109 protein-coding genes and 3 tRNA genes (2 of these 112 only partly in view) are annotated in these 113,089 nt (G+C 62.2%); 39 read left to right on the top strand and 73 right to left on the bottom strand.

All coding sequences use genetic code 11. From position 1 onward, the window contains the following. On the bottom strand, positions 1–27 hold the 5' portion of the coding sequence (rluC, locus tag AC3IYG_RS07750; protein WP_489313207.1) for a 23S rRNA pseudouridine(955/2504/2580) synthase RluC. It extends 927 nt beyond the left edge of the window; 27 of the gene's 954 nt are visible here — the first part of the coding sequence; the start codon lies at positions 25–27; its stop codon lies beyond the left edge, outside the window. A gap of 562 nt (positions 28–589) precedes the next feature. On the opposite strand from rluC, the gene rne reads away from it, so the two are divergent. Next, positions 590–3,655 carry a ribonuclease E gene (gene rne / locus AC3IYG_RS07745; RefSeq protein ID WP_489313206.1) on the top strand — a complete coding sequence of 1,022 codons (3,066 nt, stop codon included), beginning with the start codon at positions 590–592 and terminating at the stop codon, positions 3,653–3,655. 408 nt (positions 3,656–4,063) lie between these two features. After that, positions 4,064–4,717 carry a 7-cyano-7-deazaguanine/7-aminomethyl-7-deazaguanine transporter gene (locus AC3IYG_RS07740; RefSeq protein WP_489313205.1) on the top strand — a complete coding sequence of 218 codons (654 nt, stop codon included), beginning with the start codon at positions 4,064–4,066 and terminating at the stop codon, positions 4,715–4,717. Positions 4,718–4,816: 99 nt separating this feature from the next. Here the strand turns inward: AC3IYG_RS07740 and murB are convergent, their stop codons facing one another. The 8 genes from murB to AC3IYG_RS07700 all read right to left on the bottom strand — a co-directional run bounded on the left by murB (position 4,817) and on the right by AC3IYG_RS07700 (position 11,710). Then, complete coding sequence (murB, locus tag AC3IYG_RS07735; RefSeq protein WP_489313204.1) at positions 4,817–5,836, bottom strand: UDP-N-acetylmuramate dehydrogenase; 1,020 nt, start codon at positions 5,834–5,836, stop codon at positions 4,817–4,819. Then, positions 5,833–6,297 (bottom strand): low molecular weight protein-tyrosine-phosphatase, encoded by a 465-nt coding sequence (locus AC3IYG_RS07730; protein WP_489313203.1) that lies wholly within the window; start codon positions 6,295–6,297, stop codon positions 5,833–5,835. Before AC3IYG_RS07730 ends, murB begins: the two co-directional genes overlap by 4 nt. After that, positions 6,297–7,061: a 3-deoxy-manno-octulosonate cytidylyltransferase gene (gene kdsB / locus AC3IYG_RS07725; RefSeq protein ID WP_489313202.1), complete on the bottom strand. Its 765-nt coding sequence runs from the start codon at positions 7,059–7,061 to the stop codon at positions 6,297–6,299. The genes AC3IYG_RS07730 and kdsB overlap by 1 nt, the downstream gene beginning before the upstream one ends. Beyond that, on the bottom strand, positions 7,062–7,247 hold the full coding sequence (locus AC3IYG_RS07720) for a Trm112 family protein (protein ID WP_489313201.1): 186 nt from the start codon (positions 7,245–7,247) through the stop codon (positions 7,062–7,064). 60 nt (positions 7,248–7,307) lie between these two features. Further along, positions 7,308–8,312, bottom strand: a complete 1,005-nt coding sequence (lpxK, locus tag AC3IYG_RS07715; protein ID WP_489313200.1) for a tetraacyldisaccharide 4'-kinase — start codon at positions 8,310–8,312, stop codon at positions 7,308–7,310. A gap of 28 nt (positions 8,313–8,340) precedes the next feature. Next, positions 8,341–8,781, bottom strand: a complete 441-nt coding sequence (locus AC3IYG_RS07710; RefSeq protein ID WP_489313199.1) for an ExbD/TolR family protein — start codon at positions 8,779–8,781, stop codon at positions 8,341–8,343. Continuing rightward, complete coding sequence (locus AC3IYG_RS07705; protein WP_489313198.1) at positions 8,778–9,413, bottom strand: MotA/TolQ/ExbB proton channel family protein; 636 nt, start codon at positions 9,411–9,413, stop codon at positions 8,778–8,780. The genes AC3IYG_RS07710 and AC3IYG_RS07705 overlap by 4 nt, the downstream gene beginning before the upstream one ends. Positions 9,414–9,484: 71 nt before the next feature. After that, a complete protein-coding gene (locus AC3IYG_RS07700; protein ID WP_489313197.1) occupies positions 9,485–11,710 on the bottom strand; it encodes a DNA internalization-related competence protein ComEC/Rec2 in 2,226 nt (741 codons plus the stop codon). A 139-nt stretch (positions 11,711–11,849) separates the two neighbouring features. Between AC3IYG_RS07700 and AC3IYG_RS07695 the strand changes: the two genes are divergently transcribed. Next, a complete protein-coding gene (locus AC3IYG_RS07695) occupies positions 11,850–12,410 on the top strand; it encodes a DUF2062 domain-containing protein (protein ID WP_489313196.1) in 561 nt (186 codons plus the stop codon). A 64-nt stretch (positions 12,411–12,474) separates the two neighbouring features. On the opposite strand, the gene AC3IYG_RS07690 is transcribed toward AC3IYG_RS07695, so the two are convergent. The 3 genes from AC3IYG_RS07690 to AC3IYG_RS07680 are packed head-to-tail and all read right to left on the bottom strand — an operon-like array spanning position 12,475 to position 15,660. Next, the gene (locus AC3IYG_RS07690; protein WP_489313195.1) at positions 12,475–13,719 is read right to left on the bottom strand and encodes a lipoprotein-releasing ABC transporter permease subunit; all 1,245 of its coding nucleotides are present in this window, start codon (positions 13,717–13,719) and stop codon (positions 12,475–12,477) included. Next, complete coding sequence (lolD, locus tag AC3IYG_RS07685; protein WP_489313865.1) at positions 13,719–14,402, bottom strand: lipoprotein-releasing ABC transporter ATP-binding protein LolD; 684 nt, start codon at positions 14,400–14,402, stop codon at positions 13,719–13,721. The genes AC3IYG_RS07690 and lolD overlap by 1 nt, the downstream gene beginning before the upstream one ends. Before the next feature lie 7 nt (positions 14,403–14,409). Next, positions 14,410–15,660 (bottom strand): lipoprotein-releasing ABC transporter permease subunit, encoded by a 1,251-nt coding sequence (locus AC3IYG_RS07680; RefSeq protein WP_489313194.1) that lies wholly within the window; start codon positions 15,658–15,660, stop codon positions 14,410–14,412. A 115-nt stretch (positions 15,661–15,775) separates the two neighbouring features. Between AC3IYG_RS07680 and AC3IYG_RS07675 the strand changes: the two genes are divergently transcribed. From AC3IYG_RS07675 to AC3IYG_RS07665, 3 genes are read left to right on the top strand one after another with little or no spacing between them, the layout of a single operon-like run. After that, positions 15,776–16,348 (top strand): PilZ domain-containing protein, encoded by a 573-nt coding sequence (locus tag AC3IYG_RS07675; RefSeq protein WP_489313193.1) that lies wholly within the window; start codon positions 15,776–15,778, stop codon positions 16,346–16,348. Positions 16,349–16,367: 19 nt separating this feature from the next. After that, positions 16,368–16,691: a phosphodiesterase gene (locus tag AC3IYG_RS07670; RefSeq protein ID WP_489313192.1), complete on the top strand. Its 324-nt coding sequence runs from the start codon at positions 16,368–16,370 to the stop codon at positions 16,689–16,691. Continuing rightward, positions 16,688–17,410, top strand: coding sequence for a glycerophosphodiester phosphodiesterase (locus AC3IYG_RS07665; RefSeq protein ID WP_489313191.1), 723 nt, complete (start codon positions 16,688–16,690; stop codon positions 17,408–17,410). Before AC3IYG_RS07670 ends, AC3IYG_RS07665 begins: the two co-directional genes overlap by 4 nt. 51 nt (positions 17,411–17,461) lie before the next feature. Here the strand turns inward: AC3IYG_RS07665 and sthA are convergent, their stop codons facing one another. The 3 genes from sthA to AC3IYG_RS07650 form a co-directional block, all read right to left on the bottom strand. Next, positions 17,462–18,856: a Si-specific NAD(P)(+) transhydrogenase gene (gene sthA / locus AC3IYG_RS07660; RefSeq protein WP_489313190.1), complete on the bottom strand. Its 1,395-nt coding sequence runs from the start codon at positions 18,854–18,856 to the stop codon at positions 17,462–17,464. Between the two features lie 190 nt (positions 18,857–19,046). After that, positions 19,047–20,036 carry an FAD:protein FMN transferase gene (locus AC3IYG_RS07655; RefSeq protein ID WP_489313864.1) on the bottom strand — a complete coding sequence of 330 codons (990 nt, stop codon included), beginning with the start codon at positions 20,034–20,036 and terminating at the stop codon, positions 19,047–19,049. A 137-nt stretch (positions 20,037–20,173) separates the two neighbouring features. After that, entirely contained in the window at positions 20,174–21,640 is a 1,467-nt protein-coding gene (locus tag AC3IYG_RS07650) for a glyceraldehyde-3-phosphate dehydrogenase (RefSeq protein WP_489313189.1), read from the bottom strand. 140 nt (positions 21,641–21,780) lie between these two features. Between AC3IYG_RS07650 and mfd the strand changes: the two genes are divergently transcribed. Both mfd and AC3IYG_RS07640 read left to right on the top strand, forming a co-directional pair. Further along, the gene (gene mfd, locus AC3IYG_RS07645; RefSeq protein ID WP_489313188.1) at positions 21,781–25,227 is read left to right on the top strand and encodes a transcription-repair coupling factor; all 3,447 of its coding nucleotides are present in this window, start codon (positions 21,781–21,783) and stop codon (positions 25,225–25,227) included. Between the two features lie 54 nt (positions 25,228–25,281). Next, a complete protein-coding gene (locus tag AC3IYG_RS07640) occupies positions 25,282–25,806 on the top strand; it encodes a CsiV family protein (RefSeq protein WP_489313187.1) in 525 nt (174 codons plus the stop codon). Positions 25,807–25,919: 113 nt separating this feature from the next. Here AC3IYG_RS07640 and AC3IYG_RS07635 read toward each other — a convergent pair whose 3' ends face one another. Genes AC3IYG_RS07635 through AC3IYG_RS07620 form a run of 4 tightly spaced genes read right to left on the bottom strand, consistent with a single transcriptional unit; the run spans position 25,920 to position 28,986 of the window. Further along, a complete protein-coding gene (locus tag AC3IYG_RS07635) occupies positions 25,920–26,657 on the bottom strand; it encodes an S-methyl-5'-thioinosine phosphorylase (RefSeq protein WP_489313186.1) in 738 nt (245 codons plus the stop codon). Between the two features lie 11 nt (positions 26,658–26,668). Continuing rightward, positions 26,669–27,667: a beta-N-acetylhexosaminidase gene (gene nagZ / locus AC3IYG_RS07630; RefSeq protein WP_489313863.1), complete on the bottom strand. Its 999-nt coding sequence runs from the start codon at positions 27,665–27,667 to the stop codon at positions 26,669–26,671. 33 nt (positions 27,668–27,700) lie between these two features. After that, a complete protein-coding gene (locus AC3IYG_RS07625) occupies positions 27,701–28,231 on the bottom strand; it encodes a L,D-transpeptidase family protein (RefSeq protein WP_489313185.1) in 531 nt (176 codons plus the stop codon). A 47-nt stretch (positions 28,232–28,278) separates the two neighbouring features. Continuing rightward, positions 28,279–28,986 (bottom strand): TetR/AcrR family transcriptional regulator, encoded by a 708-nt coding sequence (locus AC3IYG_RS07620; protein WP_489313184.1) that lies wholly within the window; start codon positions 28,984–28,986, stop codon positions 28,279–28,281. Between the two features lie 274 nt (positions 28,987–29,260). Here AC3IYG_RS07620 and lexA point away from each other — a divergent pair, with 274 nt between their 5' ends. Further along, a complete protein-coding gene (gene lexA / locus AC3IYG_RS07615) occupies positions 29,261–29,869 on the top strand; it encodes a transcriptional repressor LexA (RefSeq protein ID WP_489313183.1) in 609 nt (202 codons plus the stop codon). 9 nt (positions 29,870–29,878) lie between these two features. Continuing rightward, entirely contained in the window at positions 29,879–30,352 is a 474-nt protein-coding gene (gene sulA, locus AC3IYG_RS07610; protein WP_489313182.1) for an SOS-induced cell division inhibitor SulA, read from the top strand. A 163-nt stretch (positions 30,353–30,515) separates the two neighbouring features. On the opposite strand, the gene AC3IYG_RS07605 is transcribed toward sulA, so the two are convergent. The 6 genes from AC3IYG_RS07605 to fadB all read right to left on the bottom strand — a co-directional run bounded on the left by AC3IYG_RS07605 (position 30,516) and on the right by fadB (position 37,820). After that, positions 30,516–30,749, bottom strand: coding sequence for a hypothetical protein (locus AC3IYG_RS07605; RefSeq protein WP_489313181.1), 234 nt, complete (start codon positions 30,747–30,749; stop codon positions 30,516–30,518). 75 nt (positions 30,750–30,824) lie between these two features. Then, positions 30,825–31,343: a DUF6586 family protein gene (locus AC3IYG_RS07600; RefSeq protein WP_489313180.1), complete on the bottom strand. Its 519-nt coding sequence runs from the start codon at positions 31,341–31,343 to the stop codon at positions 30,825–30,827. A 74-nt stretch (positions 31,344–31,417) separates the two neighbouring features. Beyond that, positions 31,418–34,027 carry a type I DNA topoisomerase gene (gene topA, locus AC3IYG_RS07595; protein ID WP_489313179.1) on the bottom strand — a complete coding sequence of 870 codons (2,610 nt, stop codon included), beginning with the start codon at positions 34,025–34,027 and terminating at the stop codon, positions 31,418–31,420. A 114-nt stretch (positions 34,028–34,141) separates the two neighbouring features. Next, positions 34,142–34,378 carry a DUF1653 domain-containing protein gene (locus AC3IYG_RS07590; protein WP_489313178.1) on the bottom strand — a complete coding sequence of 79 codons (237 nt, stop codon included), beginning with the start codon at positions 34,376–34,378 and terminating at the stop codon, positions 34,142–34,144. A gap of 90 nt (positions 34,379–34,468) precedes the next feature. Next, positions 34,469–35,644 (bottom strand): acetyl-CoA C-acyltransferase FadA, encoded by a 1,176-nt coding sequence (gene fadA / locus AC3IYG_RS07585; RefSeq protein WP_489313177.1) that lies wholly within the window; start codon positions 35,642–35,644, stop codon positions 34,469–34,471. Positions 35,645–35,672: 28 nt separating this feature from the next. Beyond that, positions 35,673–37,820, bottom strand: a complete 2,148-nt coding sequence (gene fadB / locus AC3IYG_RS07580) for a fatty acid oxidation complex subunit alpha FadB (protein ID WP_489313176.1) — start codon at positions 37,818–37,820, stop codon at positions 35,673–35,675. A gap of 460 nt (positions 37,821–38,280) precedes the next feature. On the opposite strand from fadB, the gene AC3IYG_RS07575 reads away from it, so the two are divergent. Further along, complete coding sequence (locus AC3IYG_RS07575) at positions 38,281–39,096, top strand: hypothetical protein (RefSeq protein ID WP_489313175.1); 816 nt, start codon at positions 38,281–38,283, stop codon at positions 39,094–39,096. Positions 39,097–39,192: 96 nt separating this feature from the next. Here AC3IYG_RS07575 and AC3IYG_RS07570 read toward each other — a convergent pair whose 3' ends face one another. Then, a complete protein-coding gene (locus AC3IYG_RS07570; RefSeq protein WP_489313174.1) occupies positions 39,193–39,630 on the bottom strand; it encodes a hypothetical protein in 438 nt (145 codons plus the stop codon). 87 nt (positions 39,631–39,717) lie between these two features. On the opposite strand from AC3IYG_RS07570, the gene AC3IYG_RS07565 reads away from it, so the two are divergent. Then, the gene (locus AC3IYG_RS07565; protein WP_489313173.1) at positions 39,718–40,158 is read left to right on the top strand and encodes a universal stress protein; all 441 of its coding nucleotides are present in this window, start codon (positions 39,718–39,720) and stop codon (positions 40,156–40,158) included. Positions 40,159–40,209: 51 nt separating this feature from the next. Here the strand turns inward: AC3IYG_RS07565 and AC3IYG_RS07560 are convergent, their stop codons facing one another. Together AC3IYG_RS07560 and AC3IYG_RS07555 are read right to left on the bottom strand one after the other, a co-directional pair. Further along, the gene (locus AC3IYG_RS07560; RefSeq protein WP_489313172.1) at positions 40,210–40,893 is read right to left on the bottom strand and encodes a DUF6901 family protein; all 684 of its coding nucleotides are present in this window, start codon (positions 40,891–40,893) and stop codon (positions 40,210–40,212) included. A gap of 21 nt (positions 40,894–40,914) precedes the next feature. Further along, entirely contained in the window at positions 40,915–42,816 is a 1,902-nt protein-coding gene (locus AC3IYG_RS07555; RefSeq protein WP_489313171.1) for an ATP-binding cassette domain-containing protein, read from the bottom strand. Between the two features lie 290 nt (positions 42,817–43,106). Between AC3IYG_RS07555 and AC3IYG_RS07550 the strand changes: the two genes are divergently transcribed. Next, complete coding sequence (locus tag AC3IYG_RS07550) at positions 43,107–45,035, top strand: transglycosylase SLT domain-containing protein (RefSeq protein ID WP_489313170.1); 1,929 nt, start codon at positions 43,107–43,109, stop codon at positions 45,033–45,035. Between the two features lie 87 nt (positions 45,036–45,122). Here AC3IYG_RS07550 and AC3IYG_RS07545 read toward each other — a convergent pair whose 3' ends face one another. From AC3IYG_RS07545 to AC3IYG_RS07520, 6 genes are all read right to left on the bottom strand, one after another. Next, complete coding sequence (locus AC3IYG_RS07545; protein WP_489313169.1) at positions 45,123–45,926, bottom strand: MOSC domain-containing protein; 804 nt, start codon at positions 45,924–45,926, stop codon at positions 45,123–45,125. A 120-nt stretch (positions 45,927–46,046) separates the two neighbouring features. Further along, entirely contained in the window at positions 46,047–46,973 is a 927-nt protein-coding gene (locus tag AC3IYG_RS07540) for a chemotaxis protein CheV (protein ID WP_489313168.1), read from the bottom strand. 155 nt (positions 46,974–47,128) lie between these two features. Further along, a complete protein-coding gene (gene yegS / locus AC3IYG_RS07535; protein WP_489313167.1) occupies positions 47,129–48,025 on the bottom strand; it encodes a lipid kinase YegS in 897 nt (298 codons plus the stop codon). Positions 48,026–48,108: 83 nt separating this feature from the next. After that, on the bottom strand, positions 48,109–49,668 hold the full coding sequence (locus AC3IYG_RS07530) for an FGGY-family carbohydrate kinase (RefSeq protein WP_489313166.1): 1,560 nt from the start codon (positions 49,666–49,668) through the stop codon (positions 48,109–48,111). 40 nt (positions 49,669–49,708) lie between these two features. Further along, positions 49,709–51,286, bottom strand: a complete 1,578-nt coding sequence (locus tag AC3IYG_RS07525) for a glycerol-3-phosphate dehydrogenase/oxidase (protein ID WP_489313165.1) — start codon at positions 51,284–51,286, stop codon at positions 49,709–49,711. Beyond that, positions 51,283–52,878: an FAD-binding oxidoreductase gene (locus tag AC3IYG_RS07520; protein WP_489313164.1), complete on the bottom strand. Its 1,596-nt coding sequence runs from the start codon at positions 52,876–52,878 to the stop codon at positions 51,283–51,285. The genes AC3IYG_RS07525 and AC3IYG_RS07520 overlap by 4 nt, the downstream gene beginning before the upstream one ends. 168 nt (positions 52,879–53,046) lie before the next feature. Here AC3IYG_RS07520 and gliR point away from each other — a divergent pair, with 168 nt between their 5' ends. Beyond that, entirely contained in the window at positions 53,047–54,078 is a 1,032-nt protein-coding gene (gene gliR, locus AC3IYG_RS07515) for an AraC family transcriptional regulator GliR (protein WP_489313163.1), read from the top strand. Between the two features lie 78 nt (positions 54,079–54,156). On the opposite strand, the gene AC3IYG_RS07510 is transcribed toward gliR, so the two are convergent. Continuing rightward, positions 54,157–55,371 (bottom strand): molybdopterin molybdotransferase MoeA, encoded by a 1,215-nt coding sequence (locus AC3IYG_RS07510; protein WP_489313162.1) that lies wholly within the window; start codon positions 55,369–55,371, stop codon positions 54,157–54,159. Continuing rightward, positions 55,368–55,907 (bottom strand): molybdenum cofactor biosynthesis protein B, encoded by a 540-nt coding sequence (gene moaB, locus AC3IYG_RS07505; protein WP_489313161.1) that lies wholly within the window; start codon positions 55,905–55,907, stop codon positions 55,368–55,370. The genes AC3IYG_RS07510 and moaB overlap by 4 nt, the downstream gene beginning before the upstream one ends. A 76-nt stretch (positions 55,908–55,983) precedes the next feature. Between moaB and mobA the strand changes: the two genes are divergently transcribed. The 4 genes from mobA (at position 55,984) to AC3IYG_RS07485 (ending at position 57,479) form a co-directional block, all read left to right on the top strand. Continuing rightward, complete coding sequence (gene mobA / locus AC3IYG_RS07500; protein WP_489313160.1) at positions 55,984–56,586, top strand: molybdenum cofactor guanylyltransferase MobA; 603 nt, start codon at positions 55,984–55,986, stop codon at positions 56,584–56,586. A 75-nt stretch (positions 56,587–56,661) separates the two neighbouring features. Continuing rightward, positions 56,662–56,883 carry a YgdI/YgdR family lipoprotein gene (locus AC3IYG_RS07495; protein ID WP_489313159.1) on the top strand — a complete coding sequence of 74 codons (222 nt, stop codon included), beginning with the start codon at positions 56,662–56,664 and terminating at the stop codon, positions 56,881–56,883. A gap of 163 nt (positions 56,884–57,046) precedes the next feature. Continuing rightward, positions 57,047–57,123: transfer RNA gene (locus tag AC3IYG_RS07490), tRNA-Pro, on the top strand. A 170-nt stretch (positions 57,124–57,293) separates the two neighbouring features. After that, positions 57,294–57,479 (top strand): hypothetical protein, encoded by a 186-nt coding sequence (locus AC3IYG_RS07485; RefSeq protein WP_489313158.1) that lies wholly within the window; start codon positions 57,294–57,296, stop codon positions 57,477–57,479. Between the two features lie 48 nt (positions 57,480–57,527). Here the strand turns inward: AC3IYG_RS07485 and AC3IYG_RS07480 are convergent, their stop codons facing one another. Beyond that, on the bottom strand, positions 57,528–57,764 hold the full coding sequence (locus AC3IYG_RS07480) for a glutaredoxin family protein (protein ID WP_489313157.1): 237 nt from the start codon (positions 57,762–57,764) through the stop codon (positions 57,528–57,530). 45 nt (positions 57,765–57,809) lie between these two features. Next, positions 57,810–58,952 (bottom strand): DUF5610 domain-containing protein, encoded by a 1,143-nt coding sequence (locus AC3IYG_RS07475; RefSeq protein ID WP_489313156.1) that lies wholly within the window; start codon positions 58,950–58,952, stop codon positions 57,810–57,812. 197 nt (positions 58,953–59,149) lie between these two features. On the opposite strand from AC3IYG_RS07475, the gene AC3IYG_RS07470 reads away from it, so the two are divergent. Then, entirely contained in the window at positions 59,150–61,111 is a 1,962-nt protein-coding gene (locus AC3IYG_RS07470; RefSeq protein WP_489313155.1) for a monovalent cation:proton antiporter-2 (CPA2) family protein, read from the top strand. 7 nt (positions 61,112–61,118) lie between these two features. Here AC3IYG_RS07470 and AC3IYG_RS07465 read toward each other — a convergent pair whose 3' ends face one another. Then, positions 61,119–61,676 carry a TetR/AcrR family transcriptional regulator gene (locus AC3IYG_RS07465; RefSeq protein ID WP_489313154.1) on the bottom strand — a complete coding sequence of 186 codons (558 nt, stop codon included), beginning with the start codon at positions 61,674–61,676 and terminating at the stop codon, positions 61,119–61,121. A gap of 214 nt (positions 61,677–61,890) precedes the next feature. On the opposite strand from AC3IYG_RS07465, the gene AC3IYG_RS07460 reads away from it, so the two are divergent. The 5 genes from AC3IYG_RS07460 to AC3IYG_RS07440 all read left to right on the top strand — a co-directional run bounded on the left by AC3IYG_RS07460 (position 61,891) and on the right by AC3IYG_RS07440 (position 67,194). Next, a complete protein-coding gene (locus AC3IYG_RS07460) occupies positions 61,891–62,487 on the top strand; it encodes a glutathione S-transferase family protein (RefSeq protein WP_489313153.1) in 597 nt (198 codons plus the stop codon). Between the two features lie 26 nt (positions 62,488–62,513). Further along, positions 62,514–63,443 (top strand): flavin-nucleotide-binding protein, encoded by a 930-nt coding sequence (locus tag AC3IYG_RS07455; protein ID WP_489313152.1) that lies wholly within the window; start codon positions 62,514–62,516, stop codon positions 63,441–63,443. A 3-nt stretch (positions 63,444–63,446) separates the two neighbouring features. Further along, a complete protein-coding gene (locus tag AC3IYG_RS07450) occupies positions 63,447–64,310 on the top strand; it encodes an MBL fold metallo-hydrolase (protein WP_489313151.1) in 864 nt (287 codons plus the stop codon). Between the two features lie 135 nt (positions 64,311–64,445). Next, positions 64,446–65,747 (top strand): OprD family porin, encoded by a 1,302-nt coding sequence (locus AC3IYG_RS07445; protein ID WP_489313150.1) that lies wholly within the window; start codon positions 64,446–64,448, stop codon positions 65,745–65,747. Between the two features lie 115 nt (positions 65,748–65,862). After that, positions 65,863–67,194, top strand: coding sequence for an IS4 family transposase (locus AC3IYG_RS07440; protein WP_489309617.1), 1,332 nt, complete (start codon positions 65,863–65,865; stop codon positions 67,192–67,194). A gap of 41 nt (positions 67,195–67,235) precedes the next feature. On the opposite strand, the gene AC3IYG_RS07435 is transcribed toward AC3IYG_RS07440, so the two are convergent. The 6 genes from AC3IYG_RS07435 to AC3IYG_RS07410 all read right to left on the bottom strand — a co-directional run bounded on the left by AC3IYG_RS07435 (position 67,236) and on the right by AC3IYG_RS07410 (position 74,100). Then, on the bottom strand, positions 67,236–69,110 hold the full coding sequence (locus AC3IYG_RS07435; protein WP_489313862.1) for an MFS transporter: 1,875 nt from the start codon (positions 69,108–69,110) through the stop codon (positions 67,236–67,238). 179 nt (positions 69,111–69,289) lie between these two features. Next, on the bottom strand, positions 69,290–71,416 hold the full coding sequence (locus AC3IYG_RS07430) for a TonB-dependent receptor family protein (protein ID WP_489313149.1): 2,127 nt from the start codon (positions 71,414–71,416) through the stop codon (positions 69,290–69,292). 106 nt (positions 71,417–71,522) lie between these two features. Continuing rightward, positions 71,523–71,852 carry an AzlD domain-containing protein gene (locus AC3IYG_RS07425; protein WP_489313148.1) on the bottom strand — a complete coding sequence of 110 codons (330 nt, stop codon included), beginning with the start codon at positions 71,850–71,852 and terminating at the stop codon, positions 71,523–71,525. Then, a complete protein-coding gene (locus AC3IYG_RS07420; RefSeq protein ID WP_489313147.1) occupies positions 71,852–72,565 on the bottom strand; it encodes an AzlC family ABC transporter permease in 714 nt (237 codons plus the stop codon). Before AC3IYG_RS07420 ends, AC3IYG_RS07425 begins: the two co-directional genes overlap by 1 nt. 37 nt (positions 72,566–72,602) lie before the next feature. After that, positions 72,603–73,442 (bottom strand): helix-turn-helix transcriptional regulator, encoded by an 840-nt coding sequence (locus AC3IYG_RS07415; RefSeq protein WP_489313861.1) that lies wholly within the window; start codon positions 73,440–73,442, stop codon positions 72,603–72,605. An 88-nt stretch (positions 73,443–73,530) separates the two neighbouring features. Then, positions 73,531–74,100 (bottom strand): GNAT family N-acetyltransferase, encoded by a 570-nt coding sequence (locus tag AC3IYG_RS07410; RefSeq protein ID WP_489313146.1) that lies wholly within the window; start codon positions 74,098–74,100, stop codon positions 73,531–73,533. A 195-nt stretch (positions 74,101–74,295) separates the two neighbouring features. On the opposite strand from AC3IYG_RS07410, the gene AC3IYG_RS07405 reads away from it, so the two are divergent. Then, positions 74,296–77,781, top strand: coding sequence for a hybrid sensor histidine kinase/response regulator (locus AC3IYG_RS07405; RefSeq protein ID WP_489313145.1), 3,486 nt, complete (start codon positions 74,296–74,298; stop codon positions 77,779–77,781). 196 nt (positions 77,782–77,977) lie between these two features. Here the strand turns inward: AC3IYG_RS07405 and AC3IYG_RS07400 are convergent, their stop codons facing one another. From AC3IYG_RS07400 to AC3IYG_RS07385, 4 genes are all read right to left on the bottom strand, one after another. Then, positions 77,978–78,790: a MerR family transcriptional regulator gene (locus AC3IYG_RS07400; RefSeq protein ID WP_489313860.1), complete on the bottom strand. Its 813-nt coding sequence runs from the start codon at positions 78,788–78,790 to the stop codon at positions 77,978–77,980. Beyond that, on the bottom strand, positions 78,726–79,451 hold the full coding sequence (locus AC3IYG_RS07395) for a putative type VI secretion system effector (protein ID WP_489313144.1): 726 nt from the start codon (positions 79,449–79,451) through the stop codon (positions 78,726–78,728). The genes AC3IYG_RS07400 and AC3IYG_RS07395 overlap by 65 nt, the downstream gene beginning before the upstream one ends. A 222-nt stretch (positions 79,452–79,673) precedes the next feature. Further along, positions 79,674–80,429, bottom strand: coding sequence for a putative type VI secretion system effector (locus AC3IYG_RS07390; RefSeq protein ID WP_489313143.1), 756 nt, complete (start codon positions 80,427–80,429; stop codon positions 79,674–79,676). Then, a complete protein-coding gene (locus tag AC3IYG_RS07385; protein ID WP_489313142.1) occupies positions 80,426–80,923 on the bottom strand; it encodes a hypothetical protein in 498 nt (165 codons plus the stop codon). Before AC3IYG_RS07385 ends, AC3IYG_RS07390 begins: the two co-directional genes overlap by 4 nt. Positions 80,924–81,186: 263 nt before the next feature. On the opposite strand from AC3IYG_RS07385, the gene AC3IYG_RS07380 reads away from it, so the two are divergent. Genes AC3IYG_RS07380 through AC3IYG_RS07370 form a run of 3 tightly spaced genes read left to right on the top strand, consistent with a single transcriptional unit; the run spans position 81,187 to position 84,761 of the window. After that, positions 81,187–82,065: a M24 family metallopeptidase gene (locus AC3IYG_RS07380; RefSeq protein WP_489313141.1), complete on the top strand. Its 879-nt coding sequence runs from the start codon at positions 81,187–81,189 to the stop codon at positions 82,063–82,065. Beyond that, positions 82,062–83,855, top strand: coding sequence for an SDR family oxidoreductase (locus tag AC3IYG_RS07375; RefSeq protein WP_489313140.1), 1,794 nt, complete (start codon positions 82,062–82,064; stop codon positions 83,853–83,855). Before AC3IYG_RS07380 ends, AC3IYG_RS07375 begins: the two co-directional genes overlap by 4 nt. A gap of 18 nt (positions 83,856–83,873) precedes the next feature. Continuing rightward, positions 83,874–84,761, top strand: coding sequence for a metal-dependent hydrolase (locus tag AC3IYG_RS07370; RefSeq protein WP_489313139.1), 888 nt, complete (start codon positions 83,874–83,876; stop codon positions 84,759–84,761). Positions 84,762–84,934: 173 nt separating this feature from the next. Here AC3IYG_RS07370 and AC3IYG_RS07365 read toward each other — a convergent pair whose 3' ends face one another. From AC3IYG_RS07365 to AC3IYG_RS07355, 3 genes are all read right to left on the bottom strand, one after another. Continuing rightward, positions 84,935–86,296, bottom strand: coding sequence for a DNA recombination protein RmuC (locus AC3IYG_RS07365; protein ID WP_489313859.1), 1,362 nt, complete (start codon positions 86,294–86,296; stop codon positions 84,935–84,937). Positions 86,297–87,380: 1,084 nt separating this feature from the next. Then, the gene (locus AC3IYG_RS07360) at positions 87,381–88,133 is read right to left on the bottom strand and encodes an RES family NAD+ phosphorylase (protein WP_489313138.1); all 753 of its coding nucleotides are present in this window, start codon (positions 88,131–88,133) and stop codon (positions 87,381–87,383) included. 64 nt (positions 88,134–88,197) lie between these two features. Next, on the bottom strand, positions 88,198–88,569 hold the full coding sequence (locus AC3IYG_RS07355; protein ID WP_489313137.1) for an antitoxin Xre/MbcA/ParS toxin-binding domain-containing protein: 372 nt from the start codon (positions 88,567–88,569) through the stop codon (positions 88,198–88,200). Positions 88,570–88,792: 223 nt separating this feature from the next. Between AC3IYG_RS07355 and AC3IYG_RS07350 the strand changes: the two genes are divergently transcribed. The 7 genes from AC3IYG_RS07350 to AC3IYG_RS07320 all read left to right on the top strand — a co-directional run bounded on the left by AC3IYG_RS07350 (position 88,793) and on the right by AC3IYG_RS07320 (position 93,818). Beyond that, on the top strand, positions 88,793–89,800 hold the full coding sequence (locus tag AC3IYG_RS07350; RefSeq protein ID WP_489313136.1) for a D-cysteine desulfhydrase: 1,008 nt from the start codon (positions 88,793–88,795) through the stop codon (positions 89,798–89,800). A gap of 105 nt (positions 89,801–89,905) precedes the next feature. Continuing rightward, positions 89,906–90,706: a cystine ABC transporter substrate-binding protein gene (tcyJ, locus tag AC3IYG_RS07345; protein WP_489313135.1), complete on the top strand. Its 801-nt coding sequence runs from the start codon at positions 89,906–89,908 to the stop codon at positions 90,704–90,706. Continuing rightward, the gene (tcyL, locus tag AC3IYG_RS07340; protein ID WP_489313858.1) at positions 90,706–91,371 is read left to right on the top strand and encodes a cystine ABC transporter permease; all 666 of its coding nucleotides are present in this window, start codon (positions 90,706–90,708) and stop codon (positions 91,369–91,371) included. Before tcyJ ends, tcyL begins: the two co-directional genes overlap by 1 nt. Positions 91,372–91,378: 7 nt before the next feature. After that, entirely contained in the window at positions 91,379–92,158 is a 780-nt protein-coding gene (tcyN, locus tag AC3IYG_RS07335; RefSeq protein ID WP_489313134.1) for an L-cystine ABC transporter ATP-binding protein TcyN, read from the top strand. A gap of 316 nt (positions 92,159–92,474) precedes the next feature. Then, positions 92,475–92,687: a cold-shock protein gene (locus AC3IYG_RS07330; protein ID WP_119955720.1), complete on the top strand. Its 213-nt coding sequence runs from the start codon at positions 92,475–92,477 to the stop codon at positions 92,685–92,687. Between the two features lie 552 nt (positions 92,688–93,239). Further along, complete coding sequence (locus AC3IYG_RS07325; RefSeq protein ID WP_489313133.1) at positions 93,240–93,476, top strand: hypothetical protein; 237 nt, start codon at positions 93,240–93,242, stop codon at positions 93,474–93,476. Between the two features lie 54 nt (positions 93,477–93,530). Beyond that, positions 93,531–93,818 (top strand): DUF3509 domain-containing protein, encoded by a 288-nt coding sequence (locus AC3IYG_RS07320; protein ID WP_489313132.1) that lies wholly within the window; start codon positions 93,531–93,533, stop codon positions 93,816–93,818. 171 nt (positions 93,819–93,989) lie between these two features. Here the strand turns inward: AC3IYG_RS07320 and AC3IYG_RS07315 are convergent, their stop codons facing one another. Both AC3IYG_RS07315 and AC3IYG_RS07310 read right to left on the bottom strand, forming a co-directional pair. After that, the gene (locus tag AC3IYG_RS07315; RefSeq protein ID WP_489313131.1) at positions 93,990–94,271 is read right to left on the bottom strand and encodes a hypothetical protein; all 282 of its coding nucleotides are present in this window, start codon (positions 94,269–94,271) and stop codon (positions 93,990–93,992) included. A gap of 53 nt (positions 94,272–94,324) precedes the next feature. Continuing rightward, positions 94,325–94,609 carry a hypothetical protein gene (locus tag AC3IYG_RS07310; protein ID WP_489313130.1) on the bottom strand — a complete coding sequence of 95 codons (285 nt, stop codon included), beginning with the start codon at positions 94,607–94,609 and terminating at the stop codon, positions 94,325–94,327. A gap of 473 nt (positions 94,610–95,082) precedes the next feature. On the opposite strand from AC3IYG_RS07310, the gene AC3IYG_RS07305 reads away from it, so the two are divergent. Further along, a complete protein-coding gene (locus AC3IYG_RS07305; RefSeq protein ID WP_489313129.1) occupies positions 95,083–95,961 on the top strand; it encodes a prohibitin family protein in 879 nt (292 codons plus the stop codon). Between the two features lie 141 nt (positions 95,962–96,102). Here the strand turns inward: AC3IYG_RS07305 and AC3IYG_RS07300 are convergent. The 4 genes from AC3IYG_RS07300 to dapA form a co-directional block, all read right to left on the bottom strand. After that, a tRNA-Ser gene (locus tag AC3IYG_RS07300) sits at positions 96,103–96,192 on the bottom strand. A gap of 148 nt (positions 96,193–96,340) precedes the next feature. Beyond that, positions 96,341–97,210 carry a phosphoribosylaminoimidazolesuccinocarboxamide synthase gene (locus AC3IYG_RS07295; protein WP_489313128.1) on the bottom strand — a complete coding sequence of 290 codons (870 nt, stop codon included), beginning with the start codon at positions 97,208–97,210 and terminating at the stop codon, positions 96,341–96,343. A 131-nt stretch (positions 97,211–97,341) separates the two neighbouring features. Next, positions 97,342–98,463 carry an NlpB/DapX family lipoprotein gene (bamC, locus tag AC3IYG_RS07290; protein ID WP_489313127.1) on the bottom strand — a complete coding sequence of 374 codons (1,122 nt, stop codon included), beginning with the start codon at positions 98,461–98,463 and terminating at the stop codon, positions 97,342–97,344. 17 nt (positions 98,464–98,480) lie between these two features. Next, positions 98,481–99,359 (bottom strand): 4-hydroxy-tetrahydrodipicolinate synthase, encoded by an 879-nt coding sequence (dapA, locus tag AC3IYG_RS07285; RefSeq protein WP_489313126.1) that lies wholly within the window; start codon positions 99,357–99,359, stop codon positions 98,481–98,483. Positions 99,360–99,526: 167 nt separating this feature from the next. Between dapA and AC3IYG_RS07280 the strand changes: the two genes are divergently transcribed. Both AC3IYG_RS07280 and AC3IYG_RS07275 read left to right on the top strand, forming a co-directional pair. Further along, on the top strand, positions 99,527–100,087 hold the full coding sequence (locus AC3IYG_RS07280; protein WP_489313125.1) for a glycine cleavage system transcriptional repressor: 561 nt from the start codon (positions 99,527–99,529) through the stop codon (positions 100,085–100,087). 11 nt (positions 100,088–100,098) lie between these two features. Further along, complete coding sequence (locus tag AC3IYG_RS07275) at positions 100,099–100,572, top strand: peroxiredoxin (RefSeq protein ID WP_489313124.1); 474 nt, start codon at positions 100,099–100,101, stop codon at positions 100,570–100,572. Between the two features lie 57 nt (positions 100,573–100,629). Here AC3IYG_RS07275 and AC3IYG_RS07270 read toward each other — a convergent pair whose 3' ends face one another. Next, the gene (locus tag AC3IYG_RS07270) at positions 100,630–101,700 is read right to left on the bottom strand and encodes an AI-2E family transporter (RefSeq protein WP_489313123.1); all 1,071 of its coding nucleotides are present in this window, start codon (positions 101,698–101,700) and stop codon (positions 100,630–100,632) included. Positions 101,701–101,748: 48 nt separating this feature from the next. Next, positions 101,749–102,000 (bottom strand): sulfurtransferase TusA family protein, encoded by a 252-nt coding sequence (locus tag AC3IYG_RS07265; protein WP_489313122.1) that lies wholly within the window; start codon positions 101,998–102,000, stop codon positions 101,749–101,751. Positions 102,001–102,105: 105 nt separating this feature from the next. Here AC3IYG_RS07265 and AC3IYG_RS07260 point away from each other — a divergent pair, with 105 nt between their 5' ends. Continuing rightward, a complete protein-coding gene (locus tag AC3IYG_RS07260; RefSeq protein WP_489313121.1) occupies positions 102,106–103,539 on the top strand; it encodes a M48 family metalloprotease in 1,434 nt (477 codons plus the stop codon). Positions 103,540–103,594: 55 nt separating this feature from the next. Here the strand turns inward: AC3IYG_RS07260 and nadA are convergent, their stop codons facing one another. From nadA to ruvA, 13 genes are all read right to left on the bottom strand, one after another. After that, complete coding sequence (gene nadA, locus AC3IYG_RS07255) at positions 103,595–104,653, bottom strand: quinolinate synthase NadA (protein ID WP_489313120.1); 1,059 nt, start codon at positions 104,651–104,653, stop codon at positions 103,595–103,597. Positions 104,654–104,759: 106 nt separating this feature from the next. After that, a tRNA-Lys gene (locus tag AC3IYG_RS07250) sits at positions 104,760–104,835 on the bottom strand. 57 nt (positions 104,836–104,892) lie between these two features. Next, positions 104,893–105,567: a 7-cyano-7-deazaguanine synthase QueC gene (queC, locus tag AC3IYG_RS07245; protein ID WP_489313119.1), complete on the bottom strand. Its 675-nt coding sequence runs from the start codon at positions 105,565–105,567 to the stop codon at positions 104,893–104,895. A 1-nt stretch (position 105,568) separates the two neighbouring features. Then, on the bottom strand, positions 105,569–106,216 hold the full coding sequence (queE, locus tag AC3IYG_RS07240; RefSeq protein WP_489313118.1) for a 7-carboxy-7-deazaguanine synthase QueE: 648 nt from the start codon (positions 106,214–106,216) through the stop codon (positions 105,569–105,571). A 119-nt stretch (positions 106,217–106,335) separates the two neighbouring features. Further along, on the bottom strand, positions 106,336–107,148 hold the full coding sequence (gene ybgF / locus AC3IYG_RS07235; protein ID WP_489313117.1) for a tol-pal system protein YbgF: 813 nt from the start codon (positions 107,146–107,148) through the stop codon (positions 106,336–106,338). 6 nt (positions 107,149–107,154) lie between these two features. Continuing rightward, positions 107,155–107,652, bottom strand: a complete 498-nt coding sequence (pal, locus tag AC3IYG_RS07230) for a peptidoglycan-associated lipoprotein Pal (RefSeq protein ID WP_489313116.1) — start codon at positions 107,650–107,652, stop codon at positions 107,155–107,157. A 52-nt stretch (positions 107,653–107,704) separates the two neighbouring features. Beyond that, complete coding sequence (tolB, locus tag AC3IYG_RS07225) at positions 107,705–108,955, bottom strand: Tol-Pal system beta propeller repeat protein TolB (RefSeq protein WP_489313115.1); 1,251 nt, start codon at positions 108,953–108,955, stop codon at positions 107,705–107,707. A 47-nt stretch (positions 108,956–109,002) separates the two neighbouring features. Then, positions 109,003–109,998, bottom strand: coding sequence for a cell envelope integrity protein TolA (gene tolA / locus AC3IYG_RS07220; protein ID WP_489313114.1), 996 nt, complete (start codon positions 109,996–109,998; stop codon positions 109,003–109,005). Next, a complete protein-coding gene (gene tolR, locus AC3IYG_RS07215) occupies positions 109,998–110,450 on the bottom strand; it encodes a protein TolR (RefSeq protein ID WP_489313113.1) in 453 nt (150 codons plus the stop codon). Before tolR ends, tolA begins: the two co-directional genes overlap by 1 nt. 42 nt (positions 110,451–110,492) lie before the next feature. After that, a complete protein-coding gene (gene tolQ, locus AC3IYG_RS07210) occupies positions 110,493–111,188 on the bottom strand; it encodes a protein TolQ (RefSeq protein ID WP_119955740.1) in 696 nt (231 codons plus the stop codon). A 2-nt stretch (positions 111,189–111,190) separates the two neighbouring features. Further along, positions 111,191–111,643: a tol-pal system-associated acyl-CoA thioesterase gene (gene ybgC, locus AC3IYG_RS07205; RefSeq protein ID WP_489313112.1), complete on the bottom strand. Its 453-nt coding sequence runs from the start codon at positions 111,641–111,643 to the stop codon at positions 111,191–111,193. A gap of 105 nt (positions 111,644–111,748) precedes the next feature. Then, complete coding sequence (gene ruvB, locus AC3IYG_RS07200) at positions 111,749–112,795, bottom strand: Holliday junction branch migration DNA helicase RuvB (protein WP_489313111.1); 1,047 nt, start codon at positions 112,793–112,795, stop codon at positions 111,749–111,751. Continuing rightward, on the bottom strand, positions 112,796–113,089 hold the 3' end of the coding sequence (gene ruvA, locus AC3IYG_RS07195) for a Holliday junction branch migration protein RuvA (protein ID WP_489313110.1). The gene runs 312 nt beyond the window's last position; the window shows 294 of its 606 coding nt (coding positions 313–606); its start codon lies beyond the right edge, outside the window; the stop codon is at positions 112,796–112,798.

The following is a 113,089-nucleotide window of genomic DNA, read 5'->3' as shown; positions in this document are numbered from 1 at the left end:
GGAGGTCGGAGAGGCAGGTTCTGTCATCCCCCAATCATAACAATTTTTTATTGAATTGAAGCACTTAATCATTGCTGCTATAGTCCCGAGCGCCGCCAAAAGCGGCCCGGTTTGCGGATGATCGCTAAAACTGCCATCCCCAACCGATTGCAACGTCATTCAGGACGTAAGGCCGTCCGACGGGACTTTCGCCGCAAAAGGCCGCGAATAACTCGGAAATAAAGCCTTGAGCCATGACGCGTCATCTGCCACTGGGGCGATGACGGTAAATGCCAACCCGCTGCAGATTCTGCGAGCGGCACCCGATTTTCAGCGATACGTGTAGGGTGGAGATGCACAACCGTCGGACTGCGTAGCTTTATTGAAGACGCTTTATCTCGTCCGCTACCGATGGTTGATTCCTCCTCCTGACTGAGTGCTTCTGTCACCACAGCAAGCAGGAGACGTCCGTCGCGACCCCGGCCCTATTGGCCGACGTCGCTAGACATTGGAACGACTTACAACCGTTTCTGACGCGCACCTGACACCGACCCTGAGAGTCGTGTGTGCCGAACGCCGTTTCCGGCAGCCCGGAAACCGACGGTACTACATGAAAAGAATGCTGATTAACGCAACTCAACCCGAAGAGCTGCGTGTCGCCCTGGTAGATGGCCAAAAACTCTACGACCTGGATATCGAATCGGGTGCTCGCGAGCAGAAGAAGGCCAACATCTATAAAGGCCGCATCACTCGCATCGAACCCAGCCTCGAAGCCGCTTTTGTCGATTTCGGCTCCGAGCGCCACGGCTTCCTGCCCCTCAAAGAAATCTCCCGCGAATATTTCAAGAAAGCCCCTGAAGGCCGCGTCAACATCAAAGATGTGTTGAGCGAAGGTCAGGAAGTGATCGTGCAGGTCGAAAAAGAAGAACGTGGCAACAAGGGCGCAGCCCTGACCACCTTCATCAGCCTGGCCGGTCGTTACCTGGTGCTGATGCCGAACAACCCGCGCGCCGGCGGCATCTCCCGCCGTATCGAAGGCGAAGAGCGCAACGAACTGCGCGAAGCCTTGAACGGCCTGGTCGCCCCTAGCGACATGGGCCTGATCGTGCGCACTGCCGGCCTGGGCCGCAGCAGCGAAGAAATGCAGTGGGACCTCGATTACCTGCTGCAACTCTGGACCGCCATCAAGGAAGCGTCCCTCGACCGTTCCGCACCGTTCCTGATCTACCAGGAAAGCAACGTCATCATCCGCGCCATCCGCGACTACCTGCGCCAGGACATCGGCGAAGTATTGGTCGACAGCGTCGAAGCCCAGGAAGAAGCCCTGAGCTTCATCCGCCAGGTGATGCCGCAGTACGCCAGCAAGATCAAGCTGTATGAAGACAGCGTGCCGCTGTTCAACCGCTTCCAGATCGAAAGCCAGATCGAAACCGCCTTCCAGCGCGAAGTGAAACTGCCATCCGGCGGCTCCATCGTGATCGACCCAACCGAAGCCCTGGTGTCCATCGACATCAACTCGGCACGCGCGACCAAAGGCAGCGACATCGAAGAAACCGCGCTGCAGACCAACCTGGAAGCGGCCGAAGAAATCGCCCGCCAGCTGCGCCTGCGTGATATCGGCGGCCTGATCGTGATCGACTTCATCGACATGACGCCGGCCAAGAACCAGCGCGCCGTGGAAGAGAAAGTCCGCGAAAGCCTGGAAGCCGACCGTGCCCGCGTCCAGGTCGGGCGCATCTCGCGTTTCGGCCTGCTGGAAATGTCCCGTCAGCGTCTGCGCCCTTCCCTGGCTGAAGGCAGCGGCATCGTCTGCCCACGCTGCAACGGTCAAGGCATCATCCGTGACGTCGAATCGCTGTCGCTGGCCATCCTGCGCCTGATCGAAGAAGAAGCCCTGAAAGACCGCACCGCCGAAGTGCGCGCCCAGGTGCCGATCCCGGTCGCCGCTTTCCTGCTCAACGAGAAACGCAATTCGATCACCAAGATCGAACTGCGTACCCGTGCGCGCATCGTGATTCTGCCGAACGACCACCTGGAAACCCCGCACTTCGAAGTGCAGCGCATCCGTGACGACAGCCCGGAAGCCCAGACCTCGCAGTCCAGCTACGAGATGGCCGCTGCCGAAGTCGAAGAAGTTCAACCGGTCAGCGCCACCCGCACCCTGGTTCGCCAGGAAGCGGCGCTCAAGGCTGCCCCGCAGCGCCTGGCGCCGACGCCAACTGCCGAGACCGCCGAGCCACAGCGGGCCGCCGAGCCGAGCCTGTTCAAAGGCCTGGTGAAATCGCTGGTCAGCTTGTTCGCTGGCAAGGAAGAAGAAAAACCGGCTGCCGTCGAGAAGAAGCCCGCCACCGAGCGCCCAGCGCGCAGTGACGAGCGTCGTAACGGTCGCCAGCAGAACCGCAGCCGCGGTGGCCGCCGCGACGAAGAGCGCAAGCCGCGCGAAGAGCGTGCGCCACGCGAAGAGCGTGCAGCTCGCGAACCGCGTGAAGAACGTGCACCGCGCGAAGAGCGCGCACCGCGTGAACCGCGCGAGGTTCGTGAACCCCGCGAGCCGCGTGAAGCCCGTGAAGAGACTCAGGCACCCCGTGAAGAACGCGCACCACGCGCCCCTCGCGAAGAGCGCAAGCCGCGCGAACCGCGTGAAGAGCGCAAACCGCGTGAAGAGCGTCAGCCGCGCGAACTGCGTGAGCCACTGGACGCCCAAGGCCAGGAAGCCCCGACCGAGGAGCGCGTCGAGCGCAAACCGCGTGAAGAGCGCCAGCCCCGCGCCCCGCGTGAAGAGCGTCAACCGCGCGTAGCCGCTGAGCCCGCTGCGAGCGAAGAAGAACTGTTGCCGAACGAAGAGCAACTGCAGGACGACGAGCAAGACGGCGCCGAAGGCGATCGTCCACGCCGCCGCTCCCGTGGCCAGCGTCGTCGCAGCAACCGTCGTGAACGTCAGCGTGATGCCAACGGCAACCTCATCGAAGGCAGCGAAGAAAGTGCTGAAGCCGAGGAAGGCAACACCGGCGCAGCAGTAGCCGCTACGGCTATCGCCGGCAGCCTGGCAGGCGAAACAGTTGAAGTAGCCAGCACAGCCAGCGAAAGTGCCAACGAGCCGGTCGCGGCCGTTGAAGCCATTGAAGCCCGCGCGGAAGTTGAAGCAACAGCACCGACCGAAACCTTCGAGACCCCCGCTGCCGTAGCCCAGGAGCAAGAAGCTGCTCCTGCCGCTCCTGTCGCGCACATCCCGGCTGAACCGGTTGTCGAGGTTGCGGAACCTGTCGCAGTCGTAGCCGAAGCGGCGCCTGCCGTCGTCGAAGCCCTTGCAGCAGAACCGACGACTCCCGCGGCCGAAGTCACGCAAGTGGCGGAAGTCGTTGAAGTGACCGCCGAGGTTGCAAGCGCACCGGTCAGCACCAGCGGCCGCGCACCGAACGACCCACGTGAAGTGCGCCGTCGTCAGCGCGAAGCTGAACGCCTGGCCAAGGAAGCCGAACACGCCTCCGAAGCCGTCGTGCAAGCCGTGGTTGCCGCCGACCCCATCTCGGTCGCCGTGCATGCCGCCGCCGGTGTCGAGCAGGAAGTCGAGTCCGCTCAGCCAGCCGCTGAAGAAGCCGTCGAAGACAGCCGTGAAACAGAGCAGCACGCGGTAACGCCGGAAGAAACTGAAAACGAGCCCAAACCACTCGTGTAACGTTTCCACCAGCAATAAAAAGGGGATGCCACGGCATCCCCTTTTTATTGCCTGCCGATTAACTGCGCCTTGGCCAGCTTGATGGCGCGCTACGACATCAGCGAAAACCTCTGCGCCTCGCTCAATGTGAACAACCTGCTCGACAAGGAGTACCTCTCGGCGACCTGCCACAGTGGCACCTATGGCGCACCACGCAATCTGATGACAACCTCAAGTACACGCACCGATCACCCGCAGGCTGCCGGTTCGCGCAATGCGCGCCGACAGCCTGCAACTCCCCGCCGTCGCTGCATGCCACCTACTGTCACTGTCGCTACTCAGCGGGATCGCCGAGCAGGTAGAATGCGTGCCGTCGTCCATCCCGGCCACCATGGGTTCCCTAACCCCATCCAGCAAAAAGGTAATGCCATGTCTCTTATCTCCCCGCAACGCCGGCGCATGGCGTTAGTGGCGCTGGTGGTTTTCCACATCCTGATCATCATCGCCAGCAACTACCTGGTGCAGCTGCCGATGACGCTGTTCGGCTGGCACACCACCTGGGGCGCCTTCAGCTTTCCGTTCATCTTCCTGGCCACCGACCTGACGGTGCGCCTGCTAGGCAAAGGCCCGGCGCGCCTGGTGATCGCCCGGGTGATGCTGCCCGCGTTGCTGGTGTCGTACATCGTGTCGGTGCTGTTCCAGGAAGCCAGCTTTCGTGGCCTGGGCTCATTGCTGGCGTTCAATGACTTCGTGCTGCGGATTTCCCTGGCCAGCTTTCTCGCCTATGCCTTCGGGCAGATTCTCGATATCCAGGTATTCGACCGCCTGCGCCGCCTGCCGCAATGGTGGATAGCGCCAAGCGTGTCGACCATTTTCGGCAACCTGCTGGACACCTTCGTGTTCTTCGCCGTGGCCTTCTGGCACAGCAGCAACCCGTTCATGGCCGAGCATTGGGTGGAGATTGCGACGGTGGACTACGGCGTCAAGCTGAGCATCAGCCTGCTGCTGTTCGTGCCGTTGTACGGCATGCTGCTGAATGCCATTTTGCGGCTGCTGGCGGGACGGCCGGCGCTGGCGAATTAACCTATCGACCGTTTTATGGGAGCGGCTTCAGCCGCGATAGGCTCCAGATCGATTCGTGGCTGAAGCCGCCCCCACAGGATCTGCCCCGCTGCTCCAGCGTCAAAGCACGTTCGGTTCGATTTCCAAGCTGACGCCGAAACGCGTCAACACATCCGCCTGAATCCGCTGCGCCAGTTCAAACAACTGCTGGCCGGTGGCGCCGCCATAGTTGACCAGCACCAGGGCCTGCAAACGATGCACGCCCGCATCGCCCTCACGGAAACCCTTCCACCCCGCGCGCTCAATCAGCCAGCCCGCCGCCAGTTTCACCTGGCCATCGGCCTGCGGATAAGCCACCAGATCAGCATGGTCACTACGCACACGCGCAGCCAAATCAGCTGACACCAGCGGGTTCTTGAAGAAACTGCCGGCATTGCCCAGCACCGCGGGGTCGGGCAGCTTCTCACTGCGGATGGCGCAGATCGCCTGGCTGACATCCATCGCGCTCGGCACGTCGATGCCCTGCTCCGCCAGGCGTTGGCGCACCGGGCCATAGTCCAGGTGCAAGTGGCTGGCGCGACTCAAAGCCAAGCGCACCCGCAGGATCAGCCAGCGCCCGGCTTCACGCTTGAACAGGCTATCGCGATAGGCGAACGCGCACTCGGCCAGGGAAAACTCGCGCAACGCTCCCGTCTGCCGATCCAGCGCCGTCAGGCCAACGAACAGATCTTTCAGCTCGACGCCATAGGCGCCGATATTCTGTACCGGCGCGGCACCGACAGTGCCGGGGATCAAGCTCAGGTTTTCCAACCCAGCCAACCCCTGCTGCAAGCTCCAGAGCACAAACGGATGCCAGGGCTCGCCGGCCTCGGCCTCGACGATCACCCGCTCGGCGTCCTCAGCGAGGATGCGGATGCCGCGGCTGGCCATGCGCAGCACCAGCGCCTCGACGTCGCGGGTCAGCAGCAGGTTGCTGCCGCCACCGATCACCAACAGTGGCAATTCGCGCTGGGCGGCCGCGAGCAACGCGGCGCGCACATCCTGTTCGTTGTATGCATCGGCGAACAGTTCGGCGCGCACATCCACACCGAACGTATTGAACGCCTTGAGAGACACCCACTCCTGCAGCTGCAGACTCATAGGCGCCCCCGCACTTCAGCGAGCAGCGCAGCGCTGGCCTGTTCGATCAAGTCCAGCACCTGATCGAAGCCGTCTTCGCCGCCGTAATAGGGGTCGGGCACGTCATCCATCGCCAAGGCGTAACGCCGCAGGAACAGATCCAGCTCGGCCCTGGCATTCGCCGGGCGCATGGCCTCGAGGTGCTGCAGGTTGCTTTGATCCATGGCCAGGATCAGGTCGAACGCCTGGAAGTCCATCGCGCTGACTTGCCGCCCGCGCAGTTGCGAAAGGTCATAGCCACGCAACTGCGCGACGCGGCGGGTACGGCTGTCCGCTGCTTTGCCGACGTGCCAGTCGCCGGTTCCGGCCGAGTCGACCTCGACCTGAGCGTCGAGCCCAGCCTCTTTCAGCTTGTGGCGGAACACACCTTCGGCAGTTGGCGAACGACAGATGTTACCCAGGCAAACGAACAGAACGCGCATCACGCCCCCAGCAGGCGCCGCACGCGCTCCAGGTCTTGTGGCGTGTCGACCCCGGTTGGCGGCGCTTCAAGCGCATCGGCGACATGGATACGCACACCATGCCAGAGCGCCCGCAGCTGTTCCAGGCACTCGGTGTCTTCCAGCCAGCACGGGCCCCAGGCGACGAAGTCATGCAGGAACTGCGCACGGTAGGCATAGATGCCGATATGCCGACGGTACGGCACATTCGCCGGCAACTGCTCGCGGCTGACGGCAAACGCATCACGCGCCCACGGCAACGGCGCACGGCTGAAGGTCAGCGCCAGACCGTTAAGGTCAGTCGCCACCTTCACCACATTGGGGTTGAACAACGCCGCGACGTCCTCGATCGGCTCGGCCAGGGTGGCGATCGCCGCCTCGGCATGGGCCGCCAGATTGGCCGCGACCTGGTCGATAAGCGTCGGTGGAATCAGCGGCTCGTCACCCTGCACATTAACCACAATCGCATCGCCGGCCAAACCGAGCTGGCTGGCCACTTCGGCCAGACGATCGGTGCCCGAATTGTGATCGACGCGGGTCAGCAACACCTCCGCGCCGAAGCCACGGCAGGCCTCGACGATGCGCGCGTCATCGGTGGCGATCAGCACCCGCTGGGCACTGCTTTTGCGCGCCTGTTCCCAGACGTGCTGGACCATGGGTTTGCCGGCGATATCCTGCAGCGGCTTGCCGGGCAGGCGGCTGGAGGCGAAGCGTGCGGGAATGACTACGGTAAAGGCGCTGCTCATTTACTTATCCAGACGCTCGTCGACATTCAGGCTGCGGGCTTCGTTTTCCAACATCACCGGAATCCCGTCACGCACGGGAAAAGCCAGGGCATCGGCTTTGCAGATCAGTTCGGTTTTATCCTCGGCCAGCTTCAGCGGGCCTTTGCACAGTGGGCAGGCGAGGATATCGAGTAGTTTCGGGTCCATGGGGAGAGTCCTTGAAAGCTGTTTGACTGCTTGAGACGGCCGGCGCCGCGCTCGAGAAGGTTAGCCATGGGCAGGTAGCAAGCGCGCCAGTTGCCCATCGAACCAGGCCAGGAACGCTGGCGTTGGCACGGCGTCAACGGCCAGGTACCACCAATCGGCGGCCGCGAAGGCCTGGCATTTCACCGCATCCTTTTCGGTCATCAACACCGGCAGCGATGGGCTGAACTTCAGCTGCTCGGCGCCAAACTGCGCATGATCGGCAAAGGCATGCGCAATCGGCCGCCAGTGTAACGCCTCGAGGGTGTTGAAGAAACGTTGCGGGTTGCCGATGCCGGCGACCGCGTGCAACGCCTGCCCGGATGGGAAATACGTGAGCGGGTGGCGCTCGCCGCTGCGCAGATTGACCAGTGCCGTCGGTTGCAGCGCAAAGCCATAGCCGCCTTCGGGATCGCTCGAAACGCCGTTGTACAGCAGGGCGTCGACGCTCTGCAGGCGTTCAAGCGGCTCGCGCAAAGGCCCGGCCGGCAAGCAGCGACCGTTGCCGAGACCACGCGCGGCATCGATCAGCACCAGTTCGAGATCGCGCGCCAGGCGGTAATGCTGCAGGCCATCGTCGCAGAGGATCAGGTCCAGCGGTTCGGCTTCGAGCAAGGCGCGCACCGCTTGCGAGCGGTCCGGGTCGATCACCAATGGCACGCCGCTGCGACGGACGATCAGCAAAGGCTCATCGCCCGCCTCGCTGGCGCTGTGCTGCGCCCTTACGCGCCAGGGCAACTGCGGCGGTGTTGCGCCATAGCCACGGCTGACCACGCCGACCTTGAGGCCACGGGCGCGGCAATGCTCGATCAGACAGAGAATCAACGGGGTTTTGCCGGTGCCACCGACGGTGATATTGCCGACCACCACGACCGGCACCGGCGCGCGGTAGATCGCACCTTCGCCAGCCAGGAAGCGGCGGCGCTTGCGTTGCACCACTGCGCGGTACAGCCATTCCAGCGGCCGCAGCAGGGTCAGCGCCGGGTGGCCGCGATACCAGGCAGAAATGAGGTGCTCGGAAATCGCCATTAACACCGGCTCGGCAAAGGAACCACCATCAGGGCGCCGCCGGCGCCTCAACGGTGGTGATCCGCAGATGGCTGAAGCCGAGCTTGCCAGCCGCATCCATCGCCGTGGTCACGGCCTGATGGGTACTTTTGCCATCGGCACTGATGGTCAGCGGCAAGCTGTTGTCGCCCTCGGACTCCTTCTGCAGAGCCGCCATCAGGGTGTTCAAGTCACTCTTCAACAGCGCCTGGCCATTGAGCGTATAGCTGCCGTCGACACTGATGGCCACCTCCAGCTGCTTCAGTTCGCTCGGTTGCGGCGGTGTGCCGCTTACGGCTTCGGGCAGTTCGATTTTCAGCTGGGTTGGCCGACTGAAACTGGTGGTCACCACAAAGAACAGCAGCAAGACGAAGATCACGTCGATCAACGATGTCAGGTTGAGAAAGACCTCATCGCGGGCCGCACCGCCCACTCTACGGCGGAATTTCACGGTTTGGCGTCCTCGACGAAATCGACTTCCCGATCGCCCTGCACCACTTCCACCAGCTTGATCGCCTCCTGCTCCATGGCGACCACTATCTCGTCGACCCGGCGCAGCAGGTAGCGGTGAAAGAACACTGCCGGAATGGCCACGATCAAGCCGGCCGCCGTAGTAACCAGCGCCTTGGCGATACCGCCAGCGAGTACCGGGGCATTGGCCATGCCGTTATCCATAAAACCGCTGAAAATCTCGATCATGCCGAATACCGTACCCAGCAGGCCCAGCAACGGCGCCATCGCGGCAATGGTGCCCAGGGCATTGAGGTAGCGCTCCAGCTCATGAATGACGCGGCCGGCCGACTCCTCGATGCACTCCTTCATGATCTCGCGACCGTGCTTGGAGTTGGCCAGGCCGGCGGCGAGGATCTGCCCCAGCGGCGAGTGCATACGCAACTCCTTGAGCTTTTCCTTGCTCAGTTGCTTGTCCTTGATCCAGCGCCAAACCTGCCCGAGCAGATGCGGCGGAGCGACCCGGCTGACGCGTAGCGTCCACAGGCGTTCCGCGGTGATGGCCATGGCGGCGATGGAACATAGAATAATCGGCAGCATCATCCAGCCGCCTGCTTTGACTAGCTCCCACACGGTATTGGTTCTCCTCGGAAAAGTGGCGCCACTCTAGCATAGGGTCGCAATGCCGCCGACCGCTGCGGTTCTCATTTTTCCCGCCAGAATCGCGCATCTTCGCGCAACCCGTGCGCCACCCCATGGGCACCTAAGACAAAATTCACCGCGCCATGTTCGGCGCTGTCGAAAACCTCCAGTGCCAACGATCGATAGCGCGCCATGACCTGCGGGTGCGGATGACCGAAGGCATTGTTCTGACCACGGGAGATCAGCACCACGCGCGGCGCGACGGCGTGCAGAAAGGCCGCCGACGATGAACTGCGGCTGCCATGATGTGGCGCCTGCAGCCAGTCGGCGCGCAGCTCGCGGCCACTGTCGAGCAAGGCCTGCTCGGCGGCACTGTCGATGTCACCGGTGAGCAGTAGGCGCTCGCCATTGGCTTCGACCATCAGCACGCAAGAGGACGGGTTGCCCGCCTCGGCCTCGGCCCAACGCCAGGTCGAGAAGCGCACGGCGTCCCACTCCCAACTGGCGTCAACGCCGCAGGGCTGCGCCGCCAATTGCGCCGGCAAAGCCGCCGGCTCGCCACTCAGCACCCGCGCCACTGGCATGCCGCGCTGCACCGCCAACGCCCCACCCGCGTGATCGCTGTCGGCGTGACTGAGCAATAACAGATCCAGCCGGCTCACACCCAGCTTGCGCAACGACGGCAACACGATGCGCTCGCCTAGATCGAAATCGCCATAGCGCGGGCCGGCGTCATACAGCAACGCATGGCCATGGGTGCGCAGAACGAAAGAAAGGCCCTGGCCGACATCCAACTGCCAGACCTCGACCTGCCCAGGCGGTGGCTTATGCAACGGCGGGAAGAACAACGGCAGCAGCAACGCCAACCCCAAACCGCGTAACGGCACGCCACTGGGCAGCAGCAACAGCAGGACACCCAGGCTGCCAAGCAGCCAGGCCCACAGCGGCAATGCCGGCGAATACCAGGCCGGCAACCAGCTGGCGATCTGCGCCAGCAGCAGGAATAACCACTCGAGCAGACCGCCGGCCAGCCAGAGCAACGACTCGCCCAACCACGGAACCGGTAATAACACCGTGCCCAGCAACGCCAATGGCACCACCGCCAGGCTGACCCAAGGCACCGCCAGCAGATTCGCCAACGGACCACTGGCACTGATCGGCAGCCCCAGCGCCAGCAACAGCGGCAACAAGCCAAGCGCCATCGTCCATTGCGCACGGCCCCAGGCGCGCCACCAAGACCAGGCACCGAGCCGCCCGCTGAACACCAGAGCCAGAACCGCCACCGCCCCGAAAGACAGCCAGAACCCAGCCTGCAAGCTAACCAGTGGCTCGGCCAACAGCACGGCATTCAGCGCCAGCAGGATCGGCAACCAGACGCCCAGATGGCGAAAACGCAAGCGCCAAAGCAACACCACGGCGACCATTACACAGGCACGCCGGACGGGCACCTCGAAACCGGCCAACAGGCCATAACCGAGGGCCGCGGAAAAAGCCAAGCCACAGGCCCAAGGCAGCCAGGGCAAAAATCGCGGCCACCCGCCCAGACGCGCCAAACCGGCGACCAGGCCATAAACCAAGGCGGCCAGCAGAGCGATGTGCTGCCCCGAGATCACCAGCAGGTGCACCGTGCCGGTGTCCTGCAACAGGCGCCAATCGGCCATGGACAGCCCGGAGTCATCCCCCAGCACCAGGGCCGCCAAAGCGCCTTCCCGGCCCCGGGCCTCGACAGCGAGCAAACGCTGGCGCAAAGCATCCCGCCAGGCCGATGGCCCCTCGGCGGGACGCAGCCGTTCGCCGCCCTTGACCGTGCCGCCCGCCCCGATCCGCTGCGCCAGCAGCCAGGCCTCGTAATCGAAGGTTGGCGGATTGACCAACCCATGGGGCTGTTTCAGTTTGACCGCCAGCCGCCAGCGCTCACCGGCATGCAGCGGCGGACCGGCGTACCAGGCCAGACGCAACCGCTGCGGTAACTGCTCGCGACGCGAGCGGGCACCTTGCAACTGGAAGCGCACCACAGCATCACGGACTTCCGGCAAACCGACCACCTGCCCTTCCAGCCACCGCGTCTGACCGTCCAGACTGCCGGCCAGCCGATCAGCCAAGGCCCAGTGCGCCGACGCGCAGGCCCAGGTAAAGCCGAACAGGAACAACGCCACGGGGTAACTGCGAAACGGCAGCAGCATCAACGCCACTGCCGGCAACAGCCACAACAGCCAGATGGGCGGTAAGCCAGGAAGAAACCGCAGCAGCAAAAGCCCTGCGGCAAGCGCCAACATCCCTGTGCGCATCGTGTCGAACTCCTCGGGGCCTCATCCCTGAGTCAGCCTGCGCCAACCCGGCCCCGCTTATTTGTTGTCACAAAGTCAGAAGCTAGAACACCTACAATCTTGGCATAATCGACGCCTTATGCCCTGCCAGAGAGCTTTTATGCCGCGCCGCCTGTTCAAGCGCTACATGCCCAACCCAGATACCATCAGGGAGCATAAGTCACTGCGCTTTCTCGGCAGCCTGATGCACGACCCCAACCTCTGGCACCTGAATCGTCACTCCGTGGCCCGCGCCATGGCCATGGGGCTGTTTGCGGCGTTCATCCCCCTGCCCCTGCAGATGCTGCTGGCGGCCTGCCTGGCGGTGATGGTACGCGGCAACCTGCCGATCTCGGTCGGGCTGGTGTGGCTGACCAACCCCATCACCATGCCTCCGGTTTTCTACTGCACCTACAAGATGGGCGCCTGGCTTCTGCAAGTTCCGGCTGACGAGATTTCCGTGCAGGTCTGGCCGCGGATCAGTCACTTTTTCGATGAACCATCCTGGGAACTGATCCAACTGCTGTGGAAACCCATCCTGCAACCCTTCCTGCTCGGTTCGGTGGTGTGCGGCATGCTCGCCGGGATCTGCGGCTATCTGCTGACCATGCTCTATTGGCGCTGGTGGGTGCGGCATAGTTGGCAGAAACGCCAAGCCGCGCGGCGCAAGCCGAGCCTGTGAGTGGCCTTGCCGGAAATGCAAAACGCCGCTCGAGGGCGGCGTTTTGCATGGGCTGGCGGATGACTCACTCGTAGCGCAAGGCTTCCGCCGGCTGGATCTGCGCGGCACGCCAGGATGGATAGAGCGTCGCCAGGAAACTCAAGGTGAAGGCCGCCACACAAATCAGCACGACGTCGAAGGCTTGCAGCTCAGAAGGCAGGTTGCTGACGAAGTACACGTCCGAACTGAAAATCTGCTGGCCGCTGACCCGCTCCAGCCAGCCGACCACGGCACTGACATTCAACGCGGCGATCACCCCCAGCACACCGCCGATCAGCGTGCCGATCACCCCGATCACAGTGCCCTGAACCATGAACACCGCCATGATCTGCCCAGGCGTGGCACCCAGGGTACGGAGGATGGCGATATCGCCGCCTTTATCGGCGACCACCATGATCAGCGTGGCGATGATGTTGAACGCCGCCACTGCAACGATCAGCAGCAACAGCAAGCCGATCATGGTTTTTTCCATCTTCATCGCGCTGAACAGGCTGCCCTGGGTCCGCGTCCAGTCGCTGGCGCGGTAGTCGGCGCCGAGCTCAGCGGCTATCGCTGCAGCAACCTGCGGCGCCTGGTACAGATCCTTCAGCGCCAACCGCACGCTCTGCACCTGGGTCGGTTGCATGCGCTGCAACTGCGCGGCGTCGGCAACATGGATCAGCGCCAGCGAGCTGTCCAGCTCGGCACCGACCTTGAACACCCCGACCACGTTCAGGCGCTGCATCCGCGGGGTAATGCCGCCGGGCGCCGAGCTGAGCTCCGGGATGATCAGGGTCAGTTTGTCGCCGACATTCAGGCGGAAACGGCGGGCCGTGATTTCGCCGATGACGATGCCGAAGTCGCCGGCCTTGAGATCGGCCAAACTGCCCTGGACGATGTGCTGACCGATAATCGACACCTTGGTCTCTTCGCGCGGATCGACGCCATTGATCTGAATCGGCTGCATCGTGCCCTTGTACGAGAGCATGCCTTCCAACTCGCTGAACGGCACGGCCGCGGTGACCTGCGGGTTCTTCATCGCCGCCTCCGCCACAGCATGCCAGTCATCCAGCGGCTGCACGTTGGCGATGGTCGCGTGCGGCACCATGCCGAGAATCCGCGAGCTCATTTCCTTCTGGAAACCGTTCATCACCGAGAGCACCACGATCATCGCCAGCACGCCCAGGGCGAGACCGATCATCGAGGTCAGGGAAATGAAGGAGATGAAATGATTGCGGCGCTTGGCGCGGGTATAGCGCAGGCCGATGAAGACACTCAGCGGGCGAAACATCAGGCGGCCACCAACTTGCCGTCTTCCAGGCGCAGCACGCGGTCCATCTGCCGGGCGAGATCCAGGTCGTGGGTCACCACCAGGAATGCGGTTTTCGAGGCGCTGCTCAGCTCGCGCATCAGATCCTGGATGCCCTGCGCCGTATGGTGATCGAGGTTGCCGGTCGGCTCGTCCAGCAGCACCAGCCCGGGCTGGTTGACCAGGGCACGGGCGATGGCCACACGCTGGCGCTCACCACCGGACAGCTCGGCCGGCTTGTGCGCCAGGCGATGGCCCAGCCCAACCCGTTCGAGCAAGGCCGTCGCCCGCTTACGCGCTTCGGGAATCGCGACACGGCCGATCAACAACGGCATGCAGACGTTCTCCAGCGCGGTGAACTCCGGCAGCAGATGATGGAACTGGTAGACGAACCCGAGGGCGCGGTTACGCAGCAGGCCACGGGCCTTCTCATTCAGCGCCGAGAGCTCTTCGCCGGCCAGCCAGACGCTGCCCGTGCTGGGCGTATCGAGGCCGCCGAGCATATTCAGCAAGGTACTCTTGCCCGAGCCCGAGCTGCCGACAATCGCCACCCGCTCGCCCGGATGCAGCTCCAGCTCCAGGCCGGCGAGCACCACCACCGATTGCGGGCCTTCTTCATAGCTCTTGCCCAGGTTGCGGCAGCTCAGAACGGCTCGGTCTTGCATGGCTAAGTCACTCATAACGTAGCGCCTCCGCGGGCTGGGTGCGCGCCGCACGCCAGGCCGGATAAAGAGTGGCGAGGAAGCTCAGCAGCAACGCGGCGGCACACACCAGCAGCACGTCTTCGCTCATCAGCTTCGAAGGTAGATAGTCGATGAAATACACATCGGCATTGAGGAATTTAAGGCCCAGCAGGCGCTCCAGGGCGGCGATCCAGCTGCTCACGTTAAGCGCCGAGATAATCCCGAGCACCGCACCGATCAAGGTGCCGACCACACCGATCACCGTGCCTTGGACCATGAAAATCAGCATGATCTGCCGTGGCGTCGCGCCCAGGGTGCGCAGAATGGCGATATCACCCTTTTTATCGGTAACCACCATCACCAGTGTGGAAATGATATTGAACGCCGCCACCGCCACGATCAGCAGCAGCAGCAAACCGATCATGGCTTTCTCCATACGGATCGCCTGATACAGGTTGCCGTGGGTGCGGGTCCAATCCCGCGCGTAGTAATCCTTGTCGCCCAGTTGCCCGGCAATCTCCCAGGCCGTGCGCGGCGCCTGGAACAGATCGGCGAACTTGAGCCGCAGGCCCTGCACCTGATCGGCCTTCCAGCGGTGCAGCCGGGCGATGTCATTGAGGTTGGTCAGCGCCAGGTAGCCGTCGATTTCACCGGCCCCCACATGGAAAATTCCGACCACTGTGAAGCGCTTGAGCCGCGGAAACATACCCGCCGGCGTGACCGTGACTTCCGGGGCGACGAAGGTGATCTTGTCGCCGATCGTCACCCCCAGCTTGGCCGCCGCCTTATCGCCGATGACGATGCCGAATGCGCCGGCCTTGAGGTCATCGAGGCCGCCCTGCAGAAAGAACTTGTCGATGATCGACACCTGGCGTTCTTCCTGCGGGTCCACCGCATTGATCAACACCTTCTGCACCTTGCCATCGTGAGTCAGCAGGCCCTGCATCTGGGTGAACGGCGCGACGGCCAGCACTTGCGGGTGCTTGAGCACCTTGGCAGCCATGCTGCGCCAGTCGCTGATCGGCTCGGCCGACTCGACCGTGGCGTGCGGCACCATGCCGAGTACGCGGGTGCGCATCTCGTAATCGAAGCCATTCATCACCGACAGCACCACGATCATCACCAGCACGCCGAGGGCGAGCCCGATCATCGAAGTCAGGGAGATGAACGAAACGAAATGGTTGCGGCGTTTTGCGCGCGTATAACGGGCGCCGATAAATACGGACAGCGGTCTGAACATAGAGGAAGTTGATTCGCTGGCGAAAGAGGAGTCGTCCTGCTGGCTCGAATTGCAGAGTGGCGGGGCTTGGCAAGCGGCCTTACACTCTGACCACCACCCTTGCCATGGGTTCGCCATGACGTCACAAGATGAAGATGATCGCCGCGAATACTATCGTATCGAGGACACGATCGCACTGGAATTCAGCCTCTTGTCGGGCGCCGACGCGCTCGCCAGTGAGGTGCTGCACGACGCCTCGCCGCTGTTCAATCTGCTCAGCGATCTGCACCTGACCGATTTCGAGTCGCAGCACCTGCTGCGGCAGATCAGTGAGCGCGATCGCACCCTGGCCAACTACCTGAAGGTCATCAACAAACGTATCGACCTGCTCGGCCAGGCCCTTGCGCAAAGCCTGCTGCGTGACATCGGCACGCCCACGCAGGTGACCCTCTCAGAAGGCGGGGTCAGCTTCGACCACGCGCAAGCGGTGACCGTCGGCGCGCACCTGGCGATCAAGATGGTGCTGATGCCGCAAGCCCTGGGACTGCTGTTGCGCGCCCAGGTGATCCACTGCCGGCAACGCGATAACGGCCTTTTTGAGATTGGCACCGAGTTTGAAGCCTTGACCGACGCCCAGCGCCAACTGCTCGCTCGGCATATTCTGCAAAAGCAGGCGTTGCAACGCCGGCTGGCCCGCGAAAACGCCTAACTCGCCTAAAGAGATGCCGATGTCGCGCTTCGTTCTGCTGATCGCCCTGCTGCTGCCGCTTCCCGGCTTCGCTGAAACCCTCGAGATCCCGGTTGGCCAGCAAGGGCAAACGACTATCGCCCTGCCCACTCGCGGCCAGTCGCAGCACACAGTGCTCGAGCGTTTTGGCCTGCCCGATGAAGAACATCCCGCCGTTGGCAAACCGCCCATCAGCCGCTGGGACTACCGCGAGTTCAGCGTCTACTTCGAAAGCGGCCAGGTAGTCGACAGCGTGCGCCACCACCAGCCGCGCTACCCAACCGAACCAAACCAGCAGCAACAGCCAGTCAAGGAGCAACCGTGACCCTGATCTACGGCCACCGCGGCGCCAAGGGCGAAGCACCGGAAAACACCCTGAGCAGTTTCCAGCGCTGCCTGGAGCACGGCGTGCGCCGCTGCGAACTGGACCTGCATCTGTCGCGCGACGGCGAACTGATGGTGATCCACGACCCGACCCTGAAGCGCACTACCGGCCACCGTGGCAAGGTGGTGGAGCACGGGGCCGCCGAACTGGCGACCTACGACGCGCGCAAAGGCGGCCCGGGCTGGGTGCACCCCTGCCCGATCCCACGCCTGGAGGAGCTGTTCGAGAAGTGCGACTTCGAGCACTGGCAGCTGGAAGTGAAAAGCGCCTCACGGGTTCGCGCCGCGCGCACCGTGCTGGCGATTCAGGCATTGGCGCAGCGCTTCGGCCTGGTCGACAAGGTCACCGTCACCTCCAGCTCGCGGGAAGTGCTGCGCGCCCTGACACGCCTGACCCCGGAGTTGTCCCGTGGCCTGGTGGCGGAGTATGCCTGGCTCGACCCACTCAAGGTGGCGCAGAACTACGGTTGCACCTTGCTGGCGCTGAACTGGACGCTGTGCACCCCGGAACGCCTGCTCAGAGCCCAGAAGCAGGGGCTGCACGTGTCGGTATGGACGGTTAACGAGCCGGCGCTGATGCGCCGGCTCGCCGACTTCGGCGTGGACAGCCTGATTACAGACTTTCCCGGTTTGGCCAGCGCCACTCTCGCGAATCGCTGACACCTAAAAAGTCATCGCCCCCGACCGGTTCAGGCCACCGGTCGGAGCCGCTCAAAAAAGCCGGTTGAGACCGTCGAACGCCGCCACCCGATAGGCTTCCGCCATGGTCGGGTAGTTGAAGGTGGTATTGACGAAGTACTTGATGCTGTTCGCCTCGCCCTTCTGGTTCATGATCGCCTGGCCGATATGGACGATCTCCGAGGCCTGGTAACCGAAGCAGTGCACGCCCAGTATTTGCAGGGTTTCGCGGTGAAACAGCAGCTTCAGCATGCCCACCGGCTCGCCGGCGATCTGTGAGCGCGCCATACCCTTGAAGAAGGCCTTGCCCACCTCGTAGGGGATCTTCGCCTGGGTCAGCTCATGCTCGGTCTTGCCGATCGAGCTAATCTCCGGAATCGTGTAGATACCCGTCGGCACGTCGTCGACAAAACGCCAACTGCCGTCCTCGATGATGCTGCCGGCGGCCGAACGACCTTGGTCGAACGCGGCACTGGCCAGACTCGGCCAGCCGATCACATCGCCCGCCGCATAGACATTCGAGGCGCTGGTTCGATAGCGCTCGTCGACCTCGATCTGGCCACGGCTGTTGACCTTGATGCCAATGTTTTCCAGGCCAAGTTTGTCGGTGTTGCCAGTACGCCCGTTACACCAGAGCAATGCATCGGCCTTGATCTTCTTGCCGGATTTCAGGTGCAGCACCACGCCGTTATCCACCCCCTCAATGCGCTCGTAATCCTCGTTGTGACGGATCAGCACATTGTTGTTGCGCAGGTGGTAGCTGAGCGCATCGGAGATTTCGCCATCGAGGAAGCTCAGCAACTGGTCACGGTTGTCGATCAAGTCGACCAACACACCCAAGCCGCTGAAAATCGACGCGTACTCGCAACCGATCACCCCGGCACCGTAGATGATCAGGCGGCGCGGGGTGTGGCTGAGGTTCAGGATGGTGTCGCTGTCGTAGACCCGTGGGTGGCTGAAATCGATGTCAGCCGGGCGATACGGACGCGAGCCGGTGGCCACGACGATCTGCGTGGCGACCAGCTTCTCCACCACGCCGTTCGGGCATACCACTTCGATGGTCTGCTCATCGGCAAAACTGCCGGTACCGAAGAACAGATCGACGCGATTGCGCGCGTAGTAACCGGTGCGCGAGGTGACCTGCTTGGAAATCACCCGCTCCGCGCTTTTCAGCACATCGGGGAAGGAGAACCAGCGCGGCTCGCCGATCTGCCGAAAGATCGGGTTGGTGTTGAACTGCATGATCTGCCGCACCGAGTGACGCAGCGCCTTGGACGGGATGGTGCCGAGGTGCGTGCAGTTGCCGCCGACTTCGCGACGATTGTCGACCACGGCAACCTTTTTCCCGGCTTTGACGGCGTTCATCGCCGCCCCTTCGCCCGCTGGCCCCGAACCCAGCACCACTACGTCGTAGTTGTAGACCGCCATGTTTACTCCTCTGGTACAGACCAGGACACCCGCTTGCGCCCTTGGCAAGGCCACGACAGCCCGTGTCGTGGCAACTCGAATATCAAATGCAGCTTAACTGTGCTGCTTGGCGCTGCACATTAGCGCTTGGTCGCGTGGTAGGCGAGCTTTGCCTCCACTACATCCGCTAATCCGCCTGTGCGCCTTGTCGTTATGGCGCAAATTGGCGCTCGAAGGCAGTCGTGCCTCGGGCGACAAAGCCGCCACTTTCACGACTCACGAAAAAAGCCGCAATCCCGGCCTGCTCGGCGAACGCCATTCCGCGCTCCGGGCCGAGCACCATCAGTAAAGTCGATAGCCCATCGGCTTGCAGGGCCGACGAATGAGCCACGGTGACCGCCGCCAGGTTGTGCGTGATAGGCGCGCCGGTGTGCGGGTCGAGGGTGTGGGAATAGCGCTTGCCGCTCTCCTCGAAGTAATTGCGGTAGTCGCCCGAGGTGGATAGAGCATAGCCATCCAGTTGCAGCAGCCGCTGCGCAACCTGCTGGTCGTCGCGCGGCGCTTCGATCGCCACGCGCCAGGGCGAGCCATCGGCTTTGCGCCCCCGCGCCTTCAACTCGCCAGTGACATCCACCAGGTAGTTGTCGATGCCCAGTTCACCCAGCCGCTGCGCAATCCGGTCCACCGTATAACCGGCGGCAATAGCATTGAGATCGAGCTGCACGGCCAGGTCTTTACACAACTGCTGGCCATCGATGCGCACATGCCGATGGCCGACCAAGGCCAGCGCCTGCGCCACTTGCGCCGCGCTCGGCACGCGCTGGCCGCGCGATTGCGGGCCAAAGCCCCACAGTTCGAGCAAGGGCCCGACCGTCAAATCGAAGGCTCCGGCGCTCTGCTGCGACAGAGCTTCGCCGGCCCGCACCAGTTCCAGCACCGGTTCTGGCATGGCCTGACAGCTGTCAGCCGGCAATTGATTGAAACGCTCGACCGCCGAATCGCTGCGGTAGGTCGACATCTGCTGGTCGACCTCAGCCAGGATCGCCTCGACCTCGACCTTGACGTTATCCGCGGCCGGCGTGCTGGGCGTCGGCACGAACTTGATCGAATAACGGCTGCCCATGGTCGGGCCACTGAGCTCTGCGAGCCCCTCGGACAAGCCGCATCCGGCCAGCAGTACCGCCAGCACGACGCTCGACATCGACGGCAACAACACGAATCCCACAGCACCCCCTCGAGCCAACAAACCAATGGATCGGCACCGTACAGCCATCCGGATCGTAAAATGCAGAACGGGAGCCAAAGCTCCCGTCCTGTTGTTTACCTGGTTTCGCGCACTCAGTGCGGGAAGGCTGGCGGGTTGACCCCGGCCATGTCTTCCATCACGCGCACCACCTGGCAGCTGTAACCGAATTCGTTGTCGTACCAGACGTACAGCACAACGCGGTTGTCATTGCAGATGGTCGCTTCGGCGTCGACCACACCGGCGTGACGCGAGCCGACGAAGTCAGTGGACACCACTTCCAGCGAATTGACGAAATCGATCTGCTTGTGCAGATCCGAGTGCAGCGCCATGTAGCGCAGGTACTCGTTCATCTCTTCGCGGGTGGAAGGCTTTTCCAGGTTCAGGTTGAGGATCGCCATCGACACGTTCGGCGTCGGCACGCGAATCGCGTTACCGGTCAACTTGCCCGCCAGCTCCGGCAACGCCTTGGCCGCCGCAGTGGCTGCGCCGGTCTCGGTGATCACCATATTCAACGGCGCACTGCGACCACGACGATCGCCCTTGTGGAAGTTGTCGATCAGGTTCTGGTCGTTGGTGTACGAGTGAACGGTTTCGACGTGGCCATTGACGATGCCGAACTTGTCATTCACCGCCTTGAGCACTGGCACGATGGCGTTGGTGGTGCAGGAAGCGGCGGAAATGATCTTGTCGTCAGCGCTGATTTCGCCATGGTTGATGCCATGCACGATGTTCTTCAGCTTGCCCTTGCCCGGTGCGGTCAGCACCACGCGATCGATACCCGGACAGGCCAGGTGTTGACCCAGGCCCTCGGCATCGCGCCAGACGCCGGTGTTATCGACCAGCAGCGCGTTGTCGATGCCGTACTGGGTGTAATCCACTTCTTTCGGCTCTTTGGCGTAGATCACCTGAATCAGGTTGCCGTTGGCCGTCAGGGTGTTGTTTTCTTCGTCGACGGTGATGGTGCCGTCGAACGGACCATGCACCGAGTCGCGCCGCAGCAGGCTGGCGCGCTTGACCAGGTCATTGGTCGCGCCCTTGCGCACGACGATGGCGCGCAGGCGCAGGCCGTCGCCACCACCGGTTTTCTCGATCAGGATGCGTGCCAGCAGGCGGCCGATCCGACCAAAACCGTACAGCACCACGTCGGTGCCTTTGCGGGCGGTACCATTCTGCTTGCCGACCACATCGGCCAGTTCGTCACGGACGAACTTCTCGATGCTGCGGCCATTGGCTTCGGTCTTGAACTTGACGACCATCTTGCCCAGGTCGACCGAGGCGGCGCCCAACTTGAGCCCGCTCATTTCCTTGAGAACGGCAAAGGTCTCGTGCACCGACAGTTCGCTGTCGTCCGCTTGGCGGTGGCGAGCAAAACGGTGTGCTTTGAGGATCGCAATCACCGAACGGTTGATCAGGCTGCGGCCATAGATCGAGCTCACCACATTGTTATTGCGGTAGAGCTGACCGATCAGCGGAATCATCGCCTCGGCGAGCGCTTCACGATCAATCCATTCACCAAGACACTGGTCAGGCTTCTGAGTCACGGGCAGTACCTTCGACATATGTAGGGGCTGAAAAAAGGGGCTACATTATGACGGTCCCGGCAACCGGGAGCAATCTGCAGCGGACGAAACACTGACAGCAGATCGCGCGGATAGTTACAATCCGCCCGGTCAACCCTCGACCGGAGCCACGACCACTCGTGTCCGTATTGCGCCTACCCACTCTGCCTGCCGCTTCCGGCAAACAACACTGGGGCAACTTGCCCGGCGCTGCGCTCAGCTTAGCTATTGCTGAAGCCGCCAGCACGGCCAAACGCTTCACCCTGCTGCTGACTGCCGACAGCCAGAGCGCCGAACGCCTGGAGCAGGAACTGCGCTTCTTCGCGCCGGAACTGCCGGTGTTGCACTTCCCGGACTGGGAAACCCTGCCCTATGACGTGTTTTCGCCGCATCAGGACATCATTTCCCAGCGCATTGCCAGCCTCTATCGGCTGCCGGAACTGACCCACGGCATTCTGGTCGTACCGATCACCACCGCCCTGCACCGCCTGGCGCCGACGCGTTTTCTGCTCGGCAGCAGCCTGGTGCTGGATGTCGGACAGAAGCTCGATGTCGAGCAGATGCGCACGCGCCTGGAGGCCACCGGCTACCGCTGCGTGGATACGGTCTATGAACACGGCGAATTTGCCGTGCGCGGCGCGCTGATCGACCTGTTCCCGATGGGCAATCCGCTGCCGTATCGCATCGACCTGTTCGATGACGAGATCGAAACCCTGCGCACCTTTGATCCGGAAACCCAGCGCTCGATCGACAAAGTCGAGTCGATCCGCCTGTTGCCGGCGCGCGAATTTCCGCTGAACAAAGAAGCCGTTACCGGCTTTCGCGCCCGCTTTCGCGAGCGCTTCGACGTCGATTTCCGGCGCTGCACCATCTACCAGGACCTCAACAGCGGCATCACCCCTGCCGGCATCGAGTACTACCTGCCGCTGTTCTTCGACGAAAGCGCCACCCTGTTCGACTACCTGCCGACGGATACCCAGGTGTTTTCCCTGCCGGGCATCGAACAGGCCAGCGAGCACTTCTGGAACGACGTGCGCAACCGCTACGAAGAACGCCGCGTCGACCTCGAGCGCCCGCTGCTACCGCCGACCGAACTCTTCCTGCCGGTCGAAGACTGCTTCGCCCGCCTGAAGAACTGGCCGCGCGTGGTGGTCAGCCAGCAGGACGTGGATGCCGGCGTCGGCCGCGAGCGCTTCCCCGCCCGCGACCTGCCTGACCTGGCGATCCAGGCCAAGGCCAACCAACCACTGGCGGCCCTGGCGCAGTTCCTCGACGAATTCCCCGGCCGCGTGCTGTTCACCGCCGAATCCGCCGGGCGCCGCGAAGTCCTGCTGGAACTGCTGGCGCGCCTGCACCTGCGACCACAGGCGGTCGACGGCTGGCAGGACTTCATCGACAGCTCAGAACGCCTGGCGATTACCATCGCGCCGCTGGATGACGGCCTGCTGCTCGATCAGCCCGCGGTAGCGCTGATCGCCGAAAGCCCGCTGTTCGGGCAACGGGTGATGCAGCGCCGGCGCCGGGAAAAACGCAGCGACAATGGCGATGCGGTGATCAAGAACCTCACCGAGCTGCGCGAAGGCGCGCCGGTGGTGCATATCGACCATGGCGTCGGCCGCTACCTCGGCCTGGCCACCCTGGACGTCGACAACCAGACCGCCGAATTTCTCATGCTCGCCTACGCCGACGAGGCCAAGCTGTATGTGCCTGTCGCCAGCCTGCACCTGATCGCCCGCTACACCGGCAGCGATGACGCCCTGGCGCCCTTGCACCGGCTCGGCTCGGAAACCTGGCAGAAGGCCAAGCGCAAGGCCGCCGAGCAGGTCCGCGATGTGGCCGCCGAACTGCTGGACATCTATGCCCGCCGCGCCGCCCGCGAAGGCTATGCCTTCAAGGACCCGCTGGCCGACTACGCCACCTTCAGCGCCGGCTTCCCCTTCGAGGAAACCCTGGATCAGCAGACCACCATCGACGCCGTGATGGCCGACATGCTGGCGCCCAAGCCCATGGATCGCCTGGTCTGCGGCGATGTCGGCTTCGGCAAGACCGAAGTGGCCATGCGCGCCGCCTTCATTGCCGTACACAGCGGCCGACAGGTGGCGATTCTGGTGCCGACCACCCTGCTCGCCCAACAACACTACAACAGCTTTCGCGACCGCTTCGCCGACTGGCCGGTAACGGTCGAGGTCATGAGCCGCTTCAAGTCGAACAAGGAGATCGAGACGGCGGTGCAGCAATTGGTCGAAGGCAAGATCGACATCATCATCGGCACCCACAAGCTGCTGCAGGACGATGTGAAGATCAAGAACCTCGGTCTGGTGATCATCGACGAAGAGCACCGCTTCGGGGTACGCCAGAAAGAGCAGCTCAAGGCCCTGCGCAGCGAAGTCGACATCCTCACCCTGACCGCTACGCCGATCCCGCGCACACTGAACATGGCCGTATCGGGCATGCGCGACCTGTCGATCATCGCCACGCCGCCGGCGCGTCGCCTGTCGGTGCGCACCTTCGTCATGGAACAACAGAAGCCGATCATCAAAGAGGCCCTGCTGCGTGAGCTGCTGCGCGGCGGCCAGGTCTATTACCTGCACAACGATGTGAAAACCATCGAGAAATGCGCCGCCGACCTCGCCGAACTGGTGCCCGAGGCGCGCATCGGCATCGGCCACGGGCAGATGCGCGAGCGCGACCTGGAACAGGTGATGAGCGACTTCTACCACAAGCGCTTCAACGTGCTGATCGCCTCGACCATCATCGAAACCGGTATCGACGTGCCGAGCGCCAATACCATCATCATCGAGCGCGCCGACAAGTTCGGCCTGGCGCAGCTGCACCAGTTGCGCGGCCGGGTCGGGCGCAGCCACCACCAGGCCTACGCCTACCTGTTGACGCCACCGCGCAAGCAGATGACCCCGGATGCGGAAAAGCGCCTGGAGGCCATCGCCAACACCCAGGACCTCGGCGCCGGCTTCGTGCTGGCGACCAACGACCTGGAAATCCGCGGTGCCGGCGAACTGCTCGGCGATGGCCAGAGCGGGCAGATCCAGGCGGTTGGTTTTACCCTCTATATGGAAATGCTCGAACGCGCGGTGAAAGCCATCCGCAAGGGCGAGCAGCCCAACCTGGATCAGCCGCTCGGCGGCGGGCCGGAAATCAACCTGCGAGTACCGGCCCTGATTCCCGACGCCTACCTGCCGGACGTGCACACCCGCCTGATCCTCTACAAACGCATCGCCTCGGCGGCCGATGAAGACAGCCTGAAGGAGCTGCAAGTCGAGATGATAGACCGCTTCGGTCTGCTGCCGGAGCCGAGCAAGAACCTGGTGCGCCTGACCCTGCTGAAACTGCAGGCCGAACAGCTGGGGATCAAGAAGCTCGACGCCGGCCCGCAGGGTGGACGCATCGAATTTGCCGCCGACACCAAGGTCGATCCCCTGGTGCTGATCAAATTGATCCAGGGCCAACCGACGCGCTACAAGTTCGAAGGCGCCACCCAGTTCAAATTCCAGGTCCCGATGGAGCGCCCGGAAGAGCGATTCAATACAATCGAGGCACTCTTCGAGCGCCTGACCCCAAAAGCCACCTAGATGCTGTCGCGACGCGTCCAGGCGACTCGCCAAACACCCATGAAGGATTAGCCCATGCGCTTGTTTCGTCACCTGCTTCTGTTACTCACGCTGGCCACCCCGACAGCCTTCGCCGAGGGCCTGTATCAGGTCGAACTGATCCTGTTTCGCCAGGCTGGCGAACCGGTTCCAGCCAGCCAGACCGCACCGGATGAATGGGCCGCCGGCGCGCAGGCAGTGGCTGCCGGCAGTGAACGCGGTACGGCCTTGAACGCCGAAGCCGCCAAGCTCACCGCCGCCAATGGCTACGAAGTATTGCTGCACCAGGCCTGGCAACAGAGCGTTGGCGAAGCCGCGACGAAAGTCGCCCTGTCGAGCGGCAAGCAGCAGTTCGGCCACTCCCCGGTGGAAGGCACGTTGAGCCTGAAACAGCTGCGTTTCGTCGACCTGGAAAGCGATTTCTGGATCAACCAGTTCGACGCCGACGGTCTGCTGACCGGCAGCGAACGCTTCAAGCAGGGCGCCCGCCTGAAGAGCGGCGAGCTGACCTACCTGGATCACTCCAGCCTGGGCATGCTGATCCGCATCACCCCGCTCTGAGAACCGCCTAACAGGCTACCGCACGTGACCCGCGCGGCTTGAAACAAGCCCTTCACGGGCAATAAAAAGGGCCGCTGAGTAAGCGGCCCTTTTTTATCGCTGCAGAAACACCGTCAGCCCGCCAATACCTGCGCCAGCGTGGCTTTGACCTTGCCCATGCCATCGGCGAGCGCGCGCTCGATTTCAGCCATAGTGATCACCGTATTGGACTTGCCGGCGGCCGGGTTCACCACCAGCGCCAGGCAGGCGTAAGGCAGCTCCAGCTCGCGCGCCAGGGCAGCCTCGGGCATGCCGGTCATGCCGACGATGTCGCACCCATCGCGTTCCAGCCGGGCGATCTCGGCCACCGTTTCCAACCGTGGGCCCTGGGTGCAGGCATACACGCCATGCCCACTGTACGCACAGCCCTGTGCCGCCAGCGCGGCCGTCAACTGCTCGCGCAGCGCGGCATCGTAGGGGTAGCTGAAATCCACATGGGTCACATGCTCCAGTTCACCGGCGAAGTAGGTGTGCTCGCGCCCCGAGGTGTAATCGATGATCTGGTGCGGCACGCAGAAATGCCCGGTACCCATGGCCGGGTGAATACCGCCGACGGCATTCACCGCTATGATCGCCTGGGCTCCCGCATGCTTGAGCGCCCAGACGTTGGCCCGGTAATTCACCTGGTGCGGGGCAATACGATGCGGATGGCCATGGCGCGCGAGAAACAGTACTTCACGGCCCGCATAGTGACCGCGCAGCACAGGTGCGGAAGGCGCCCCATAAGGCGTATCCAGGTTCAGCACGGCGCTGATGGTCAGGCCTTCCAGCTCGGTCAGGCCGGTGCCGCCGATAATGGCGTAGACAGTCATGTCGGGTTTCCTTAATCAATCAACTGGGCGGCCTGCAAGGCACCCACAGCCTGCAACCAGCGCGGGCTCTGGCGGCATTCGGTAGTCGGGAAGGCCTGGCCGCGCATCCGCCCCAGGCCCACTGGCGGTTGCACCTTGAGGCGTTGCAAAGCACTCAGGGCCAACTCGGCGGCAGCGCGGTCGTTGCACACCAGACCCATGTTGCAGCCGGCGCTCAAGGCTGCCTCGATGCGGTTCCCCGCATCACCCACCACATGGGCGCCAGCCATCGACAGATCATCGCTGAAGATCACCCCGTCGAACTGCAACTCACCCCGCAGGATGTCCTGCAGCCAACGGCGGGAGAAGCCCGCCGGCTGGGCATCCACCTGCGGGTAAATGACATGGGCCGGCATCACCGCGGCCAACTGCTTGCTCAACGCCGCAAAAGGTCGCAGATCGGTGGCGCGAATCTGCTCCAGGCTACGCTCGTCGGTCGGAATGGCGACGTGCGAATCCGCCTCCGCCCAGCCGTGGCCAGGGAAATGCTTGCCCGTAGCAGCCATGCCGGCGGCGTTCATGCCGCGGATGAAGGCGCCGGCCAGCCGTGTCGCCCGCTCGGGGTCGCCATCGAAGGCCCGGCTCCCAACGACCGCACTGCGCTGATAATCCAGATCGAGCACCGGGGCGAAACTCAGGTCCAGTCCCACCGCCAACACTTCGCTGGCCATCAACCAACCGCACTGCTCGGCCAGCCACTCGGCATTGGCGTTGTCGGCGATCGCCCGCATTGCCGGCAAACGCACAAAACCTTGGCGCAGACGCTGTACCCGCCCACCCTCCTGATCCACAGCCAGCAATAAATCTGGCCGCACGGCCCGGATTGCCGCAGACAACTCACGCACCTGACGCGGATGTTCGATATTGCGCGCGAACAGGATCAGCCCGCCCACTTGCGGCTGGCGCAGCAGGTGGCGGTCTTCAGCGGTCAGCCAGGTGCCGCTGATGTCCAGCATCAATGAGCCTTGCAGGCCAGAGGTCATAACAAAATCCTTAAATAGGCTCTATTGACGTTTAACGACGGCCGCCGCCCATGCCGGGCACGGCGCTTCATCTATCTGTACCGCGCAGTGGACGGGCACACGGGCAAAGAGTTCCAGTACATCCTGGTTGCGCAGGCGAATACAGCCGTGGGAGAGCGGCGCCCCCATCGGCTCGGTGTCCGGGGTGCCATGCAGGTAGACATAGCGACGGAAGGTATCCACCGCACCGAGACGATTGCGCCCCGGCTCACAGCCACTCAACCAGAGGATGCGCGTGAGAATCCAATCGCGCTCGGGAAACTGCTCGCTCAGCGCCGCAGACCAGACCTCCCCCGTCCAGCGTCGCCCACGCAACACCGCACCCAGCGGCAGCCCTTCACCGATTTTTGCCCGCACCTGGTGCAAGCCGCGCGGCGTGCAGCCGGAGCCATTCTGCTCACCCGGCCCATTGCGCGCAGTTGAAACCCCCAGGCGCAGCAGCAACTGCCCGTTGGCGAAGCCATACAGGCATTGGTCGGCGAGGGAAATATGCAGAAGATCGAGGGCGCTCATGGGCGGCTAGCTTAGCCGATCAGCTCGGCCACGCCCACCGCTTGAGGTCAGACCTTGGCGGTAGCCGCTGCAGTTTTGCTGCGCGGGCGCAGCTGTGCACTGGCCAGGGCTTCGTCGGTCACCCCGGTTTCAGAACGCATGCCCGCAGCCAGGAATGGCACCATCAGGCGCATCACCTGCTCAATCGAGGTATTCACCCCGAAGTCGGTCTCGGCAATCGCGCGCAGTGCCTTGATCCCAGACATGCTGAAAGCCGCCGCACCGAGCATGAAATGCACCCGCCAGAACAGCTCGATAGGCGGAATCCGTGGCGCAGCCTCATGCACCAGCAGCATGTAGCGGCGGAATACCTTGCCGTACATGTCTTCCAGGTAACGGCGCAGGTGACCCTGGCTCTGGCTGAAGGCCAATCCCAGCAGACGCATGAAAATAGACAGGTCATTGCCGCTGCGCGGCTTCACCGCCAGGGCTTGCTCGACGAGGATTTCCAGCAAGTCTTCCAGGCTGGTCTTGCTGTCGGCTTTGGCTTGGCGGCGATCCAGCTCTTTCTCGAGACTGCTGCAGAAAGGCCCGAGAAAACGCGAGAACACTGCCTGGATAAGCGCCTTTTTCGAGCCGAAGTGATAGTTCACCGCCGCCAGGTTGACGCCGGCCTTGCTGGTGATCAAGCGTAACGACGTCTCAGCGAAACCTTTCTCCGCGAACAGTTGTTCAGCGGCATCAAGGATACGCTCAACGGTTTCTGACTGGGCCATGGAATACCACCTAACAAACACTTGTTTGAAACATACGTTTCAAGTCGCAAGCTTGTCAAGTCTTGCGAGCCGCCTTTCGGCTGACCAGTCACGAACTTTCATCACCGCGCCAATTGCACCCTTATGCTAGCAAGACGTCCGCCAATCCCCCGAGGTAACAAGCCCGCTTCGCGGTTATCGACAGAAAATCCCCTGGAGCGAAAAAAGGAGGATTGCCAAGTCTCGATCACTGTATATAATCCCAGTCACTGTATAAAAAGACAGAGCCAAAAAAATGCTGAAACTGACGCCACGCCAAGCCGAGATTCTTGCCTTTATCAAGCGCTGTCTTGAAGACAACGGCTACCCGCCGACCCGGGCAGAGATCGCCCAGGAACTGGGCTTCAAGTCACCCAATGCCGCCGAAGAACACCTCAAGGCGCTTGCCCGCAAAGGCGCCATTGAAATGACCCCTGGCGCCTCACGTGGCATCCGCATTCCCGGCTTTGAGCCGAGCACCGAGGAAGACGGCTTGCCGATCATCGGTCGCGTCGCCGCCGGCGCACCGATTCTCGCACAACAACATATCGAAGAATCCTGCCGTATCAACCCCGCGTTCTTCCATCCCCGCGCCGACTACCTGTTGCGTGTACGCGGCATGAGCATGAAAGACATCGGCATATTCGATGGCGACTTGCTCGCCGTACATACCACCCAGGAAGCACGCAACGGCCAGATCGTCGTGGCACGCCTGGACGACGAGGTAACGGTGAAACGCTTCAAGCGCGAAGGCGACAAGGTCTGGCTGATTGCCGAAAACCCCGAGTTCGCGCCCATCGAAGTAGACCTGGAAACCCAGGATCTGGTGATCGAAGGTTTGAGTGTCGGCGTTATCCGCCGCTGAGGAGACGTTATGCAGTTCCCGCAATCGTTGAACCGTACACAGCTTCCACTGTTCGAAGCCTTTCTGGCTCAACCGGTGACACCGCTGCTAACCGAAGCTGCGGAATCAGCCTGGTTTGATGAGCCGGAAACGTTCAGCGAACTGTCGCTGCGCGGCGCCGCCGGGAACTGCCTACACCTGCTTGCCCCCATGCTGCGCGAACTGAGCCAGGAACAGGATGCCCGTTGGCTGACGCTGATCGCCCCGCCTGCCAGCCTGACCCAAGCCTGGCTGCGGGAAGCGGGGCTGAATCGCGAACGCATCCTGCTGCTGCAACCGCGCGGCGAACAGAGTGCCCTGGACCTGGCTTGCGAAGCACTGCGCCTGGGTCGCAGCCATACCGTCGTGAGCTGGCTGCACCCACTGCATCGTCCGGCACGCGAGCAACTCGCCGCTGCCGCTCGCTTGGGCAAAGCACAAAGCCTGAATATCAGCCTGGGCTGACCGCCAATGGGCGCTCAGCAGTTGACCGCATAGGAATGCGCCACTCGCAGGCCTTTGCGGGGCCCGGGACAGTGTTCAACCGGGGGTGATGTGGCTGGCAAGAGGAAAACAGCACAAAAGGAACCGCACGAACAAGGTAAGAACCTCGAGCGTAACGCGCTTGTCAGTGAAGGACGCGCGGCCCTTCTTCACGCTCGAAATCGCCTTCAGCCAGCCGGCCTGCCATTTGCACGCCGACATTCAGCATGGCTTTGGCGACTTCAATATGGTGGCCTTGCAGAAAAGCCTTGGCATCGGCAGAAAAATCCAGAACCACCAACGCCTCTTCATCCTCGGCACGACGAAGGGCGATGCGCCCGTCGGGCAACTCGACAATTTCAAGAAACGATGTAGGCATAAAATCTAATCTCCACGAAAGACCGTTAGTGTACCAGCCAGCTCGGTCTCTCCCCTAGCCCACCCATCCACCGACTCAACACTCGCTGAGCGACTCACGAAAGCGCAAGGCCAGCACTTTCAGCTGCTGACGCCAGTCTTGCAGCTGCAAGCGCGTCAAAACCAGCTCGTCATCATCCAGGCTCAACGACTCGATCAAGGGCAACGTCGGGTCGACTTTGGCCTTTTTCGGCGCCTGGGGCGGCTGGAACAGCGCGGCGTAGGCCGCCAGCAACTGCGCCAACCAGGTTTCCGACTGCTGCGCCAGCTCAACCAGTTCAGCCAGTTCCGGGCTGGGCGCCGCGTCCAGTACCGCCTTGGTCAGTAGCAGTTCCACCCGAGGGACATCGAGCTGCGCGACCCGGTAATAACCGGCGATTTCATGGCAAAGCCCCAACAACCCACCGTACAGGTGGAATAACGCGGCCTCGCGTTCGGCCTGGATCAGCGCCTGGGCGTTCATCGCACGCCCCTCTTCCGCCTGGTGCCAGGCATCCAGGGCCAGGCCGGCAAAATAGAGCTTCTGGTTGGTGCGGGTATAGAGTTCGTGGGCCATCAGGGCGCCCTCCACGGCAGATACGGTCAATATACGCGCGCCGACTGGCGTCGGCGCGCCCTATACGATTCCGCTCAGCGCTTGTCTTCGACTTTCCACTTGCCGCCGTCGTAGAACGCACGCCAACCGGTCGGCTTGCCCTCTACTTCGGTCTGCACGTACTGTTCCTTGGTCTTGCGGCTGTAGCGGATCACCGCCGGACGACCGTCCGGGTCCTTCTTCGGCGCCTCGATCAGGAAGTGATACTTCGGATCGATTTCGTCTTTGTGTGGAATCAATTCCAGCACCAGAGGCGCGCGGGTCTCGCGGTTCTTCGGGAACTGGCTGGCGGCCAGGAACAGGCCGGAAGCACCGTCACGCAGCACGTAGGTGTCGTTGACCTTCTCGCACTTGAGCTCCGGCATCTTCACCGCATCCATCTTCGGTGGCGCCGGCTCGCCGCTTTTCAGCAACTTACGGGTGTTCTTGCACTCGGCATTGGTGCAACCGAAGAACTTGCCGAAGCGGCCGGTCTTCAGTTGCATCTGGCTGCCGCACTTGTCGCACTCCAGGCTCGGACCTTCATAGCCCTTGATGCGGTATTGGCCCTGCTCGATCTCATGCCCCACGCAATCGGGGTTGTTGCCACAGATGTGCAGCTTGCGGGTTTCATCCAGCAGGTAGGCATCCATCGCCGTGCTGCAGATCGCGCAGCGATGCTTGCCCAGCAGCACCCGGGATTCGGACTCGCCTTCATCGTCAGCGGCGATTTCGTCGCCGGGAATCAGGTTGATGGTCGACTTGCAGCGCTCTTTCGGCGGCAGGCTGTAACCCGAGCAGCCGAGGAATACGCCGGTCGAGGCGGTCCGGATCATCATCGGTCGACCGCACTCGCGGCAGGCGATATCCGTCGGCGTCGGCTGGTTGGCACGCATGCCATTGTCAGCCTCGGCAGCCACTTCGAGCTTGCCCTTGAAGTCGCCGTAGAACTCATCGAGCACATGCTTCCAATCGCGCTCGCCTTGGGCCACATCGTCCAGATGCTCTTCCATGCCGGCGGTGAAGCCATAGTCCATCAGGTTGGAGAAGCTCTCGGACAGACGCTCGGTAACGATGTCGCCCATTTTTTCCGAGTAGAAGCGACGGTTGTGCAACGCGACGTAGCCACGCTCCTGAATCGTCGAGATGATCGCGGCGTAGGTCGATGGACGGCCGATACCGCGCTTCTCCATCTCCTTGACCAGGCTGGCTTCGGAGAAACGCGCAGGCGGCTTGGTGAAGTGCTGGCTCGGATCGAGTTTGAGCAACTTCAGCACTTCGCCTTCGCTCATGTCCGGCAGCACATCGTCATCGCCCGGCTTGCTGACCTGCGGCAATGCGCGGGTATAGCCGTCGAACTTGAGAATACGGCCCTTGGCGCGCAATTCGAACTTACTAGCCGCCACACTGACGGTGGTCGACAGGTATTCCGCTGGCGGCATCTGGCAGGCCACGAACTGGCGCCAGATCAGCTCATACAGACGCTCGGCATCACGTTCCATGCCGGACAGCTGGGTCGGCTTGAGGTTGACGTCCGAGGGGCGAATCGCCTCGTGCGCTTCCTGCGCGCCTTCCTTGCTGCTGTAGACATTCGGTTTGGCCGGCAGGTACTTCTTGCCGAACTCGCCTTCGATGAAGTCGCGCACCATGCTCACGGCATCGGCCGAGAGGTTGGTCGAGTCGGTACGCATATAGGTGATGTAGCCAGCCTCATACAGACGCTGGGCCATCATCATGGTCTTCTTCACACCGAAGCCGAGGCGATTGCTCGCCGCCTGCTGCAAGGTGGAAGTGATGAACGGCGCCGACGGCTTGCTGCTGGTCGGCTTGTCTTCACGCTTGACGATGCTGTAGCTGGAAGCCTTGAGCTTCTCCAGCGCCGCCATGGCCTGTTGTTCATTCAGCGGCTTGAACGCCTCGCCATTCTCACGGGCAACCTCAAAACGCACGTTGGCGCCTTTGGCTGTGCCGAGGTCGGCGTGGATTTCCCAGTATTCTTCCGGGTTGAACGCACGGATTTCCCGTTCGCGCTCCACCACCAGCTTTACCGCAACCGATTGCACACGGCCGGCCGACAAGCCGCGGGCAATTTTCGCCCAGAGCAGCGGCGAGACCATGTAGCCCACCACCCGATCGAGGAAGCGCCGCGCCTGTTGCGCGTTGACCCGGTTGATATCCAGCTCGCCCGGCTTGGAGAAGGCTTCCTGGATGGCTTTCTTGGTGATCTCGTTGAACACCACGCGCTTGTAGCGGCTGTCATCGCCACCGATGGCTTCGCGCAAGTGCCAGGCAATCGCCTCTCCCTCGCGGTCCAAGTCGGTTGCGAGATAGATGGTGTCGGCATCCTTGGCCAAACGGCGCAGCTCTTCGACGACCTTTTCCTTGCCGGGCAGGATCTCGTACTTGGCTTTCCAGCCATGTTCGGGATCGACCCCCATGCGCGCGACCAACTGGCGCTTGGCTTTTTCCTTGGGCGTCAACTGCGGCGCTTCGGCCGCAGCGGCCTTGCCGCGCTTGACCGGCTCTTTGCTGGCACTGGCCGAACCGCTGGTAGGCAGGTCACGGATATGGCCGATGCTCGACTTCACCACGTATTGGTTGCCCAAATACTTGTTGATGGTCTTGGCCTTGGCCGGGGATTCCACGATGACCAGCGATTTGCCCATGGATCGGAAATTTCCTGAATTCGAGAAGTGAAAGGCGGGAGGCGCCTCTCGCGGCACCGCTATATATAGTGGTGACTAAGGTGAGGTCAAGCGTGCGGCAAATTCGATGTCGGCTCAGGGCCGCACAAAGAGGTCCGGTTCGGCCTGAATCAAAGCAAAGCGCAGCACGCTCTGGCCGTCCACCTCGACGGACTCGAGAAACATGCTCAGCGGACGCACCCAGAGGCCGTAATCGCCGTAAAGCGCCTGATAAACCACTACCTGCTCTTCTGTCTCGGAGTGCCGGGCAACACCGAACACGCGGTATTCAGGGCCTTTGTAGTGACGATAGAGACCAGGTTGCAGCTGCATCGTGCGACTCCTTCTACAGCAAAATAAAAAATATCCGAGCAAAAAATAAAAAACCGGGGCACTGGGCCCCGGTTACACATCGCCGAACGCTTAGATGCGTTCGAAGACGGTGGTGATGCCTTGGCCGAGCCCGATACACATAGTGGACACGCCGAAGGTACCGCCGTTTTGCTTCATCACATTCAGCAAGGTACCGGAGATACGCGCACCGGAGCAGCCGAACGGGTGACCCAGGGCGATCGCGCCGCCGTGCAGGTTAACCTTCTCGTTCATCTTGTCGAGCACTTTCAGATCCTTCAGCACGGGCAGGGCCTGTGCCGCGAAGGCTTCGTTGAGCTCGATGAAGTCGATGTCAGCCATGGTCAGGCCCGCACGCTTCAATGCTTTCTGGGTGGCCGGCACCGGACCGTAACCCATGATCGCCGGGTCAACACCCGCCACCGACATGGCACGGATCACGGCCATCGGCTGGATGCCGAGGTCCTGAGCGCGCTGTGCCGACATGACGATCATGCAGGAAGCACCGTCGGTGATCTGCGAGGAAGTACCCGCCGTCACGGTGCCGCCTTTCGGGTTGAAGGCAGGCTTCAGAGCAGCCAGGCTTTCCAGGGTGGTTTCCGGACGAATGGTTTCGTCGTAGTCGAAAACTTTCAGGAAACCGTTCTCGTCGTAGCCTTGCATCGGGATGATTTCATCCTTGAACTTGCCTTCGACGGTGGCTTTTTGCGCCAACTGGTGCGAGCGCAGGCCAAATGCATCCTGCTGCTCACGGCTGATGCCGTGCATCTTGCCGAGCATTTCAGCGGTCAGACCCATCATGCCCGACGCTTTGGCGGCATACAGGGACAGATGCGGGTTCGGATCGACACCGTGCATCATGCCAACGTGGCCCATGTGCTCCACGCCACCGATGACGAACACGTCACCGTTGCCGCTCATGATCGCCTGTGCCGCAGTGTGCAGGGCGCTCATGGAGGAACCGCACAGGCGGCTGACGGTTTGCGCAGCGCTGGTGTGCGGGATCGGAGTCATCAGCGACGCCATCCGCGCGATGTTCCAACCTTGTTCCAGGGTCTGGTTCACACAGCCCCAGATCACGTCTTCCACTTCGGCCGGATCGACCTTGGGGTTGCGTGCCAGCACGCCAGTGATCAGTTGCGCGGACATGGTGTCGGCGCGGGTATTGCGGTGCATGCCACCCTTGGAACGACCCATCGGGGTACGACCGAAGTCGACAATCACCACGTCTCTTGGATTCAGGCTCATAAATTCACTCTCGCTCTATGTTCCGCGCTTAACCGAAGAAGCTCTGACCGTTGGCGGCCATCTCACGCAGCTTCGCGGTGGGGTGGTACAGCGCGCCCAGGTCGGCGTACTTGTCAGCCAGGGCGACGAACTCAGCTACACCGATGGAGTCGATGTAACGCAGCGCACCACCACGGAAGGGAGGGAAGCCGATGCCGTAGATCAAGCCCATATCGGCTTCAGCTGCGGTTTCGACGATACCGTCTTCCAGGCAACGTACGGTTTCCAGGCACAGCGGGATCATCATGAAGTTGATGATGTCTTCATCGGTCACTTCACGCTGCTCGGTGATCACCGGCTTGAGCACTTCGTAGGCAACCGGGTCGGTCACTTTCTTCGGCTTGCCACGCTTGTCCATCTCGTAAGCGTAGAAACCTTTGCCGTTCTTCTGACCCAGGCGGTTGGCTTCGTACATCACATCAACGGCGGTACGACCTTCAACGGCCATACGATCCGGGAAGCCTTCAGCCATTACGTCACGGCCATGGTGACCGGTGTCGATGCCGACCACGTCGGAGAGGTAAGCCGGGCCCATGGGCCAGCCGAATTTCTCCATGACTTTGTCGATACGCACGAAGTCGACGCCGGCGCTGATCAGCTTGGAGAAGCCGCCGAAGTACGGGAACAGCACGCGGTTGACCAGGAAACCCGGGCAATCGTTGACCACGATCGGGCTCTTGCCCATCTTCTTGGCGTAGGCAACGGTGGTGGCAACCGCCACTTCGCTGGACTTCTCGCCACGGATCACTTCCACCAACGGCATCATGTGCACCGGGTTGAAGAAGTGCATGCCGACGAAGTTTTCCGGACGCTTGAGCGCCTTGGCCAGCAAGCTGATGGAAATGGTCGAGGTGTTGGAGGCCAGGATGGTGTCTTCTTTGACCTTGCCTTCCACTTCAGCCAGTACCGCTTGCTTGACCTTCGGGTTTTCGACCACGGCTTCGACGACGATGTCGACGTTGCCGAAATCACCGTAGGACATGGTCGGACGGATGGCGGTCAGGGCTTCAGCCATCTTCGCAGCAGTCAGGCGGCCTTTGGCGACGCGGTTACCCAGCAGCTTGGAAGCTTCGTTGAGCCCCATCTGGATGCCGTCTTCGCGAATATCCTTCATCAGGATCGGCGTGCCCTTGACTGCGGACTGGTAGGCGATACCGCCACCCATGATGCCCGCGCCGAGTACGGCCGCCAGCTTCACGTCCTTGGCCACTTCATCATAGGCCTTGGCTTTTTTCTTCAATTCCTGATCGTTCAGGAACAGACCGACCAGGCTCTGCGAAGCGGACGTTTTCGCCAGCTTCACGAAACCAGCAGCTTCGGCTTCCAGGGCTTTTTCACGGCCGAAGTTGGCCGCTTTCTGGATGGTCTTGATCGCTTCGACCGGTGCCGGGTAGTTAGGGCCGGCCTGGCCTGCAACGAAACCTTTGGCGGTTTCGAAGGCCATCATCTGCTCGATGGCGTTGAGCTTGATTTTTTCCAGCTTCGGCTGACGCTTGGCTTTGTAATCCAGCTCGCCGGAGATGGCGCGCTTGACCAGGTCCAAGGCCGCGGCTTGCAGCTTGTCGGCCGCAACCACAGCATCGACCGCGCCTACTTTCAGGGCATCGGCCGCTTTGTTTTCCTTGCCCGAAGCGATCCACTCGATGGCGTTATCGGTACCGATAACGCGCGGCAGACGCACGGTGCCGCCAAAACCCGGGTAGATGCCCAGTTTGACTTCCGGCAGGCCAATCTTGGCGCTGTCAGCGATGACGCGGTAATCCGCGGCCAGGCACATTTCAAAACCGCCGCCCAGAGCAATGCCATTGATCGCTGCAACGGTTGGCACGCCGAGGTCTTCAAAATCACTGAAGATCTTGTTGGCTTCGAGGTTACCGGCCACCAACTCTTCGTCGGGCAACTTGAAGTTGTCGACGAACTCAGTGATATCGGCGCCGACGATAAACACGTCTTTGCCACTGGTGACGATCACGCCCTTGATCGAACCATCTGCCTTGATGGCGTCCACCGCCTGGCGCAGATCGGCCAGTGTGAGACGGTTGAATTTGTTGACGGACTCACCCTTGAGGTCGAAATTCAATTCGACGATGCCACTCTCAAGAGCCTTAACCGTGATGGCTTTACCTTCGTAAATCATCAACTGATCTCCACGGTATGGAAGCTGAACAGTACACGTCGGACGCCAAGCAGCGGGCTCACCCGCAGCAGGACCGTCGAGGATAGCCTCGATCAGCCTGACACACCCGCCGACGCGATATTCGGGCTGTGATGAACCGTGTTGCACGAAGCAAACACTTGATTCATACGCCCGTTTGATTCGGGTGCGCACACCTTCGAGCAAAAGCGCGCGCTTGTCAATTGCGGCACTGCACGCCGCCGCCGCCGCTCCCCTGACGCGAAAGTCTCTTCGCAGGCGTTATAAACGGAGCCAATACGCGGGTATTCAGCCGACATCCGGCAGTGATCGAGAGTGATCCAGCGCACACCTAGCCAAATCCTCACGCGCCGGGTACAGTCGTCTCAACACGGCGGCATAGACCGATCGTGACTAAAACAAAAACAAATGAAAGCCCTTCACGGGCACCACGGAGTAACCCATGTCGAGCCGTTTGCTTGCCATATCGCTCAGCGCCTTGCTGGCTGTCGCCCTTCCCGCCTTCAGCTCCAGTGCTACCACACCGACCGACAACCTGCTGAAACTGCATCAATTGCGCCTGGCTGCACAAAAAAGCCTCGGCGACTTTTATATGTACAACGGCATGGAAGGCGACCAGCGCTACGCACGGTTGATCGAAGAGTCGCTGCAAGATGCCAACAGCCACCTGAGCGAGTTGTCGGACATGCCGGGCGAGGCCTCCAAAGCCCTGCGCGCTCAGCTCGGCCAGCAATGGGGCGATTACGCCAACGAATTGAAAAGCCTCACCAGCGCCTTGAAAACCCAGGGTTTCACCGACCTGCAGCCGGTGGCCGACTTGGCCGCGCGCAACCAGCAACTGCTCGCTTTGAGCAACGAGCTGTACAGCAAAATCCAGCAGGAAAGCGGCCTCAATGTGCCGCCACTGACCCAGCAAAGCCGCGAGCAGAGCCTGCTGATGCAGAGCATCGCGGTAGACTATGCTTCGCGTAGCGCCTCGGTCGGCGGCACCTTCTATGGCGGTGGCGGCGAAAGCCAATCGATCGACCAGTTGGTCGCAGAGTTCGCTGGCAAGCTGACCAGCATGGAGAGCGCGCCGCAGAATACGCCGCAGATCCGCCAGTCGCTGAGCGGAATCAACACCAAATGGCGCTATATCGAAAAATCGCTGAAGAATTACAACGAGAACTCTGTGCCCTTCGTGGTCAGCAAGTACTCAGACAGCATCATCGACGGCTTGGAGGGGATTTCCGCGCAGTACGCGGCCGCCAAACTCTAGAACGCCCCCGAACAGCCAGCTGTTCACCTGATTCGCACTTTCCGGCCTGCCTGGCCACTCCCTAGCCCGGTGTTACTACCGGGCTTTTCTTTGCCCTCAAGCCAGCGCCCTCAGCAGCGCCGCAATGCGCTCCAGGGCCTCGGAGTCGCCACGCTCGCCCCAGCACAGGGCAATCATCTGCTTACCCGCCTCAACCTTGAACACGTCCGCTGGCAGGCTCGCCAGGTGTTTGGCCAATGCCGCATCGGCACAGGGTTCACGCCACTGATTGACCCACTGCCCAGGCGCCAACTGCCAATAACACCAGCTGTCCGTGCGCCCGGCCCGGCGCGCGCGATGGTACTGCGGGCACGGGCTGGGAGGCTCCTGCGCCAACCAATGAGGCCATTCCTGGCGCGACAACTGCATCGCCAGCCCCATACGTCGCGCCGCCATCCGCATGGCCATCTGCCCCTGCTGACGCCGCGACGGACGTAGCCAGACCAGCGGACTGAGCGCCACGAAGATCAGCAATAACACGATCCACAAGGTCATATGTTCTATCCAGTAGGCAAAAGGCTGCCGTTAGTAGCTAATGGCAGCCATACTTATGTTCATACGCCACTCACAGGAGGAGTCACCATGTCCTACCAGCACATTCTGGTCGCCCTTGATCTATCCGAAGAATGCGATCCGGTGATGAAGCGCGCTTATGCGCTGGCCACCAGCAGTCAAGCCACACTGTCGCTGGTGCATATCGTTGAGCCCATGGCCATGGCCTTTGGTGGCGATGTGCCGATGGACCTGTCGACCCTCCAGCAGCAGCAATTCGATCAGGCCCGTGAGCGCCTGGACAGTTATGCCAAGAAATACCCGGACCTGGGCACCGACACACGCCATCTGGTCTACGGCCAGCCCCGCCAGGAAATTCACCGCCTCGCCGCGGAACAGCAGTGCGACCTGATCGTGGTCGGCAGCCACGGCCGCCACGGCCTGGCGCTGCTGCTCGGCTCGACGGCCAATGATGTGCTGCACGGCGCGCCTTGCGACGTACTGGCCGTGCGCCTGAAAAAACCGGAATAGGCGCAAGCGCAACCAGGCCCGCCGAGAGCAGTACGTGGCTCGGCGGGCCTGCTAGAGCGTCTCCCCGGAAGTCATCAGCAACGGCCGAATCTTCTGCAGCTGCGTCTCCAGCGAATAGGTCATGCTCGACGACATGGAGAAGAACGAAAGGAACGCCTTGAGGTTCGAGTCACCCTCGCAGGTGTCGTGGATGCGCTGCCAAAAAGCCTGATTGACCAGCTGCAACTGCTGGAACAGCCGCACCATACCCTTCAGCTCCCAGTCCGCATGCCGCCCTTCGCGCAAGTTGAAGTACTGGCGGGTCAGGTACAACGACACTGCGCGGAGGATGAACTCCTGATTATTGGCGAACGGCAGATGGTTCTGTGCCATCGGCTTGAGCTTGCCCAACACTGGGCAGGCACTGGTGGCCATGATCACCCCCAGCAACGCGCGCAAACCTTCTTCCAGCCCGGCCTGCTTGGTGTACTCGCGCTCGGGCGTGCGCACCCAGAAGTGCGCCTTCTTGAACGAGGGCAGGCCATGGAAATCCTCGATCACCCGGTGCAGATCCACCGCCGCCGGGCAATGACTGAAGTCCTCGCGCTTGAGCGGGCAGTTGCTGCACTGTTGGTACTCCAACCGCGTCCAGCTCGGCGCCAGGTGCGCCCGCTCGAGGTCGTAGTCACGATCCAGCTCGATCCGATAGCTGAGCTGGTGACTCTCGTCGAGGGTAATCCGGTACTCGATGGCCATTCAGGTCTCCGACAGACTAATTTAGGCTTCCAGCTCGGCCCAGCGTTCCAGCAATTTGTCCAACTCCTGCTGCAAGCCTTCAAGGCGCGCCAGGGCGGCATTCGCCTGGTCCGGCGAACACTGGTAGAAGGTCGGAGCGGCAATTTCGGCATTCAGGGCGGCGATCTTCACTTCCTGGGCATCGATCAACGCCGGTAGCGCTTCCAGCTCGCGCTGCAACTTGTAACTGAGCTTTTTCTTGGCCACCGGCACCGCTTCGACCGGAACTGGCGCGACCACGGGTGCAGCCTCGGCCTTGCTCGCCTTGTTCTCGCCAACGCCCAGCAGGCGTGGCGAACCGCCCTGCCGCAACCAATCCTGATAACCACCGACGTACTCGCGCACCCGGCCTTCACCCTCGAAGACCAGCGTACTGGTCACCACGTTGTCGAGGAAAGCCCGGTCGTGGCTGACCATCAGTACGGTGCCCTGGAAGGTCAACAGCACTTCTTCGAGCAGTTCCAAGGTTTCCACGTCGAGGTCGTTGGTCGGTTCATCCAGCACCAGCAGATTGGCCGGTTTGCTGAACAGCTTAGCCAGTAGCAGGCGCGCCCGCTCACCGCCGGACAAAGCCTTGACCGGCGTGCGTGCGCGTTGCGGGCTGAACAGGAAGTCGCCGAGGTAGCTCAGTACATGGCGGTTCTGGCCATCGATCTCGATGAAGTCGCGGCCTTCGGCGACGTTATCGATCACGGTTTTTTCCAGATCGAGTTGGTGGCGCAGCTGGTCGAAATAAGCCACATCCAGACGTGTACCGACCTCGATCGTGCCGTTGGTCGGTTGCAGGTTATCCAGCATCAACTTCAGCAACGTGGTTTTGCCGGTGCCGTTGGCACCCAGCAAACCAATGCGATCCTGGCGCTGCAGGACCATCGAGAAATCCTTGATCAGCATCGGGCCGCCCGGATGGGCGAAGCTGACGTTATCCAGCACCATCACCTGCTTGCCGGATTTTTCCGCCGTATCGAGCTGGATATTGGCCTTGCCGGTGCGTTCGCGACGCTCGCTGCGCTCGACGCGCAAGGCCTTCAAGGCGCGCACACGACCTTCGTTACGGGTGCGACGGGCCTTGATGCCCTGGCGAATCCACACTTCCTCCTGGGCCAGACGCTTGTCGAACAGCGCGTTGGCGGTTTCCTCAGCGGCCAGTTGAGCTTCCTTGTGCACCAGAAAGCTGGCGTAGTCGCCGTCCCAGTCGATCAGGCCGCCACGATCCAGTTCGAGGATCCGGGTAGCCAGGTTCTGCAGGAAGGAACGGTCGTGGGTGATGAACAGAACCGCACCCTGGAAGCCCATCAACGCCTCTTCCAGCCAGGCGATGGCACCAATATCCAAGTGGTTGGTCGGTTCGTCGAGCAGCAGCAGGTCCGGCTCGGACACCAGCGCCTGGGCCAGCAACACCCGGCGACGCCAGCCGCCGGAAAGCTCGGCCAGGGTCTTGTCCGCCGGCAACTGCAAGCGGCTCAGGGTGCTGTCGACCAATTGCTGCAGGCGCCAGCCGTCGCGGGCTTCGAGGTCATGCTGGACGTGCATCAGCTTGTCCAGATCGGCGTCGGTGACAATGTTCTGGCTCAGGTGGTGATACTCGGCCAGCAAGGCACCGACACCATCCAGGCCCTCGGCCACCACATCGAACACCGTGCGGTCGTCAGCCGCCGGCAGTTCCTGGGGCAGTTCGCCGATCTTCAGGCCCGGTGCGCGCCAGACCGAACCGTCGTCGGCTATACGATCGCCTTTGACCAGGCGCAGCAGGCTGGATTTACCGGTGCCGTTGCGGCCGATGATGCAAACCCGCTCGCCACGGTCGATTTGCCAGGAAATCTTGTCCAGCAGCGGCATCGCGCCATAGGCCAGGGAAACATCGGTGAACTTGAGCAGGGACATGGTCGCCTCTAGGGAGTTGCTGCGCGGCATCGGGTGCGCGCGCCATCGGGCCATAGGGGCCCGATTTCACTGCGCTCAACGGCCGCTGGAAATCTCTTCAGAGACGCCCACAGGCATCTCTAAAACTGGGCGCGCATTCTACCGAGTTGCACCGGGGCCCTGCTGGCCTTTTTTAATCGGGCCGGCCAAACGGTGCAGCGCTTCCGCCCGCACCGGGCAAAAGGCTAAGCTAGTCACATATGGCGTCGATCGAAGCTTCGCCTTTTTCGAATTTTCTGCTCGGAAGTGTCATGCGCGGTCGTCTGCTCAGCCTGTTTTCCTGCCTGCTTCTCTCTGCTGCCACCCTCAATGCGGCCGAGGCCGCCAGCCTTGCCCAGCAGCGCCAATATTACGATGAGGCCAAACGTGCCCTGGCCAAGGGCGACACCGGCCCCTACCGTCTCTATGCCAAAGCGCTCAGCGATTACCCGCTGGAGCCTTATCTGGCCTATGACGAACTGACCGCTCGGCTGAAATACGCCAGCAACGCGGAAATCGAGAAATTCCTCGCCGAGCACGGCGACTTGCCGCAAGCCGGCTGGATGAAGCTGCGCTGGCTGCGCTGGCTGGCCGAGCGCGGCGACTGGCAACCCTTTATCGACCACTATGACCCGAAACTGAATTTCACCGAACTGGACTGCCTCTATGGCCAGTACCAACTGGGCCACGGCATGACGGCTGAAGGCTACGCCAGCGCGGAAAAGCTCTGGCTGGTGGGCAAATCGCAACCGGATGCCTGCGAGCCGCTGTTCGATCGCTGGGCTGCCGCCGGCCAGTTGACCGAAAGCAAACGCTGGCAACGTCTGAAGCTGGCCGCCGAGGCCCGCAACTATGGCCTGGCCAGCCATCTGGTGAAAACCCTGCCGACCCTCGCCAGCCAAGGCCAGTTGCTGATCGACGTGGCCCAGAAGCCAGAACTGCTGAAGCAACCCGCGCGTTTCGTCCCGGCCAGCCAGACCATGGCCGACGCGGTCGGCCTGGGCCTGCGCCGCCTGGCCCGGCAAAACCCGGAAAAGGCCATCGAACTGCTGGATGCCTACGCCAAGCGCCTGCCCTTCTCGGTCGAGGAAAAAGTCGCCATCGCCCGCGAAATCGGCCTGACCCTGGCCAAACGCTTCGATGACCGCGCCCTGCCGATCATGACCCAGTACGACCCGGAGCTGCGCGACAACACCGTGTCCGAATGGCGCGTGCGCCTGTTGCTACGTCTGGGCCGCTGGAACGAAGCCTACCAGCTGACCCGTCGCCTGCCGCCGGAGCTGGCCAACACCAACCGCTGGCGCTATTGGCAGGCGCGCAGCCTGCAACTGGCCCAGCCCAACAGCCAGGAACCGATCGCCCTCTATCAACCGGTTTCCCGCGAGCGCGATTTCTACGGCTTCATGGCCGCCGACCATATCAAGGCGCCCTACCAGCTGAACAACAAACCGCTGCTGCTGGACCCGAAACTGATCCAGAAAGTCCGCAACACCGCCGGTATCCGCCGCGCCCTGGAGTTCCACGACCGTGGGCAGATCGTCGACGGCCGGCGCGAGTGGTACCACGTCAGCCGCCTGTTCAGCCGCGATGAACTGGTCGCCCAGGCGCGCCTGGCTTACGACATGCAATGGTATTTCCCGGCCATCCGCACCATCAGCCTGGCGCAGTACTGGGACGACCTGGACGTGCGCTTCCCAATGGCCCACCGCAGTACTCTGGTGCGCGAAGCCAAAGTGCGCGGCCTGCATTCCAGCTGGGTATTCGCCATTACCCGGCAGGAAAGTGCCTTTATGGCCGATGCCCGCTCTGGCGTCGGCGCCACCGGGCTGATGCAGCTGATGCCGGCGACCGCCAAGGAAACCGCGCGTAAATTCGGCATCCCCCTGGCCTCGCCGCAGCAGGTGCTCAACCCGGACAAGAACATCCAGCTCGGTGCCGCTTACCTGAGCCAGGTGCATGGTCAGTTCAACGGCAACCGGGTGCTCGCCTCGGCAGCCTATAACGCCGGCCCGGGCCGCGTGCGGCAATGGCTGAAGGGCTCCGATCACCTGGCCTATGACGTCTGGGTCGAGACCATTCCGTTCGACGAAACCCGCCAATACGTGCAGAACGTGCTGTCCTACTCGGTGATCTACGGGCAGAAGCTCAACGCCCCGCAGCCGCTGGTGGACTGGCACGAACGCTTTTTCGACGATCAGTGATCAGCGGCAAAGGTAGGGTGGGTTAGGCCACTGCCCGTAACCCACCATCCGGTCTGGCGGGTTACGCCGCGTTGCGGCTGACCCACCCTACTCCAGCACTTCGACTTCCATCCCGACCTGCAACTCGCCTTCGCTTTCGTTGATCAGGTTCTGGCCGAAATACACCTCGCCATCGCGTTCGCGGTAAGTCTTGAGCGTGGTCAGCGGCTCGCGGTCGCTGCTGCGCTCGCCCGTCAGCGGGTCCAGGGTCGTCAGGATGCAGCGGCTGCAGCCCTTGGCCACGCGAAACTCGACGCCGCCGATACGGATGCGCTTCCAGCTGTCCTCGGCATAGGCCGCACTGCCCTCGACCACCAGGTTAGGCCGAAAGCGCAGCATCTCCAGCGGCCGCCCTACCCGCGCCGACAGGTCATCCAGCGAGGCCTGACCAATCAGTAGCAGCGGAAAGCCATCGGCGAACCCGACTTTCTCATTCGCATTCGGGCTGCCCTCGACCCAGCGGGCACGCTCGGCGGGGACCTGCACCAGGCGACAGGGCTTGCCGAGAAAACCGCTCAGCCAGTCGGCCGCCTCATCGCCAGCGTCCGGCACATACATACTGTCGCTCCAGATGAACGCCCCGCGCAGCGCCGCGTCGGCGCCTGGCAAGGGCACATCCAGATCGGGAAAACCCGCCGCGCTCAGGGTCAGGCCACCGCCGGCATTCCAGCGCGCCGACAACTGCGTCATCTGCGGCAACGCGCGTTGCGTGAGGAAACGGCCATTGCTCGCGTCCACCAGCATCCAGCGGCGGTCACCGAGCATGCCCAGGGCATCCAGTCGCGCACGCGGCAGGCTTTCGCCAATGCCCGACTTGAGGGGAAAACGGTAGAGCGTGGAGAGTCGCAGCATGGGCCGGCGTCCTGTTCAGCGGATCAGCAAGCCACCCTTATACGGAATTGTCCGGCAGGCACTCAAGCCCGCCGTGCTTACGATCTGCTGCGCGTCGGCGATAGGGGGTTAAAAAGCCTGTTACTCGTCCAGCATCAAGCGCTCGCGAATCACATCCACCAGTTTGTCCGGTTGGAATTTGGAGAGGAAGTTGTCGCAGCCGACCTTCTTCACCATCGCTTCGTTGAAGCTGCCGGACAGCGAAGTGTGCAGCACCACGTAAAGGTCCTTGAGGCGCGGGTCGTTGCGGATTTCAGTGGTCAGGCGGTAGCCGTCCATCTCCGGCATTTCCGCGTCGGTGAAGACCATCAGCAGCTTGTCGGTCATCACTTCACCGCTGTCGGCCCATTGCTTGAGCTGGTTCAAGCCTTTCAGACCATCGGTGGCCACGTGCATCTTCAGCCCGAGCTGGGACAGGGTGTCGCGTAACTGCGCCAGCGCCACGGACGAGTCGTCGACCAGCAACACCTCGCGGCCACGGGCGCGCTTCAGCAGCGGATCGGCCAGGCGATCACCGGAGATCGTGGCTTTGTACGGCACGATCTCGGCCAGCACCTTTTCCACGTCGATGATTTCCACCAGTTGCTCTTCGACCTTGGTGATGGCGGTCAGGTAATGCTGACGACCGGCACTGCCGGGTGGCGGCAGGATCGCGTCCCAATTGAGGTTGAGGATGCGATCGACACCACCGACCAGGAAAGCCTGCACCGAGCGGTTGTACTCGGTGACGATGATGGTGCTGCGCTCGTCCGGCACGATCGGGCGCATGCCGATGGCCTGGGACAGGTCGATCACCGGCAGCGTTTGCCCGCGCAAGCTGACCACCCCGCAGACGAACGGATGACGCTGCGGCATCAAGGTCAGCTTGGGCATCTGCAGGACTTCCTGCACCTTGAACACGTTGATCGCGAACAACTGCCGCCCGGCCAGACGGAACATCAGGATTTCCAGGCGATTCTCGCCCACCAGTTGGGTGCGTTGGTCTACCGAGTCGAGAATGCTGGCCATTGCGTGCTCCTGTCGTGTCTGTCGAGTCTTACCCTGTTGCAGCGATGGTATCGGCCGCAAATGGCGCAACTGAAGTCGTGATCGCGACGAGCATCATGCCTGAGCCCTATGAGTGCACCAGGTTGAAGCCAACTAGCCCGTGCGGGCCGTTCGCCCTATTTGCCCAGCAGCGGCGAACCCGACGGCAAGTGCACACGCAGTGCGGCGGGCCGAGCGCAAAAACGCAGATGGGTGCTTTCCAGCGGCTCGCCATCGAGGTTCAGGTCCAGCCCTTCGGGAGCATCGATTTCGAGCCAGGGCAGGCGCGCGCTGATGGAGATCGACTCCAGGCCGAGGATACCGCCAGACAACAAGGTCGCCAGGGTGCCGACCACATCCGGCGGTGCCGGGATGATGCACAGATCGAGCAAACCATCGTCGACCTGCGCCTGCGGGCAGAGCAGATGGCCGCCACCGGCCTGACGGCCATTGCCAATCCCGAGGGCGAGAAAATCGCCCTGCCACTCGAAGTCCGGACCACGGAAACGCCCGAACGCCGAATGCACTTCGGAAAAGCGCGTCAATCCGGTGAGAAAGTACGCCGCACTGCCGAGCACCCGCTTCAACTCTTCCGAAGTGTTGGCGGTGATTTTCGAACCAAAGCCGCCGGTCGCCATATTGAGGAACAGTTGACCATCGACTTCGCCCAGATCGATCGCCCGGGCCGGTTGCTCCAACAGCGCCAGCGCCTCACCGACGACCAGTGACAGGCCAGCGGCACGGGCGAAGTCATTGGCCGTGCCCAGCGGCAGCAAGGCCAGGCTGGCATCGGTCTTGGCCAGGACCATGGCTTCGGCGACATCGCGCAACGTGCCGTCGCCACCGCCGGCGATGATTGTCGCAAAGCCCGCGGCCAATGCCTCGTTGACCAGGCGCTGGGCATCGCCCGCCTCCCAAGTCAGGCGCACGGCCAGCTCCCAACCCGCCTCGCGCTTGGCCTGCACCGCCGCCCGCACCTCGTCGTTGAGGGCTTGCTTGCCGTGCAGAATCAATAACGCCTTGCGCTCGCCCATTGCCCGTTCCTCATGCTCGATTGCCCACCATAGCAGTGCCGGGCGCGTTTTTGTTCATCCTCCCGTGCCGCGCGCAACGGGCATCACGCCGGATAACCGGTGATCTCGCGAATGCTCCGGTACAACGGCTTGAGCTGCTTGTACATGCGCTGGTAGACCTCCTTGTAGAGGCGCTGGTAGATCTGTTGCGCATGAGGATCGGGCTGGAACACCTGGCCGACGCGGGTCATCGCCGCGATTGCAGTGGGGAAATCCGCATGCAAGCCGAGCCCCACCGCACAGTCGATGGCCGCGCCCAGGCCAGACGTTTCGTAGATATGTGGCCGTTCTGCGGGCAGACCGAAGATATCCGCCGTCAATTGCATCGCCGCATCGCTCTGCGAACCGCCGCCGGAAACCCGCAGCCGGGTGATCGTGCTACCCGAGCGTTTTTCGATCTGCTCCTTGCCCTGGCGCAGGGCGTAGGCCAGACCTTCGAGAATCGCGCGATAGAGGTGCGCGCGGGTATGCACATCGCCAAAACCGATGATCGAACCCTTGGCTTCCAACCCCGGCTCACGAATGCCCGGCGACCAGTACGGCTGCAACAGCAGGCCCATGGACCCGGCGGGCACGCTGTTGACCAGTTCGTCGAACAACGCTTCCGGCTCGACGCCCAGCTCTTTGGCGCGCTGCATCTCGCGCAGGCCGAACTCCTTCTTGAACCAGCTGACCATCCAGAAGCCGCGATAGATCATCACCTCGGTGTTGTAGTGATCGGGAATCGCCGCCGGATAAGGCGGAATCAGCGGGACGGTTTCCAGGTAGGTGCTGCGGGTGGTGTTGATCGTCGCCGTGGTGCCATAGGACAGGCACGCCGTGCTCGGCTCCACCCCGCCGGCGCCCAGCACTTCACAGGCCTTGTCCGCCCCCGCCGCGATCAACGGCAAGCCCTCTGGAATGCCGGTATGGCGGCTGGCCTGGGCGCTGATCACGCCCAACTGCTCGCCCGGTTTGACCAGCTCCGGCAACTGTTCGCGACGCACCGGCATGGCTTGCCACTTCCAGTCACGCGGCGCGGCCCATTTCAAGCGTTTGTAATCGAACGGCAGGTACGCCACGCAGCAGGCCACCGAGTCGACGAAGCGGCCGGTCAGGCGATGGGTGAGAAAACCCGAGAGCAACAACAGCTTGTGGGTCTGCGCCCAGATTTCCGGCTGCTGCTGGGCGACCCAGTTGACCTCGGCCTGGGCACGGAAGTCATCCACCGTGGCCTCTTCGCCGATCAGTTTGAACAGCCAGCCCCAGGGGCCCTTGATCTTGCCCTCGACTTCGGCCCGACGCTGGTCCAGCCAGAGGATCGCCGGCCGCAATGGCTGGCCCTGCTCGTCGACATTGATCACCGTGCCGCGCTGGGTGGTCAACGCCACGCCCTTGATCTGGCTTTTGTCGATCGACACCTGTTCCCATAACAGTCGACAGGCCTCGCCGAGGCTCTGCCAGTAATACTCCGGATCCTGCTCGGCCCAGCCGGGTTGCGAGGAGTAATAGGCCTCCAGCTCGACTTTACCCTTGCCCAGCAGGTTGCCCTGCAAGTCGAACAGCAGTGCACGAACGCTTTGGGTGCCGTTGTCGATGGCCAGCAGATAGCTCTTTTCAATCACGCTTTTTCGCTCACGTCGGCAGCCTTTTTTATTCTTCTGTTCATGCCGGCAGGCTGTAGCAACGCTGCCACAGCTGCACATACTTCAGTTGTTCCGCGGCCCAGCGCGCGTCATCCCACCCCAGGCGCGCCTGGCACAGCTGCCGTACGCGCGGCAGTTCGCTGGCGCCACCGGCAGCCAGCAGCAGGCCCAGGCGGGTACGCCGCAGCAGCAGATCATCCAGGTGCAGCACCAGTTCGTGTTCAGCGGCAAAGGCCAACTCGGCCCAGAGCGTATCGCTGGCACCGACCTTGTCGCAGCCCAGCTCTTCGAGCAAACCCGCCAGTTTCGGCAACTCGCGACCATAACGGCCGGCCAGGCGCTGGCACTGGCTCGGCGAGAGCTGTGGCAGCGGCACGGCTGGCAGCGGGCGGAACACGGCGCTGCCCTGATCCTCGAGGGTTTTGCCGAGCATAGGCGCGCAGGCCTGCAACACCTCCAGAGCCAACAGGCGGAAGGTGGTCAGCTTGCCGCCGGCCAAGGTGACGCAACCGGGTTCGAGCCACAGCACATGCTCGCGCTTTTCATCCGAAGGGTTCTTGCCCGCCTCTCCGCTGCTGACCACCGGACGTACACCCGCCCAGGTCGAGAGCACATCGCCGCGACCGATCTGCGCCGCAGGGAACTGCTGGGCGCAAGCCCTGAGCAGATAGTCCACTTCGGCGGCGGCGATATGCGCTTCGAGGTTGATGTCATCGCCGTGATCGAGGTCGGTGGTGCCGATCACGGTCGCACCTTCCCACGGAAAGACGAACACCGGCCGGCCATCGTCGGCGTGCATGAAACTGAAGGCATGAGCCAGTGGCAGGCGCCAGGCGGGCAGCAACAGATGGCTGCCGCGCAGCGGGCGGATCTGCTCGCTGCCGGCTTTCAGCCGTAATTGATCGGCCCAGGCACCGGTAGCCTGGGCCACCACCCGCGCCTTGAAGCTGTGCTGCCGGCCCGTCTCCACGTCTTCGGCCAGCAGCCCGCTGACGCGACCGTCGATCCGGCTCAGCTCCAGTACTTTCAAGCCGTTCAGCGCCTCGCCACCTTCGGCCCGCGCTTCGCCGAGCACGCGCAGCACCAACCGCGCATCGTCGGTCACCGCATCGAAGAAGCGCGTGCCGCCGAGCAGCTTGTCCTCTTTCAGGCCCGGCGCCAGGTAGTGCAACTGCGATCGCGGGTAATAGCGGTGGTTGCGTTGCCCGGCCAGGGCGTCATACAGCGCCAGCAGGCCGCCAAACACCTTGGGGCCGGGAAACTGGCCCTGGTAGTGCGGCATCACGAAGCTCAGCGGGTCGACCAGCCCCGGCGCCTCGCTGAGCAGACGCTGGCGTTCGTGCACCGAGTCGCGGCTCAGTTTGAACTGCCCCTTGGCGATATAGCGCAGCCCGCCATGAACCATCTTCGACGAGCGGCTGGAGGTACCCCAGGCGAAATCGCGCTGTTCGATCAGCAGGCATTTCCAGCCGCGCCGGGCGGCTTCGCGCAGAATCCCGGCGCCACTGATGCCGCCGCCGACCACGATCAGGTCCCACTCGCGCGCCGCCAGCTCGGGTAACGCCTGTTCACGCCAGGCGGCGTTCCAGTTGCTCATTCGGGGATCAGCACGCCGGGATTGAGCCGCGCCTCGGGGTCGAAATGCCCGACCAGGGCCCGCAACGCCGCCATCCCCAGTTCGCCCTTCTCGACCGGCAGGTACGGCGCATGATCGCGCCCGACGCCGTGCTGATGGCTGATGGTGCCGCGGTTGTTGACGATGGTCTGGCTGGCCAGGTGCTTGAGTTTCTTCCAGCGCTCCAGGGTGCCGGCGTAGCTGTCTGCCGGGCGGAACACATAGGTGGTGTAGAGGCTCGAACCCTCGCCGTAAACGTGGGAAAGGTGGGTGAACACATGCACCTGCTCACCCTCGGCAGCCAAGCCTTCCCGCAGGCTGGCCTCGACCTTGTTCAGCAGGCTGTCGACATTCGACCAGTCGGTGGCGGTTTCCAGGGTATCCACCGCATAACCGGCCTGCCACAGGCCCTCGCGCAGGTACGGAAAGCGGAAGCGGCCCTCGGCCCACTTGTTCCCCAGCAGGGTGCCGGTGAACACGCCGCCAAAGCGTTTCAGCAACGTCTTCGCCTGTTTCAGCGACAGCCCGTTCTGCGCGCGGTTGCCGGTGACGCCGAAGGTCAGCATGCATTTGCCCGTGCGGGCGCCACGCAACGCCAGGTACTTTTCCAGCAGGGCGATGCGTTCCGGGTGGCCGGCCAGCGCCAGTTGGGTTTCGGTTTCGATGGCATTCGACAGACGCAACATCGACAGCGGCACCCGCGCCTGGCCCAAGGTGCGGATCGCCTGCAGCGCCTGAGCCCAGGAGGGCAGAAACACCGCGTAGAATTTTTCCTGCTCGGCCAGCTTGCTCACCCGCACCTGCACCTCGGAAATGATCCCGAAGCGCCCTTCCGAGCCCAGCACCACTTCACGCAGATCAGGGCCGGCGGCCGAGGCCGGAAAGGTCGGGAGCTGCAACGGGCCGGCGAAGGTTTCCAGGGTGCCACCGGCGAACAGTTGCTCGATCCGCCCATAGCGCAGCGACTGCTGGCCACTGGAACGACTGGCCACCCAACCACCCAGGGTGGAAAGCTCCCAGGACTGCGGGAAATGGCCAAGGGTGTAGCCACGGGCGCGCAACTGGCTTTCCACCTGCGGGCCATTCGCGCCGGGGCCGAAGGTGGCGATCTGGCTTTGTTCATCCAGCTCCAGCAGACGGTTCATGCGCTCCAGCGACAGCGTCAGCACCGGCTTGTCGCCGCGCTGCGGGTTGATATGCCCCGCCACCGACGTACCGCCACCATAAGGAATCACCAGCACATCCTGCTCGGCGGCCCAGGCCAGCAACTGACGGATCTGCGCAGCGGTTTCCGGGTAGGCCACGCCATCCGGGAACACATCGAAACGGCCTTCACGCATCGCCAGCCAATCCGCCAGGCTCTGGCCACGGGCGTGGCGCACACGGTCTTCGGCATTCAGGCAGATCAGCGGATGGGCCGGCAGGCGCGAGGCCGGCACCTGTTCGATCACGCTGGCCAAGGTGGCATCCGCCAGCACTCGGCCGGTGCCGATACGCGTCGCGAGGAAAGCCCCGCCCTGGGCCGGCAACTCGACTACCGTCGCCTCATCACCCCAACCGTTCCAGCGCCGCATGTACGTCTCCTCGTTTTATAAGTTCAGGCTGCCGATAGCCAGTTTCGAACACTGTTCCTGGCTGCCTATACTAGCCGGCCACTGTCTGCCGTCACTGTCGGATCGAGACAGCCTCTGTCGCCAATCAAGACAGCCGTCAATCAAGACCCTCACAATAAGAACGACGCCATGCACGCTCTGGGTTACACCTCGGTTCCCGCACTGCTCAAATACCTGCGCCATGCCCAACAGCTTGGCCTCGATCAGGCCGCCGCGCTCGCCGCAGCCGGCCTGACCCCGGCGGATCTGGAAGACAACGGCCGGCGCCTGCCCAGCGAAGCCCATGAAAAGCTCCTCGCCCACCTGCTGCAGGTCTCGGGCGACCCGTTGTTCGGCCTGCATTCCGGGCATTTCGTGCAGCCCGGTTCATGGAGCGTGCTGGGCTACATCACCATGAACTGCGCCACCCTTGGCGAAGCCATGAGCCGCATCGTGCCGTACGAGAAGCTGGTCGGCGACATGGGCGTCAGCCGCCTGGAACCGGCCGGCGATCATCTGCGGCTGATCTGGACCTGCCGCCACCAGCCGATGGAAATCCGCCGGCACATGGTCGAGAACGTGCTGACGTCCTGGCTGCTCTATGCGCGCTGGATCGCCGACATGGACCGCTCGCCGCGCGAAGTCTGGTTCGAGCATGCGCAACCGACGGGCACCACCCTCAGCGAATACGAGATGGTGTTCGGCTGCCCGGTGAAATTCGAGCAGAGCATGAATGCCCTGCTGGTGCCGCTGGAATACCTCGACGTGCCGTTACGCCAGGCCGACGCCAACCTGCTGCGCACGCTGGAAGAGCACGCCCTGACGCTGATGGCCGAGCTGGATGAAGGCGAACCGTTGCCGTTGCGGGTGAAGAACGCCCTGCGGCTGCTGCTCAAGGACGGATTGCCACGCAAGGAACGGGTGGCGGAAAAGTTCGAGATGACCGTGCGCACCCTGCAACGGCATTTGCAGCAGGCCGGCACCAGCTATCAGGAAATCCTCGACCAGTTACGCCAGGAGCTGGCCGAGCACTACCTGACCCGCAGCACCTTGCCGGTGCAGGACATCGCCCATTACCTGGGCTTTACCGAATCGCGCTCGTTCCACCGCAGCTTCAAGTGCTGGACCGGCATGACCCCGGGCGAATACCGCGAGGCCAAACGCAAAGCCGCCGGGCCGTGACACCGAGCCTAAGGTACTCCATGCTCACCAGCGGTTCAGCCGGACGTTTTCACGGCACGACCGAGTGGGTTTACACAGCTAGTTCAGCAATTCGCTCAACGGAATGAAGTTGACTGTGTCGCCTTCCACCAGCGTCGTGCCCTCGCGTACCTCGACCAGGCCCTCAGCCCAGGCGGCGCTGCGCAGCACCCCGGAACTCTGGTTCGGATACAACACCGCGCGGCCCTGCTCGATGCGCCCACGCAGGTATTCGCGGCGATTACCCGGCTTGCGCCAGGCGAAACCGGCCGGCACCGGGAAGTGCAGCGGCGTCACCTCGGCAACCCCCAGGCGGCGCAACAGATAAGGCCGCGCCAGCAAGGCGAAGGTCACCAGGGTCGAAGCGGGGTTGCCCGGCAGACCTAACACCGGCACACCACGGAAGTGGCCAAAAGTCAGCGGCTTGCCCGGTTTGATCGCCAGCTTCCACAGTGCCAGCTCGCCCTCTTCGCGCAGCGCATGGCCGAGGAAATCCGCCTCGCCGACCGACACGCCACCGGTCGACAGAATCAGGTCGACATCCGCCAGCTCGCCGAGCCTGGCGCGGGTCTTGTGCAGATCATCGGGCAAGATACCGGCATCCAGCACCGTACAACCCAGCTGCTGCAACCAGCTGCACAGCAGCATGCGATTGCTGTTGTAGATCTGCCCAGGGCCGAGCGGCAGGCCCGGCTCGACCAGTTCATCGCCGGTCGACAGCACCGCCACCCGGGGCCGGCGCACCACGTCCAATTCGGCCGCCCCCAGCGCGGCGGCCAGACCCAGCTCTATCGCCGTCAAACGCACCCCCGCGACCAGCACCGTTTCGCCCTTGCGGGTTTCCTGGCCTTGCGGACGGACATGCTGACCCGGCTTGATCGGCTCGCTAAACCGCACTCGGCCATCGGCCAGGACCTCGGCGTTTTCCTGCATCTCGACGCTGTCCGCCCCCTCTGGCAGCGGCGCGCCGGTGAAAATCCGCGCACAGCTGCCGGGTTCCAGCGGCGCCGGCGCCTGGCCGGCGAAGATGCGCTGGCTGACCGGCAGCGGCTCGCCGCGCCAGTCGGCTTGGCGCAGGGCATAGCCGTCCATGGCACTGTTCGGCCACGGCGGCAGATCGAGGCTGGCGCACAAAGGCTCGGCCAGCACCCGGCCATGGGCAGCCGCCAGCGTCACGCGCTCGCGCTGGCTGATCGGCGTGGCCTCGGCCAGCGTCAACAAGCGCTCCAGCGCTGCTTCGACCGGCAACAGGCCGGGGTGGTCGCAGGCACTCATCCACGCGACTCGCAGGCGGCGGCTTGCTTGAGATGGGCGACGAAATTGCACGGGCGATGGCGGGCATCCAACTGCTCGGCCAAGATGCCATCCCAACCCGTGCGGCAGGCATTGGTCGAGCCGGGCAGGCAGCAGACCAGCGTGCCATTGGCCAGCCCAGCCAGTGCCCGCGATTGAATGGTCGAGGTGCCGATATCGGCGATCGATATCTGCCGGAACAGCTCGCCAAAACCTTCGACCTGCTTGTCCAGCAGGCAGGCCACGGCTTCCGGTGTACTGTCGCGACCGGTAAAGCCGGTGCCGCCGGTGATCAACACCACCTGCACACTGTCCTCGGCGATCCAGCTCGCGACTTGCGCACGAATCTTGTACAGATCGTCCTTGAGCAGGACCCGCGCCGCGAGGTGATGGCCTGCGGCCGCGAGGCGATCGACGAAGAGCTGGCCAGAGGTATCGGTTTCCAGGGAACGGGTGTCACTGACGGTCAATACGGCGATATTCAGCGGCACAAAGGGTACTTCAGCCTTGGAGGTCATAGGCTCAATCCGGTTGTGAGGGAGGCAGGCCGGTGTTATATCACAGCCCTCGCCGTTGCCGCGCCAGGAGCGCTCCATGACCGACTCGATCAGCCTGCCCGCCTGCTCCATCCTGCTGCTCGCCGGCGGGCGCGGGCAACGCATGGGCGGGCGCGACAAAGGCCTGCTGGAGTGGTGCGGCAAGCCACTGATCGCCCACCTGCAGGCGCTGAGCCGACCGCTCACGGACGACCTGATCATCTCGTGCAACCGCAACGGCGAGCTGTATGCGCCCTATGCCGACCGCCTGGTAAACGACGACAGCCCGGACTATCCCGGCCCGCTGGCCGGCATCCGCGCCGGCCTGGCAGTGGCGCACCACTCCATGTTGCTGGTGCTGCCCTGCGATGCCCCCCTGCTCGATCTCGCCCTGCTCCAGGCCATGCGCGAAGCTGGCGCAGCGCACCCGCAACAACCACTGATGCTGCGCCAGGGCGATCAATGGGAACCGCTGTTCTGCCTGCTGCCGAAAAGCCTGGCGCCCGCCATTGAAAGCGCCTGGCAAGCCGGTGACCGCAGCCCGCGCCACATCCTGCTGGCGCTCGGCGCGGTTGCCCTCGACTGCCCCGCACAGGACCCACGGCTGGCCAACCTGAACACGCCCGAACTGCTGGCGCAGGCCGCCCGTCAACGCGGATAGGCGACGGCCACTGAACTTGACCGCACTCCCCACGTCAGATACTGCGAACTTATTCGCAAACCATGGAGATAAGCGATGACTCAACGGCCCCTTCCCGCCTTCCTGCTGGCCCTCGGGCTTGCCGCGCTGGCTGGCTGCTCGTCACCCTCGGTGATCACCCTCAACGATGGCCGCGAAATCCAAACCGTGGATCAACCGGAGTTCAACGAAGAGGATGGCTTCTACGAGTTCGAACAACTGGATGGCAAACGCTCCAAGGTCAACAAAGACCAGGTTCGCACCGTCAAAGAACTCTGACGCTCAGCAAGACCCGCCGCCATGCTCACCCTGTGACGCATGGCAAGCGGCACCTCCCGCATGAATTGGCCCCCGCCCGGAACGGCACAGCCCCTCCGGCCGACAAAAAACTCCAGCTAACCCCTTGTGTAGCAAAACTTTTTCGGTAGAATCGTGATCAGTTCGGAGTGTAGCGCAGCTCGGTAGCGCGTCTCGTTCGGGACGAGAAGGTCGCAGGTTCGAATCCTGTCTCTCCGACCAAACCCCTAAAAAACCCGCCTTCACGGCGGGTTTTTTATTGCTCGCGATTCGCCCTTAACAACGGCGACCTGCCACACTTTCCATTCCAGCCAGCCAGCGCCCGGCGCAACGCCCAGACGGCGCCGTCGCGGTGCTTTAACCACTTACGAATCAATGCGCGGGACACAGCGATGACGACAGGAATAACCGTAAACGGCTATCTCATCAGCCAGGCCAGTGACGGTAACTGGTGGGTATGCACCACCGATGAAGAACAGATCGCCGGCCCTTTCAGCAGCGAGAAGCAGGCCGCCGAAGTCGCCGAGGTCCTACAGGATCAGCCACCACCGCCACGCCGCCGCTCGGGCAAGGCGTAAGCGGGGCGCCTCGGTTGAAGGGCCCCGTGCAGTTTGGCGCCGCTTGCTTCAACTCAGAAACGCCACCACTTGCTCGGCCTCGAACGGCCAGTTGAGCTCGGACCCGGTATCGCAACGGCGCAAGACGGGAATGCGCAAGGCATAGTGCTCGACCGTCTCTTCATGCTCGGCAATATCGACCAGCTCGACCATCAGGCCGCGCTCGACAAAGGGCATCAGCAAGGCTTCGGCGACTTCGCAGAGATGACAGCCAAGGGTGCCGAACAGTTGGCATTCGGGAAGCATGATCGCGTCTCGCAAAGGTGTGAGACGCGCAGTTTAGCATTTGCCTCAGGCGACTGAAGCAGGTGTCCCGGCAGTGGGTAAGAGCAGGTTTTGCAGGCCTTCCAGCAGGCGGCCGCTGAGCTGTTCGGCCTTGTCCAGACGAGGCTGATCGAAGCGCTCGTCGAGACCAAAACCGCCTTTGAGCAACTCGGCCAGGCTGCCCTTGGCGTCTTCGGACACTTCGCCGGCACTGCGCAGCGCCTCCAGCAGGCTCTGCGCATAATCCATCAGCGCACCGTTCACCGCGCTGGCGGCCTGACCACCCTGCTCGGCCACGGCACTGTAGGCATCGGTCGCCTGCCGCTGCGTGGTCTGGGTCAGGCGCAGTGACATCGAGCTCAACTGCTCACCATCCAGATCCAGGGCCATGGCCCGGTCGAAAGCGCCGGCCAGATTCCCCGAATAGAATTTGCTGGACAGCTCCTGCACTTGGCCGAAAAGCTTCTCCAGCGCGGCGCGTTCTTCATCGTCCAATTCACCTTCGACACTGACCTGCCAGCCGCCGATCTGCAGGCTGCCCGCCTGGTTACTGGTGACCACGGCCGTGCCATTGCCATTGCTGGCGGCGGCAATGCTGCCCTGCGACCAACTGGCGGAGGCCTGGGCGACGGATATCCGCAAGCGGTCGCCGTCACGGGTGGTGACCTCCATGTCGAAGGTTTCGGCCTGGGCCGCAAAGCGCGCGCTGTAGGCGGCAACCGCGGTCGCGCCGCTGGTCGGCGACGGCGCCAGGCTGTTATCGAGCCCAACCAGACCATCCTGGATCTTGCTGTAGGTGTCGTCGATATCGGCGGCGATCTTGCCACCCAGCACACCCATGCCTTCGAGAATCTTGCGCGCCTCGGCAAAGCCCTTCTCCACCCCGGAGCGCGCCTGCGCCAACAGGTCTTGCAGCTTGGCCGGATCGGCACCGGCGGCCGTTTCGCCTTTCAGGCGCTGCTCGATAAAACCGAGTACGCGGTCGGCCACCTTGTCCGGGCTGAAATCGCCGGTTTTGGCACTCAGCGCGCCCGGCTGCAAGCCCAGGCGTTCGCTCAAGCGGTTGGCCAGCATCTTCTGCCCATCGACAGGCGTGCGCGCGCTCGCCGAGTTATTCAGCGCAGCCAGGCGTGAGCTGGAAGGCAGCAGTGCGGCAGTTGAAGTATTCATGGACGGTACCCGGGCAGAACATCTGCAAAGTTAACGGCCACCCGCGGGAAACATTGAGAGAAACGACCAGGCGAGCGACCAACGGCCCGGCACGCTACCCGCCCGGATATTGACCTGAATCGAGCCAACCAGCGTGCTTGAGCCTGGACGCCACCCGAGTGCTTGGGCATGCTCGCGGGCACTTACGGGAGAATCCTTTGTTCGCCAATTTGCTGATCATCCTCGCCTCATCCTTGCTGGTGATCGCGCTGTTTCGCCGCCTCAGCCTGCCGCCGGTACTCGGTTATCTGTGCGTGGGCCTGCTGATCAGCCCCACGGCATTGAACTGGGTGGACCACAACGAGGATTTGCCACATCTGGCCGAGTGGGGCGTGGTCTTTCTGCTGTTCTCCCTGGGGCTGGAGTTCTCCCTGCCGCGCATGCTGGCGTTGCGCAGCATGGTTTTCGGCCTCGGCAGCGCCCAGGTGCTGATCTGCGGCGCCCCACTGGCCGCGCTGCTCTACGGCTTTGGCCTGCCGTTGGAAGCATCTTTGCTGCTCGGCGCCGGCCTGGCGCTGTCGTCCACGGCGATCGTTACCAAGGAACTCTCCAACCTCGGCGAAGTGTTCAGCAGCCATGGCCAGAATGCGATTGGCGTCCTGCTGTTGCAGGACCTGGTGGCCGTGTTGCTGCTGACCTTGGTACCCGCCCTGGCCGGGGACAGTGGCAACACCTGGTACCTGGCGCTGGGCCTGACCCTGGGTAAAGCCGTGCTGCTGTTCGCCGGCCTGTTCCTCGCCAGCCGCTGGCTGCTGCCGCGCCTGTTCCATGAAGTGGCCCAGGCCCGCTCGGCCGAACTCTTCGTGTTATTGGCGTTGGTGCTGGTACTGCTGACCGCCTGGCTGACACATCTGCTCGGTCTGTCCATGGCGCTTGGCGCCTTCCTCGCGGGCATGCTGCTGGGCGAGAGCCATTACCGTCATCAGATCGAAGCCGATATCCGGCCGTTCCGCGATATTTTGCTCGGCCTGTTTTTCGTCAGCGTCGGCATGCTGATCGACATCCAGTTGTTCGCCAGCCACGGTCTGCTGATTGCCGGTCTGACCCTGCTCTTGATGCTGACCAAAGGCAGCGTGGTCGCCCTTCTGGTCAAACTGCGCAGCGGCGACAACCGCAGTGCCTGGCGCAGTGGCCTGGCCTTGGCCCAGGGCGGCGAGTTCTGCTTCGCCCTGGTCGCCCAGGCGCGACAAGCCGAGCTGCTGCAGGAAAGCCTCGGCGACCTGCTGCTGGCGGCGACCTTCTGCTCGATGGCCCTGACCCCCCTGCTGTTGCGGGCCGCGCCGAGAATAGTCGCGCGCCTGGAACGCCGCGTCCGGCACGAAAGCCCGCTGGCGGAGATCCAAGCCGCCAGTCAGGCGCTGCAAGGGCATGTGCTGATTTGCGGTTACGGCCGGGTCGGCCAATCGATCGCGCGCTTTCTGCGCCTGGAGCAGATCGACTTCATTGCCCTCGACGATGACCCGATCCGGGTGCAGGAAGCCGCTGCGGGCGAAACCAATGTCCACTACGGCGACTCACGGCGACCCGAGCTGCTGGAGGCGGTCGGCCTCAACCGGGCACGGCTGCTGGTGGTGGCGGTGGACAATGCCGAGGCCACGCTGAGCATTGTCAAACTGGCCCACAGGCTCAATCCGCAACTGGCGATCCTGGTGCGCACCCGCGATGACAGCCACCTGCTCGCACTGCAGGAAGCCGGCGCCACCGAGGTGGTGCCTGAGGTCTTGGAGTCCAGCCTGATGCTGGCGGCCCACGCACTGACGCTGCTCGGCTTGCCGCAACTGGAGGTGCAAGCCCATATCGACGTGGTCCGCCGTGGCCGCTACCGTCTGCTGCACGGTTATTACCACGGCGCCCAGGCCAACCTGCTGGATAAACAAGGGCAGGAGCGCCTGCTGATGCACGCGGTGAACCTGAGTGAGAGCGCCTATGCCTGCGGCCGCCCGCTCGGCGAACTGGCCCTCGAGCAGTTGGGGGTCGAGGTACAGGCGGTGCGCCGCAACGGCGAAGAGTTGGCGCTGAACGTTGACACCCGCCTGCACGAAGGCGATGCGGTGGTGCTCTCCGGCCCGCTGCAGGCACTGGAAAGCTGTGAGGCACGCCTGCTCGGTGGCCTGGGCTGAGCCCCAGTCAGACCCCGACGGCCTTGAGCAGTTGCGCCGCCGCCGCTTTGGCCTCCAAGGCCTGATCGGCCGGGCCATGCAGGTGGGCCATGCCCATCGCGCCCTCGAACAGAAACTGCAGTTGTCGCGCCAGACGCGCAGGCTCTGCCACGTCCAGACGCTGCAGCGCCGCGAGGAAGTAGTCGCCGAAGTAACGCTTGTGCCGTGCCGCCTGCTGGTGAATCGAGTGCTCGCGGTTGGCGAACTCGGCGGCGGCATGGGCAAACAGGCAACCGCAAAAATCCTTCTCGCTCAGCAACAGGTGCAAACCGTCATACGCCCGCAGGATCGCCTCGCGTGGCGGCAGGCTCTCCAGCGCCTGCTGCATGCTCAGGCAGATCTCCTGATGCCGGGCTTCCAGTGCCGCGAGGATCAGCTCATCCTTGGATTTGAAATGCTTGTACAGGGTCATTTTCGCCACCCCGGACTCGGCCAGGATGCGGTCAATGCCAGTGGCGTGATAACCCTCGCGCGAAAATAACTCCAGCGCGGTACTGATCAGCTGATCGCGTTTGCTTGATGCCATGTAAGGCCTCCGGGGCTCTGTTGGCGTAAGCGAGTGCGCCGCGTTGCCGCGCCCAAGCGCGCCAGGTTGGGCGCGGGACGCAGGGACGGCGCCATTATGCGCAAGCCGCGCAGCAGCTCAAAGCGGCTACTGATGCGAGGGAGATGATTGACGCTTGAAATATACAGACCTGTCTGTCTATTATCCAGTTCACCACCACCCCTGGAGAGTTGCGATGCGGCTTTACGACCTGGATCTGTCCGGCAACTGCTACAAGGTGCGCCTGTTTCTCAGCCTGATCGGCCAACACGCCGAGCGGGTGAGCGTCGACCTCCCCCATGGCGAACACAAACGCCCGACATTCCTTGCACTCAATCCACGCGGTCAGGTGCCGGCACTGGAAGATGGCGAGCTGAGCCTTGGCGACTCCCAGGCCATACTGGTGTATCTGGCACGGCGCTATGCCGATGAGCGCTGGTACCCGCTCGACCCCGTAGCCCAAGGCCGCATCGCTGGCTGGCTGAGCTTCGCCGCCAACGAGGTGCAGCACGGCCCAGGCCTGGCCCGCCTGGGCGAACTGTTCGGTGTGCCAATCGATGCACAAGCAGTAAGCGCCAAGGCCACGCAGACACTGCGCCTGCTCGACGCCCACCTGGCCGAGCACCAATGGCTGGCACAGACCCCGGCCGCAAGCATCGCCGATGTAGCGGTTTACCCCTACATCGCTCTGGCAGGCGATGGCGGCCTCGATCTGGGGCCCTACGTTCATCTGCACGCCTGGTTCGCCCGCCTGCGTGAACTGCCCGGCTATATCGGCATGCCAGGTCTGTAATACCCCGACTCAGGAGCCAAAGCGCGATGAACAGCCCCTTCCATCCCGGCGAACAGGCCATCCAGAGCCAGGCCGGCGTGCGCGACAAGATCGAGGAAGTCGGCAAGCGGATCATCCGCAGCTTCATGCCGGAACAACACCGCGCGTTCTTCGCCCAACAGCCCTGGCTGCTGGTCGGCAGCCAGGCGAGCGATGGTCAACCGCAGGCTTCGGTGCTGTGGGGCGAACCCGGTTTTATCCATTCGCCCGAGCCGACGCGCCTGCGCATCGATGCAATTGCGCAAAGCGACGATCCATTGCTCAGCCATCTGCGCCCGGGCACACGCCTAGGGTTGCTGGGCCTGGAGCTGCCAACCCGACGGCGCAACCGAATGAATGGCACAGTCTGCGCGGCGGATGCCACAGGCTTTAGCGTCGAGGTCGCGCAGTCCTTCGGTAACTGCCCGAAGTACATCCAGGCTCGCAGTTGGCAAGCGCTCGCCCGCGAACCGGGGCCGCTGGAACAGGGCGAAGGCCTGGATCAACGCTGGCTGAAGCGGGTGACGCATGCGGACACCTTGTTCATTGCCAGCCAGAACAGCGACCCACACGCCGGCGGAGTCGATATCTCCCACCGTGGCGGCGCGCCGGGCTTCGTCAGCCTGGGCGCCGACGGCCGCTTATGGCTGCCGGATTACAGCGGCAACCTGCTGTTCAACACCCTCGGCAACCTGCTGCTGGAGCCACGTTGCGGCCTGCTGTTCGTCGACTTCGACAGCGGCGACCTGCTGCAACTGCAAGCCCGCGCCGAACTCTATTGGCCGCAACAGTTGGCAGCGCTGGGGCATACGCTGCCCGTCGGCGCCGAACGCCTGCTGGCGCTTACCCCTGGCCGCTGGCGCTTGCGCCATGCGCGTTTGCCGCTGGCCTTCGGCACGCCAACCGCCTCCCCCCATCTTCCCGCTCAAGGAGTTTGAACCATGCGTCTAGCAAGCCTCGCCCTACTCGCCCTGCTAAGCCTGACCAGCCTGCCCGGCAGCGCCGCCGGCCTGCGTTTCAGCCTGGTGAAAACCGCCGAAACCGAAACCCTCGATGCCTTCACGGTCGAGGGCGGCAAGTGGACCGAGAAAGTCACCGTCAACCACATCGCGGTACTGATCGAGCATCACGCCGCCACCCTGCTGTTCGACACCGGCCTGGGCCGCCAGGTCGACAGCCAGTTCGCCGAAATGTCGATGTGGGACAAGCCACTGCTCGAGTACGGCCCGGTTGTGCCCGCGCGCGACCAGTTGGATAAGGACGGCATCCGGATCGACCGCATCCTGCTGTCCCATGCCCACTGGGACCACGCCTCGGGCCTCGCCGACTTCCCGGAGGTGCCGGTGTGGGCGCCCTATGAGGAAATCGAGTTCAGCCAGATCGCGACACCGCCGGCAGTGCTGCCCAGCCAGTTCAAGCACCCGGTGAAGTGGCTGCCCTTCATCTTCCAGTCGGCAGCGTTCATGGGTTTCCCGCAAAGCCTGGACATGTTCGGGGACGGCAGCATCGTACTGGTACCGCTGACCGGCCACACGCCGGGATCGGTGGGGCTGTTTCTGACCCTGGAGGATGGCCGCCGTTTCTTCTTCACCGGCGACGTCAGCTGGCGCCTCGAGGGTTTTACCGGCCCCCATGAAAAATTCTGGATCAGCCGCAATATGGTCGACAACGACCGTGAGGCAACCCGCAACATGTTGCAGCAGGTGCATCAGCTAATGGCCAGGGAGCCAAAGCTCACGGTCGTGCCCGCCCATGACGCCAAGGTCCAGCAAGCGCTGGGGTTCTACCCACGCTGGGTCGAATGAGCGACCCGGCCGCCCTCTCTCCTGGGCCTGCCGACTAAGGTCTAAAGGCCCCTGCATCGCCCTCGTGGTCTAGTAACACGCCGTCACAGTCCGGTCACAAACCCTCTGTCTGCACCCCACGAGGAAACAACAAAAATGAACAAGACCCCCCTCGCCCGGGCCGTGGCTTTTGCCACGCTGGGCGCCTGCCTTGCCCTGCCAAACCTGGCTCAGGCTGAATTCATCAAGGACAGCAAAGCCAGCCTGGAACTGCGCAATTTCTACATGAACCGCGACTACCGGCAGGACGGCAACCCAAACCCACCCGCCGTTACCGGCAAGCCCGGCGAGTTGCGCAGCAAATCGGAAGAGTGGGCACAGGGCTTTCTGCTGCGTCTTGAATCCGGCTATACCGAAGGCAGCGTTGGGGTTGGCGTCGATGCACTGGGCACCCTCGGCCTCAAACTGGACTCCGGCCGCGGTCGCACCGGTACTGGCCTGCTGCAGGTCGACCGGGAAACCGGCAGAGCTGAGGACGACTATGGCGACCTGGGCCTGACCGCCAAACTGCGCGCCTCGAAAAGCACCTTGAAAATCGGCACCCTGCTGCCCAAGCTGCCCGTGCTGCAAGCCAACGACTCGCGCCTGCTGCCGCAAACCTTCCAGGGCGGCCAGCTGAACTCGCTGGAAATCGACGGCCTGACCCTCGATGCCGGCCAATTGCAACAGGTCAACTACCGGGACTCCTCGAACTACGAGGACATGACCATCAACAATGGTGGCCGCCGCAACATCGTCTTCCGCCCGGGCCTGACCAGCGACGAGTTCAACTTCGCCAGTGCCAGCTACAAGTGGAATGACAAGCTGACCACCGCTTACAGCTACGGCAACCTCGATCAGTTCTACAAACAGCACATCGTCAACCTGGTGCATGTGCTGCCGCTTGCCGACAAGCAATCGCTGAAGAGCGACTTGCGCTACGCCCACTCCACCGATGACGGCAGCAGCAACGTCGACAACAAGGCCTTCGGCGCCATGTTCACCTACGGCCTCGGTGGCCATGCCTTCGGCCTGGGCTATCAGTCGATGAGCGGCGATACCGGCTTTGCCTATGTCAACGTCACCGACCCGTTCCTGGTCAACTACGTGCAGATCGGCGACTTCGCCAACAAGGACGAGAAATCCTGGCAGGCGCGCTACGACTACAACTTTGCCGCCATCGGTATTCCGGGCCTGACCTTTATGACCCGCTACCTGTCCGGCGATGATGTCGATCGCGGCGCCGTGCTTTCAAGCGGCAAAGAATGGGAGCGCAACATGGACATCGCTTACGTGTTCCAGGACGGCCCGCTGAAGAACCTCGGGGTGAAATGGCGCAATGCGACCACCCGCTCCAACTTCGGCAACGACCTCGACGAGAACCGCTTGATCGTCAGCTACAGCCTGCCACTCTGGTAGATCGCAGCCCACAAAAAAGCCCACCCAAGGGTGTAATGCTGTTCACTTAAGCATTTGAACGCCAGCCGGGCTTCCCCGAGAATCCGATGCCAGTCTTCCTGGTATCGGATTTTTTATGTCTTTCCAACAGCATCTGCTCGATCTGGGCGAGCTATTCAACTTCTCCGACCTGAGCACCTTCACCCAGAACATCCCAATCGAGTGGGTGGCGTCCGCGCTTGATCTTTCCTCTCAGGCCACCATCCGCCGTCGTCGGCTACCTGCCGATCAGGTGCTCTGGCTGGTGCTAGGCATGGCGCTCTTCCGCGATGAGCCTGTCCATGAGGTGGCCAGGCGTCTAAACATTTGTGCCCAGGGACTGGCTTCGGATTGCTTGCTGGCCAAAAGTGGTGTCACTGAGGCTCGCAAGCGGCTTGGCGCCGAGCCGGTCGAGTGGCTGTTCCGCAAAACTGGCAGCCAATGGGGAGGCGAACGCTATAGCGATGACACCTGGCGGGGGCTGCAGGTTTTTGCCGTGGACGGGGCACTCATGCGCACGCCCGATACGCCTGAACTACGGGACCATTTCGGGTCTGGCAATACCTCCACCGAGCGCCAGACGCCCTTCCCCATGATGCGTCTTGTAGCCTTGATGAATGTGCGCTCCCATTTGATTCTGAATGCCCAGCTGAGCCCCTATCGGCGCAGTGAAATGCGCCTGGCCGATGAGTTTTTGCAACAGATCCCCAACCATTCGGTCACGTTGTTCGATAAAGGCTTCTGGAGTGCTGATTTGCTGCTGAAAGTGGCCACGGCCGGTGACAACCGACACTGGTTGATCCCCGCTCGTCAGGGCCTGATCAGCGAGGAGGTGATCCGTTACGGCAAGCAGGATCGCCTGCTGCGTATGAAGGTTTCACCGCAGGCGAGAAAGCGTAACCCAGACCTACCAACCTACTGGGACGTGCGTGAAGTCAGCTATGCAGTGCAGGGCAAAGTGAAAACCGTCCTGACCTCGCTACCGGCCGACGCCTACAGCGCCGAAGCCGTTGCAGAGCTGTACCAGGAGCGCTGGGAAATTGAACTGGGCTTCAGGGATATCAAAAGCTCCATGCAGCAGAATGCCGCAACCCTGCGCAGCAAGAAGATTGACCTGATCTACCAGGAAGTTTGGGGATTGCTGCTGGCCTACAACATCATTCGTCGGGAGGCGAGTCAGGCGGCGGTAGCGTTTGGACGCACCCCGTCCGATATACGCTTCAAGCCGGCTTGCCAGTACATCGCCGTGCAGCTGATCGTGATGGCCGCTGCCAATCCACTGTCGGCAACAGGTAGACGCTTGTCGGCTTTGCGGGCGGGCATCGGAGGGTTGTTTCTGGATCACCGTCCAAGGCCATCACGACCAAGGACGGTGAAAATTTCCAAGACCCGTTACCCAGTTAACCGCAATGCTGCTCCGCTTAAGTGAACAGCATTACGCCAATTGGCGGGCTTTTTCGTTTGCGCTGTTTAGCGGGTACTGCCGCGCAATTCGGCCACCTGCGCCTGCAACGTCACCCTATCGGCCACTTCCGGCGCCAGCGGGGCACCCGCCACCAGGGTGATGTGCGACCACAGCCGCCGGAACAGGCCCTTGTTCGGGTCACGGCTGAAGAAGCTGCCCCACAACCCTTGCAACGCCATCGGAATCACCGGCACCGGGTTTTCCTCGAGGATGCGCGCGATGCCGTTCTTGAACTCATTGATCTCGCCATCCCCGGTCAGCTTGCCTTCGGGGAAGATGCATACCAGCTCACCATTCTTCAGGTACTCGCCGATCTTCTTGAACGCCTGATCGTAGATCAGCAGGTCTTCATTGCGCCCGGCGATCGGCACCGTACCGGCGGTGCGGAAGATGAAATTGAGCACCGGCAGGTTGTAGATCTTGTAGTACATGACGAAACGGATCGGCCGCCGCACCGCCCCACCCACCAACAGCGCATCGACGAAGGACACATGGTTGCAGACCAGCACGGCCGCGCCCTCATCGGGAATCGCCTCCAGCCCACGGTGCTCGACGCGGTACATGGAATGGCTGAGCAGCCAGATCATGAAGCGCATGCTGAATTCGGGGACGATCTTGAAGATGTAACTGTTCACCGCGATGTTCATCAGCGACACCACCAGGAACAGCTGCGGAATCGACAGCTTGGCCACGCTCAGGAACAGAATCGAGGCAATCGCCGAAACCACCATGAACAGCGCGTTGAGAATATTGTTCGCCGCGATCACCCGCGCCCGCTCGTTCTCGGCCGTGCGTGACTGAATCAAGGCATACAGCGGCACGATGTAGAAACCACCGAACACGCCAATCCCCAGAATATCCGCCAGCACCCACCACGCCTGGCCATAGCTCAATACTGCCAACCAGCTGTGGGCTTCGGCAGCCTGCGGGAAGTGGCCCGAATGCCACCACAGCAGGATGCCGAATACAGTCAGACCAATCGAGCCAAATGGCACCAGGCCGATCTCGACTTTACGCCCCGAGAGGCGCTCGCAGAGCATCGAACCCAAAGCGATACCGACTGAAAACACGGTGAGGATCAGAGTAACGACCGTCTCGTCGCCGTACAGCCACTCTTTGGCGTAGGCCGGAATCTGCGTCAGGTAGATCGCGCCGAGAAACCAGAACCAGGAGTTGCCGACAATCGAACGCGACACCGCCGGCCGCTGGCCCAAGCCCAGGCGCAGGATCGCCCAGGACTGGCGGAAGATGTTCCAGTCCACGACCAGTGTCGGCAAGGCCGCCGCTGCGCGGGGGATACCGCGGCTGGCCAGATAACCGCAGCACGCGATCAGCACGATCGCGGTGGCCACCAGCGGCGCATAGGCCTGCCCCGACATCATGATGCCGGCGCCGATGGTGCCGGCGAGAATCGCCAGGAAGGTGCCCATTTCCACCAGAGCGTTGCCGCCAATCAGCTCGTCCTCGCGCAACGCGGCCGGCAGGATCGAATATTTCACCGGCCCGAACAGCGCCGAATGAGTGCCCATGCCGAACAGCGCGACGAACATCAGCGTCAGGTCATTCAACATGAAGCCTGCGGCGCCTACCGCCATGATCACGATCTCGGCCAGCTTGATCGCCCGGATCAAGGCGTCCTTGGCGAACTTCTCGCCGAACTGCCCGCCGAGGGCAGAGAACAGGAAGAACGGCAGGATGAACAACAGGGCGCAGAGGTTGACCAATACCGCCCGGTCGCCCGACACACTGAGCTTGAAGAGGATGGCGAGGATCAGCGACTGCTTGAAGATGTTGTCGTTGAACGCACCGAGCAGTTGCGTGATGAAAAACGGTAGGAAACGCTTTTTACCAAGCAAAGCGAATTGCGAGTGTTGGGTCATCATCCATGTACCTGGCGTGAGGCCGCAAGCGGCTGGGGAAGCCTTGATGCGCGTTTTCGCACATCCCGTATTGGACGGCAAGTCGCCTGGCACAAGCCACAGACTTTGACTGATTTTGCGCGAAACCAGGCAAAAAAATGGGCGCCAAAGGGCGCCCACAGCCACGACCGACCCAGTGATTAGAAACTCACCCCCGCCTGCACAAATAACGTGCGGGGCTGGCCGAGGTACTTGCCGTAGTTGTTGTCGACCGAACGGGTGAAGTATTCCTGACCAAACAGGTTCTTCACCCCGACACCCAGCGTCAGATTCGACAGTTGCGGGCCGAACGCGTACTCGCCGCGGGCATTCCACAAACCGTAACCGGGAATATCGCCATAACGGCCATCGGCACTTTCCTCGGTGATGTACACCGGCCCGGCGCCCGGCGAGCGTTGCTGCGACTGGGCGTAGCCATCGAGGTTCCAGGTCCAGCGGTTGCGCTCGTAGCGCAGGCCGAGGGTGGCGGTCTGGCGCGAGTAAAAACTCAGATCCTTATCCGCGAACACACCCTTATCGGCGGTGGCTTTGGTGTAGGCAAAGCTGGCGTAGGCCGATAGCCCGTCCAGAGCGTTGTCCAGGCTGCCCAGGTCATAGCTCAGCGCGGTCTCGACACCATTGTGGGTAGTCGCGCCCAACTGGGTCCAGCCATCCTGCTTGACGTACTGCAACTGGCTGTCGAACGCGATGTGGAACAACGTGACCTCGCCGCTCCAGGCGCCGTTGGCGTAACGCGTCCCCACCTCATAGGTGTGCGCCTTTTCCGGCTCCAGGCCGGGGCCGACCTCGTTGCCGTAGGATGGCCGCGGGCTGCCCGGGTCCTGGCCCAACTGGAAGTACTGCAAGCTGCCGAACGAGGTGTTGTAGTTGGCGTAAAGCTTCCAGGCATCGGACAGGTGATACATGACATTCAGCGACGGCAGCGGCTCGAGGTAGTTCACCTCGCGCTGATAACCCTTCAGGCGGTTATGCCAGGTGGTGCGCACCCGCTCGTAACGCAGGCCCGGCGTCACCGTCCAGTTGCCGACATTGATGCGGTCGTCGATATACACCGAGTGCGCCTCGGTACCGCCGGTGTTGTCTGCGGTCATTGTGGTCGGCGTGGCGTAAGGCGTGCCGCTGGCGCGCAGATAGTTCCCACTGCTGTTGGTGGTTTCGTGCATGCCTTCATCGACATAGCGGTAGCCGACCCCCACTTCATGGGACGTGTCGCCGGCAAAGAACAGCTGCGAATAGCGCGGCTCGATGCCGAATACATGGTATTCGCGTGGATAGGAGAACAACTTGTCCTGGGTTGCATTCTGCTCGGTGACGATGCTGCTGCCGCGATAGCTCTCGTAGTAGTAGGAAGCCAGCTCGAAGGTGCGCAGCTCATCCGGGGTGCGGGTGTACTTGACCGAGAATTCCTTACGTTCCCCCTCGAAACTGTCGTACGGGCGCACGGACTGATAGGGGTCATCCTCGAACTGTGCCGCCGTCAGGCCGCCAGGCATATCCGCGTCAGCCCGGTAGTAGTGCAGGCTGGTGGCCAACTCATCGATCTCACTCAGGGCGAAGCTGTTCTTCAGCATGAAGTCATCGATCAAGGTGCCATCGTTCTCATCGCGATAGCCCGCGCCGCGCACGCCGGAATACAGCAGCGCAGCCCCCATGCCGTTGTCGGCCGTGCCGCCGAGAAAGGCATTGGTCTGGGTCTTGAAGCCACCGTGCCCGGCCACCTCGGAGGTGATACTGGCGTTGCCGGCAGCTTCGGCGGGAATTTCCCGGGTGATGAAATTGATGATCCCGCCGACGTTTTGCGGGCCATAGCGCACGGCACCGCCGCCGCGCACCACGTCAATCGACTGCAGGTTGCCGACCGCCACCGGCGCCAACGACAACTGCGGCTGGCCGTAGGGGGCGAACGCCATCGGCACGCCGTCGATAAGGATGGTCGAACGTGGCGACAGCCGTGAAGTCAGGCCACGCGCACCGACGTTCAAGGCCAGATCGCTGCCACCGGTGCCATTGCTTTCTTGCACCTGCAGCCCCGGTACGCGGCGCAACAACTCACGCACATGCTTGGCGCCGCTCTCGCGGATAACCTCTTCACGAATCACCGTACGGGCGCCGGGGTGGTTCTTCACATCCTCGTCGGTCGCCTCGCCCAGCCAGTCCCCCACCACTTCGACAGTGTCCAGTTCCAGCGTTTCGGCCGCTGCCGACAAACTGGAAAAAGCCAGGGCAACACCCAGGGCCAAGTGACTACGCCGACTGACAAACACCATGATCGCTCCCACGATAAAGACCGAAGCCCAGAAAAGGGGAGCGAAAGTAGGCGAAAGGGAACCAGAAGTAAATAGCAATAAGTCTCAAGTGTACTTTAAATCTATTTTAGATAGGCAACTGTCCAAGCACCCAACGCAACAGAAAAAATAGCAACAGCCCGCCGGCAATGGTTGCCAGCAGATGGCGCGTAAGCGCTGCGATCAGGATCGCCCCGAGGCCCGCCAGCAGATAGGCGTTCTCCAGGTTGAGCGCAAAATGCTGGCCGTCCGGCAGCAACATGCCGGGCACGACGATGGCCGTCAGCACCGCTGTCGGCACATAATGCAAAGCCTGCAGCACCAACGGCGGAAAACGCAGCTCAGGCCAGGCGAACAGACTGTACCGAATGGCGAAGGTAATCACGGCCATTCCCAGGATAAGCAACCAAAGCTCCATTACACGCCCTCCCCAGCTGCATCCACAGCAACCCGCCGCTCCAGCCAGACACCGGCAGCGATCCCGGCCAGAGCCGCGGCCAGCAAACCGAGCTTGTACGGCCAGGCATGCGTCAGCACCGCGACGGCAGCCGCCACAAGGGCAGCCGCCACCTGCGGCCGGCTGCGCAACACCGGCACGACGATCCCGATAAAGGTCGCCAGCATGGCGAAGTCCAGCCCCCAGTCGGCCAAACTCGGCATGGCCTGACCGAACAGCACACCCAACAGCGAAGTGGATATCCAGCACAGGTACAGCGATATCGCCGCACCGGCGTGGTACCAGCGGCTCTGCCCCCCTATGCCATGAGCCAGGTAACGACGCTGCACGATCGCGAAGGTCTCATCGGTGAGGCCAAACGCCAGAGGCACACGCCAGCGCTGCGACAGATGAGCGACATAGGGCTGCAGAGAGGCGCTATAGAGGACATGGCGCAGATTGACGATCAGGGTGGTAAACAGAATCACCGCCCAGCCGGTTCCCGCACCCAGCAGGCTGATAGCGATAAATTGCGCCGAACCGGCATACACCAACAGCGACATACCCAACGCCTGCCATAGGCTCAAGCCGGCAACGCTGGCCAGGGTGCCGTAAATAATGCCGAAAGGCGCAACACCGACAATCATCGGGATACTGTCGCGGGCACCGTAGCTGAACATTTGCGAGCGGGTCATGGAAACGCCTCCTTCCCGCCAGCCTAAGCGTCCCGACTCAATCCGTCTTGAACGATCTTGCGCACGCCAAGCCGTATTCACCCGGGCCGACACCATAGGCCTGCTTGAACTGACGGGTCAGGTGGCTTTGATCGGCAAAGCCCAGCTGCATCGCGACGTTGATCGGCGCGCAGCCGGTTTTCAACAATGTCCGAGCCTGCTCCAGCCGCCGCTGCTTGAGCCAGGCATGCGGCGGCAGGCCGGTGGCCCGGCGGAACACCCGAGCGAAGTGAAACGGTGAAAGATTGACCGCCGCGGCCAGTTGCTCCAGCGATGGTGGATCGAGCAACTGGGCGGCCAGCAACTCCTTCGCCCGCGTCACCGCCTGTGGCTCGCTGCCCGGCGGCGCCACGGCGGGCACCCGCGCATGTCGCTGCAGCAGCACCAGCAACGCTTCGCGCCAGGCATGTTGTTTCTGCAAGGCCGTTGCCGAGCCTTCGAACAACCGGTGCATCGCGCCGAACGCCTGCGCCAACTCCAGATCATGCAGCACGCTGGCCGGGAAAGACAGCATGCCTGGCGGGGCCAGTTCCAGTTCGCTCAAGACGCTCTCGAACTGCTGCGGCTCAGGGTAGAAACCGCGATAACGCCAGCCATCTTCATGGGCCTTGGAACCGGTGTGCACCTCATCGGGGTTGATCAATACCATGCTGCCGACCGGTGCCAGATGCTGGCTACCGCGGTGCTGGAAGTACTGCCCACCGCGCTCGATCACGGTGATCACATAGCCTTCATGCACATGCGGGGCGAAACGCTGCTCGACGTAGTCAGCCGCCAGCAACTCCAGGCCGCCCAACTCCGCTGCCTGCCAAAAACGCGTGCGCTCACCTGCCACCATGAAGGGTTCCCGAGAAATATCTGCGGTGATCATGATGCGGCGTAACCGCGAAACGCGACAGGGATATTGCTTCAGACTGAGCGCCAGCCTAGAGGCTGAATGAAGCCTCCAACCTGGCCTTCACCTGCGGCCATTGCTGATCGGTGATGCTGTACAGCACGCTGCCATCCAGCCGCCCATCGGCCAGGCGACGGTGATTGCGCAATTCGCCTTCGCGCAGCGCGCCGAGCTTCTCGATGGCCCGTTGCGAGCGCAAGTTGCTCGCCGCGGTCTGCAACTGCACCCGCACCATGCGCCAGCTATCGAAAGCATGCCGCAGCATCAGGTATTTGATCGTGCTGTTCAGCCCGGTGCCATGCTGACTGCGATCCAGCCAGGTCCAGCCGATTTCGGTGGCCGGCAGGGTTGGCAGGAAGGCGGCGAAGCGCGTGGTGCCAACCAGGCGATCGCCCAGCCGGATCACAAACGGCAATGCCTGGCCGTTGCGTTGTTCGATCAAGCCGTTGCGGTACCAATCCAGGCGCAGCGGCCCACTCATATACTGCAACTCATCGCGGTTGGTTTCAGCCAACGCCACCAGCGCCGGGATATCGCCATCGACCATGGGTTCCAGGCGCAGCGCACCGCGCTGCAGAGTGATCAATTGCGGCTTGAACATGAATCCCATCCTTAATCGACGCTTGCACGCCACGTTAACAGGGTAGCAGTAGCGCCGACGGCACCTGCGACCTAAGTCGCGCCTGACTGAACACTACTTTGATGCGACACTGAGCGGGCCCTGAGCGTTCCCTTCGGCAGCATCTGAAAAGGCTCCGGTCTCAGCGCCTGCCACCGGTTTTTGTTTGGAGTTCGCATGTCGTTGTCCAGTGGGCTGATCGCTGCGGTCGCCCTGAGCTATATGGCCATTCTGTTCGCCATTGCCTTTTATGGCGATCGCCGCCGCACGCCCATGCCGCCGCGCGTGCGGGCCTGGGTCTATAGTTTGTCGCTGGCGGTGTACTGCACCAGTTGGACCTTCTTCGGCGCGGTCGGACAGGCAGCCGGGCAACTCTGGGCGTTCCTGCCCATCTACCTGGGCCCGATTCTGCTGATGCTGCTCGCCCCCTGGGTGTTGCAGAAGATGGTGATGATCAGCAAGCAGGAGAACATCACCTCGATTGCCGACTTCATTGCCGCGCGCTATGGCAAGTCGCAGCTGTTGGCGGTGGTGGTGGCGCTGATCTGCCTGGTTGGCGTGCTGCCCTATATCGCCCTGCAACTCAAAGGCATCGTCCTCGGGGTCAACCTGCTGATCGGCGCCGACAGCGGCCGCGATGCGACCGGCGTGCTGGCCCAGGACACCGCCCTGGTGGTGTCGCTGGTGCTGGCGCTGTTCACCATCCTCTTCGGTACGCGCAACCTCGATGTCACCGAACACCACCGCGGCATGGTCCTGGCGATCGCCTTCGAATCGCTGGTCAAGCTGCTGGCCTTCATGGCCGTCGGCGCCTATGTCACCTACGGTTTGTTCAACGGTTTCGGCGACCTGCTCAGCCAGGCCAAGGCCACCCCGGAACTGGATTCGTTCTGGGCGGAAACGGTGAACTGGCCGTCCATGCTGGTGCAGATCGGGGTGGCAATGATGGCCATCGTCTGTCTGCCACGGCAATTCCACGTCACCGTGGTGGAGAACATCGAACCGCAGGACCTGCGCCTGGCGCGCTGGGTGTTCCCGGCCTACCTGGCGCTGGCTGCGCTGTTCGTCATCCCGATTGCGCTGGCCGGTAAGATGCTGCTGCCGGCCGGGGTCATACCGGACTCCTTCGTCATCAGCCTGCCGCTGGCGCAAGCGCACCCGGCGCTGGCCATGCTGGCCTTCATCGGCGGCGCGTCGGCGGCCACCGGCATGGTCATTGTCGCCAGCGTGGCGCTCTCGACCATGGTCTCCAACGATATGCTGCTGCCCTGGCTGCTGCGCCGGCAAAGTGCCGAGCGGCCGTTCGAGGTGTTCCGCCACTGGATGCTGTCGGTGCGCCGGGTCAGCATCGTGGTCATCCTGCTGCTGGCCTATGTCTGCTATCGCCTGCTCGGCTCCAACGCCAGCCTGGCCACCATCGGGCAGATTTCCTTTGCCGCCGTCACCCAGCTGGCGCCGGCGATGTTCGGGGCCCTGCTGTGGAAGCAGGCCAACCGCCGCGGCGTGTTCGCCGGCCTGGCGGCGGGCGCGCTGATGTGGTTCTACACCCTGGTACTGCCGGTGGTGGCGCGCAGCCTGGGCTGGTCGCTGGAAGGCTTCCCCGGTCTGAATTTCCTGCTGTACCAGCCGATCGGCCTGCAGGTCGACCCGCTGACCCGTGGCGTGGTGCTGTCGCTGGCCAGCAATTCGATGCTGTTTGTCTGGGTCTCGTACTTCTCGCGCACCCGGGTTTCCGAGCACTGGCAAGCCGGGCGCTTCATCGGTCAGGAGTTCGGCAGCAAACCGAGCACCCGCAGCCAACTCGCGGTGCAAGTGGACGACCTGTTGGCGCTGGCCAGTCGCTTTGTCGGCGAAGAGCGCGCGCAACAGAGCTTCAACCGCTTCGCCTCGCGCCAAGGCAAGGCCTTCAATCCCAGCCAGCAGGCCAATGGTGACTGGATCGCCCACACCGAGCGGCTGCTCGCCGGCGTACTCGGCGCCTCGTCCACCCGTGCGGTGGTGAAGGCGGCCATCGAAGGCCGCGAGATGCAGGTCGAGGATGTCGTGCGCATCGTCGATGAAGCCTCGGAGGTGTTGCAGTTCAACCGCACCCTGCTGCAAGGCGCGATCGAGAACATCACCCAGGGCATCAGCGTGGTCGACCAGTCGCTGCGCCTGGTGGCCTGGAACCACCGTTACCTGGAGCTCTTCGCCTACCCCGAGGGGTTGATCAGCGTCGGCCGGCCCATCGCCGATATCATCCGCTACAACGCCGAACGCGGCCTGTGCGGCCCCGGCGAGGCGGACTCGCATGTCGAGCGGCGCCTCTACTGGATGCGCCAGGGCCGCGCGCACACCTCCGAACGGCTGTTCCCCAATGGCCGGGTGATCGAACTGATCGGCAACCCGATGCCCGGCGGCGGCTTCGTCATGAGCTTCACCGATATCACCGCGTTCCGCGAGGCCGAACAGGGCCTCAAGGAAGCCAACGAAGGCCTGGAACAGCGCGTCGTCGAGCGCACCCAAGAACTCTCGCAACTGAACCTGGCACTGAGCGAAGCCAAAGGCGTGGCGGAATCCGCCAACCAGTCCAAGACCCGCTTCCTCGCGGCGGTCAGCCATGACCTGATGCAGCCTTTGAATGCCGCACGACTGTTCTCCGCCGCCCTCGCCCATCAGCCGGAAACCTTGCCGAGCGAGGCCCAACAGCTGGTGCGGCACCTGGACAGCTCGCTGCGCTCGGCGGAAGACCTGATCAGCGACCTGCTGGATATTTCACGCCTGGAAAACGGCCGCATCACCCCGGACCGGCATGCCTTCGCCCTCAATGCGTTATTCGACACCCTCGGCGCCGAATTCAAGGTCCTCGCGCAAGAGCACGGCGTGGACTTCCACCTGCGCGGTAGCCAACTGCGGGTGGACAGCGATATCAAGCTGCTGCGGCGGGTGCTGCAGAATTTCCTGACCAATGCCTTCCGCTACGCCAAGGGCCATGTACTGCTCGGGGTGCGGCGCAGCGCGGGCGAGTTGCGGCTGGAAGTCTGGGACCGCGGCCCGGGCATCCCGGAAGACAAACGCAGCGTGATTTTCGAGGAGTTCAAACGCCTCGACAGCCACCAGACCCGCGCCGAAAAAGGCCTGGGCCTGGGCCTGGCGATTGCCGACGGCCTCTGCCGGGTGCTCGGGCACAAGCTCGAAGTCCGTTCCTGGCCCGGCAAGGGCAGCGTGTTCAGCGTCAGCGTAGCGCTGGCACGCGACCAAGCGCCGCTCGCGCTCAATGGCTTCGGCCCGGAGCTCAACGGCCAGGCCTTGAACGGCGCCCAGGTGCTTTGCATCGACAACGAAGACAGCATCCTGGTAGGCATGCACAGCCTGCTCTCACGCTGGGGCTGCCAGGTCTGGACGGCGCGCAATCGCCTGGAATGCGAGCATCTGCTGGATGAAGACGTGCGCCCGCAACTGGCGCTGGTGGACTACCACCTGGACGAAGGCGAAACCGGCACCGAGTTGATGGCCTGGCTGCGCAGCAAACTCGGCGAACCGGTGCCAGGCGTGGTGATCAGCGCCGATGGCCGCCCCGAGCTGATCGCCGAAGTCCACGCCGCCGGCCTCGACTACCTGGCCAAACCGGTGAAGCCGGCGGCACTGCGCGCCCTGCTGAGCCGGCACCTGAGTTTGCGCTGAAAGGTCCTCGGTTCGCCGCAACGCACTCGTAGGGTGGGCTAGACACCCATTCGCCGCTCGGATTGGCTGCACAATGCCACGAGGCGTCGTAACCCACCATTGGCGGCATGCGGCGGTGGGTTACGGCGCCCTTACGCTTCGCTTGTGTATCGGCATCCGTGTTCGGGAGCCTAACCCACCCTACGCCCTACCCAGCCTACGGCTTGAGAAAGCCTTGGAATAATTCGCCGACCCGCTCACCCAACTCGCGATTGGCCGACACCTGCAGGCCTCGCGCCAACTCGGTCTCCACCACCTGTTCGACCAGCGGCCGCAGCTGTAACAGCTGCGCGCTCAGACGCTCCAGCTCGTCGGCGCGTGGCAGGGAGTTGGCCAGCAACGGGTTGACCAGATGCTGGACGATCATCCGCACGATGCCGGCGGACACCTGCTCGACATTGGCGCGAATCGCGGCCAGCTCATCCAGTAGCACCGGCAGCGGAATGCCGGCCTGGAACAGCTGCACACCGGCAGCAAACAATCGCGGGCTGGGCACCCGCAAGTGGTCGCCGGCGAACTCCAGAAGCCCCAACGCCTGCGCCCGGTCGATCATGCCATCGTCCAGAGCCGCACCGAACACCCCTTGCAACTCGTCGAAGCCGAGCCTGCCGGGTTCCTCCTGGTTCCACGGACCGATGATCGCCTGATCCAGCCCCAGTACCTGTGCCAAGCCCTGACCTTGCTGCCAGGCGTCCAACAGCTCGCGGATGCTGGCGATGCTGTAACCACGCTCCAGCAACTCGCCGATCAGCTTGAGTCGGGCCAGGTGCTCGCCACTGTAGATACCCACCCGCCCGCGCCGCTGCGGCGGTGGCAACAAGCCGCGATCCTGATAGGCACGCAAGTTGCGCACCGTGGTGCCCGCCTCACGGGCCAGCTCATCGACCATGTACTCGGTCGTCGGCTCAGGCTCCACGCTCAGCGGAGCCGACGGCAAGAGACGCTGCAATCTTGCAGTACTTCTTGTGATCGCGGGGCAGATCAACGCGCGAAGGATTGGGGTAGCCGAGTGCGGCAAAGATGCGTTCGGCTTGTCGGGCGACGGGGCGCCATTGGAAGTAGAAGCGGATGGAGTAATAGCAAGCGATGACCAGTGCGTTTGCACCAACAAGAGCCATCCAAAACAGTGTGAAGCTTTTGTCCCATGTACCCTCACTGTGCCAATCTAAGATTCCAAAAAAACCTCCCACTACAACCAAGACCGCAGCCATCGCGCCAAAGAAGACTCGAAAGCAAAAGAGACGGTGTGCGTTAATACCACGCGAACAGTGCGGCACCATCCAAAGCGTCTGATCTCTCGGCCTCATAACTGCTGCAATCTGATCGGTACTGCGTTGTTGCTTCTCGATCACCGCGATAAGTTCATCCGCCGCTTTGAAGGATGCCTTCGAGAATCGCCCAGCAACGGGTTGATCGCCTACGTTGCATGAGAAGAACTGCACCGAGTCCCCACCAGAACTGGCCGCAATGGATGCGCCAACCGCTGCGCCCGCTACCCCCGCCGCAGCAAGACCAACCGCAGCGCCAGCCCCCGCTGCGCGTTGCCCCGCGCTACGGATGAATTCTTCTTCTCCATCGTAGAACTCAAGGTTGCTGACGATCCCCGAGATCAATGTCAAACCGTCGCTCATTCGGCCCCCGTCAGTGCAGCCTGGAACGCCTTCAACTGAGGCTCTGCCGCTTTGTAGGCATCCGGGAGCGTCTTGCGCTTCAATCCGAACGCGCAGCGGTCGCACCACTTCTGCAAGTCGTTGTCCGTGAAGTGAACGCGCCTTTCACTACAAATTCGATAGCGCACTGCGCCCGCTACACGGGCGCTGCGAGCCGGTTCGACTTTCAACTCTGGCAATCCCTCACGCATTCGACACATCACGCGGATCAGGGTAGTGATAAATCCACGATCCGTCCGTCAAGTACGGCCACTTGATTCCATGCGCCTTGCAGTAGTGCTTGTGGTCGCGAGGCAGGTCAACGCGCGGCGGGTCGGGGTATCCGAGTGCGGCAAAGATGCGTTCGGCTTGTTGGGCGAAGGGGCGCCACTGGAAGTAAAAGCGGATGGAGTAGTAGAACGCCGCTATAGCACCGAGCACCAAGCAAATTGCACCCATAAACTGAATCAAATCCATCTTCATGGGGTTGTGGTTGACCCATGTATTCAAACCTAAATATGAAAGCATGCCGAATGCAGGAAACCCAATAAACACCCACCAGAACAGCCGCATCGCAAACCGAAGATGGGCTCGCACTCCCCGCGAACAATGCAGCGCAATCCAAAGCATTTGATCGCTCGGCCTTTGCATCGCCAGGACTTGACCTCGGGTGTCAACCACGGCGATTAACTCGTCGCCTTCTTTGAAGGATGCCTTCGAGAACTGCCCCGCCACAGTTTGATCACCGACGTTGCATGAGAAGAACTGCACCGGATCGCCCGTCGAAGTTGCAGCCATCGACGCACCGACCGCCGCACCTGCCAGCCCTGCCGCCGCAAGACCGGCCGCAGCGCCAACACCAGCCGCTCGTTGCGCCGAACTATGGATGAACTCCTGCTCGCCGTCATAGATTGACAGGGTACTGACGGTGCCCGAGATCGTGGTCAAGCCTTCGCTCATTCGGCCCCCGTGAGTGCAGCCTGGAACGCTTTCAATTGGGGCTCCGCAGCCTTGTATGCATCCGGGAGCGTCTTGCGCTTCAACCCGAACGCGCAGCGGTCACACCACTTCTGCAAATCGTCGTCGGTGAGGTACCAGATGATCAACGTCAAAGCCAGCAAGAAGATCGACACTTCGAGGCTGGCAAAGACCAGCGCCGCACGCGCCAACAGCAGACGAGCGGCTACCTGAGTGATGAGCTTACCGATCATCCGCTCGCCGAATTTCTTACCGAAGGCTTCGATCAGTGGAGAGCAGTATGAAAGTGCAGTGAGCGATCCAAGCACCGCGCTCGTTACTTGAAACACGCCGCGTATCCCGAAGAGGATCGCCATCCGGTAATCACCGGCCTCTTTCTCTTTCCCGTACCCCTCAAAATCCAGCGCCGCCCCATACCCCGAAGCCACCGCACTCAGCGACCCGCCACCCAGCTTGAACGAAGGAATGTTTTTCATGGCGCCGATCATAGCTGCCCGCATCGGCCAGCAACAACCGCCGCACCCTGCCCAACCTTGGGTTGGACTTGCCGGCGACGCGCGCCGCAGCCACTCGCCGAAAAGTCATCCACCCCAGTCGCGGCGGGGCTCTCAAGGTGACGGTAACGCGGTAACAGGCTGTCGCGCAGGCCGGCCATGACACTGGTCAACGGCGCACCTTCTCACCAACACTCAATGTGACATTGAACGATGTAATAGTTTGCCGCCACCGGAGAACCTCCATGCCCGCCAGCGCATCCGCCCTGACCGTCCACGACCTGACGCAGTTTCGCGCCATTCAGCAACTCGCTTATCGCTGCGCGCAAACCATCGCCAAGGAACTCAAGCCCGGCATCAGCGAGAAGGAAACCGCGGCGCTGATGAAAACCTGGTTGCAGGATCACGGGGTGCAGGACTGGTTCCATCAGCCCTTTGCCTGGTTCGGCCGGCGTACCGCATTCGAGGGCTTCGACGGTCTGCGTCACCTGGGTGGCTTCAACCTGGCGTTCTATCCAGGCAAGCAACGCCTGGAAGAAGGCATGCCGTTCATCCTCGACTGCGCGCCAACCCTCGGTGCCTATACCGCCGATATCGGCTACAGCGGCGCGCTTGGCGAGAACCTGTTGATGGCGCAGCTGCAGGACGATCTGATGGCCCACCGCCAACTGATCGTTGAGCAAATCAAGCAACGCCTGCCCATGGCCCAGGTCAGCCAAGCGGTGGATCGCCTGTGCGCCACCCAAGGCACCTTGCCGCGGCACAAGGCCTACCCCTTCGAAGTGCTGGCCCATCGGGTCGAGAAGCTCGGCGCACGCAACAGTGGACCTTCGCTGGCACGCTTTGGCGTGCGCAATATCGCCACCCTGATGAAAAATGCGCTGCTCACCGGCCGCCGCGAGGGCTGGTCGCCGCTGTGGTCCAGCCATGCACGCTCGCAACACCCACCGACGCCAGGGCTCTGGGCGGTGGAGCCGCACCTGGGCTTTCGTGGGGTCGGGGCCAAGTTCGAGGAGTTGCTGGTAGTCACCGAGACCGATGCCTATTGGCTGGACGACGACCTGCCCCATGTACGCCGCTGGCAAGCCCGTGGCCTACTCGCAGCCCAAGCGGTGGCCGCATGAACGCGCCTCTGACGCTTCAATCGGAGCAGCTCGAACCAGGGCAGCTCGAAACACAGCACCTGCGGGTCACGGGGGATGGCCTCGAACTGGCGGCCTACCGCTGGGGCAACACCAGCGGCCCGACCCTGCTGCTGGTCCACGGCTACCCGGACAATCACGAAGTTTGGCTGCCACTGGTGCGCGAGCTGGCCAGCGACTACCAAATTATCGCCTATGACGTGCGCGGCTTCGGCGCCTCGGACAAACCGGGCAAACGCCTGGACTACCGGCTGGACAAGCTGGCCAATGACCTGGAAGCGGTGATCCATGCACTCAGCCCGAACCAGCCGGTGCATCTGGTGGCCCACGACTGGGGCTCGATCCAAAGCTGGGAGGCGGTAACCGAACCGCGCCTGGCACCACTGCTGGCCTCCTATACCAGCATCTCCGGGCCCTGCCTTGACCATATCGGCCACTGGATGCGCGACCGCCTGCGGCAGAAAAGCCCGCGCGCCTGGGCCCAGGTCGGCGGGCAACTGCTCAGTTCCTGGTATGTGGGGGTGTTTCATACGCCCTGGCTGCCGGAACTGGCCTGGCGCGCTGGCTTGGCCCGGCTCTGGCCGACCTATCTGCAGCGGGTCGAAGGCATACGGGGCGCCCGAGCCAGCGCCAGCCTCGCCGCCGATGGCCGGCATGGGGTCAAGCTGTATCGCGCCAACTTCATCCATAGCCTGCTCCAGCCGCGCCGGCGCCCTACCGAGGTGCCGGTGCAACTGATAGTGCCGACCCGCGACCGTTATGTGCGGCCGCAACTGTTCGAGCAACTGTCGCACTGGGCACCCAAGCTCTGGCGCCGCGAGATCCGCGCCAGGCACTGGCAACTGCTGGCCGAGCCCAGACAACTGGGCGGCTGGCTGCGCGAGTTCGTCGGCCACCTGGAGCAGGGTGAAAACAGCGCAGCCTTGCAACGGGCGCAGGTCAACCCGGGTGCCGGCCCTGATGCCGGCAAGCTGGTACTGGTCACCGGCGCCGGGGGTGGAATCGGCCGCGCCACACTGCTCAGCTTCGCCGAGCGCGGTGCCAGCGTGCTGGCCGCCGACATCGACCTGGCCGCTGCCGAACGCAGCGCCGAACTGGCCCGTGCCTTGGGTGCCGAGGCTTACGCCTACCAACTCGACGTCGGCGACAGCACGGCGATGGAAGCCTGCGCCGACTGGGTCAAGCAACGCTTCGGCAGCATCGACATCCTGGTCAACAACGCCGGCATCGGCATGGCTGGCGCCATGCTGGACACCAGCGCGGCGGACTGGGAACGCCTGCTGCGGGTCAACCTGTGGAGCGTGATCGACGGTTGTCGGCTGTTCGCCCGGCAGATGGTCGAAGCCGGCAAAACTGGGCACATCGTCAATATCGCCTCGGCCGCGGCCTTTGTGCCGTCGCGCAACTACCCGGCCTATGCCACCAGCAAAGCCGCGGTGCTGATGCTCAGCGAATGCCTGCGGGCCGAACTGGCCGGGCAAGGCATCGGCGTCACGGCCGTATGCCCCGGGCTGGTCAACACCGGCATCCTCCAGGCCACCCGCTTCAACGGCCTGAGTGCCGCCGCGCAGGCCAAACAAAAAGCCAAGGCCCAGCGCCTTTACCGCCGCCGCAACCTCAGCCCCGAGACAGTCGCAGAACAACTGGTGCGCGCCGTACAGCACAACAAAGCCGTGATCGCCGTCGGCGGCGAGGCGCACCTGAGCGTCGCGCAGTGGCGCTTTGCACCCTGGCTGTCGCGCTTGCTGGCGCGCCTGAATCTGGCCGCTTGATCGAGAAGGAAAACAACAATGAGCGCACAACCCCATCGCCTGGAGCAGCGCAAAGTGCGCTTCGATTTCGCCGACACCCCGCTGCATTGGGTACCCGGCGAGCCCGAGGCCTCGCACATCATGAATACCCTGCACATCCTGCTACCCGCCGGCGAGTTCTGGTTCTGCCGGGTGTACAACCGCGCCGTGCCGCTGGTGACCGACGCGCAACTGCGCGACGACGTGCGTGGCTTCATCAAACAGGAAGCGCAGCATGCCCGCGCCCACGACAGCGCGCTGGCGCCCTATCTGGTGCGTCACGGCATCGACCACACAGCATTCACCAAGCGCCTCGACTGGTTGTTCGAAAAAGCGTTGTGCGACTACCCGCTGGGGGAAAACCAGCTGAGCCGCCGGCTGCAAAATTGGTGGCTGCGCCAGCGGGTCGGAATCATCGCCGCTGTCGAGCATTTCACCTGTGTGCTCGGTGATTGGATCATCACCACCCGCAGCCTGGATGACGCCGACCCGGTGATGCTCGACCTGTTGCGCTGGCACGGCGCCGAAGAAGTCGAGCACCGCTGCGTCGCCCATGATCTGCATGTGCACCTGGGCGGCAGCATCCTGATGCGCTGGCTGTACATGCTGATCGCGGTACCGGCGCTGATCTTCCTGTTCAGCAGCGGCTCACGACTGATGATGCGCCAGGACCCGACGACCCGTTACCGCCCAGGCTTTCTCAAGCTCTGGTTCGAATTGGGTAAGCGCGATGTACTGCCGCCCATGGGTGGCATCGGCCGCTCGGTGCTGCGCTACTTCCTGCCCAGCTTTCATCCGCGCAACGAGGGGAGTATCGAGGTGGCGCTGGATTATCTGCAGCACTCGCCAGCGGCGCAGCGAGCGGCGGCCGAAGCGCTACGCGGTTGAACCGTGGTTGTAGGAGCGGATTTATCCGCGAAGCCGAGCCCGAGAACGACGCCTATCCAGCAGAAAGAACACCGAGTAGCTCTTGCGGGAGGGGCCATGGCCGCAACGGCTGAGTTGCTTGAAAGGCCCGATCGCGGATAAATCCGCTCCCGCCAGAGCCCCGCTGCAACAGCCTACTCCCCCGCCTCGTCCAACAAGGGCACGCCAGCCGCCCGCTCCAGCAACTCGGCGGGCAAGCTCTTGCTGGCGCGGGCGCCGAGCAGCTTGAGGTTTTCCACACGGCTGATGATATTGCCACGGCCTTCGGTGAGCTTGTTGCGCGCACCGGCATAGGCCTTGTCGAGCTGTTGCAGGCGAGTACCGACCTCGTCCAGATCGACAATAAAAGCCACGAACTTGTCGTACAGCGCGCCGGCCCGCTCGGCGATCTCGCGGGCGTTCTGGCTCTGCCGCTCCTGGCGCCAGAGGCTGTCGATCACACGCAGGGTGGCGAGCAAGGTGGTCGGGCTGACGATCACGATATTCTGCTCGAATGCCTCCTGGAACAGTCCGGAGTCGGCCTGCAAGGCGGCGGCGAAAGCCGCTTCGATCGGCACGAACAGCAACACGAAGTCCAGGCTGTGCAGCCCATCCAGGCGTTGGTAGTCCTTCACCGAGAGGCCTTTAAGGTGGTTGCGCAGCGACAGCACATGCTGCTTCAGCGCCTGCTGGCGCAGCGGTTCGTCGTCGGCGACCACGAACTGCTGATAGGCGGTCAGGCTGACCTTGGCATCCACCACCACCTGACGGTCACCGGGTAGCTGAATCAACACGTCCGGCTGAAAACGCTGACCTTCGGCGCCCTTGAGGCTGACCTGGGTCTGGTACTCACGGCCCTTCTCCAGACCGGCATGTTCCAGCACCCGTTCCAGTACCAGCTCGCCCCAGTTGCCCTGGGTCTTCTGGCCTTTCAGGGCGCGCGTCAGGTTGGTCGCCTCATCGCTCAGACGCTGGTTGAGCAGTTGCAAGCGCTCCAGTTCCTTGCTCAGCGAGAAGCGCTCGCGGGCCTCCTGCTGATAACTCTCCTCGACGCGTTTCTCGAAGGACTGGATGCGCTCCTTGAGGGGGTCGAGCAACTGCCCGAGGCGCTGCTGGCTGGTTTCGGCAAAGCGCTGCTCACGCTCATCGAAGATCTTTCCGGCCAGTTCGGCGAACTGCGCCCGCAGCTCATCGCGGGAACCTTGCAAGTCGTTCAGACGCTGCTGATGGCTGTCCTGCTGCTCACGCAGCTCCGCCGCCAGGCCGGCACGCTCGGCACTCAGCGAGCGCAGCTCGGCTTCTTTCTGTTCGCGCTCGGTGCGCCAGCCCTGGGCGGCCTCGCGCGCCGTGCCGCGCTCCAGCTGCAGCAATTCGGCTTCGCGGCGCAATGCGGCCAACTCGGCCTGCTGCTCGGCTTTGGTTTCGATCAGTTCAACGACTTCACTGCGATACGCATCGAGCTGCGCCGTCAGACCATCCTGGGCCAGCAACGCGGTACTCAAGCGCTCATCGAGCAATGCGCACTCTGCGTGCTTCAGCGCCAATCGCCGTTGCAGCTGCCAAGCCAACACCAGCAATGGTACAGCGGCGGCAAACAGACCCATCAGCAGGTTGGGCAAATCGATAGGCATAGAGGGCTCCGCGCAAGAATGCCGGGCAGTATACCCAGCCGCACACGGCACGCTTAAGTGCCTGCACACGATCCAGCGCGTTAGGCCTCAGTACCACGCCCTCGCATGCGGGTTGCTTGAGCAGACGCACGGCCAACCGCTTGACACTGACGGCAGCGTCCCAAGCGTGGGCTACCCAATAACCAGAGTGCTACTCGCAATGGCAGACGTAGGCGAGCGGGGGCTGAAACGGCAGGTAGAGTGACTGAGATGCCAGGCATAACTAACTGGGATGGCGGTAAAGGCGCGCCACTCTACCCTCTTTTTTCCGCCGCTAAAGGCTTGCAAAAAACGCCCGGCCGCGCTCTAGAGCAAGCGCTCGGGACAATCCACAGAAGCTGTGGATAACTCAGTGGACAACTTGGTAGCAAGGGTCGCCAAGCCCGATGGGATGGGCCTCAAAGTCAAATTGATGCTTTTTTCACCAGCTGAAAAAAACTATATTTTTCATTGACTTAAGAAATCGACAGAAAGAATCAAGGACTTACACGCGTTTATGGCAAGCGCTTGACAAGCCGCTTCGCAATTGTGCACAAGTTTTTGCGCTGGCACTCAAGCCGCCCCGTTTAAGGGCATCTGCCCGATGCTTTGCGGGTCAAATCCATATAAATGTACGAAGGCCGAAACGGGGCTGAATTCGCGACAGGCAACTGCGCTCGGTCATGCCCTGCCGGCAGGCGACAGGCAGCCAGAAACACTGGGGACATGCGCGCTGAAAGCCGGCCGTGGCCGGCGAATGTGGGCGAGCCACCCGCAATACACGCGGCTCCACCCTGGCCCCCACGGCGAGCCATTACCCGTATCCGCCAACTCGCCGCTCGTGCTGCGCCAAACCTGTGCATGACAGTGTCCGACACAAACTGACGAACGCCTCTCGGCAACCACGGTGCAGACTTCAGCACACCGCGTAAACGGTTGCCCATCGTCAGTCTCACGCCGGTTGCGGCAGCCGCCCCTCGACCAGAAAGTCGTCCCAACGGAACAAGCGCGGCGTATCGGGAGCCTGCGCATGCTTGAACGCCACATAGGCGGCAGTGGTTTCGCAGAGCCAGGGCGTGAGGTTGCGCGGGCGTTTTTCGGTAAAAGCCTGCGGGGTATAGAGCGCGACATTGCTGCCCCCCAACGGGCAGCGGGCGGACTGGTACTCGAACGCCTCTACGCCGGCGCCACGCATCGCTCCCCCCAAGGCCTGGGTTGCCCGGTAGTGCAGTGGGTCGGTCAATTCACGCCGATGTCCGCTGAATGGCGGGAGCTGCAACTGGATACCGCGCTCGACCTGATAACGCGCCGCGAAGGAAGAATGCTCGGACAGGACCCGTCCGCTGGGGGGCGGGCTGAACATGCCGTCCCACAGCACGAAACGGTAATACGCCGTCTCGGCCATGGCGGTTTCCAGGCGCGTGGCGGCGTAGAACAGGCTGGGTTCGTAGACGCTGCCAAAACGCGAGCCCCAGCGCAGTGGCGGATAGCGAAAGGGGGTTTTCAACAGGTAATGCAGCGTTTCTGCACTTTTCGGCAGCGGCGGCTTGCTGGTCTCGATCAACTCTTCCAGCAGCGCCTGCTCTGCCAGGTTGTCGACCAGTTGCAGCGTCGCTACCTGCTCCTGGCTTTCCACCATGCGCACCAGGCGCCCGCGCAGGGGCTTGATCTGTTCTGTACCGCGGCAGGCCTGCCAGATATCCATGGCCATTTTTCCTTGTATGACTCAGAACCTGCCGTGCGTGGTCAAACCGCGCGAAACAGCGCTCTCAGACCTTGCCGCGAATGGCATCCAGGTACTCGACCACCCGCACCAACCCTTGCACATTGCCCATCTGCTGCAACGGCACGCCCGCCAGATGGCGGTTTTCGGTACGCAAAAAGTGCCGCATGTCATCGAGATTGCCGCCGAACAAGGCGAACAAGGCGCGGTAGGCGCGAATCAGCAACAAGGCCAGCTCACCGGTCTTGCTCTGCGGGCGCAAGCCGCCGCTGTCCTGCCAGCGGGTGATGGCGGTGCGATGCACGCCCACGATCTCCGCCAGCTCCTGCTGCGTCAGCCCCAGTTGCTCGCGGGTATTGAGCAAGGCCTTGGCCAGCACCGCGTCGGCGTCAGGCAGGGCTTTGATGAGTGCACTCATGGCGATAACCTCTGTGCGTTTGCAACAATACTAATAGAAATTAGCCAAAACACACAAGCACTGACACTATTCGACAAGCACGCTTAGCCGACCAGCCAGAACCAGGCACAGGGCGCGCCGGATGAACGGGTTGCGCCGAGTATTGGCGCCTACCTATAGTCAATGGCATCGACCGGCGCCGACCCGGCAACGCCACCCTTCCGCGAACCTTCAGCCAGACGCCATGATCAGCAAAGAACTCAGCCGTTTTCCTCGCCTCGAACTGTTCAGCGCGCCAACACCGCTGGAAAAGCTGGCTCACCTGTCTGCCAAGCTGGGGCGGGATATTTACGTCAAACGCGATGACACCACACAGTTCGCCCTCGGCGGCAACAAGGTGCGCAAGCTGGAATACCTTGCCGCCGACGCCCTGCGCCTGGGTGCGGACACCTTGGTCACTGCGGGCGCCATTCAGTCCAACCATGTGCGACAGACCGCGGCAGTTGCCGCGCGCCTGGGCCTGGGTTGCGTGGCGCTGCTGGAGAATCCGATCGGCACCCGCGACAGCAATTACTTGAGCAACGGCAATCGACTGCTGCTGGATCTGTTCGATGCGCAGGTTGAACAAGTCGACAACCTCGACAACGCCGATGAGCAACTGCAAGCACTCGCCGAGCGTTTGCGCACGCAGGGCAAAACGCCCTACGTGGTGCCCATTGGCGGCTCCAACGCCCTGGGCGCTCTGGGCTATGTGCGGGCGGGGGTGGAGTTGGCCGAGCAAATAAAGCAGGCCGGCTTGGACTTCTCCGCGCTGCTGCTGGCTTCCGGCAGCGCCGGGACCCACAGCGGCCTAGCCCTGGCTCTGGCGCAACTGCTGCCGGATTTGCCGGTCATCGGGGTCACTGTCTCCCGTACCGTTGCCGCGCAACTGCCGAAGGTCCAGGGGCTGGCGGAGCGCACCGCCGAACTGCTCGGCATCCCCCTCCCCGGCCACTTCGCGGTCGAGCTATGGGACGAGTATTTCGGCCCCCGATATGGCGAGCCGAATGCCGCGACCCTGACTGCGATCAAGCTGGTCGCCAGCAGCGAAGGCCTGTTGCTCGACCCGGTATACACCGGCAAAGCCATGGCTGGCCTGCTCGATGGCATCGCTCGCCAGCGTTTCCCCGGTAGCGGCCCGCTGTTATTCCTGCATACCGGCGGCTCACCGGCGCTATTCGCCTATCATCCAGCAGCAGCCTTGAGCCGATAAACCGCATATTCCAAAAAAGCAGCACAACTAAATTTTTTATCACTTTATTACATATAAATTTTGACTCTATAGTTATCCCACCGCTTAACAACACAGGGACACGCTATGAACCTCTCCACCTTACGCCGCACCTTCTTGCTCGGCAGCCTGGGCCTGGTGCTCGGCGCCAATGTCATCGGCAACAGCGTCGCGGCTGAAGACCTGCTGCAACAGATCAAGCAACGCGGCTCCATCCAGATCGGCCTTGAGGGCACCTACCCGCCCTTCAACTATCAGGATGAGAACGGCCAGCTGACTGGCTTCGAAGTCGAGTTCGCCCAGGCGCTAGCCAAGGAGCTGGGGGTCAAGCCGGAATTCCAGCCGACCAAGTGGGACGGCATCCTCGCCGCGCTGGAATCCAAGCGCCTGGATGTGGTGATCAACCAGGTGACCATCTCCGAAGAACGCAAGAAGAAGTACGACTTCTCGGCACCTTACACCGTGTCCGGCATCCAGGTGCTGACGCGCAAAGGCCAGGAAGGCCAGTTCAGCAAGCCCACCGACCTGAACGGCAAGAAAGTTGGCGTGGTACTGGGCACCAACTATGAGCAATGGCTGAAGGACAATGTGCCGCAGGCCGACATCCGCACCTACGATGACGATGCGACCCGCAACCAGGACGTGCGTGTCGGCCGCCTCGATGCCATCCTCGGCGACCGCCTCGCCGCCTTCGAACTGATCAGCAAGACCGGCGACACGCTGGCCGTTGCCGGCAAACCTTTCGCCCCTCAGGAAGCCGGCATTGCCCTGCGCAAGGGCAACCCCGAACTGCTTGCCGCCATCGACAAGGCCATCGCCAAACTGCGGGCCGACGGCACTCTGGCGAAGATCTCCGAAAAGTGGTTCAAAGCTGACGTGACCCAATGATCGAAGCAAGCCTGCAGCTTGCGCTGGACTCCGCGCCCTTCCTGCTGAAGGGCGCGATCTATACGGTGGTTCTGAGCCTGGGCGGGATGTTCTTCGGGCTGCTGCTGGGCTTCCTGCTGGCCCTGATGCGCTTGTCGCGCTTTCGGCTATTGAGTTGGAGCTCGCGGATCTACGTTTCGTTCTTCCGCGGCACACCGTTGCTGGTGCAACTCTTCATGATCTATTACGGCCTGCCGCAACTGGGTATCCAACTGGACCCACTGCCCGCGGCGTTGATCGGTTTCTCGCTGAACATGGCCGCCTACACCTGCGAAATCCTCCGCGCAGCGATCGCCTCGATCGACCGGGGTCAATGGGAAGCCGCCGCCAGCATCGGCATGACCCACGCGCAAATCCTGCGCCGCGCCATTCTTCCGCAAGCCGCGCGTACCGCCCTGCCACCGCTGGGCAATAGCTTTATCTCGCTGGTCAAGGACACCGCACTGGCCGCCACCATCCAGGTGCCGGAGCTGTTCCGCCAGGCCCAACTGATCACGGCGCGAACCTTCGAGATCTTCACCATGTACCTGGCCGCCGCACTGATTTACTGGCTGCTCGCCAGCGCACTGGCAATCTTGCAGAACCACCTGGAAGCACGGGTGAACCGCCACAACCAAGAGTCATGAAACGCCCATGATCGAAGTTCGCAAGCTGAGCAAAGACTTCAAGGGCCAGACCGTACTCGACGGCATCGACCTCGACGTGGCGCCGGGTGAGGTGATCGCCATCATCGGCCCCAGCGGCTCGGGAAAAACCACCCTGCTGCGCTGCCTGAATCTGCTGGAAGAACCCAGCGGCGGCAGCATTCGCGTCGGCGACATCCTGATCGACGGCAGTCGCCCCCTGAACAAACAGAAGGAGCTGATCCGCACCCTGCGCCAACATGTGGGTTTCGTCTTCCAAAGCTTCAACCTCTTCCCCCATCGTACAGCGCTGGAGAACGTCATCGAAGGCCCCATGGTGGTCAAGAAGGAGTCACGCAGCGTTGCCGTGGCGCGCGCCCGCACGTTACTGGCCAAGGTCGGGCTGGCAGGCAAGGAGGATGCCTACCCCAGGCGACTGTCCGGCGGTCAGCAGCAACGTGTCGCCATCGCCCGCGCCCTAGCGATGGAGCCGGACGTCATCCTCTTCGACGAACCGACTTCAGCGCTCGACCCGGAGCTGGTTGGCGAGGTGCTGGCCACCATCCGCAGCCTGGCGGAAGAAAAACGCACCATGATCATCGTCACCCACGAAATGGGTTTCGCCCGTGATGTAGCCAACCGCGTGGTCTTTATCGACAAGGGCGTGATAGTCGAGCAAGGCGAAGCCAAGGCACTGTTCGCCCATCCGCGCGAAGAGCGCACCCGGCAATTCCTCAGCAAATTCCTCTCGCAGTCCGGGGTGGCGAGCAGCGCGCCGGCCGGGCCCTGAACGGCGCGCTCGGCATCGCCTCATGCGGCTATTCGCATGGCGCATGACGCTGTCGCCGGCGCAGGCAACGCATTGACGTCGCTCGTATTCGCAGGCTCAGACCGAGTGTCGCAACGAGAGAAAGCGACGGCACAAAGGCTCGCACTTCCCGAGCAAAACGCGTATGGTGTTGGGACTGTGCTGCTTGTGTCACCGCGAATCGCAATTGATGTTAGATCTCGATCCAACCATCTCCACGACTCCTTTTACTCTTTGCACTCAGTCTCGGCCTGGGCTCTTCCAGGACCGTAGTTAACTTTGTTCAAGGAGAAACACCATGTCCAATCGCCAAACTGGTACCGTCAAGTGGTTCAACGATGAAAAAGGCTTCGGCTTCATCACCCCACAATCTGGCGGCGACGACCTGTTCGTACACTTCAAAGCCATCCAGAGCGACGGCTTCAAGAGCCTGAAAGAAGGCCAGACTGTTTCCTTCGTGGCTGCCAAAGGCCAGAAAGGTATGCAAGCTGAAGAAGTTCAGGTGGTTTAATCCTCCTGTTCTGAGAAAAAGCCTCGCCCTCGGGTGGGGCTTTTTTCTGCCCGGAGTTTACCCGAGCCACGGCATCCAGACGGATGCATTGCGCCCTACCCCACGCCAGCGGTCCACTACGGCTATCCACAAGCCGGGAAATCGGTTATGGTGGCGGAGTTAGTACCAAGCTGAAAGTCAATTAGGCCAGTCCCTCCAGCAGATCCGCTCACCAAGAGCACCCTGCTGATGCCAAGCGCACCGGCCCCTCGATGGCTCCCAGGTAAAGACCTCTACCAGCCTCTTTCCACGCTGAAAGACTGCTGCAAGCTCATTTACTCTGCCCTAGCCAACCTGTCGATTGATCAGGATTGCCCGCGAATATTCAACCATCCCGGTCACACCTGCCCTCCTAAGTACCTACCTGCCAGCCTAAGCACCGCCACACCGCGGAACTTTATCTTGCGGCTCTGCTCCGATTAGATTCATTGCGTCTGATCATTTGCTCAGCGACACCGGAGCTTTAATTTTCGCGGCTAGATAGCCGCAATCTGTAGGAAACACCTAATAACTATGTCTACTCAACACCAAGTTCAGGATGCCATTCGCACCCTATCCACTGCATTCGCTCCGTTCGATTGCCAGATCCAAGCCGTTCGCAAGGGCTGCTTCAGCTTTACGCTCGTCAACGATCACGGCATTGCCCGTCATAGTGAACGCCTCTACCCGGAGCAGTACTCCTCGGGCTCGCTGCAACTGGTAATCGATAGAACGCGCCAGGTATTGGCCTCCAAGGGCTTTATTGCGTGAACCTAACGGCTCCATGACGGTCAAAACTGACCAGTCCCGCGATGGAGCGCCGTTATGCCACACATAAATCTCGGTTCACTCGAAAAAGCCTTTCACCCTCTACGCGTCTCACTCGGCAACCGCCGGCCTGATGGCGGCATAGTGCTCACCCTGGCTGATACGGATGATGCAATGGCTTACAGCCGCGTTATCAGCCCAGAAGAAGTGAGCAGCCCGGAAGTATATGGCCGCATGATAGAAGGCGTTCTGCGCGAGCTATCCGTCCGCTCCGGCTCTATCTCCAACGAGATAAGAAAACAGCTGGTGGAAAATGCAGGCGTGATGCCTTACATCCCGGCCTGATAGCGATCAGGCGCACGTCATCCCCCGGCGTCAGCGATCTTGCGCCTGATCCGCCTCCTGCTCAGCAGCCGGAAAAACCCTCGACACATGATTGTTGCGGCAACGCTCCGGCCAGCTCACGCGGCCGAGCGCCCACCGCGCCCTTGCAACCACCTTCACGCAGCCAAGGGCTTACTTGCAGATAACCACCAGGCTTCGGCTAGCGAACTCGCCAGGCTCGATACCGAGCACGCTGTTCGCCGGCTCGGCGTCCGGCTTGCCTTTCTTGCCGACGATCTCGTAACCGCTGCCAGCGCACGCCTGGGTGGCTTTTTCGTAGCAGTGCCCCCACTTCAAGGCCTGACCCGAACAATCAATGCCGAGGGCTTCACTGCCATCTTCCGTGGTGGTGCTGTTGACTGTCGCGCACCCGCCGATGATCAGCAGGGCGGCCAATGCGATAAACCGGGTCATGTCTTTACCTGAGCCAATGGGTTGCATCCTGCGGCGAAAACGGAGGTCATGGTTCAGCGGCAGATCACGATCATGTTGCGGCTGGAGAAACCGTCCGGATTCAAACCAAACGGATAGTTTTCGGCATAATCACCCTCACCGACCCCCGACTTCGCCATGACTTTGTAACCCGCCACCCCACACGCCACGGTAGCCTCCTCGTCGCATTTTTCCCACGAAGAAGACAGGCCGGAACAGTTGATATGCAGACCTTTTCGACCGTATTTCTTGTGTGTAGTGGAAGTCGCGGCACAGCCAGCAATGGCCAGAATGGTGAACAACACCAAGAGACGCTTCATGCAGTTTCCTTATGCGGCGCCTGTTTTTATGCGGCTAGTCGCAGATTGTAATAACCACTCGGTTCGAACGCGCGGCAGAGCAGCCTGGGACACCCCCGGCGAGTCACATGCTCGATCATAGCCACCTGAACAATCCCTTATTATTACCTGAAACCCATGCCAGCGAGCTAGCGCCATGCGCAAGATCAACCCTCGCGGCGCAGCCGCCTGGCTGAAGCACCTCGGCGCAGTGGATAGCCAACATCACTCATGCTCGCGCCTGACAAACCTAAACAGGAAATGTGGAAGGCCATCCAGCAGCCCAGCAACGGAAACAGTAGAATCGACCAGCCGCTGACAGCGGCATAACCGAGCAACGGAACACGACGACCTCATGAGAACACTGCTGCTATTGATCGGTGCGGCCGTTCTGGCTGCACTGGTAATTCGTGGCCTCTATGCCGCGCACAACGACGTGAAAAACAAAGAGAAGGATGACTCGAATGCTTAACCTCAAACTCATTGGCGGCAGCCTCGCCGCCCTGGTTCTTATTGGCGTGTTCTTTGGCGCCTGGTACACCGTGGATGAAACCGAGCGCGGGGTCCTGCTGCGCAACGGCGCACTGGTTGGCGTGGTCGAGCCTGGCCTGTCGTTCAAAACCCCATTCATTGAAACGGTGAAATTCATTTCCGTACAAAGCCAAGCAACCTCATACCAAGGGCTGCAGGCATACAGTAAGGATCAGCAGACCGCCACGCTGAACGTCTCGGTTTCCTGGCATGTGGTGCCTGGCGAAGTCGCCAAGGTATACACCCAGTATCAAGACCTCGACGGTCTCGTCTCCAGGCTGATCAGCCGGCAGGTTCCGACCCAGGTGGAAAATGTCTTCGGCCAATACAACGCAGTCACCGCCGTGCAGCAGCGCGGCAAATTCGTGACCGACGTCTCCAAGGCGATCAAGGACTCGATCACCGGCCCGGTCGTGATCGATGGCGTACAAGTTGAAAACATTGACTTCAGCGATGACTACGAACGCTCGATTGCCCTGCGCATGAAAGCCGAGGTCGAGGTGAAGACCCGCGAGCAGATGCTGGCGACCGAACAGGTCCAGGCGCAAATCCGCGTAACCCAGGCCCAGGCCGAGGCCGACTCGCAAGTAGCCCAGGCCAAGGCCAATGCCGAAGCCACCCGCCTGCGCGGCGAAGCCGAGGCTGGCGCGATCAAAGCAAAAGCCCAAGCACTGGCAAGCAACCAGAACCTCGTGGAACTGACCAAGGCCGAGCGTTGGAATGGCGTATTGCCGACGACCGTACTGCCGAACGGCACACTGCCTTTTATCGACGCCAGCAAAAAGCTCACCGACAGTAATTGATCGCAGCGCTGGCGCCTACCGGTGCCAGCAGCGCCTTGCTCGCGCATATCACTGCAGACCTGCCGCAGCACCAAACAGACACAACCCGCAGACACAAAAAAGCCCCGTCACTCATCAAGCGACGGGGCTTTTTTATTTGTATGGCGGGGAAATAGGGATTCGAACCCTAGGTGCTATCGCTAACACAACGGATTTCGAATCCGTCCCGTTCGGCCACTCCGGCATCTCCCCAGCGGCGCGCATCATAACAGTTCAAAAGCGCTTGGCGAAGCCCCAGCATAGAATTTTTCACATGCTATCAGGTGCTTGCGTCAGCCATCGGATAACTGAACGAAAAAGGGGAAGCCGAAGCCTCCCCTTTGTTTCCAGTCGTCTGCCTTCAAGCCATCAGTTTGGTCAGGGCTTCGCGATACTTGTCGGCGGTTTTCTGTGCGACATCGGCCGGCACAGCGGGCGCTGGCGGCTCTTTGTTCCAGCCGGTGGACTCCAGCCAATCGCGTACAAACTGCTTATCGAAGCTCGGCGGGTTCTGCCCTTCGACATAGCTCTCGACCGGCCAGAAACGGCTGGAGTCAGGCGTCAGCACTTCATCCATCAAGGTCAGCGTGCCGTCTTCGTCCAGGCCGAACTCGAACTTGGTGTCGGCGATGATGATCCCGCGGGTGGCGGCATACTCGACGGCCGCGCTGTACAAGGCGATGGCGGTGTCGCGCACCTTGGCTGCCAGTTCCTTGCCGATGATCGCCTCGCACTGCTCGAAGGCGATGTTCTCGTCGTGGTCGCCCACGGCGGCCTTGGTCGACGGCGTGAAGATCGGTTGCGGCAACTTGGACGCTTCCTTCAGCCCGGCCGGCAGTTGAATGCCACAGACCGTGCCGCTCTTCTGGTACTCCTTCCAACCCGAACCGGCGATGTAGCCACGCACGATGGCTTCCACCGCAATCGGCTGCAAACGCTTGGCTACCACGGCACGACCTTCGACCAAGGGCAATTCGGCGGCAGACACCACGTCTTCCACTTTGTCGCCGGTGAAGTGGTTCGGCACCACGTCCGCGAGCTTGTCGAACCAGAAGTTGGAGATGGCAGTGAGGATCTTGCCCTTGTCCGGAATGGGCTCGGCGAGGATCACGTCGAACGCCGAGAGGCGATCCGTGGCCACCATCAGCATGCGCTTGGCATCGATTTCGTACAGGTCGCGCACTTTGCCGGAGTAGATTTTCTTCAGGCTCAAGGTGGAGGGAGTAGTCATGTGAATTTCCGCCGTGATTAAACGAAACAGGCGAAACCAAATCGGTTTCGCCTATCAGCTTCTATATGCAACTGCGCCAAGGGCCTTGGTTCACTGCAGAGCAGCGCCCGCCCTGGCATGGGACAGGCAGCCTAGCCGAGGTGTTCCTGGATCAGGCTCAGCACACGACGGGCCACATCAGCCGGCGCGACGGTATTGAGGTCTTTTTCCACGGTTACCTGCACACCGTCGCCAACCCTGGTCAGGCGCACCTGATAGCGCTCGGCACGGGCGTCGATTTCTTCTTTGCTCGGCGCGCTGCCCCACAGCGAACTCCAGAAACCAGTCTCTTTTTCCTTGGTTTCAGCGCCTTCGGCGAGGTTGATGTAGTACACGCCCAGGGTCCGATTGAGGTCGTCGACGCGTACGTCGGCGGTCTCCAGGGAGCGCCCGACGCTGGACCAGGCGCGATCGAAGTCGGCTCCCAGGTTCAGAATCGGGTTGCTGTTGCCATCCTCGGTCAGGCTGACCCGGCTCGGTGCATCGAAGTCACGCGCGGCCAGCAGCGACACGGAGCCGCCCTGCTCGGCGCTGCGTGCCAGGTTGGCGAGCATCTCGTCGAGCAATGCGGCTTCGAGGCTGGCGTTCGCGGACTTGCTGGGAAAATCGACAGCTTCGGTGCTGCCAGCCGGCCTTTCTGCGCTGACCACGAAGATCTCGCTGGTGTTGCGCTGCACGCCTGGCTCGATGCGCACCCGTACACGGGCCTGACTTTCCGGATCGACACCGGCGACACGGCTGCTCAGGCGCTTGGCCATGGACGCGGAGAGTTCGTCGAAACGCTGCCAGTCGGTGCTGAATTCACCCGTCTGCGGGCGCTCTTCGGCGATGCGGAAACCATTGTCTTCGAAGAACTGACGCGCCACCGGCCACACTTCAGCCGGCGCACGGCGAGCCAGGACCCAACGCGCCTCGCCGCTTTTCTGCAGGCTGAACTCACTGGAATCGGCCTGTACCGGCAAAGCTTGCGGGCGCGGCACGTCGAACTCACCGGCGGCGGTCGAATCGGCCACATTGCGCGGTACCGGCAACAGCGGATCGAGGCGCTTGGTGTCGGTGATATCCGTTGGGATCTGCATCGGGGCAGTCTGACGTTCGATCAGATAATCACTGCCACGATCGCGGAAATAGCCGTCCTCACCCCAGATCCAGCCGCAACCGCTGGTACTGGAGATGATCACGGCAAGTGCGGAGAGTCCGGCCAGTCGCTTCATGCGTAGTATTTCCTCAATTAAACCAATACGCCGGTCTGGCGCAGGGCCTGACGCAGCGGTTCATGACAACGCGGACTGAGCCAGGTCAGAGGCAGGCGGATACCCTCCTGCATCAAACCCATTTCGTGCAGAGCCCATTTCACCGGGATCGGGTTGGACTCGATGAACAGCGACTTGTGCAGCGGCATCAACCGATCGTTGATCGCCCGAGCGGTGGCGGCATCGCCAGCCATGGCGGCGGCGCACAGTTCGCTCATGGCGCGCGGGGCGACGTTGGCGGTAACCGAAATATTGCCTTTGCCGCCCATCAGCATCAGCTCCACGGCCGTCGCGTCGTCGCCGGAATACACCAGGAAGTCCTTGCTGACGCGATCCAGTACTTCCTGGCCGCGCTGCAGATCGCCCGTGGCTTCTTTGATGCCGATGATGTTCGAGACTTTCGACAAGCGCTCGACAGTCTCCGGCAACATGTCGCAGACCGTACGGCCCGGCACGTTATAGAGAATCTGCGGAATCGCCACCGCCTCGGCGATATGCCGGAAGTGCTGGTACAAACCTTCCTGGGTCGGTTTGTTGTAGTACGGCGTGACCAGCAGGCAAGCGTCGGCGCCTGCATTTTTGGCGTTGCTGGTCAGCTCCACCGCTTCGCGGGTGGAGTTGGCGCCCGTACCGGCGATGACCGGGATACGCCCGGCGACCTGGGCCACCACACGACGGATCACTTCGATATGTTCGTTGACGTCTAGCGTGGCCGATTCACCCGTGGTGCCGACCGCGACAATGGCGTTGGTGCCTTCTTGCAGGTGGAAATCCACCAGTTTGCTCAGGCTGTCCCAATCGAGACGACCCTGTGCATCCATGGGCGTGACCAGTGCCACCATACTGCCCGCAATCATGCAACCGCTCCTGCCGGAAAAAGAGAGCCGTAATGGTACTGGCGCCACCTGCCTTGCACAAGCGAAGTACCGCGCTATGAGCATTCCCCTCAGCGACAGATTTCGCTAACCTTCCGGCTTTGATCGACAGTTTGACTGCCGACCGCTCATCGCTTTAGGAATGCTGCATGTCCACCCCCATAGTCCGCGAACAATTCCTTGTTATCAGTGCCCTCGGCACCAACCCCATGGAGCTGACTAATGTGCTGTGCCGCGCCAGCCATGAGAATCGCTGCGCTGTGATCAGCACGCGCCTGAGTCGCCATGGCGAGTTCAGCGCGCTGGTCCTGCAGGTGTCGGGCAGCTGGGACGCGCTGGCACGCCTGGAAGCCAGCCTGCCGACCCTGAGCAAGAAGCACAGCTTCACGGTCAGCGTGGTGCGCAGCGCCGCGGCTGAAAATCGCCCACAAGCGTTGCCGTACGTCGCCTATGTGAGCTCGGTGTACCGCCCGGATATCCTCAACGAGCTGTGCCAGTTCTTCATCGATCACAACGTCGAACTGGAAAACCTCACCTGCGACACCTACCAGGCACCGCAAACCGGCGGCACCATGCTCAATGCCACGCTCACGGTAACCTTGCCGGGCGGCACGCAAATCAGCTGGCTGCGCGATCAGTTTCTCGATTTTGCCGACGCGCTGAACCTGGATGCCCTGATCGAGCCCTGGCGTCCGCAGACGCCAACTTAAGGAAACCCTTTATGGCCATTGCACTCGACCAGCCCGTCGCGAACTTCGAAGCCCCGGCTACCAGCGGCCAGCTGATCAATCTGGCCGACCTCAAGGGTCAGCAGGTGGTGATTTACTTCTATCCGAAGGACAGCACCCCGGGCTGCACCACTGAAGGCCAAGGCTTTCGCGACCAGTACAGCGCCTTCCAGGCCGCCAATACCCTGGTGCTCGGGGTTTCCCGGGATAGCCTGAAGTCCCACGAGAACTTCAAGTGCAAGCAGGAGTTTCCCTTCGAACTGATCTCCGACAAAGACGAAGCGCTCTGTCAACTGTTCGATGTGATCAAGCTGAAAAAACTCTATGGCAAGGAATACCTGGGCATCGACCGCAGCACCTTTCTGCTCGACGCTGCCGGCGTACTGCGCCAGGAATGGCGCAGCGTAAAGGTGCCCGGCCATGTCGATGCGGTCCTGGCCGCAGCGCAAGCCCTGAACAAGGGATGAGCACACGTCGATAAAAAAAGGCCGCGCAATGCGGCCTTTTTCATTGAACCTGGGTGACTACATCAACGGCGCCACCACCGGCCCTTGCCGCGGCCAGGCGTCCAGCACCGCCTTGAACAGGGTCGCCAGCGGAATCGCAAAGAAGATCCCCCAGAACCCCCAGAGCCCGCCAAACAACAGCACTGCGCAGATGATCGCCACCGGATGCAGGTTCACCGCCTCGGCGAACAACAACGGCACCAGAACGTTGCCATCCAGCGCCTGGATCACCCCGTACACCACCATCAGGTAGATGAATTGGTCGCCCCAGCCCCACTGGAACAAAGCGATCAGCGCCACCGGCACCGTCACCACCACGGTCCCGACATAGGGCACCACCACCGACAGGCCGACCAACAGGGCGAGCAACGCCGCATAGTTCAGACCGAGCGCGATAAAGGCCACATAGGTCACGCCACCGCAGATGATGATCTCGATCGCCTTGCCACGGATGTAATTGGCGATCTGTTGATTCATTTCCCGAGCCACCCGGGTGATCAGCGTGCGCTCACGGGGCAGATAGCCACGAAACCAGCGACTGATCAATTGGCGATCCTTGAGAAAGAAGAACACCAGGATCGGCACCAGCACCAGGTAGATCATGATATTCATCAGCAGCGGCAAACTGGATAACGAAAAGGTCAGCGCCAACTGGCCAAACTTGCCGATTTCGCTGCGCACCACCTCAATGGTTTGCAGCACTTGCTCATCCGACACCAGGTGCGGGTAACGCTCCGGCAACACGAGGAGCAAGGACTGCCACTTGCCGAGCATGCCCGGCACCTCGTTGAACAGCGCGATCAACTGCTGCCACAGCAACGGCACCAGAACCAGCATCAGCATGCCCAGCAGCCCGATGAACAAAGCGAACACCAGCCACACCGCCCCCACTCGCGGCAGCCGCAAGCGCACCAGAACGCGCACCAGCCCCTGCATCAGGAACGCCAGCACCAGCCCCGCCAGTACCGGCGCGAGCATGCCACCCAGCGTCAGCACTGCGGTGAAACCCAGAACCAACAACACCGCCAGGACCACCGCTTCCTCATCGGAGAAATAGCGCTGAACCCAATCGCGTAGCACCTTAAACATCAGAATTCCTTCGATACGCCCAAGCACCGCGTCGGGCAGAAGCGCGCGTCACGCCTTGCGCAGCCAATAGCGATACACACCGCCCGCGCATTCCTCATGCAGCAGCACATGCCCGGCCAAGCGCGCGAAGGCGCGAAAGTCACGCTGCGAACCGGCATCGGTAGCCGTCACCTTGAGCACCGCACCACTGGGCAGGCGATTGAGTTCGAGTTTGGCCTTCAGTAACGGCAGCGGACAATTCAGGCCGCTGGCGTCCAGCTCAGCATCGCAGGCGCTAACCCACTGTTCAGCGTCGATCATTAATCAGTCTCCTGGCAGGCACTTAGGATACCGAGGCGGCACAACCCTGGCCAGCCGACCGCCAGGGCGGCTACAGTAGCCACTTTGCCGCCAAGAGCTTCGTGCATGAATCTTCTGCGCCCTACTCTGTTGACGCTTGCCTGTCTGCTCGCCTCTCCCGCCATCGCCGACGACCTGCCATCACTGGGCGACTCCAGCTCATCGATCGTTTCACCGGAGCAGGAATACCAGCTCGGCCGCGCCTGGCTGAGCATGCTGCGCGGGCAGGTCAGCCAGCTGAACGATCCGCAGCTCAAAGACTTCGTCGAAAGCAGCGTCTACAGCCTGTCGGAAACCAGCGAGCTGCATGACCATCGGCTGGTGTTCGTCCTGATCAAGGACCCGCAGATCAACGCCTTCGCCGCTCCCGGCGGGGTTATTGGCGTCAATGGCGGCCTGTTCCTCTACGCGCAGACCGAAGCCGAATATGCCGCGGTACTCGCCCACGAACTCGGCCACTTGAGCCAGCGCCACTTCGCCCGCGGCATCGAGGCCCAGCAGAAAATGCAGGTGCCGATGATGGCCGCCATGCTCGCCGGGATCATCGCCGCCGCAGCCGGTGCTGGCGACGCCGGCATGGCCACGATCATGGGCACCCAGGCCGCCGCCATCCAGAGCCAGCTGCGTTTCTCGCGGCAGAACGAGCAGGAAGCCGACCGCGTCGGCGTGGTCAATCTGGAACGGGCCGGTTACGACCCGCGCGCCATGCCGAACATGTTTGAGCGCATGGCGCGGCAATATCGCTACGACAAACGCCCGCCCGAATTCCTGCTGACGCACCCGGTCACCGAGTCGCGCATCGCCGATACCCGCAACCGCGCCGAACAATTCACCCAGGGCGGGCGCGAAGACACCCTGCGCTATCAACTGATGCGCGCACGCGTGCAACTGACCTTCGAAGAGACTCCCGGAATCGCCGGCAAGCGCTTTCGCGCCATGCTCGAGGACGACCCCACGCTCGACGCCGCTCGTTATGGCCTGGCACTGGCACAGATCAAGAACGGCCAACTCAACGAAGCCCGCAGCGGCCTGCAGACGCTGCTGGCGAAAGCGCCCAACGACGTGACCTACAACCTCGCACAGATCGACCTGGACATCACCTCCAATCGCCTGCCAGATGCGCAACAGCGCGCCCAGCGGCTACTGAAGCTGTACCCGGACAACTACCCGCTGAAACAGGCCAACATCGACCTGCTGCTCAAGCAGAACCAGGCCGGCAATGCACAAAAGGCGCTCGAAGACCTGCTGAAAAGCCGCACCAACGACCCTGACGTCTGGTACCAGGTGGCCGAAACCCGCGGCCTGTCCGGCGACATCATCGGCCTGCACCAGGCGCGCGCCGAGTACTTTGCCCTGGTCGCCGATTACGACCAGGCGATCGAACAGCTCGACTTCGCCAAACGCCGCGCCATCAACAATTTCCCCTTGGCCTCGCGCATCGACGCCCGACAGAAAGAGATGCTCGAACAACAACGCCTGCTCAAACAGCTGATGCGCTGAAAATCCAGACGAAAAAAAGCCCGGTCGTTACCGGGCTTTTTTTCGTCTGTCAGGCTCAGGCGTTGCCGGCCAGCTTCAGGCGCGCAGCCTGGGTAAAGTCGAGCATGCGCTTGAGCGGCTGCAGCGCCCGCGGGATCAGCGCCGGGTCGACGAAGATCTCGTTGCTGCCCTCACGCAGGCACTGCAACGTGCGCTCCAGGGTGTTCATCGCCATCCACGGGCAATGCGCGCAACTGCGGCAGGCCGCGCCATTGCCGGCGGTTGGGGCCTCGATGAAGACCTTGTCCGGGCACAGCTGCTGCATCTTGTAGAAGATGCCGCGATCGGTGGCGACGATAAAGGTTTTGTTCGGCAGCGTCTGCGCCGCCTTGATCAACTGGCTGGTGGAACCGACCGCATCGGCCAGGTCGATCACCGACTCAGGCGACTCGGGATGCACCAGAATCGCCGCATCCGGGTACAACGCCTTCATGTCTTCCAGCTGCTTGGACTTGAACTCTTCATGGACGATGCAGGCACCATCCCAGAGCAGCATGTCGGCCCCGGTTTCACGCTGAATGTAGCGGCCCAGGTGCTTGTCCGGCGCCCAGATGATCTTCTCGCCGTTATCCATCAGGCTTTCGACGATCTCCAGCGCACAACTGGATGTCACCACCCAATCGGCCCGCGCCTTCACCGCTGCCGAGGTGTTGGCATACACCACCACGGTACGCTCGGGGTGCTGATCGCAAAAAGCCGAGAATTCTTCGACCGGGCAACCCAGATCGAGCGAACAGGTCGCTTCCAGCGTCGGCATCAGCACGCGCTTTTCCGGGTTGAGGATTTTGGCCGTCTCGCCCATGAAACGCACGCCCGCCACCAGCACGGTTTGCGCCGGGTGCTGATTGCCGAAACGGGCCATTTCCAGGGAATCGGAAACGCAGCCGCCGGTTTCTTCGGCCAAGGCCTGGATCACCGGATCGCAATAGTAATGCGCGACCAGCACTGCATCCCGAGCCTTGAGCTCGGCGGCAATGGCGGTGCGATAGTGGGCTTCTTCGGCGGCGGTCAGCGCTTTGGGCTGTTTCGCGTCGAGATGGGCTTGAACAAGGAGACGTTCGGAAATCTGCGTCATGTTCGCGGACCTGTAAGCGCTGTGCGCGACAGTCGAGTATACCCTGCCGAACCTGCGAGACAAGATTCGGTGCGAAGGTACGGGAGAAGTGTTGCGAGGGAGAAAATGGTGGGTCGTGTGGGATTCGAACCTACGACCAATTGGTTAAAAGCCAACTGCTCTACCAACTGAGCTAACGACCCGACAGGTGTGCATAATACTGATTTAATTCACAAAATCAACACCATGCGATAAATAAATCAGCCATATCGAGTCGGGTCGGCTACTCCGGCATTGGCAAAACCGGCCGCCCGCAGACGGCAGCTGTCGCATTTGCCACACGCCCGACCTTCGTCGTCGGCCTGATAGCAGGACACGGTCAAGCCGTAGTCGACGCCATGCCGCAGGCCCGCCTGGACGATCTCGGCCTTGCTCATGTGCTGCAACGGCGCACAGATGCGAAAGCCCTGCCCTTCGACGCCCGCCTTGGTCGCCAGATTGGCCATGCGCTCGAAAGCCTCGATGAATTCGGGGCGGCAATCCGGATAGCCGGAGTAGTCCACCGCATTGACACCGATAAAGATATCGCGCGCGCCCAACACTTCAGCCCAGCCCAGCGCCAGCGACAGGAACACGGTATTGCGGGCCGGCACGTAGGTCACCGGAATACCTTCGGCCGAGCTTTCCGGCACGGCGATCGAGGCGTCGGTCAAAGCCGAGCCGCCAATCCCATTGAGGTTCAAACCAATGACTTTGTGCTCGATCACGCCCAGTTGTCGCGCCACGCGCTCGGCCGCCTGCAACTCGGAACGATGGCGCTGGCCATAGTCGAAGCTCATGCTGTAGCAGGCATAGCCCTCAGCCTTGGCCAACGCCACCACGGTGGCGGAGTCGAGGCCGCCGGAGAGCAGAATTACCGCTTTCTTGTCTGTCATGTCAGTGCCCCGGCGCATCGTTCCAAAGAATTTTATGCAACTGCATCTGCAGGCGCACCGGCAGATTGTCAGCAACTATCCAGTCAGCCAGCACACGCGCTTCCAACTGATGATGACTTGGCGAGAACAGCACCTCACCGGCGCGGTCCTGCAGGCGATACTGGATCAGCTTGGAGACCGCCCAGTCGTAGTCCTCACGCGAGCAGATGACGAATTTGACCTGATCATTGGCGGTCAGGAACTCGATGTTCTCGTAGCGATTGCGCGCAACTTCGGCAGAGCCCGGGGTCTTCAAATCGACCACCTTGCTCACCCGCGGGTCGACCGCCGAAACATCCAGCGCCCCACTGGTCTCCAGCGAAACCTCATAGCCGGCATCACACAGACGCTCGAGCAGTGGAATGCAGTTGGGCTGGGCCAGCGGCTCGCCACCGGTCACGCAGATATAGCGCGGCCGGAAACTGGCGATGCGCTCGAGAATAGCCTCGAGGCTCATCAGCTCGCCGCCATTGAAGGCATAAGCGGTGTCGCAGTACTGGCAGCGCAGAGGGCAACCAGTCAGGCGGACGAACACGGTCGGCAAGCCGGCGGTGCGTGTCTCGCCCTGCAACGAGTAGAAAATCTCGGTAATGCGCAGGTTTTTTTGCATATCAGCCACGGGCGTGACGGCGAAACAGGCCATCCGCCTCCGTTGCGGGAATTGGGGGCGCCGATTCTAACGAAAAAACCCGCGCCAGGCGCGGGTTTTCTTGAACCTCGAATCAGCTTTCAGAGCCGCTGCAGATCGCGCTGCGCCAACTGCGCCGCTGAAGTGCCGGGAAACTGGCTGACCACTTGCTGCAAAATACCCTTGGCTTTATCGGCATGCCCAAGGCGCTGCTCGACGTCGGCCAGCTTGTACAGCGAGTCAGGCACCTTGGGGTGGCTCGGATACAGCTGGCTTACCTTGGCAAACGCCTGACCGGCACCTTGCAGATCACCCTTGGTCAGGTTCACTTCGCCCAGCCAGTACTGCGCATTACCGGCGTACTGGCTGTTCGGGTACTTGCGCAGGAACGCGCCAAAAGCCTGGCTGGCCTTGTCGAAATCCTTGGCTTTGATCAGGTCGAAGGCAGCGTCGTAGTAGAGCTTTTCCTTCGCCGGATCGCCCGGCTCGTTGCTCGCCGCAGCGGGTGCCGCAGGCTGAGTCGGAGTGCCGCCGGCATCTACAGCACCGGTTGCAGCGGAATCTTGGGGGGCTGGAGCGCCAGTTGCGCCGCCGGCCAAACGTCGATCGAGGTCTTGATAACGCTCCAGGCCTTCTTGCTTCAGGCGCTGAATCTCGTTTTGCTGCTCCTCGACCATGCCGCGCAGTCGCGCGACCTCTTCTTGCATTTGTTGCAGCTGCATGAACAGCTCACCCTGTGCCGAAGTCGGGGCCGTAACCCCTCCCCCGGCATAGGCGCCGGACGTGCCATAACCAGCAGGCGGATAACTACTGCTGCCATAACCGGCATTGTCATCCACCACAGGAACCTCAGCCCAGGCCGCAAGCGGCAGGCTGAGAGCCAAAACGGTCAAAGCACGACGGCACGTACGCATGGCGAATTACTTACGCAGTTCGACGCGACGGTTTTGAGCCCAGGACTGCTCGTCGTTGCCAGTGGCAACCGGACGCTCTTCGCCGTAGGACACCAGCTCAGCTTGAGCCGGGGAAACGCCTTGCAGCACCAGGTAGCGCTGAACGGCTTTCGCACGACGCTCGCCCAGAGCCATGTTGTACTCGCGGGTGCCGCGTTCGTCGGTGTTGCCTTCCAGAACGACGCGAGCGCCATTGCCTTTCAGGTCTTTAGCGTGAACGTCCAGAGCGCGCATGGCTTCCGGCTTCAGGTCGGAGCTGTCGTACTCGAAGTAGAAAGTAGTGATAGCGCGCAGAGCAGCTTCTTCGCTCAGGCTGCCATCTACAGCACCGCTGTTGGCGCCGTAGCCAGCGTTCGGATCGACAGCGCCTTCGCCAGCGGTGTCGCCGCCTTTGGAGGAGCAACCAACAGCTACAGCCATGGCCAGAGCCAGCGCAGCGAACTTACCAAATTTCAACATTTCCATAATAAAACTCCTAATGACCCCAGTTGTGTTAAGTAAAAGGTTTTGCGCCGCGTCAGTTCAGGTAGGGCGACCAGGATGGCTCTCGGATTTCGCCTTGCGCGGTTGGAATCGGGAGTTTCACTCGTCCATTGATGGAAGCGAGTATCAAGACGCCACGGCCCTGCTGGCGGGTCGCGTAGATTACCATGGTGCCGTTGGGCGCGACAGTGGGCGACTCGTCAAGACTGGTGTCGGAGAGAATCCGCACATTGCCCCGCTGCAGATCCTGAGCCGCTACTTTGAAGTTGGTGAAACCGTCCTGGCGGTGAATCATCACCAGGGTCTTTTCGTCTGCCGAGAGCTTCGGGTTGGCGTTGTAGTTACCGACGAAGGTCACGCGCTGTGGTTCGCCACCACCGATACGGGTCTTGTAGACCTGCGGTTTACCGGCACGATCCGAGGTGAAATAGATTGTCTGGCCATCCGCGCCCCAGAACGGTTCTGTATCGATGGCGAAATGATTGGTCACGCGGGTCAATTGGCGCGACCCCAGGTCCATCACGTAGATTTCCGGGTTGCCGTCCTTGGACAGCACGAAAGCCAGGCGATTGCCATCCGGGGAAAAGGCCGGCGCACCGTTCAAGCCCTCGAAATTGGTGATCTGCTCGCGACGCCCCGTATCGATGTGCTGAATGAAGATACGCGGACGCTTCTGCTCGAACGACACATAGGCGATGCGCTTGCCATCGCTGGCGAAGCGCGGCGAAAGAATCGGCTCGCGCGACTGCAGCAAGGTCACCGCGCGGGCACCGTCATAGTCGGAGCGCTGCAGGGTGAAGCGGGTATTGCTGACCGAAAAGCGCTCAGCGGTGACGTACAGCATCCGCGTGGAGAACGCGCCCTTGATGCCCGTGAGCTTCTCGAACGATTGATCAGCGATGTAGTGCGCCATGTCGCGCAGTTGATCGGTGCTGCCGCCAACGCTGCCGGTCAGCACTTGCTGCTCGGTGGCCACGTTGAACAAGGCGTATTGGATCTGCAGACCGCCGCCGCTGGGCGCTATGCTGCCGACCAGTACGTATTGGGCGCCCAGAGCCTTCCAGTCGCGGAAAATCACTTCGCTGGCCTGAGTCGGCAAGCTGATCATGTTTTGCCGCGGAATCGGCTCGAAAGTACCGGAGTTGCGCAGGTCCTTGCCGACGATATCGGCCATGTCCTCCGGCAACAGCGTTCCGCCTTGCCAGCCGAAAGGCACGACAGCCACTGGAATGGCCCGGTCGGAGCCACTGGTGACCAGAATGTTCTTTTCTTCCGCAACCGCCATTCCGGCCGCGCAGCAAAGAACCACAAGCAATCCTCGAAGAATGTTGATCACAACGCTAAATCCTCAGGTGTGAAGGTCATCTTGAATGAACGATAAGGGTTGAAGTCCGCGGGACTCAAACCCTGCATCTCTACGAGCCGGCCAATATTCTTGACCGCCGCAACAGCTGAACTGTCGAATGGCGCATTACCGCTGGAGCGTGCCACGCCTACGCTGGTAATGGTGCCATCGGGCAACATGGTGATCTGCAGCACCACCGTCATGCCATTGCTGGCACCCGGCGGTCGGGTCCAACCCTCCGCCGCACGCATCCGGATCAGGTCATCGAAGTTACCCGAAACCTGATCGCCGATCTCGTCGCCGAGCGCCGCTTGCCGTTCGGTATCCTCGGACAACAACTCCGCCAGCGCTTGCGCCTTCTTGTCCTCGGCGGCCTTGCGGGCAGCCTCGGCGGCCTTTTTCTTGGTGGCTTCGGCAGCCGCTTTCTTTTTCGCGTCTGCGGCTTTTTTCGCATCGGCGACGGCTTTTTTCTTCGCCGCCTCGGCATCAGCCTTCTTTTTGGCCTCTTCTGCCGCTTTCTTTTTCTCTTCTTCGCTTTTCTTTTTCGCGATATCGGCCAATTTCTTTTCTTCGGCCTTCTTCGCTTCTTCAGCTTTCTTGGTCTCGGTGGCTTTCTTTGCTTCCTCAACCTTTTCGGCTTCTTCGGCCTTTTGAGCTTCCTCGGCTTTCTTTTGTTCCGCCGCCTTGGCCGCGACCTGTTTTTCCTGCTCGACCTTCTTCGCTTCCAGCTGCTCGACTTCGTACTGTTTGGCAGCCGTTTTCTTCGCCTCACCGGCGATTTTCTGGTTGGTCTGCACGGTGGCCGGGCTTTTCGACTTCAGCTCGTAGAGCGTGGCCTGAACAATCGGCCTGGCTGGCGGCAACTCTGGCGTGAAGGCGAAGCTGACGAACAGCATGGCAAATATCAGGACGTGGAAACCCACCGCCCAGATGCTAGGCCAGAAGTAGCTTTCCGAAGAAGAGCGCTCGCGCTGCTGCTGCATTACGGCGCCTCTGTAATCAGGCCGACATTACCCACGCCAGCCTGCTGCAGCCCGCCCATGGCCGCCATCACGGAGCCATAATCCACGCTTTTGTCGCCACGAATGAACACCTGGGTCTGCTTACCCTGGCTACGGCTCTGGTTCATGATCGCCGTCACGGCCTTGGTCATGTCCGGCAGGGTCAGGGCTTTGGCCTGTTGCTTGTCGGTATCCACTTCACTGCCCAGATTCCAGTAATAGGTCTTGTCGGCCTTGATCGAAATGGTCAGCACCTGGGTGTTGTTGTCCTGCGGCAAGGCCTCGCTGGAGACCTTGGGCAGATCGACCTTGACGCCCTGGTTGAGCATCGGGGCAGTCACCATGAAGATCACCAGCAACACCAACATCACGTCGATGTAGGGCACCACGTTCATCTCGGCGACTGGTTTACGTCTCTTGCGAATACGGGCCATTAGTTAAAACCTTTCCATAAAGCCAGCAGAGAAACCGGCGTCTCAGTCGTCGCTGGTGTGCACTTTGCGGTGCAGGATGGCTTGGAATTCGTCGGCGAAGGTGTAGTAACGACCGATCAACGTCTCACCGCGCGCGGCAAAGCGGTTGTAGGCGATTACCGCCGGAATGGCCGCGAACAGGCCGATTGCCGTGGCGATCAGGGCCTCGGCAATGCCCGGAGCAACCGTGGCGAGGGTCGCTTGCTGGGCGGAAGCCAGGCCACGGAAGGAGTTCATGATCCCCCAGACGGTACCGAACAGGCCGATGTAAGGGCTGGTGGAACCCACGGTGGCGAGGAACGGCAGGCTCTGCTCGAGCTTTTCTTCTTCGCGGGAAATCGCCACGCGCATCGCGCGGTTCACCCCATCCATCACCGCATCCGGATCGACACCCGGCTGCTGGCGCAAGCGCGAGAACTCCTTGAAGCCGCCGCGGAAGATCTGCTCGACGCCGGAATCCGGATCAGGGTTGCTACCCGCCTGACGGTACAGTTTGGACAGGTCGATGCCCGACCAGAAACGCTCCTCGAAGCTCTCCAGCGAACGGCGCGCCGCACGAATCATCGTGCTGCGCTGGAAAATCATGATCCATGAGGTAACCGATGCGGCTACCAGGATCAACATGACCAGCTGTACCACGATGCTGGCATTGCTGATCAGGCTCCACATGGAGGTATGGTCGACGACGTTGGCTTCCACGCTTAATCTCCTGCTTTAGATGTACCCGCGCCGCTCAGGCCGGCAAAGGCCGCACGCAAAGCTTCGGGAATGGCCCGGGGTTTCAAACTGTCGGCGCGCACACAGGCCACCAGGAACTGCCCTTCACAGAGCAGTGCATCATCCGTTGCCCGCCGAACCTGTTGACGAAAGCGCAGGCTGGCACGGTTTAATTCGATTACTTCGGCAGTGACCAGCAGCTCATCATCCAGCCGCGCCGGCGCGTGATAGCGCGCTTCGCTGGAATGCACGACGAACAACAGATTCTCCCCCGCCAGCTGTGACTGGGCAAAGCCCAGATCGCGCAGCCGCTCGGTACGAGCCCGCTCCATAAACTTAAGGTAATTGACGTAGTAAACGATGCCGCCGGCATCCGTGTCCTCGTAATAAACGCGACAAGGATGTGCGAACGACTCAAGCTCATTTTGCGCGCGCATACTCTAGTGCTTACTCCCCGGGTTGCCAATCAGGCTCGACAACTGTTTTTCGACTATCTGCCTCATGCACCCTCAATCAAGCAGGTGTATTTTGCAGTTTTAAGGTCACTCGTCGGCAAACAAATCAGCCGTCGGCAACTCACCCATGCGTTTGGGCACATTCAAACCAAAATGCAGGTACGCATGCCGGGTCACTACCCGCCCCCGTGGGGTCCGCATGATATAGCCCTGCTGGATCAGATAAGGTTCCAGCACGTCTTCAATGGTATGCCGCTCCTCGCTGATGGCCGCCGCCAGGCTGTCGATACCCACCGGACCACCGTCGAATTTTTCGATCATGGTCAGCAGCAGCCGGCGATCCTGATGATCGAAACCGTGCTCATCGACATCCAGCAAGTTCAGCGCCAGATCGGCAATCGGCCGCGTGATATGGCCCTGGGCGCGCACTTCGGCGAAATCCCGCACGCGGCGTAGCAGGCGGTTGGCGATCCGTGGCGTGCCACGGGCACGCCGGGCAATTTCGTAGCCACCTTCGGGGTCGAGCGGTAAGCCGAGGATAGCCGCCGAACGCCCGACGATGGTGGCCAGGTCGGGGATGCTATAGAACTCCAGGCGCTGCACGATACCGAAACGGTCGCGCAGCGGGTTGGTCAGCATGCCGGCCCGCGTCGTCGCGCCGATCAGGGTGAAGGGTGGCAGATCGAGTTTGATCGAGCGCGCCGCCGGGCCTTCGCCGATCATGATGTCGAGCTGGAAATCCTCCATCGCCGGATACAGCACTTCTTCGACTATCGGCGAGAGGCGGTGAATTTCATCGATAAACAGCACATCGCCCGGTTCCAGATTAGTCAGCATCGCCGCCAGGTCGCCCGGGCGCTCCAACACCGGACCGGAGGTGCTTTTGATCGAAACGCCCATTTCCTGGGCGACGATATTGGCCAGGGTGGTCTTACCCAAGCCCGGCGGGCCAAAAATCAGGGTGTGATCCAGGGCTTCGCTGCGCCCCTTGGCCGCCTGAATGAAGAGCTCCATCTGCTCGCGCACTTTCGGCTGGCCGATGTATTCCGCCAGCCGCAATGGACGAATAGCCCGGTCCAACTGTTCATCGCGGTCGCGGCCAGTAGCCGTAATCAGCCGGTCGGCATCTATCACTTAAACCATTCCTTTCAATGAACGACGGATCAACTCTTCGCTACTCAAGCCTTCTTCCTGCACCGCAGACACCGCGCGGCTTGCCTCCTGAGGCTTGAAGCCGAGGGAAATCAGTGCGCTCACCGCGTCACTCTCCGCGCTTGAGACTGCGCCGCCCATACGAGGTTCAACCACCAGCGTGGCGATGCCTGGCATGGTTTCCCAGGCCTTGAAGCGGTCTTTCAACTCGACCAGCAAACGTTCTGCGGTTTTTTTGCCGACGCCGGGGATCTTCACCAGCACGGAGGTATCTTG

The sequence above is a fragment of the Pseudomonas sp. KH_027 genome, assembly GCF_057838565.1.
This window is presented reverse-complemented; position numbering and strand designations above follow the sequence as displayed.

Bases quoted from the DNA above. Each gene is read 5' to 3' on its own strand.
- rne (WP_489313206.1), top strand. From the start codon at position 590: ATGAAAAGAATGCTGATTAACGCAACTCAACCCGAAGAGCTGCGTGTC.
- AC3IYG_RS07740 (WP_489313205.1), top strand. From the start codon at position 4,064: ATGTCTCTTATCTCCCCGCAACGCCGGCGCATGGCGTTAGTGGCGCTG.
- murB (WP_489313204.1), bottom strand. From the start codon at position 5,836: ATGAGTCTGCAGCTGCAGGAGTGGGTGTCTCTCAAGGCGTTCAATACG.
- AC3IYG_RS07730 (WP_489313203.1), bottom strand. From the start codon at position 6,297: ATGCGCGTTCTGTTCGTTTGCCTGGGTAACATCTGTCGTTCGCCAACT.
- kdsB (WP_489313202.1), bottom strand. From the start codon at position 7,061: ATGAGCAGCGCCTTTACCGTAGTCATTCCCGCACGCTTCGCCTCCAGC.
- AC3IYG_RS07720 (WP_489313201.1), bottom strand. From the start codon at position 7,247: ATGGACCCGAAACTACTCGATATCCTCGCCTGCCCACTGTGCAAAGGC.
- lpxK (WP_489313200.1), bottom strand. From the start codon at position 8,312: ATGGCGATTTCCGAGCACCTCATTTCTGCCTGGTATCGCGGCCACCCG.
- AC3IYG_RS07700 (WP_489313197.1), bottom strand. From the start codon at position 11,710: ATGCGCACAGGGATGTTGGCGCTTGCCGCAGGGCTTTTGCTGCTGCGG.
- AC3IYG_RS07695 (WP_489313196.1), top strand. From the start codon at position 11,850: ATGCCGCGCCGCCTGTTCAAGCGCTACATGCCCAACCCAGATACCATC.
- AC3IYG_RS07690 (WP_489313195.1), bottom strand. From the start codon at position 13,719: ATGTTTCGCCCGCTGAGTGTCTTCATCGGCCTGCGCTATACCCGCGCC.
- lolD (WP_489313865.1), bottom strand. From the start codon at position 14,402: ATGCAAGACCGAGCCGTTCTGAGCTGCCGCAACCTGGGCAAGAGCTAT.
- AC3IYG_RS07680 (WP_489313194.1), bottom strand. From the start codon at position 15,660: ATGTTCAGACCGCTGTCCGTATTTATCGGCGCCCGTTATACGCGCGCA.
- AC3IYG_RS07675 (WP_489313193.1), top strand. From the start codon at position 15,776: ATGACGTCACAAGATGAAGATGATCGCCGCGAATACTATCGTATCGAG.
- AC3IYG_RS07670 (WP_489313192.1), top strand. From the start codon at position 16,368: ATGTCGCGCTTCGTTCTGCTGATCGCCCTGCTGCTGCCGCTTCCCGGC.
- sthA (WP_489313190.1), bottom strand. From the start codon at position 18,856: ATGGCGGTCTACAACTACGACGTAGTGGTGCTGGGTTCGGGGCCAGCG.
- AC3IYG_RS07655 (WP_489313864.1), bottom strand. From the start codon at position 20,036: ATGTCGAGCGTCGTGCTGGCGGTACTGCTGGCCGGATGCGGCTTGTCC.
- AC3IYG_RS07650 (WP_489313189.1), bottom strand. From the start codon at position 21,640: ATGTCGAAGGTACTGCCCGTGACTCAGAAGCCTGACCAGTGTCTTGGT.
- AC3IYG_RS07640 (WP_489313187.1), top strand. From the start codon at position 25,282: ATGCGCTTGTTTCGTCACCTGCTTCTGTTACTCACGCTGGCCACCCCG.
- AC3IYG_RS07635 (WP_489313186.1), bottom strand. From the start codon at position 26,657: ATGACTGTCTACGCCATTATCGGCGGCACCGGCCTGACCGAGCTGGAA.
- AC3IYG_RS07625 (WP_489313185.1), bottom strand. From the start codon at position 28,231: ATGAGCGCCCTCGATCTTCTGCATATTTCCCTCGCCGACCAATGCCTG.
- AC3IYG_RS07620 (WP_489313184.1), bottom strand. From the start codon at position 28,986: ATGGCCCAGTCAGAAACCGTTGAGCGTATCCTTGATGCCGCTGAACAA.
- lexA (WP_489313183.1), top strand. From the start codon at position 29,261: ATGCTGAAACTGACGCCACGCCAAGCCGAGATTCTTGCCTTTATCAAG.
- sulA (WP_489313182.1), top strand. From the start codon at position 29,879: ATGCAGTTCCCGCAATCGTTGAACCGTACACAGCTTCCACTGTTCGAA.
- AC3IYG_RS07605 (WP_489313181.1), bottom strand. From the start codon at position 30,749: ATGCCTACATCGTTTCTTGAAATTGTCGAGTTGCCCGACGGGCGCATC.
- AC3IYG_RS07600 (WP_489313180.1), bottom strand. From the start codon at position 31,343: ATGGCCCACGAACTCTATACCCGCACCAACCAGAAGCTCTATTTTGCC.
- topA (WP_489313179.1), bottom strand. From the start codon at position 34,027: ATGGGCAAATCGCTGGTCATCGTGGAATCCCCGGCCAAGGCCAAGACC.
- AC3IYG_RS07590 (WP_489313178.1), bottom strand. From the start codon at position 34,378: ATGCAGCTGCAACCTGGTCTCTATCGTCACTACAAAGGCCCTGAATAC.
- fadA (WP_489313177.1), bottom strand. From the start codon at position 35,644: ATGAGCCTGAATCCAAGAGACGTGGTGATTGTCGACTTCGGTCGTACC.
- fadB (WP_489313176.1), bottom strand. From the start codon at position 37,820: ATGATTTACGAAGGTAAAGCCATCACGGTTAAGGCTCTTGAGAGTGGC.
- AC3IYG_RS07575 (WP_489313175.1), top strand. From the start codon at position 38,281: ATGTCGAGCCGTTTGCTTGCCATATCGCTCAGCGCCTTGCTGGCTGTC.
- AC3IYG_RS07570 (WP_489313174.1), bottom strand. From the start codon at position 39,630: ATGACCTTGTGGATCGTGTTATTGCTGATCTTCGTGGCGCTCAGTCCG.
- AC3IYG_RS07565 (WP_489313173.1), top strand. From the start codon at position 39,718: ATGTCCTACCAGCACATTCTGGTCGCCCTTGATCTATCCGAAGAATGC.
- AC3IYG_RS07560 (WP_489313172.1), bottom strand. From the start codon at position 40,893: ATGGCCATCGAGTACCGGATTACCCTCGACGAGAGTCACCAGCTCAGC.
- AC3IYG_RS07555 (WP_489313171.1), bottom strand. From the start codon at position 42,816: ATGTCCCTGCTCAAGTTCACCGATGTTTCCCTGGCCTATGGCGCGATG.
- AC3IYG_RS07550 (WP_489313170.1), top strand. From the start codon at position 43,107: ATGCGCGGTCGTCTGCTCAGCCTGTTTTCCTGCCTGCTTCTCTCTGCT.
- AC3IYG_RS07545 (WP_489313169.1), bottom strand. From the start codon at position 45,926: ATGCTGCGACTCTCCACGCTCTACCGTTTTCCCCTCAAGTCGGGCATT.
- AC3IYG_RS07540 (WP_489313168.1), bottom strand. From the start codon at position 46,973: ATGGCCAGCATTCTCGACTCGGTAGACCAACGCACCCAACTGGTGGGC.
- yegS (WP_489313167.1), bottom strand. From the start codon at position 48,025: ATGGGCGAGCGCAAGGCGTTATTGATTCTGCACGGCAAGCAAGCCCTC.
- AC3IYG_RS07525 (WP_489313165.1), bottom strand. From the start codon at position 51,286: ATGAGCAACTGGAACGCCGCCTGGCGTGAACAGGCGTTACCCGAGCTG.
- AC3IYG_RS07520 (WP_489313164.1), bottom strand. From the start codon at position 52,878: ATGCGGCGCTGGAACGGTTGGGGTGATGAGGCGACGGTAGTCGAGTTG.
- gliR (WP_489313163.1), top strand. From the start codon at position 53,047: ATGCACGCTCTGGGTTACACCTCGGTTCCCGCACTGCTCAAATACCTG.
- AC3IYG_RS07510 (WP_489313162.1), bottom strand. From the start codon at position 55,371: ATGAGTGCCTGCGACCACCCCGGCCTGTTGCCGGTCGAAGCAGCGCTG.
- moaB (WP_489313161.1), bottom strand. From the start codon at position 55,907: ATGACCTCCAAGGCTGAAGTACCCTTTGTGCCGCTGAATATCGCCGTA.
- mobA (WP_489313160.1), top strand. From the start codon at position 55,984: ATGACCGACTCGATCAGCCTGCCCGCCTGCTCCATCCTGCTGCTCGCC.
- AC3IYG_RS07495 (WP_489313159.1), top strand. From the start codon at position 56,662: ATGACTCAACGGCCCCTTCCCGCCTTCCTGCTGGCCCTCGGGCTTGCC.
- AC3IYG_RS07485 (WP_489313158.1), top strand. From the start codon at position 57,294: ATGACGACAGGAATAACCGTAAACGGCTATCTCATCAGCCAGGCCAGT.
- AC3IYG_RS07480 (WP_489313157.1), bottom strand. From the start codon at position 57,764: ATGCTTCCCGAATGCCAACTGTTCGGCACCCTTGGCTGTCATCTCTGC.
- AC3IYG_RS07475 (WP_489313156.1), bottom strand. From the start codon at position 58,952: ATGAATACTTCAACTGCCGCACTGCTGCCTTCCAGCTCACGCCTGGCT.
- AC3IYG_RS07465 (WP_489313154.1), bottom strand. From the start codon at position 61,676: ATGGCATCAAGCAAACGCGATCAGCTGATCAGTACCGCGCTGGAGTTA.
- AC3IYG_RS07460 (WP_489313153.1), top strand. From the start codon at position 61,891: ATGCGGCTTTACGACCTGGATCTGTCCGGCAACTGCTACAAGGTGCGC.
- AC3IYG_RS07455 (WP_489313152.1), top strand. From the start codon at position 62,514: ATGAACAGCCCCTTCCATCCCGGCGAACAGGCCATCCAGAGCCAGGCC.
- AC3IYG_RS07450 (WP_489313151.1), top strand. From the start codon at position 63,447: ATGCGTCTAGCAAGCCTCGCCCTACTCGCCCTGCTAAGCCTGACCAGC.
- AC3IYG_RS07445 (WP_489313150.1), top strand. From the start codon at position 64,446: ATGAACAAGACCCCCCTCGCCCGGGCCGTGGCTTTTGCCACGCTGGGC.
- AC3IYG_RS07440 (WP_489309617.1), top strand. From the start codon at position 65,863: ATGTCTTTCCAACAGCATCTGCTCGATCTGGGCGAGCTATTCAACTTC.
- AC3IYG_RS07435 (WP_489313862.1), bottom strand. From the start codon at position 69,110: ATGACCCAACACTCGCAATTCGCTTTGCTTGGTAAAAAGCGTTTCCTA.
- AC3IYG_RS07430 (WP_489313149.1), bottom strand. From the start codon at position 71,416: ATGGTGTTTGTCAGTCGGCGTAGTCACTTGGCCCTGGGTGTTGCCCTG.
- AC3IYG_RS07425 (WP_489313148.1), bottom strand. From the start codon at position 71,852: ATGGAGCTTTGGTTGCTTATCCTGGGAATGGCCGTGATTACCTTCGCC.
- AC3IYG_RS07420 (WP_489313147.1), bottom strand. From the start codon at position 72,565: ATGACCCGCTCGCAAATGTTCAGCTACGGTGCCCGCGACAGTATCCCG.
- AC3IYG_RS07415 (WP_489313861.1), bottom strand. From the start codon at position 73,442: ATGGTGGCAGGTGAGCGCACGCGTTTTTGGCAGGCAGCGGAGTTGGGC.
- AC3IYG_RS07410 (WP_489313146.1), bottom strand. From the start codon at position 74,100: ATGTTCAAGCCGCAATTGATCACTCTGCAGCGCGGTGCGCTGCGCCTG.
- AC3IYG_RS07405 (WP_489313145.1), top strand. From the start codon at position 74,296: ATGTCGTTGTCCAGTGGGCTGATCGCTGCGGTCGCCCTGAGCTATATG.
- AC3IYG_RS07395 (WP_489313144.1), bottom strand. From the start codon at position 79,451: ATGAGCGACGGTTTGACATTGATCTCGGGGATCGTCAGCAACCTTGAG.
- AC3IYG_RS07390 (WP_489313143.1), bottom strand. From the start codon at position 80,429: ATGAGCGAAGGCTTGACCACGATCTCGGGCACCGTCAGTACCCTGTCA.
- AC3IYG_RS07385 (WP_489313142.1), bottom strand. From the start codon at position 80,923: ATGAAAAACATTCCTTCGTTCAAGCTGGGTGGCGGGTCGCTGAGTGCG.
- AC3IYG_RS07380 (WP_489313141.1), top strand. From the start codon at position 81,187: ATGCCCGCCAGCGCATCCGCCCTGACCGTCCACGACCTGACGCAGTTT.
- AC3IYG_RS07375 (WP_489313140.1), top strand. From the start codon at position 82,062: ATGAACGCGCCTCTGACGCTTCAATCGGAGCAGCTCGAACCAGGGCAG.
- AC3IYG_RS07370 (WP_489313139.1), top strand. From the start codon at position 83,874: ATGAGCGCACAACCCCATCGCCTGGAGCAGCGCAAAGTGCGCTTCGAT.
- AC3IYG_RS07360 (WP_489313138.1), bottom strand. From the start codon at position 88,133: ATGGATATCTGGCAGGCCTGCCGCGGTACAGAACAGATCAAGCCCCTG.
- AC3IYG_RS07355 (WP_489313137.1), bottom strand. From the start codon at position 88,569: ATGAGTGCACTCATCAAAGCCCTGCCTGACGCCGACGCGGTGCTGGCC.
- AC3IYG_RS07350 (WP_489313136.1), top strand. From the start codon at position 88,793: ATGATCAGCAAAGAACTCAGCCGTTTTCCTCGCCTCGAACTGTTCAGC.
- tcyJ (WP_489313135.1), top strand. From the start codon at position 89,906: ATGAACCTCTCCACCTTACGCCGCACCTTCTTGCTCGGCAGCCTGGGC.
- tcyN (WP_489313134.1), top strand. From the start codon at position 91,379: ATGATCGAAGTTCGCAAGCTGAGCAAAGACTTCAAGGGCCAGACCGTA.
- AC3IYG_RS07330 (WP_119955720.1), top strand. From the start codon at position 92,475: ATGTCCAATCGCCAAACTGGTACCGTCAAGTGGTTCAACGATGAAAAA.
- AC3IYG_RS07325 (WP_489313133.1), top strand. From the start codon at position 93,240: ATGTCTACTCAACACCAAGTTCAGGATGCCATTCGCACCCTATCCACT.
- AC3IYG_RS07320 (WP_489313132.1), top strand. From the start codon at position 93,531: ATGCCACACATAAATCTCGGTTCACTCGAAAAAGCCTTTCACCCTCTA.
- AC3IYG_RS07315 (WP_489313131.1), bottom strand. From the start codon at position 94,271: ATGACCCGGTTTATCGCATTGGCCGCCCTGCTGATCATCGGCGGGTGC.
- AC3IYG_RS07310 (WP_489313130.1), bottom strand. From the start codon at position 94,609: ATGAAGCGTCTCTTGGTGTTGTTCACCATTCTGGCCATTGCTGGCTGT.
- AC3IYG_RS07305 (WP_489313129.1), top strand. From the start codon at position 95,083: ATGACTCGAATGCTTAACCTCAAACTCATTGGCGGCAGCCTCGCCGCC.
- AC3IYG_RS07295 (WP_489313128.1), bottom strand. From the start codon at position 97,210: ATGACTACTCCCTCCACCTTGAGCCTGAAGAAAATCTACTCCGGCAAA.
- bamC (WP_489313127.1), bottom strand. From the start codon at position 98,463: ATGAAGCGACTGGCCGGACTCTCCGCACTTGCCGTGATCATCTCCAGT.
- dapA (WP_489313126.1), bottom strand. From the start codon at position 99,359: ATGATTGCGGGCAGTATGGTGGCACTGGTCACGCCCATGGATGCACAG.
- AC3IYG_RS07280 (WP_489313125.1), top strand. From the start codon at position 99,527: ATGTCCACCCCCATAGTCCGCGAACAATTCCTTGTTATCAGTGCCCTC.
- AC3IYG_RS07275 (WP_489313124.1), top strand. From the start codon at position 100,099: ATGGCCATTGCACTCGACCAGCCCGTCGCGAACTTCGAAGCCCCGGCT.
- AC3IYG_RS07270 (WP_489313123.1), bottom strand. From the start codon at position 101,700: ATGTTTAAGGTGCTACGCGATTGGGTTCAGCGCTATTTCTCCGATGAG.
- AC3IYG_RS07265 (WP_489313122.1), bottom strand. From the start codon at position 102,000: ATGATCGACGCTGAACAGTGGGTTAGCGCCTGCGATGCTGAGCTGGAC.
- AC3IYG_RS07260 (WP_489313121.1), top strand. From the start codon at position 102,106: ATGAATCTTCTGCGCCCTACTCTGTTGACGCTTGCCTGTCTGCTCGCC.
- nadA (WP_489313120.1), bottom strand. From the start codon at position 104,653: ATGACGCAGATTTCCGAACGTCTCCTTGTTCAAGCCCATCTCGACGCG.
- queC (WP_489313119.1), bottom strand. From the start codon at position 105,567: ATGACAGACAAGAAAGCGGTAATTCTGCTCTCCGGCGGCCTCGACTCC.
- queE (WP_489313118.1), bottom strand. From the start codon at position 106,216: ATGCAAAAAAACCTGCGCATTACCGAGATTTTCTACTCGTTGCAGGGC.
- ybgF (WP_489313117.1), bottom strand. From the start codon at position 107,148: ATGCGTACGTGCCGTCGTGCTTTGACCGTTTTGGCTCTCAGCCTGCCG.
- pal (WP_489313116.1), bottom strand. From the start codon at position 107,652: ATGGAAATGTTGAAATTTGGTAAGTTCGCTGCGCTGGCTCTGGCCATG.
- tolB (WP_489313115.1), bottom strand. From the start codon at position 108,955: ATGGCGGTTGCGGAAGAAAAGAACATTCTGGTCACCAGTGGCTCCGAC.
- tolA (WP_489313114.1), bottom strand. From the start codon at position 109,998: ATGCAGCAGCAGCGCGAGCGCTCTTCTTCGGAAAGCTACTTCTGGCCT.
- tolR (WP_489313113.1), bottom strand. From the start codon at position 110,450: ATGGCCCGTATTCGCAAGAGACGTAAACCAGTCGCCGAGATGAACGTG.
- ybgC (WP_489313112.1), bottom strand. From the start codon at position 111,643: ATGCGCGCGCAAAATGAGCTTGAGTCGTTCGCACATCCTTGTCGCGTT.